A 114,252-nucleotide genomic window follows, 5' to 3' on the forward strand; every position below is an offset into this window, starting at 1 on the left:
TCCTTGAACTGGTGCGACAGCGCCGACTGCGTAAGGTGCAACCGCTCAGCGGCTTCCACCAGACTGTCGGCTTCACGCAAGGCGTGAAGGGTTTTCAAGTGGCGTATTTCCAGCACGGTGAAACTCCAACGATATTCTGGCGCAGGCTGATCAGGAATGTTGAGTTTCTCTCATGTTGATGGTGTCTGTCGATGCATGGCGCGAGGGGCTTGGCCGAGCCCCTCGCGGCCGATCAGAACAATGTCGCGAAGTGCTTGCGGGCAATGGCTCGCGTCAGTTCACCACGCCAGATCTGCTCGACGTGGCTGTCTTGCCATTCCCGCCCCAGGCGCCTTTGAGGGACGGTCTTCAAGTGCGCCTTGACGTACTCGTCGAAGGTGGGATTGGCCTTGTTGAAATGGAAGTGGGCATACCATAGCGGGCTTGGCGAGGCGCCACGGGTATCGAGTACCACAAATTCCTGCAGGAAGTCCCTGCGGCCATCGCTGGTCCGTCGCAGCTCCACCAGCCCGCCCTCCTTCTCGATGCGCACCAGGCCTGCTTCGTGCAAATAATCAAGGTGTGCGCTATTGGGTTGGCCCGTACCGATGATGAAGTCGACGCGAAGTGTCTTGCCATACCGCCTTGCCTCCAGTGCCATGTCGCGCAACTGCCGTACCAGGTCGTCGTCATGCGCCTGTTCGCCAATTCGCAGGGCGAGGCTTTCCAGATCGGTGGCCTTGAACTGCATGAGATCGTCGAGACTCGCGCCGTCCATGCCTTGATGCGCGTACTGCTGTACCTTGGCTCGATACGCTTGCAGTTCGCCCAATTGCCGTCTGGCCTCGTTACTCAACTCTTTCAGGGATACGCTACCCCCCGGGCTGGGAGCGGTGTCAGGGTTGGTCAGGGTGAATTTTCCCGAGCGGTCCTGATGATAGATTTCGGTCCGCCCGTTGACCCCGGTGATGCGGTAGACGTTGAGGCTATGCTGGTCGGGTTCACCGACCAGCAGGCGGTTGTCGATGGTCTCGAATACGCGCGGCTGGCGGGTGCCCTTTTTGCTAGCCAGCGGGGCGGGCTTGGTTTTATTGAGCAGCAGCCTCCTGAAATGTGCTTCATAGGCCGTCAGTGACGACTCCAGGCGCTGCGCGGCAGCGTGGTCGATGTACGTTGTGTAGCTGCCGAGCCAGTATTTCAACTGATGACGAAAGCGTTCGGAATGCTGTATCGACGCCGTCATGATGGTTATACGTTGCGTGGCCGAGGCTTGTGTTGCGCCGAGTTGATGCAGGGCATACAGGGCACGATCCAATGTTGTTCGCGGTTCCTTCATCAAGAACTGCAGGCGGATGCCGGCGCCGCTCATCGCGTGGCTAGGTTTGACCAGCAGCGCTGTCAGTTGGCTGACAGTCATGTAGTTCAGGACGGGCTCGCTGAAAGCGCTCAATGTGCTGTCGACGATTGTCAACAAGTCCCGATGTTCACCAGCCTGATGCACCTGATCGCGCCAGGTGCGTAGCTGGGCGACTTGCTCGCGGATGTCATCCACCGCCGCCAGCGCATGTTGTCGGGCTTGGTTCATGCGGATCCTCAGCTCGGACAGCTGTTCGAAGGCGACCTGGAGCTGTCTGTCATCGAGGCCTGGTGAAAGCTCGATGGATTTTTGCTGAAGACGTTGTTTGAGACTCTCTATCTCATCCATCACGTGACTGAGTTGAGTATGGGCTTCGTCGCTAAGGCGTTGACGACCATTGCAAATGAGTATGGCCAGATCCTTCGCCTGATCTTGAGCTCGTTTGCGAATTCGTCCGGCGGCAACCTGCTGGAATGCCTGGCAGTCACGGTGAATGCGCTCGGCGTCGGCGAGGGTCTTTTCGAGCGAAGCTTTCAGTGACGCGTCGAGTTTTCCCTGTTGTTCCAAAGCGCGCTTCATGTGTTGATTGAGCTCGTTGGCACGGGGCTGCAGTAGCTGCATGTCGCGGGTAATGCTGTCGCGCAAGCGGTTGTGCTGGCGATAGGCGTGGTCTCGCCACCAGCGTGGCAAGCGTTCGCGTATCGCTGCTGGCCAGAGTGGCTCCAGCGTATCGGCTACGCGGCCAAGGGCTTGTCCGCCGCCGCCGCCTGCCCCCTGGCGGTGCACGCCATAGAGGGCGAAATGAGTGTCCCACTGACCGTTCTGGTCTTGAGCGATTGCGCGTTTCCATCGGTGGCGGGTGTTGCCATCTAGTTGCCAGGTGCGGGCGGTCGCGTCCCAGCTCACTTTGTAGGTTTGCTTGCCAACGAGGATGAAGTGTCCTTCGGTATGCCGATAGATGCCTTTGTATTTGCCATGTGTGGCCGTTTTCAGCCCCGCGAGCGATAGAGGCTGCTCATATTCGAGCCCAGTGAAGCGGTCCAGGCTGCGCTGGGGGGATGAATCCTGATACCGGCGGGTGATCAGTTCGCCCTGCCCATGGATGCGACGTATCCCTGTCGCTCGACGCAGAGACGTGCTGCTGATGCCAGTACCGCCTCCGAGTGCATCCATTGCTACATCAATCAACGAGACGATGAAGTCGTTGAGAGCTTGCAGGATGTCACACGACGAACCCGTGGAAAAAGCCTTCACCACCTCAGTTGCACTGACGAATGTGTCATAGATGCTGATCGGCAGCCCCAGGAATGGTATTGCTCCCAATGCGATCTTGAACCCTATGAGCACGCCGGCGCTCTGTTGGGCCAAATGCTCGAAATACAGGTCCAGATTGGAGCGAGCTGTCGCGCGGTGTTCCATCACCAGGCGCCCTCGGTGGCCATCAAGCAGGTGGGCTGCCAGCGAGGTGGTGGCGGGCCAGGCGGCACCTGCGACAATCATGTGTTCGAAATGACGAACCCGCGCTTCGCGTAGCCTTGAGCGATGGGCGTCTGGGTTACCGCTGAGTGCGCGGCTGACGAGGTAGTCGTCGCGCTCATCGAGTAGCGCCTGTCGCGCCTGCTCGAGCGTGGCGTACTGGCGCAGCCCGTGGGTCGGATGATCGGGAAGATAGAGCACGGTGACCTTGCTGATACGGTCTTCGATAAAGGTGATCCCCGAAAGTGTCGTAGGTCGCTCATCGGTATCCTCGCCACCAACGGCCAGCAAGGCGGGCAACAATTGAATGTCATGACCGTCGGCCTGGAAGGCGGTTCGGCTGTCGGCATCGATTGCCACCGACAGGATCGCGTGGCCGATGTTGTCCAAGTCCCCTCGCTGGTGGTAGAGCAGGTTTTGCAACTTCAACAACAAACGGTGCGGCGCAATCAAGCACTCCCTGCGATAGGCATGGGCATAGTCGGACTCGTCGGGATCGCTGAATGCCGCATGTATTGCCGTTTCGTAGCGCCCGGCGAGGTCCAGGCGGCGTGCCAGACTCTGCAGATAGGCGTGATCGAGGCCTTCTTCCATGGGCTGTCCGAGAGGCTGCCCGTCGGCACGCTTGGGCTTGGCGAAGCTCAGCCGTTCCAGCATGGTGCTGTCGAGGTTGTTCAACAGCAGGCTCTCAAGGGTGATCTCCTCGGTTTCCTGGCTTGCCGTCAATACAGGCCGGGTTGGCGTGCCTGGAGTGCCGCCACCCCCGACGGGATGATTGTGCCAGCTCGTCGATAACGGCAGTTGCAGAACAATCTGGCCACCGCTGAAATCATCGAAATCCGCTATCAGGGTTTGCGACACCAAACGCTGGCAGAACGCATTGCGCTCCGGCAGATCGCGCTCTATCAGGGCCTGGCTGTCGCGCATGGCGTTGAGATAGTCTTTGGCGAGGGCTTTGAAAGCGTTGCGGGCCTCATCATTCATCTTGGCGAAGGCGGTCGGCGAACTGCCCAGTTTGCTCGCTAGCTGTTGCTCTGCGCGCAGGACAGAGAGCGCCGCCTCCCGGGCACCCTTGCAGGACACCTGCAGGTGTTGGCCTAAACTCTGTTTGGCCTGCACCAGTCCAGGTGCCGCGGCATCGACTCCCTTCTCATTCTGCAGTGCCTGCCACGCCCGGCGTGCGTGCGCCAGTTGTGCATCGAGCGCATGGGCAAGGCTGTCGCCGACGATGGGTTCCAAGCGCAGTGACAGCTTGGGGTCAAACTGGCTCAGGTAGCGAGCGAGGGCAGCTTGGTCATCGCATTGCAAAAGTCCCCCTGGCCCTCCGATCCAGTAGATGGCGAAGGGGTGACGGGTATCGGGCGTGTCCCGGGGCGTACGCCTGGTGATGACGATGACCTCGTGCAGTAGCTGTTCGCGAGCACTGCTCGAGGGATCTTCGGGCGCTGAGCGAAGTACGAGTGAAGCCGTCAGGGGGCTGTTGTCATGGGGGCTGGCTAGTGCTTCGACCAACGCGAGCACGTCAGGCGTCAGTTCGCCCAGCAACGCTTTCATTCGAGCATGGGCAAGCAGGGCTTGGCCGTGAGCTGTCGACAGAGCGGGCGGAGCGTTGAACGGGCGGGCGTCCGAGTGCCATTTCGCCGATGCCAGGATGGCTTCGATCTGGGTCTGAGCGGCCTTGCGCGCAGCGAGCAGGAGATCATGTTGTCGTTGGCACGCCTCAAGGTCCTGATGGGAAAGCCTTGTCAACTTTTCCATTTGTCGAGCGATCATTTGCGCGCGTGTTGAGCAGGGCACCTCCAGGCCAAAAGGGGCCAGCTCGAACAGTGAGGGGCCAGGGAGATCGTCTTGATCGGCAGGTTCAAGGGCTAGCGGCATGGCGAAAACCGTTGAGCAGCGCCAATGATCATGCAGTCGATCTGCTTGCGCCAATGCTGCGCTGGCGTCGCCAAGCTCGTCACCAGGATCATGTTCGAGTGTTGCCAGCAGCCGGGCTTCCAGGCTCACGAACAGGCTGTTGAACCCTTCGTCGATCGAGTCCAGTGCGTTGTAGTGAATTTGTCCTGAAGACTCACCCAGTCTGGCCTCCAGCGCTGGACGTGAGGTGTGATAACTCAGGGTTTCGTTGCTGCCGGGGGAGTACAGGCTCAGCCCGGCTTCACCTTCGATACTGAAGATCAGCGCGCCAGGCTCGCAGGTGGGAGTTTCGATAAACAACTGGCGATCGTCGATCCGTAGCCACTCGGGGTGGTCCATGACACTTAGCACTGGACGCAGCACTGTCGCCGAGGGATCACTGGCGAAGGCGATCTCGACGGCGGCTTCGAAGTGCCGTTGGTACTGTATGCGCGCCTGTTCCTTTCGACTCCTCGGTGTTCCTTGAGCGCGTTCCCCCCAATAGTTGATCCAGGATTCACGAACGAGAGCGGAGAGATTCAGGGCGGCCAGACGTTCCAGCAACTCGCTGGGCGACTGCTGTAGCGCGTCAGGTACCCCCGTGATAGAGGCGCGAAGGTCAATCATGGAAGTGGGTTTGTGGTGTTGGGCCCAGGCAGTCAACTCAACGAGACCGATACGTGCGGGCTGCTGCGCCGATCCCAGGACCAGGCCGGCTTGCCCGGGAATGATGCCGAGGGTTTTGTTCAGCCATTCACCAATGACCTGTCGAACACCGGGCGCCTGGCCCAGCAGCGCATTGAAGATTCGTTGCTGGTCTTCGCATGTTTGACGTGCTTGATGGACAACCGGAGAGTCCGGCGGCACGGCATGCATCGGTAGGGACGCGAGGGAAAAGGGGAGGGAGGGGGTCAGCTCGTACATCGAAGGATCCTTCTTGAGAGTTACCGGAGCGGGCAACGTCATTGAAGGAAAGGGACACGTCTGCTGGGTCGTAGTTAATTGTCGTGTCCGGCTATTGGGCAGGATTCATCAAAATGTCACGGTTTTGTGGCAGCGCGCCGGGAGGAGATTCATCACAATCTCGCGCTACTGGGGATCTGCATTCTGGTGTTGCTTTCATGTGGTTACTTTTCTTCTTGCTACTGGTCAGCGTACCGGCGAGCTTCGCCGAAGGCCGCTGTGATGTTCATGCACCTGTGCAACGGGCGGAGCTGGGCGAGCTGAGCCTGGTGTACCAGAGCGTCGGTGCGCCCCGAGACCCCGTTCTGCTGTTGGTGATGGGCCTGGGCGGGCAACTGATCCACTGGCCGGATGACGTGGTCGAAGCCCTGTGCCGTCAAGGCTTTCGAGTGATTCGCTACGACAACCGCGACGTCGGCCTGTCACGCTGGAACCAAATGCCGGCTTCGGCGAACCTGACAATCGAACTGCTGCGCTACAAGCTGGGGCTGCCTGTTTCGGCACCTTACAGCCTGACGGACATGGCCAATGATGGCTTACGTCTCATGGATGCACTCGAGGTCCGCCAGTTTCATGTGCTGGGCGTGAGCATGGGCGGCATGATCGCGCAGCATCTCGCCGCCATGGCGCCGGAGCGGGTGCGTAGCTTGACGCTGGTGATGTCCAGTTCGGGCGCGGTTGGCCTGCCGGCCCCTGCCCCGGCCCTGTTGCAATTGCTGGCGCGACGCAGTGCACCGAATCGTGAGGTGGCTATCGCGCAGCAAGCCGAGTTGCTCGCGGCGTTAGGTAGTCCCCAGGTGCACGATGACCGCGCTGCCCTCATCGAGCAGGCTGCCGTGGCCTATGACCGGGCATTCAATCCGCAGGGGGCCAAACGCCAGATCATGGCGATTCTCGCCGAACCCAGCAGGGTGGAGTTGCTCAACCAACTGCGGCTACCAACATTGGTGGTGCACGGAACGGCCGATCCGCTGTTGCCAGTGATGCATGGGGTACACCTGGCGGCACACATCCAGGGCAGCCAGTTGCGGCTGATTCCGGGGCTGGCGCATCGGTTCCAGGAGCCGTTCAAGGCGCCCCTGCTGGGGGTTGTGCTCCCCTACCTACAGGCGCATCGGCAGGATGTCACGCATATCGCCGGGCTTTAGCGCGGTGGTGCACGATAACGACTGGAGCAAGCCCACTTCCACCACGGCTGGGCGCAGGTTTAGCCCGCAGTTCGTTCAATGCACTCTCACCCATAGGCTCACCAGCAGGGTCGCAGCGACCAGCCAGGCTACCGTGGCCAGGGCCAGCGAGGCCTCCAGGCGCATGCGCTCAACCAGTACGTACAGCGTGGCCAGGTACACGAAGTAGGGGATGATCGACCACATTCCGAACAGGATGGTGGTTTTCAGATCCTCCAGCGACCGTCCCTTGCCAACAATGTAGTGGGCTATCAGGGCAAAGGTAGGAAACAGCGGCACCAGGCCGGCAATGTAGTAGTTGCGGGTTTTCGACAGGATGGCCAGGAGGAGCACCACGCCCGCGCCCAGGGCCGCTTTGAATGCCAAGTCCACGTTAAACTTCCAAGGTAAGGTAGCCGATCAGCCGAGGCCGTACTTCTTCACTTTGTCGAACAGCGTGGTCTTGGCCATCCCCAGTTCCTGGCTGGCTTGGCTGAGATTGCCACCGCTGCGCTGCAGGGCATCGCTGAGCAGGTTGCGTTCGAATGCCTCTACCGCTTCGGCGAAACCTAGCCCTTGGCTGGCCCCGCCGCTGCTCCCCTTCTTGAACGCGGGCAGGCCCAGGGCATGGCGTTCGGCGACGTTGCGCAGCTCGCGCACGTTGCCTTGCCAGTCGTGGGCCAGCAACTGCGACAGGGTCTGGCTGTCGAGGGTGGGGGGCTCGCGGTCAAAGCGCAAGGCTGACTGTTGTAGGAAGTGTTCGAACAGTTGCAGGATGTCTTCGCGTCGCTCGCGCAGTGGTGGCAGCTCGAGGGTGACGACGTTGAGGCGGTAGTACAGGTCGCTGCGGAACTGGCCACTCTGGCCCAGTACGGCGAGGTCGGATTTGGTCGCGGCGATCACCCGGCAGTCCACCGGGATGCTCTGGTTCGAGCCCAGGCGTTCCAGAGTGCGCTCTTGCAGTACCCGCAGCAGCTTGATTTGCAGGTTGATCGGCATGCTCTCGACTTCGTCGAGGAACAGCGTGCCGCCGTTGGCGTGCTCGATCTTGCCGATGCGGCGCTTGCCGGCACCGGTGAAGGCATTGGCTTCGTGGCCGAAGATCTCGCTTTCGAACAGGTTCTCCGGGAGACCGCCGCAGTTCAGCGCCACGAATGGCTGGCCCTGGCGTCGGCTGAAGTCGTGCAGGCAGCGGGCAACCAGCTCCTTGCCGGTACCTGTCTCGCCTTCGATCAGGACGTTGGCCGAAGTGTCGGCGACGTTGGCGATCAGCTCGCGCAGTTGTTCCATGGCCGGTGAGCGGCCGATGATGCGACCTTCCAGGCTGCTCTGCTCGGCCAGTTGGCGACGCAGGGCGAACACCTCGCGCGACAGGCCGCGTTGTTCCAGGGCGCGGCGCACCACATCGACCAGTCGCTCTGGCGAGAATGGTTTTTCCATGAAGTCGTAGGCGCCGTTGCGCATGGCACCGACCGCCATGTCGATGTCGCCGTGTCCGGTGATCAGTACCACCGGCAAGCTGCGGTCGCGTGCCTTGAGACGGTTGAGCAGCTCCAGGCCATCGATGCCCGGCAGGCGGATATCGCTGACGACGATGCCGGCGAAGTCGTCGCCGATGCGCTCGAGGGCCTGCTCGGCGCTGCCGACGCCTTCGCAGGCGATGTCTTCCAGGGCCAGCGCCTGCTGGCAGCCGAGCAGCACGTGCGGGTCGTCTTCGACGATCAGGACGGTGAGAGGTGCTTGTTTCATAGAGGCTCAGCCAATTCGCTAGGGGGCGTGGCCAGGGGCAGGGCAAGGACGAATGCGGTGCCGCCACCGGCGGGATGTTCGACGCTCAGTGTACCCTTGGCGGCAGTGGCCAGGCTCGCCGACAAGGTCAGGCCCAGGCCCAGGCCATGCTCGCCCGGTTTGGTGGTGAAGAAGGGTTCGAACAGGTGCTTGCGCGCCTCGGCGTCTATGCCATGGCCATTGTCTAGCACCCGCAGGCGGTATTTGTCGCCCTGCCTCTCGCCTTCCAGCCACAGTTGTGGCAAGGGCTGTGTGGCCATGGCATCGAGGGCGTTGCCAATCAGGTTGACCAGGATCTGTTCCAGGCGAGTTTGGTCGATGGCCAGCAACGCATCGTCGAACTGGCGGTGCAAATGCAGGTGGCAGGCGCTGATACGGTTGGCCAGCACTTGCAACGTGGCTTCCACGGCTTTTTCCAAAGACGCCTGGCCGCTGTCGTCGCCACGTCGGGCGAACGAGCGCAGGCTGGCGGTGATGCGGCCCATGCGATCGATCAGGTCGTTCATGGTGCGCAGGTTGGCGCTGGCGGTTTCCAGCGCGCCGCGCTCGAGGAAGCGCACGGTATTGCCCGACAGGGTGCGCAACGCCGCCAGCGGTTGATTGAGTTCGTGGGCGATGCTGGTGGACATCTGCCCGATGGCCGCCAGCTTGCCGGCCTGGACCAGTTCGTCCTGGGCGTGGCGCAAGGTCTGTTCGGCGTGGCGGCGTTCGCGGATTTGCCCTTTGAGGCGTTCGTTGCTAGCGCGCAGGTCGGCGGTGCGCTCGGTGATCTTGCGTTCCAGCTGGCTGTTCGCCTCTTCCAGGGCCTCGCGGGCCGCCAGGCGGGTGGCGATCACCTTGCGTCGCTCGTTCCAGGCGATGGCCAGGATCGCCAGCAGGGCAAAGGCCACCCCGACCAGGATGCCCTGCACCATCGACTCGCGGCGCAGGTCCTGCAAGGGGGTAAGCAGGGTGAAGTGCCAGGGCGTGTCGGCCAGGCGTCGGGTCTGTGCCAGGTAGGAGACATTGTGCTGCTTGCCGTGCTCGGTCTCGCTGTTGGCCGGAAAGGTCAGTTTTTCCACGCCGTCGGACAGGGTTTCCCGGGCCAGCGGTTGCAGCTCGTTGAGCGGCCACCAGTAGTACTGCAGGCTGCGCGCCAGGCGTTCCTTGATCTGCGGGTTCAGCGGCCGCACCGACTTCAGACGTCGGGACGGGTCGCTGGAAAGGATGATGATGCCGTTCTCGTCGCTGACGAAGGCTTCCAGGCGGGCGCGCTGCCAGCGCTCCTCCAGGGTATCGAGGCGCACCTTGATCACGGCCACGCCGATGATCTTGCCGTGCTCCTCCAGGCCGTGGGCCAGATAGTAGCCAGCCTCGCCGGTGGTGCTGCCGATACCGTAGAAACGCCCGGGTTCGCCGCGCACGGCGACCTGGAAATAGGCGCGGAATGCCAGGTCCTCGCCGAGGAAGGAGTCGGCGTCGCGCCAGTTGCTGGTGGCCTGGACCCGGCCATTGGTATCGAGGACGAAGATCGCCCGGCTGCGGCTGCGCCGGTTCAGGCCCTCGAGGTATTCGTTGACGACCTGGCGGTCGCCGGCGTCAGGGTCGGTGAGCAGGCGCGAGACGCTGTCTTCCAGCTCGAGCAGGCTGGGCAGGTAGGTGTACTTGCTGATTTCGCTTTCGACGGTGCGCGCATGCAGCTCCAACTGGCGCTCGCCGTTTTCGCTGAGCGTGCGGATGCCGTTGCTTTCGCTGATCAGGAAGCCAGCCATCCCTAGACCGACCATCAATAGGATGACCAGCGGGGGGACGAGCAATTGGCGAATCAGGCGGGATTTCACGGTGGGCTGGGCAGGGCGAAGGAGCGAAGGGTCGCATTTCATCACAGTGGCCTTGTCACGACCAGCTTCCGCTGCCCGGCAAGTGGCCGGGCAGCGTCACTGTGGCCGACTTAGTGTTGCAGGATCTTGCTGAGGAAGTGCTGGGTACGCTCGTGGCGGCCTTCGGGGTTGCCGAAGAAGTCTTCCTTCTGGCAGTCCTCGATGATGTTGCCCTTGTCCATGAAGATCACCCGGTTGGCGACCTTGCGGGCGAAGCCCATCTCGTGGGTCACGCACATCATGGTCATGCCTTCGTGGGCCAGTTCGACCATCACGTCCAGTACTTCGTTGACCATCTCCGGGTCCAGCGCCGAGGTCGGTTCGTCGAACAGCATGACGATCGGGTCCATCGACAGGGCGCGGGCGATCGCCACGCGCTGCTGCTGGCCGCCCGACAGCTGGCCGGGGTGCTTCTTGGCGTGGGCGCCAAGGCCGACGCGGTCGAGCAGGGCCAGGCCCTTCTTGGTGGCTTCGGCCTCGCTACGGCCGAGCACCTTGCGCTGGGCGATGGTCAGGTTCTCGGTGATCGACAGGTGCGGGAACAGCTCGAAGTGCTGGAACACCATGCCCACCCGCGAACGCAATTTCGGCAAGTTGGTCTTCGGGTCGGCGATGGAGGTGCCATCGACCACGATGTCGCCTTTCTGGAACGGCTCCAGGGCGTTGACGCACTTGATCAGCGTCGACTTGCCCGAGCCGGAGGGGCCGCAGACCACCACCACTTCACCTTTCTTGACCTCGGTGCTGCAGTCGGTCAGTACCTGGAAGTCCCCGTACCACTTGTTGACGTTCTTGATGGAAATCATACGGCGATCCTTTTTTGCAGGCGCTTGACCAGCCACGAAGCGGAGAAGCTGATGAGGAAGTAGACGACACCGGCGAAGATCAGGAACTCGTGGGAGCGCCCGATGATGTCGCCGTTGGCGCGGGCCGAGTTGAGGAAGTCGATCAGGCCGACGGTGTAGACGAGCGAGGTGTCCTGGAACAGGATGATGCTCTGTTGCAGCAGCAGCGGAGTCATCTTGCGAAACGCCTGGGGCAGGATGATCAGGCGCATGCACTGGCCGTAGCTCATGCCCAGCGCTTGCGCGGCGCCCATCTGGCCCTTGGAGATCGACTGCACGCCGGCACGCACGATTTCGCAGAAGTACGCCGCCTCGAACATCATGAACGCCACTACGCAGGAGGTGAACGCGCCCACGGGGGTGTCTTCACCGGTAATCCAGCGCAGCACGAAGGGCACCGCCAGGTAGAACCAGGTGATCACCAGCAGCAGCGGGATGGAGCGGAAGTAGTTGACGTAGGCGCCGGCGACGTTGGCCAGCAGCTTGCTCGACGACAGCCGCATCAGGGCCAGGACGGTGCCCAGGGCGATACCGCCAACCACACCCATGACCATCAGTTGCAGGGTCAGCAGCATGCCGTCCCACAGGGCGGGCAGCGCGGGGATGATTTCGCTGAAATCCATTTCCATTTACTTGCCCCCCACGGAAATCAGGCCAGGCACGGCGACTTTCTTCTCGACCATGCGCATGAGCAGCATCAGGCCCATGTTCAGGGTGAAGTAGATCAGCGTGGCGAGGGTGAACGCCTCGAACAGGTTGGCGGAAAACTCGGCGGTCTGTTTGGTCTGCGCCAGCAGCTCCATCAGGCCGATCAGCGAGGCCACCGAGGAGTTCTTGAACACGTTCAGGAATTCCGAAGTGAGCGGCGGAATGATGATCCGGTAGGCCTGGGGCAGCAGCACGTTCATGTAGATCTGCGGCAGGCTGAAGCCCATCGCGCGCCCGGCCGACTCCTGGCCGCGGGGCAGCGCCTGGATCCCGGTGCGCACCTGCTCGCAGACACGGGCGGCGGTGAACAGGCCCAGGCAGATGACTACGCTGATCAGCGCCGAGGTGGTCGGGTTGAGGTCCTGCTTGAACCACTCCTGCAGGCCTTCGGGCAGCAGGTCCGGCACCAGGAAGTACCAGATGAACAGCTGCACCAGCAGCGGCACATTGCGGAACAGCTCGACGTAGGCGGTGGCGATCCCTGACACCAGACGATTGGGTACGGTACGCATCACGCCGAGCAGCGAGCCCAGCAGCAAGGCGATGATCCAGGCGGAGATGGCGATGGCGATGGTCCAGCCCAGGCCGGTGACGTACCAGTCCAGATAGGTTTCGCTGCCCACGCCGGTGGACTTGAAGAACACGCCCCAGTCCCAGTTGTAATTCATCGGGATTTCCCCTCAGACGGTTGTTTCACGGGCACCTCGATACATCCGGGGGCGTTCGACGCCCTCGGATGTAAAGGTTAGACACTAACTAGGTGGCCTGTTGGATGGATTCGCGCGGATGCGCTTCAGGCCACTATTTGCCGGAGGTCAGGACTTCTTCTCGTCCGCGGCCTTGTCGGTCGGCTCGGCGATCAGCTTCTTCAGTTCGTCGCTCATCGGGAACTGCAGGTTCAGGCCCTTTGGCGGAATTGGCTGCTGGAACCACTTGTCGTAGCTCTTGTTGACTTCACCCGACTTGAAGTAGGCGACGATGGCTTCGTCGACTGCCTTCTTGAAGGCTGGGTCGTCCTTGCGCACCATGCAGCCGTAGATTTCGTACGACTGTGGGGTACCGGTGATGGTCCAGTCGGACGGTTTCTTGGCCTTGGCCATTTCACCGGCCAGCAGCGCGTCGTCCATCATGAAGGCCACGGCGCGGCCGCTTTCGAGCATGTTGAAGGCTTCGCCGTGGTCCTTGGCGGAGATCACGTTCATCTTCATCTGCTTGTCGGCGTTCATCGCCTTGAGGATGCGCTCGGAGGTGGTACCGGCGGTGGTTACCACGTTCTTGCCGGCCAGGTCCGGGAAGTCTTTATAGGATGGCTGGCCATCCTTGACCTTGGTCAGCAGGCGGGTGCCGACTTCAAAGATGCCCACCGAGAAGCCGACCTGTTGCTGGCGCTCGACGTTGTTGGTGGTGGAGCCGCACTCAAGGTCCACGGTGCCGTTCTGCACCAGCGGGATGCGGGTTTGCGAAGTGACCAGGTTGTACTTGACCTTGATGTCGGTGCCCAGTTGCTTCTTCAGGGCTTCGACGACGGCCAGCTGGATGTCGTGGGAGTAACCCACGGGCGCAGTGCTGCCTGCCAGGTAGGAAAACGGAATGGAAGAGTCGCGGTGGCCCAGGGTGATGGTGCCCGAATCCTTGATCTTCTTCAGGGTACCGGTGAGCTCTTCAGCCATGACCGGCGATGCGATGACAGCGGCCGCGATGGCGGCGCCCAGCAATTGACGAACGATGCGCATCAAATTTTCCTCGACGTGTTTGTTTTTTTTATGGAGCCGTTGGCGGACTCTTCGTTCAACGAATACAGCATGAAGCGGGTGCATTCGGCTTCCAAGTGTAGAGCATGAGTCGTGCCAAGCCCTGATAATCATCATAACGCTGTGAAAATGCTGAGTATTAATCTTTTTTGACGCGGTGAAACTTAGCTCGTAGCAGACGGGTTCCCGAACGGATCTCTCTTTGGCGTTCGGTGTTCCGAACGAATTGTTATCGGTTTGCGAGGTGGCCAATGGAAAGTGGCAACTATGTACAGGGTCTTTCTCAAGCGCGAGTGGTGTACTGAGATTCTCATCTCGTCAAGGACCCTGACATGACAGTCGCGCCGTTTTTCCCGCATTCGATCGATGGACTGATTGCACGGCAACTACCTGTGTGGATGACTCGGCACGGCGTGGATCACTTGCTGTCGTTGCGCCTCGCGCTACGTCGACAGGAGGCGGCGTCGAGCGCGCTTAAGCAGGTATTGGACGGTATTCCTTCGCTGGAAAAGTTTGCTGAGCAACTGCTGGAGCCTGCGCTTCGCGCGCGTGGCGTTGCCAGCCCCGATGTCCGACGCAGCACAGTACGCATCGTCGAGCAATTCAGTTTACCGACGGTAGCCCCTAGCCTTTATCGACCAAGCTACGAGCGTTCTTCCATCCGCACGCTGTTGGTTGCCGCCCTGCACAATTTCCATGTCACCGAAACCCGGCCTGGGCTTAGGCGCAAGGGGCAATTGCATGCAAAGTCCGGCCGTGTGCTGCCGCTGGGATTCGAAGCTTTCGCAGGGCTGTGTCGACAAGTGGACATAGGGGGGCGCTACCAGGCGCTTCTCAATCAGCACCTGGTGCCATCCGATCAGCCAGGCGACCTTCCTGGAGAGGCTGCGCAGCGGCTGCATCGACGTTTCGAGGAGAGCCTGCGCAGTCACTTTGAGGTAGCTGTGCGCATTGCCACACTCAAGGGGAACCTGGATGAGCAAAGTTATCTTCACTTGTTGCCAGTAACTGCGCCCAAGCCGATCGTGCCTACCTTGCCAGGCGTCATCATGCCGCGCCAACTCTACCTGCTCGGTAAATGCGTGAGGGGGGTGGTGACACTGGAGGTGCGGCAGGAGCTTGATGCGCCTTTACTAGGTGTGATCGCCTGGATTCCTGGCGATCCGCTATCACCCGTTGCGCGTCATGACTCTTGGCAGGCGCTGTACGACGCGCTGGCCGAACGGCTGCGCGACAAGACCTTTCGCGGCTTCTTTTCACGTTTCATAAGCGAGCGTGACCGGGGGGCATTCTTCACCGTGCTCGAGGAGCGTCTGCAGGCCACGGCAGCGCACGGGGTATCACTGGATGGGCGCTGTCTGGTCATTGATGCCCCTTTGTTCGAACACCTGCGGGCGCTGTGGATCAGCAAAATGCTCGACGACGCCAGGGTGCTTGCCGTCCCGACAGGCGACGAGGATCAAGAGGAGCGAGATCGTCGTCTGGCCGCCTACGCATCGTTTGGGCTGGACCTGATGAACCTCGCAGGCCTTTTCATTCCCTTGGTGGGCGAAGTGATGTTGGGGGTTGCAGCGGTGCAGATCGCCAGTGAAGTCTACGAGGGTTACCAGGATTGGCGAATTGGCGATCGCCAAGGGGCACTGGACCATCTTTTTGGCGTGGCTGAGAACGTTATCCTAGGGGCAGTGATGGCCAAAGGGGCAGCAGGGGCCGTCAAGGTACTTGACCGCTCGATGTTCGTCGACGGCCTGGCGCCGGTATGCACCTCGACAGGTGACCTGAAGTTGATGGCTGACGATCTGGCGGCCTATCACGATCCGCGCAATGTCGCTGCTGGCGACCAGGAAAGGGTATGGCAACACGATGGCTTTTCTCTGCGCATAGTCGATGATCCGCTTACCGGTACCTGGCGCGTGCGACACCCACGCGATGCTGAAGCTTATCGTCCGCTGATCGAGAGCAACGAGGATGGCGGTTGGGTTCATGAGCTGGAACAGCCGCATTATTGGCAGGGTGCGGGGAACCTGGTACGGCGCTTCAACGAACGGTGGCGTGAGTTACCTGATACGACAGCTGACTATCTGCTTCAGGTCACCGGCATTGATGAGGCAAGTATCAGGTTGCTTCACCTGCGGGGCGCGCCAGCACCGGCCAGGCTTGTGGATGCGTTGGAACTGCATCAGGTGCACGAGCAGTTTTCGACTCTTTCTGGACCTGCGCTGGCGCAGCGACTCAGCGAGCGCCAGATGTCGCCAAGCCCTGAAGAGTCCGTGCTGTTAAGGCAATTCCCCACTTTGACCGCGCGTACGGCACGTGAACTGTTCAAGGCCGCCACGGGTGCCGAGATCGAGCATCTCGCGACCGGTCGCGTGCCTTTGGCACTGGCTGAGCGTGCGCGTTGGCTCGCACGACAGCACCGTATAGACCGCGGCTGTGCCGGTTTGCGCTTGCCCAGGTTGGCTAACGCCGATACCGAGCGGCTGGCATTGGGGCTGCTCGATGGGCTGGCGCCGTGGGGGAGCGGAGTACGGATAGAGCTGCGACAGGGCTCTGTGAGTGGACCGCTACTGGCTGCCCATGGGGCTTTGGACAGCGACGCTATCCGGGTGATCACCAGGCATGGCGACGGCTACAGATGGTCCTCGGGGCCGGTTGAGTCGGCAGATCTGATGCAGGCGCTGCTTGGCTCTCTGGAACAAGAGCAAGCGGTATTGCCCGACGGCAGCCGTATAAGCGCGACGGCCTTGGGCGAAAGGCTGGCGGCTAATGCCGCGGCCGATAGGGAACAGGCGGCTCTATTGATGGGCATGGTATCGCAGGATGCTTTCCGCCCGCCGGTAGGCTTTGCAGACGGGCGTGTGGGGTACGCCTTGAGCGGGCGGGCGGGGGGAAGCCGACAAGCCATTCGACGCGGTATTCATCAAATCTTCCCGACGCTCAGCGACGACGAAATGCACGCCTACCTGATGAATCTGATGAGCCAGCGTATAGGTTTCTGGGAGCATTACGCCCAGCTGCAGGAGCAATTGGCCGGTCTGAAAAGCCATTTGCAGTCGTGGCGCCGCGAGGCCGTCAACGCGCTGGATGCGCGCAGGCGGCGAAATGTGGCGAATGCGCTGCGGCGTAGTTGGCGGCGCAAACTCACCAACCTGGCTGACGAGTACGTACTGGAAATCGAAGGTGAGCGCGTAGGTAGCCTGCCCGCATTGCCCGATGGAGTGGATTACCACCACGTCCGGCGCTTGACGCTCCGCGACATGGCGCTTGCCGAGCTGGATGAGGGCTTTTTGCGTCGCTTCCCCAACCTGGTCGAGTTGAACTTGTCTGGCAACCATTTGACTGAAATTCCTGCAGGCATCGAGACATTGGAGCATCTGCGGCATTTGCATCTGCAAGGCAACCGGATCGAGCTCGATCACGTAGGCCAGCGTCGGCTTGCCGCACTTAATTCATTACAGGTGCTGGACCTCAGCCACAACCCGCTGCGCCGGGCCCCGGTGTTGACTCATCTACGCAGCCTGCGCACCGTGAGTCTGCGAGCTGTGGGGCTGGAGGCGCTGCCTGATCGCGTTTCCTGGCGGGCCACTGTCGACCTTCGCGACAACCGCATCCGTCAACTGCGCCAGGACCTCTTGGAGTTGCGCCAACAGGTCGAGCGGCTCGCCCTGCACGACAATCCCCTGGATGAAAGAAGTGAGGGGCTGCTGGACGAAGCTAGCGGCGGTGCGGTGGGCGCGGCAAGAGGTGCTGCAGGATATCGTCATCAGCCAGTTGATGAGCAACTGTGTGAAACCTGGCTGGGTTCTGCCAGTGGGCGTGAGCGTGAACGTTGGCGGGCAGTGTGGCAGGCGCTGAGCGAGGAACCTGGATCAGCGGGCTTGTTTCGATTCCTGGCCGACTTTTCCGATTCGGTGGACTTCGGGGAGCATGCAGGCCATTACCGAACCCGAGTGTGGCGTATCCTGGACTACTGCGAACAGCATGAGGCGGTACGCCAGCGGTTGTTCCTGGAGGCTTCCGGCCAGCGCACCTGCGAAGACGGCCTGTTGTTGATTCTCAGCCAGTTGGAGCTTGGCGTACTGGTCGAGCGAGCAGTCAGTGGTGTACCTGCTGTTGATGTCGAGGATCGGCTGATGCGCCTTGGGCGATCGTTGTTCCGCCTGGATGAGGTGGACCGCATCGCGGCCCGCCACGTTGAGCGAATGCGTGAGGCCAGCCTGCCGGTAGATGAGATTGAGGTAAGGTTTTTCTATCGTTACAAACTGCTACACCCACTCGGCTTGCCGCTGGAGTCGGACTCAATGCATTACCAAGGTCACGCCCGGGTGACTACCAGTGACGTGCTCCGTGCGCAAGACCAGGTATTGGGCGCTGAAACGGCAGATGCGTTGATCGAGTCGACTGCACAGCGCCCGTTCTGGGCGGCCCATGTGCGCGAGCGCTACGCTTCTCGATTCGCTGCGTTGGCTGAACCCCTGCGGTTGCGCATGGAAGCGCTGGAGGCGGATGTCGAGCAAAGCCGGATTGATGATTGGACCTTCACGCTACGCAGCAACGCACTGATGTACGAGTTCGAGCTCGCCGAGCGCCGCTTGCTCAGGACGCTGGCCCGTGAGGTCTACCAGCGTCTGTATTGCTGAATACCTGCGCAATCGCTCCTGGGCGCCCATCGCGGGGCGCATGGGATGCTTTCAAGCGGCGCAAGCCTGTTCGGAGCGAGCCCGCAGATAGGTGGCGAGAGCCTGTTGCTCCGAGAAGCTTGTGAACAAGCCCAGCTTGGTGCGGCGCCAAAGAATATCTTCGGCGTCCAGCGCCCATTCCTGCAGGCAAAGATAATCCACTTCTCGGCTGAACAGTCCGCCCCCGATGGATTGGCCCAGGTCCTCTGGTCCGTTCATACCGTCAAGGAGGTGCCAGGCTCGGCTGCCGTAGGTAATTGCCCAGCGTTTGGCGATATCTGGTGCCAACCAGCCGTGACGGGCTTGTATGTCTGCGGCGAGTGCCTGAGCAGTGCTCATGTCTTCACCGCCTGGCAATGGCGCATCGGCAGTCCAGCTACCGCGCATCTGGGTGAAGAACGGCTTGAGTTCGGCCATGGCCGATTCGGCCAGCTTGCGGTAGGTGGTCAGCTTGCCCCCGAACACCGACAGCAGCGGCGCCTGCCCTTCACTTGCGGACAACGCCAGTGTGTAGTCACGGGTCACCGCCGACGGGTTGTCCGACTCGTCGTTGCACAGCGGACGCACCCCGGAGTAAGTGTGCAGGATGTCGCTGCGGTTCAGTTGGTGGTTGAAGTGTGCGTTCACCACATTCAGCAGGTAATCGGTTTCCTGCTCGGTGATCGCCACCTTGGCCGGGTCGCCGCTGTATTCGCGGTCGGTGGTGCCGATCAGGGTGAAACGGTCCAGGTACGGGATGCAGAAAACGATGCGCTGGTCTTCGTTCTGCAGGATATAGGCATGTTCGCCTTCGTACAGACGCGGCACGATAAGGTGGCTGCCCTGGATCAGGCGGATACCGTAGGGCGCGTCGAGCTTCAAGTCGTCCTTGATAAAGCTGGCCACCCAGGGGCCGGCAGCATTGACCAAGGCGCGGGCACGAATGGTCTGCAGGCTGCCATCGGCGTTCTGCAATTCCACCTGCCACACGCCATCGATGCGTTCGGCGCGCAGGCAGCGGGTGCGCGTGCGGATCTGCGCGCCCTGTTCACGCGCGGCCATCGCGTTGAGCACTACCAGGCGGGCGTCATCCACCGCGCAGTCGGCATATTCGAAACCGCGGGTGATGGCCGGCTTGAGCGGGTAACCCGGGCCGAAGCGCAGGCTGCGCGAAGCACCCAGGCGCTTGCGCTTGCCGAGGTGATCGTAGAGGAACAAACCAGCGCGGATCATCCAGGCGGGGCGCAGGTGCGGGCGGTGCGGCAGCACGAAGCGCATGGGCTTGACGATGTGCGGCGCCTTGGCCAGCAGCACTTCACGTTCGGCCAGGGCTTCGCGTACAAGGCGGAACTCATAGTGCTCCAGGTAGCGCAAGCCACCGTGGATCAGCTTGCTGCTGGCCGAGGAGGTGTGTTGTGCCAGGTCATCCTTTTCACAAAGGAACACCTTGAGGCCACGCCCGGCGGCATCGGCAGCAATGCCCACGCCATTGATGCCACCGCCGATAACGGCGAGGTCGTAGCAGTCTTGGAGGGGGGGCTGGGACGAAACGGGCTGGGACACGGGCAAGGCCTCCTGGGGCTGTTCACAGCGAATGTGAACATCAATGTTCGTTTGCGAAAATAGTAGCCTAATGAACAGGCGGCGGCCAGTCAGTCTTCATAGAAAAAACTGATCGGATGACAGGGAAATGAACATTTTCGAAAAGGCAGGGTGATCGATTTGCAAGGCAGGAAGAACAAGCGCCGCCAGGACGGTGCTCGACCCGACGGCTTCCAATAGGCGAGGCGGGCGGTCTCAAACCACGTCGAGGCGAATCTTGTACTGGTTGAGCAACTGGGTCAGGGCCGGGGAAGGTGCCTGGTCGGTCACCAGGCAGTCGACCAGGCTGATCGAGCCCAGGCGAACCATGGCATTGCGTCCGAACTTGCTTGAGTCCGCCGCCAGCAGCACCTGGCGGGCATTGGCGATGATGGCCTGGGATACCCGCACTTCCTGGTAGTCGAAGTCCAGCAGGCTGCCGTCCTCGTCAATGCCGCTGATGCCGACCACGGCGAAATCGACCTTGAACTGATTAATGAAGTCGACGCTTGCCTGGCCAACCACGCCACCGTCGCGGCGTACCGTGCCGCCGGCCACCAGCACTTCGAAGTCGTCCTTGGCCGCCAGGATCGCCGCCACGTGCAGGTTGTTGGTGATGACTTTCAGGTGATTGTGGTTGAGCAGGGCGCGGGCGATGGATTCGGTGGTGGTGCCGATGTTGATGAACAGCGAGGCATGGTCGGGAATCTGCCGGGCCACGGCGTCTGCGATGCGTTGCTTCTCGTCGCGCATCTGGTCTGCGCGCATGGCGTAGGCGGTGTTCTCGATGCTCGAGTCGTAAGCGGCCCCACCATGGTAGCGGCGCAGCAGGTTGGCTTCGGCGAGCTGGTTGATATCGCGGCGGATGGTCTGTGGGGTGACGACGAACAGCTGCGCCATTTCCTCGATGCTGACATAGCCGCGTTCGCGGACGAGCTCGAGAATTTGTTGTTGGCGTGGGGGCAGATTCATGGGCGGTCCTTTTGGGCAGCCGGACAAATTCTGCAATGATGCCGCAGGAAGGGGATGGCGACCAGTAGGCCGTTGCTCAGTCGGGGCCGCGCAGCGGCCCCGACTTCATGGCTTCAGGCGTCGTGATCTTCCCAGTCGCGGGTGCGATCCACGGCCTTGCGCCAGCCCTTGTACAGCTTCTCTTTGGCTGACTCATCCAACTGCGGGCTGAACTCGCGCTCGATGATCGCCTTGTCGCGCAGCTCGTCCAGGCCGCTCCAGAAACCGCAGGCCAGGCCCGCCAGGTAGGCTGCGCCCAGTGCTGTGGTTTCGCGCATTTTCGGACGCTCGACGCAGGTGCCGAGAATGTCGGCCTGGAACTGCATGAGGAAGTTGTTGGCTACCGCGCCACCGTCCACGCGCAGTTCGGACAGGCGCTGGCCGCAGTCCTGCTGCATGGCGTCGAGCACGTCGCGGGTCTGGTAGGCGATCGACTCGAGGGCGGCACGGATGATGTGGTCGACCTTGACGCCACGGGTCAGGCCGAACAGCGCGCCCCGGGCGTACGGGTCCCAGTAGGGCGCGCCCAGGCCGGTGAAGGCTGGCACCAGGTAGACGCCGTTGCTGTCCTTGACCTTGCTGGCGAAGTACTCGGTGTCGTAGGCGTCGTTGACGATCTTCAGTTCGTCGCGCAGCCACTGCACGGTGGAGCCACCGTTGAAGACCGCGCCCTCAAGGGCGTAGGCCACTTCGCCACGCGGGCCGCAGGCGATGGTGGTGAGCAGGCCGTGGGACGATTGCACCGCCTTGTCGCCGGTGTTCATCAGCAGGAAGCAGCCCGTGCCGTAGGTGTTCTTGGCCTGGCCGGGCTCCACGCACATCTGGCCGAACAGCGCCGATTGCTGGTCACCGGCGATACCGGCGATGGCAATTCCGCTCTTGGTGTGGCCATAGACTTCGGACGACGGGCGAACCTCGGGCAGCATCTGGCTTGGGATGCCGAGGATATCGAGGAGCTTTTCGTCCCATTGCAGGCTGTGGATGTTGAACATCAGCGTGCGCGAGGCGTTGGTGTAGTCGGTGACATGCACCTTGCCGCCGGAGAATTTCCAGATCAGCCAGGTATCGATGGTGCCGAACAGCAGCTCGCCACGCTCGGCGCGTTCGCGCACGCCCTCGACGTTATCGAGGATCCACTTGAGCTTGGTGCCGGAGAAGTACGGGTCGGTGACCAGGCCGGTTGCCTCGCGGATATATTGCTCATGGCCGTCGCGCTTGAGCTGAGCGCAGATCTCGGTGCTGCGCCGGCATTGCCAGACGATGGCGTTGTACACCGGGCGCCCGGTTTCCTTGTCCCAGACGACGGTGGTCTCGCGCTGGTTGGTGATGCCGATGGCGGCGACCTGGGCGTGGCTGATGCCGGCCTGGGCCAGGGCCTCGACCATGGTCGCGCTCTGGGTGGCGAAGATTTCCATCGGGTCGTGCTCGACCCAGCCCGCCTGTGGGTAGTGCTGGGCGAATTCACGCTGCGAGGTGCCCACCACGTTGGCGTCGCGATCGAAGATGATGGCGCGCGAACTGGTGGTGCCCTGGTCCAGGGCGATGATGTAGTTCTTGTCCAGGGTATCGGTCATGTCGGTGGCCTTGCACGAATAGGGGGTAGTTCAGGGCGTGGCGGGCGCCGGGTGTCAGCCCGGGCCCGGCGTTGGCATCAGGAAACCTGGGTGTCGCCCTGAGGATTATCGTCTGTCTGTTGGGCCGCGGCTTGTATCGTCGGCAAATTGCGGGCGATCAGCCCGCGGTACAGAACCGCGCCCAGGCTGGCGCCGAGGATTGGCGCGAACACCGGCACCAGGAAATACGGAATATCGCGCCCGCCGGTGAAGGCAATTTCGCCCCAGCCGGCCAGGAAGGTCATCAGTTTAGGCCCGAAATCGCGCGCCGGGTTCATCGCAAACCCGGTCAGCGGGCCCATTGCGCTGCCGATCACGGCGATCAGCAGGCCGATCAGCAGGGGCGCGGTGGCGCCACGGGGCAGGCCGTTGTTGTCGTCGGTCAGGGCCATGATCACGGACATCAGGATGGCGGTGATGATCACTTCGACCAGGAACGCCTGGCCGGTGGATAGCGCCGGGTGCGGATAGGTGGAGAACACCGAGGCCAGTTCGAGGCTGGCCTGGCTGCCGCGCAACATGGCGTGGCTTTGTTCGAAATCGAAGAACAGATTGCTGTACAGGAAGTACACCAACGCGGCGCCGCAGAATGCGCCGCACACCTGGGCGAGCATGTAGAACGGCAGCTTGCGCTTGTCGAAGCCGGCGAACACGGCCAGCGCGATGCTGACCGCCGGGTTCAGGTGCGCGCCGGACACACCGGCAGTGAGGTAGATCGCCATGCTCACGCCGACCCCCCAGATGATGCTTATTTCCCACAGGCCGAAGCTGGCCCCGGCGACCTTGAGCGCGGCAACACAGCCGGTACCGAAGAAGATGAGCAGGGCAGTGCCGAGGAATTCGGCCAGGCACTGGGCGGATAGCGTGGGTTGTCGTAGAGCAGTCGTCATGTATGACCTCGGTTCTTGTTGTTGTGAGGCGCTGGGCGCTCGACAGCAAAAAGCCCGGAGTCGATCCCCATTGACGCCGGGCGGGTACAGGAAGCGCACCTTATAGGTGCACCATTTATTCATAAACGAAAAAATATAGACAAGAAACGCTGATGTCAAAGGTCGAAAATGAACGTTCAGCCACATTCTGACTGCCGTGCCGCGCGGTGAACCCACGGCCGCTGCTCTAGCCTGGGTCCTGCGCTGGCTGCCCCGGCGGATTTACCCTAAAGTACCGGGCGACTTGTGATCGCCTGGAGCCGTTGATGACCCCCGCCCTGGACCTATTGAAAAAGGCGCGTGCCGAACACCGCGTGCACAGCTACGAACATGATCCGAAATCCGCATCGTACGGTCTGGAGGCTGCGGAAAAGCTCGGCCTTGACCCATTGCGCGTGTTCAAGACGCTGCTCGCCAGCAGCGAAAAAGGTGAGCTGCTGGTGGCAGTGGTGCCGGTGGGTGGAACGCTCGATCTGAAGGCGTTGGCCCATGCGGCCGGCGTGAAGAAATGCGAAATGGCCGACCCCCAGGCTGCCCAGCGCGCCACGGGCTACCTGGTTGGCGGGATCAGCCCGCTGGGACAAAAGAAGCGCCTGCGCACTTTCATCGATCAATCCGCGCAACAACATGAAACGATTCATGTTAGCGCTGGCCGCCGCGGCCTGGAGGTGGAACTCGCCGCAGCAGTGCTCGCTGCCCATACCCAGGCACAGTTCGCCGAGATCGGCCGTGGCTGATCATCTGTACTGATTCAAATTCCACGACTCTGTCACTGTTCGGTCCAGGCGCCTTGCTCCATGCTCGTGGCCTTTGCGCCCTACACAGGAGTCGTGGCATGCAACTGCATTTTCACCAGGTCGATGCGTTCAGTGACCGGCCCTTCGCCGGCAATCCGGCCATGGTCTACCACCTGGAACAGTGGCTCGACGATGCGCTGATGCAGCAGATCGCCGCCGAGCACAACCTCGCCGAAACTGCGTTCGTGGTCGCTGAAGGAGAGGGCTACCGGATTCGCTGGTTCACCCCCACAACCGAAGTGCCGCTGTGCGGTCATGCCACCCTCGCCTGTGCCCATGTTCTGTTCGAGGTCTATGGTGAGCAGAAGCCTCGTCTGGACTTTCAAAGCCTGTCCGGTCCATTGAGCGTGGCGCGTGAAGGGGGCCGCCTGTGGCTCGATTTCCCGCGCATTGATCCTCAGCCCATGGCTGAGTCGGTGGCCGTGGCCGAGGCGCTGGGGTGCGGGGTACAGGAGGTTTACCAGACCAAGGAGCTGCTGGTTGTACTGGCTTCTGAGCAAGCCGTGCGTGCCTGTGCGCCAGACATGGTGGCGTTGGCAAGACTGCCGGGTTTGGGCGTAATCGTAACGGCGCCTGGTGAAGAGCACGATTTCGTGTCGCGCTATTTTGCACCGAGTATCGGAATCCCCGAGGATCCTGTCACCGGTTCGATTCACTGCTCGCTCATTCCTTACTGGGCGGCACGCCTTGGCAGGTCGCAATTGCACGCGTTCCAGCTCTCCGCACGTGGTGGGGAGCTGTTCTGCCGACTGGAGGGGCAGCGGGTGAAGATTGGTGGGCAGGCCCGGTTGGTAGCCTCTGGCACCTTGGTGCTGTGATTCAAGCCGTTCGCGAAGCAAGTCCGCTTCCGCACCGTTGTAGCGGTATGCGAAAGCGGGCATGCCCCATAATGCTTGTCAAATCCTACAGCGCCGAGCTGATGCGCCGCACACCGCTCTCCTGGCGCGTCAGCTGCGCGGCAACGCTGCCGGGCACCGCGAACAACACCAGGTGTTCGGCCGCCACTGCAATACCGACCTGTTGGCCGAGCGGGTGGTCGTTGTGGCTGGGGAAGATCGCTTCAAGCTGGCTGCCGGTGGGAAGCTGCAGGCGGTACAAGGTTGAAGCGCCAAGGAAACTCTTGCCGATTATCTGCGCTCGCAACGTGCTGTCTGGAGCGTGGATGATGTCGTCAGGGCGCAGCAACACGTCCACCGAACTGCCGGGTGCCATGGTGTAGGCTCGGTTGCCGCGAAGCTCGCCGAGTTCGGTGCTTACTGCTTCGTGGCTGCTCATCTGGCCACGAATGAAGTAGCCCTGGCCGATGAAGCTGGCGACGAACGGGGTCTGCGGTTCGTGGTAGAGGTTGTAGGGCGTGTCCCACTGCTCCAGGCGCCCCTCCTTGAACACCCCTACGTGATCGCTGACGGCAAAGGCTTCTTCCTGGTCGTGGGTGACCAGGATGGCGCTGGTGCCTCGGCTCTTGAGAATATCACGGACCTCATGGCTCAAGCGTCGGCGCAGCTCCACGTCGAGGTTGGAGAACGGCTCGTCAAGCAACAGCAACTGTGGCTCCGGCGCAAGCGCCCGGGCCAGTGCCACGCGTTGCTGCTGGCCACCCGACAGTTCGTGCGGGTAACGCCCGCCGAGGCCGGCCAGCTTGACTAGTTCGAGCATCTCCTCGACCACCATAGCCTGGCGCGGATGCTTGGCGATGCCGAAGGCGATGTTCTGTGCGACGGTCAGATGGGGAAACAGTGCGTAGTCCTGGAACACCATGCCGATCCGGCGTTTCTCTGGAGCCAGGGTAAAGCCGGCGCGGGAGATGACCTCGCCTCCCAGCTGGATCTCGCCCTCGTGCACCGGCTCGAACCCTGCGATGGCGCGCAGCGTGGTGGTCTTGCCGCAACCGGACGACCCTAGCAGGCAACCGATGTCGCCCGCGTTGAGGTGCAGGTTGAGGTTCTGGACGATGCGCTGCGCGCCATAGCCGCAGGCCAGGTTGCGCAGGTTGAGCAGTAGCTGTTGACTCATGCGTGGTGGTAAGCCGGTTCTACAAGAAATTCCAGAAGGGCCTTCTGCGCATGCAGGCGGTTCTCAGCTTCGTCCCAGGCGACCGAGCGGGGGTCATCGAGCAGGTCCTGGCTGATTTCCTCGCCACGGTGGGCGGGCAGGCAATGCATGAACAGGGCGTCGGGTGCCGCCAGGTCGAGCAGTTCGCGGGTGACCTGGTAAGGCGCGAAATGCGCCAGGCGGCGTGCAGTTTCCTCTTCCTGGCCCATGGAAGTCCAGACATCCGTGGTTACCAGGTGGGCGCCGCGCACGGCTTCCTTCGGATCACAGATGATCTGCACGCGGTCGCCGCCCAATTGCAGGAAGCGCGGATCGGGCTCGTAGCCTTCAGGGCAAGTGATGCGCAATTGGAAATCGAACTGCACGGCAGCTTCGATATAAGAGTTGCACATGTTGAAGCCGTCGCCGACCCAGGCCACGGTCTTGCCCTGGATCGCGCCACGGTGCTCGAAGAAGGTCTGCATGTCTGCCAGCAACTGGCAGGGGTGCGATTCGTCGGACAGGCCATTGATGACCGGCACCTTCGAATTGGCGGCGAATTCGGTGAGCGTGCTGTGGGCGTGCGTGCGGATCATGACCACATCCACCATGCTCGACAGCACGATGGCGCTGTCGGCGATCGGCTCGCCGCGGCCCAGCTGGGTGTCGCGCGGCGACAGGAAGATCGCCTGGCCGCCAAGCTGGATCATGCCCGCTTCGAACGATACCCGGGTACGGGTCGAGGATTTCTCGAAGATCATCCCCAGCACGCGGTTCTTCAACGGCTCGAACAGCACGCCTCGTTTACGCAGGTCCTTCAGCTCGATGCCGCGACGGATCACGCCGAGCAATTCGTCAGCGGTGAAATCCAGCAGGGAGAGAAAGTGCCTAGCGCTCATGATTGACTACCTTATCTGCAACGTTTTGCAGGTCGACCGTATGGGTTTTGTTGACAACGGGAGTGACCTGCGGCGTAAGCCGCACGGGGCGGACGGAATAGGGAAAGGCGCAATACTATAATTAAATGTCGCCTTAAACCAAGAGGGGAAACAGCGCCTCTGTGTCAAAGGGTGTCGTAAGCCTTTGGCGAGCAGCTGTTTTTTATTTGCTACAGAGGTTGTACACGGCTTACCTCGATTTTGGCAAATTCATCGTCGCGAATCGTCGGCCTGATGTCGCCCGATTCATGCCGCGAAGCGCGCTGGCAAGCCCGGTTGGTGCGGCGCATAGTCGAACCTCCAGAACAACAAGGCAGAGGCGGCCATGACCAAGACCCTGCATCACCGAGCCTGTCACCTGTGCGAGGCCATTTGTGGCCTGAACATCGAAATCACCCATGAGGCAGAGGGACCGCCGCGGATCAGCTCGATCAAGGGCGATCCGCAGGATCCGTTCAGCCGCGGCCACATCTGCCCCAAGGCGGTCGCCCTGCAGGATATCCAGGAAGACCCTGACCGCCTGCGCCAGCCTCATCGGCGCATCGGTGACCAGTGGCAGGCGATCGGCTGGGACGAGGCCTTCGCCTTCGCCGCAGAGCGGCTGTGGGCGGTGCAGCAAGCCCATGGACGTAACGCAGTGGCGGTCTACCAGGGCAACCCCAGCGTGCACAACTATGGTTTGATGACCCACAGCAACTACTTCCTCGGCCTGCTCAAGACCCGCAACCGCTTCTCGGCCACCTCGGTGGACCAGCTGCCGCAGCACCTGACCAGCCACCTGATGTACGGCCATGGCCTGTTGTTGCCTATTCCGGACATTGACCACACGCAGTTCATGCTGATTCTTGGCGGCAATCCCCTGGCTTCCAATGGCAGCATCATGACCGTCCCCGATGTGGAAAAACGCCTGAAGGCACTCAAGGCCAGGGGCGGGCAGTTGGTGGTGGTGGATCCGCGGCGCAGCGAGACGGCGTTACTGGCCGATCGGCACCTGTTCATTCGCCCCGGTGGCGACGCAGCGCTGTTGTGTGGTCTGTTGCATACCCTGTTCGCCGAGGGCCTGGCCCGTGGTTCGCACCTGCCGATCAATGGCCTGGAGCAGGTGCGCGAGGCGATCCTGCCGTTCGATGCCGCCAGCATGAGCGCGTTGTGCGGCATCCCGGCCGAGGAAATCCGCCGATTGGCGCGGGACTTCGCCGCCGCCGACAAAGCGGTGTGCTATGGCCGGATGGGGGTATCGACCCAGGCCTTCGGCTCGTTGTGCCACTGGCTGGTGCAATTGATCAACCTGGTCACCGGCAACCTTGATCGGGTTGGCGGTGCGTTATGCACCGAGCCGGCGGTCGATCTGGTCGCCAGCACCTCGGGTGGCCACTTCGACCAGTGGCGCAGCCGCGTCTCGGGGTTGCCCGAATATGCTGGTGAGCTACCGGTCTCGGCCTTGGCCGAGGAGATCCTCGAGCCCGGTGACGGGCAGGTACGGGCGTTGGTGACCGTGGCCGGCAACCCGGTGCTGTCCACGCCCAACGGGCGGCGTCTGGACGAGGCCTTGGCCGGCCTGGAGTTCATGCTCAGCATCGACCTCTACATCAACGAAACCACGCGTCATGCTGACCTGATCCTGCCCTCCACCTCGGCGCTGGAGAATGACCACTACGATTCCACCTTCAACTTGCTGGCGGTACGCAACGTCACCCGCTTCAACCGGGCGATCCTGCCCAAACCGGAGGGGGCGCTGCATGACTGGGAGATTTTCGTAGGCCTGGCCGAGGCCTTTGCCCAGCGTGCGCAGGTCGAGCTCAAGGCGACCCTGCCACCGGCACGGATGATCGACTTTGCCTTGCGCAAGGGCCCCTATGGTGACGAGTCGTCCTGGAAGCTTTCCCTGCAGATGCTCGATGAGCACCCCCACGGCTTGGATCTAGGGCCGCTGGGTGCCAACCTGGCGGTACGCTTGCGCACGGTTGGCGGCAAAGTCGAAGCCGCACCGGCGGTACTGCTCGGTGACCTGCAGCGTCTGGCCCGGCAGGCAGCGCCGACGGCAGGCCAGTTGTTGCTGATCGGCCGCCGCCACGTGCGCAGCAACAATTCGTGGATGCACAACTATCATCGGCTGGTCAAAGGCAAACCGCGGCATCATCTGCTGATGCATCCGGATGATCTGCTCCACCGCCAGTTGCAAGACGGGCAGATGGTGCGGATCCGCTCACGCACGGGCGTGATCGAAGTGCCTGTCCAAGCTAGCGAGGAGATGATGCCAGGGGTGGTCAGCCTGCCCCACGGCTACGGTCACGGGCGCCAGGGCGCGCGCTTGCAGGTGGCCGGTGCACAGCCGGGCGTGAGTGCCAATGACCTGACCGACGAGCACTTGCGTGATGGCGTATCCGGCAACGCCGCCCTCAATGGCGTACCTGTGCAAGTGGAGGCCGCCTGAGCATCGGCAAGGCCGAGCACGCCGCTCGGCTTTCCGATACAATGCGTCACCGTGCCGACGACCCAGTCGGAAAGTTCAGCCGAGGTGCTTCATGGATATCATCGATACAATCAAAGAGCAGATCGCCAACAACACCATTCTGCTTTACATGAAAGGTTCGCCGAATGCCCCGCAGTGCGGCTTCTCGGCCAAGGCTTCGCAAGCCGTGATGGGGTGTGGCGAGAAGTTCGCTTATGTCGACATCCTGCAGAACCCGGAAATCCGCGCCAACCTGCCCAAGTACGCCAACTGGCCTACCTTCCCGCAACTGTGGGTGGCGGGTGAGCTGGTCGGCGGCAGCGACATCATGATCGAGATGTTCGAAAATGGTGAACTGCAGACCCTGATCAAGGATGCGGCCGCCAAGGCCAAGGCTTCCGAGGCCTGATTCCGGCGTTCCTTGCCAGGATGCAAAAGCCCCGCAATAGCGGGGCTTTTTGTTGTCGTCGGTCTTGCAGTTACTCTTCGCCCATCTGCGACTGCAGGTAGTTCTCGATAGTGATCTTGTCGATCAGGCCCAGTTGAGTCTCCAGCCAGTCGATGTGCTCTTCCTGGTCCTCGAGGATGTCCTCGAGCACGTCGCGCGAACCGAAGTCGCCAGCGGTTTCGCAATGGGCGATGGCGGCTTTCAGGTCGACGTGAGCCTTTTTCTCGAGCTTCAGGTCGCACTCGAGCATCTCTTTGGTGTGCTCGCCAATCATGAGCTTGCCCAGGTCCTGGACGTTGGGAATACCTTCGAGAAAGAGGATGCGCTTGATCAGCTTGTCTGCATCCTTCATCGCCTGGATGGACTCTTTGTACTCGAGTTTACCGATCCGATTCAGGCCCCAATCTTCGTACATGCGCGCATGCAGGAAGTACTGGTTGATTGCGACCAGCTCGTTTCCGAGGACCTTGTTGAGATGCTGGATGACGCTTACGTCGCCTTTCATGATGGGGTCTGACCTGTAGAAGTTGAGCCAATGCAAACAAGTTTGAGCCTCGCAACTATCTGTGTCAAACCTAAGTGATTGAATAATAAATGAAAATTAATCGGAATAAGAATGTTTGTGAAGCGCGTTCGAGCGCTAACTTATTGAATTGCAGGCATAAAAAACCGGACACTAGGTCCGGTTCTTCGAATTTGGGGGAATTACGCCGCGTTGAATTCAACGGGGTAGGGCAGGGCGGCCTGCTGGCTCAGTTGCAGCTCGGTGAGGGTTTCGCGTACCACCTGCTTGGCGAGGCAGGCGCATTTGCCGCATTGGCTGGCAACACTGGTGGCGGCTCGAACTTCCTTGTAGCTGCAGCATCCTTCGTAGATCGCATCGCGGATCTGTCCGTCGGTGACACCGACACAAAGACACACATACATAAAGGCTGACCATCGCAGGTTGATTCGATGGGTTGGAGAGTAATAGTAATGAGAATGGTTGTCAAAACACTTTGTGTAAGGCCCGCGCCAGAGCGACCGATGGTAGAGATTCGGCCTGTCACGCAAAGCTGTGTATGATGGTCAGCCTTTGTTGGATCCGGGGGAACGCGTTCCGCCCGGACAAGGTTTTCCCCCCTCATCAGGAGAGATCGAATGAGCGTACTCGTTGGCAAACAAGCCCCGGACTTCACCGTTCCAGCCGTGCTGGGCAACGGCGAAATCGTCGACAGCTTCAACCTGGCCTCGGCCATCAAGGGCAAGTATGGCCTGGTGTTCTTCTACCCGCTGGACTTCACCTTCGTCTGCCCGTCCGAGCTGATCGCTCTGGACAACCGCATCCCTGACTTCCAGGCGCGCAACGTTGAAGTGATCGGCGTGTCGATCGACTCGCACTTCACCCACAACGCCTGGCGCAATACCCCGGTCAACAATGGCGGCATCGGCCAGGTCAAGTACACCCTGGCGGCTGACATGACCCACGAAATCTGCAAGGCCTACGACGTCGAGTCCGAAGGCGGTGTGGCCTTCCGTGGCGCCTTCCTGATCGACACCAATGGTGTTGTCCGCTCGCAGATCGTCAACGACCTGCCGCTGGGCCGCAACATGGACGAGCTGCTGCGCTTGGTCGACGCCCTGCAATTCCACGAAGAGCACGGCGAAGTCTGCCCGGCCAACTGGAAGAAAGGCGACAAGGGCATGAACGCTTCGCCGGAAGGCGTCGCGGCTTACCTGAGCGAGAACGCTGGCAAGCTGTAATTTGCCAAGTGCATAAAAAACCGGCCCTGGTGGCCGGTTTTTTTTTGCCTCAAGTTTCAAGCTGCACGCTACAAGTGAAAAGCACGGCGCATGCAGACAGCTCTTTCTTGTCGCTTGAAGCTTGTGGCTCGCAGCTCAATCGTCGAAATCGCGCCAGCCGCCCATCTCTTTCCAGCGATTGACGATGCCGCAGAACAGCTCTGCAGTCTTCTCGGTGTCGTAACGCGCCGAATGCGCCTCACGGCCGTCGAAGTCGATGTCCGCGCTCTGGCAAGCTCGGGCCAGCACGGTCTGGCCGTAGGCGAGGCCGGCGAGGGTGGCGGTGTCGAAGCTGGAGAACGGGTGGAACGGGTTGCGCTTGATATCGTTGCGCGCCACCGCAGCATTGAGGAAACCCAGGTCGAAGCTGCTGTTGTGCCCCACCAGGATCGCCCGCTTGCAGCCATTGGCTTTCAGCGCCTTGCGCACGCCGCGGAAAATATCGGTCAGCGCGCTTTCCTCGCTCACCGCCATGCGCAGCGGGTGATCGAGCTTGATGCCGGTGAACTCCAGCGCGGCGGCCTCGATATTGGCTCCCTCGAACGGTTCGACCCGATGGAAGTAGGTGTGCTCGGGGAACAGGAAGCCCTTTTCATCCATGCCGATGGTGACGGCGGCAATCTCCAGCAGCGCGTCGGTAGCGCTGTTGAAGCCACCGGTCTCGACATCCACCACCACAGGCAGGTAGCCGCGGAAACGCTCGGCCATCGGATGGCGCGAGCCGCTGCTGACCTGGCTGTCCTGGTCGTCTTCGTAAAGATCTTCGCTCACGCGTGGTCCTCCTGCAGGCGCCAGCGCAGTGTTTCACCAGCGCGCAGGGGAATGACGGTGGTGTCACCGAAGGGCAGGCTGTCCGGCGCGGTCCATTGCTCACGCACCAGGGTGATGGTGTCGGTATTGCGCGCCAGGCCGTAGAAATCAGGGCCATGCTTGCTGGCGAAGCCTTCGAGCTTGTCCAGGGCGTTACGCTGCTCGAACGCCTCGGCATACAACTCGATGGCGGCATAGGCGGTATAGCAGCCGGCGCAGCCGCAGGCGGCTTCCTTGGCATGCTTGGCGTGAGGCGCTGAGTCGGTACCGAGGAAGAACTTCGGGTTGCCGCTGGTCGCGGCATCCAGCAACGCAACCTGGTGGGTGTTGCGCTTGAGGATCGGCAGGCAATAGAAATGCGGGCGGATACCGCCGACCAACATGTGGTTGCGGTTGTACAGCAGGTGCTGGGCGGTGATGGTGGCACCGACATTGGCCGGCGCCTCGGTGACGAACTGCGCGGCGTCGCTGGTGGTGATGTGTTCGAACACCACTTTCAGGGTCGGGAAACGCTCGACCAGGCGGCGCATGTGCTCGTCGATGAAGCGCTTCTCGCGGTCGAACACGTCGATCTCACTGCGCGTTACCTCACCGTGCACCAGCAAGGGCATGCCGGTTTCGGCCAGTGCCTCGATTGCCGGCAGGATGTTGTCGATGCTGGTCACGCCCGAATCGGAGTTGGTGGTCGCGCCGGCCGGGTACAGCTTGGCGGCGTACACGATCCCGCTGGCCTTCGCGGCGCGGATGTCTTCCGGGCTGGTGCGGTCGGTAAGATACAGCACCATCAGTGGCTCGAAGCGGCTGCCGGCGGGGCGTGCGGCAAGGATGCGCTGGCGGTAGGCGTCGGCCTCGCCGGCGTTGCGCACCGGCGGAACCAGGTTGGGCATGATGATGGCGCGGGCGAAGGTGCGCGCCACGTCACCAACGGTGTGAGGCAGGACGGCACCATCGCGCAGATGGATGTGCCAGTCGTCGGGGCGCAGGAGGGTCAGGCGATCGGACATTGGAGATTCCAGGCGGGTCGAACTCAGAAGCCAATGCTACCGGAAAACCCCTGTTCGAGCACGGCTATCAAGTTTTCCGACAGGCGTCCGATAGCATTCAGGTAAGCCGTCAGAATCAGTGGAGCCGACCGTGCGCCAGCGTTACCTAGCCCTGTTCACCCTTGTCGCCAGCCTGCCGGCCGGGGCCATGACCTTCCAGACCCGCGTGGAGAACGTCGCCTGGAAAGTCGAGGGTGACCAGTTCGAATGTCGCCTGATCCAGCCGATCGACGGTTTCGGCAGCGGCGAGTTCGTGCGCCGTGCCGGCGAACAACCGACGTTCCAGCTACGTTCGGACAGCAATGTCCTCGGCGCAGGGTCAGCCACCTTGCTGGCCGCCGCGGCCCCCTGGCAGCCAGGGCGGGGCGATATCAACCTCGGTGCGGTGCACATGGCCCGCACTGGCGTGTTGTTCACCTCCAGCCAAGGGCAAGCCAGCCGCCTGATCAATGGCCTGCTCGATGGGCGCAGCACGGTGGTGCGCAACTACCGGGGCGAGGGTGGCCGGCCGATGCAAGTGCAGGTAATGCCCGTCAGCTTCGCCAAGGCCTACAGCGACTACCAACTGTGCGCCGCCAAGCTGCTGCCGATGAACTATGACCAGATCCGCCAGACCCAGGTTGGTTTCCCCGGAGGCGGGATCGAACTGGACAGCTCGGCGCGTGCGCGCCTGGATGTGCTGCTCGATTATTTGAAGGCCGATCCGACGGTCAATCACATCGAGCTCAACGGCCACTCCGACAACAGCGGCAACCGCCTGACCAACCGCGACACCTCGCGTCGACGGGCGTTGGCGGTTGCCGACTACCTCAAGGCCCATGGCGTGCCGGAAGAGCAGATCACCGTGCGCTTCCACGGCGAGCGCTATCCGCTGGCCAAGAATAACTCTGCCGCCAATCGGGCGCGTAACCGCCGGGTGAACATCCAGCTCGAGCGCGTGACACCGGTCGAGAAACCGCTGGAGAAACCGGCGCCACCGGTTGCGCCGGCGGCCCCGGCACCCGCGGCTACCTCACCTGCGCCTGCGACGCCTGCGGCCGCTTCCGCCCAGCCCGCTCCAGCGAAATCCTGAGTGCGACAGCGGGTCGCGCTCTCGACAATTCCTGTCGCTTTGTCGTCACAAGCTGTCGCCCCATTGTAAATTTTTCGGCAAGGCCGGTAGAATCATCGGCTTTCCGTACAACCCCGTGGAGTGATGGCATGGCGGACGTAAAAAAGGTCGTATTGGCGTATTCCGGCGGCCTTGATACTTCGGTGATTCTCAAGTGGCTGCAGGACACCTACAACTGTGAAGTGGTGACCTTCACCGCTGACCTCGGCCAGGGCGAGGAGGTCGAGCCGGCCCGCGCCAAGGCCCAGGCGATGGGCGTGAAAGAAATCTACATCGACGACCTGCGCGAAGAGTTCGTGCGTGATTTCGTCTTCCCGATGTTCCGCGCCAACACCGTCTACGAAGGCGAGTACCTGCTCGGTACTTCCATCGCCCGCCCGCTGATCGCCAAGCGCCTGATCGAAATCGCCAACGAAACCGGCGCCGACGCCATTTCCCACGGTGCTACCGGCAAGGGCAACGACCAGGTGCGTTTCGAACTGGGTGCCTATGCGCTCAAGCCTGGCGTCAAGGTCATCGCGCCATGGCGTGAGTGGGACCTGCTGTCCCGCGAGAAGCTGATGGACTACGCCGAGAAGCATGGCATTCCGATCGAGCGCCACGGCAAGAAGAAGTCGCCGTACTCGATGGACGCCAACCTGCTGCACATCTCCTACGAAGGCGGTGTCCTGGAAGATACCTGGACCGAGCACGAGGAAGACATGTGGAAATGGAGCGTCTCTCCGGAGAACGCCCCGGACCAGGCCACCTACATCGAACTGACCTACCGCAACGGTGACATCGTCGCCATCGACGGCGTCGAGAAGACCCCGGCCACCGTGCTGGCCGACCTCAACCGCATTGGCGGCGCCAATGGCATCGGTCGCCTGGACATCGTCGAGAACCGCTATGTCGGCATGAAGTCGCGCGGTTGTTACGAGACCCCGGGCGGCACCATCATGCTCAAGGCTCACCGCGCCATCGAGTCGATCACCCTGGATCGCGAAGTCGCTCACCTGAAGGATGAGCTGATGCCCAAGTACGCCAGCCTGATCTACACCGGCTACTGGTGGAGCCCGGAGCGTCTGATGCTGCAGCAGATGATCGATGCCTCGCAGCTCAACGTGAATGGTGTTGTCCGCCTGAAGCTGTACAAAGGCAATGTCACCGTCGTGGGTCGCAAGTCGGACGATTCGCTGTTCGATGCCAACATCGCGACCTTCGAGGAAGACGGCGGGGCTTACAATCAGGCTGATGCCGCAGGCTTCATCAAGCTCAATGCATTGCGTATGCGCATCGCGGCCAACAAGGGTCGTTCGCTGCTGTAAGCCGCCTCGAGCATAAGAAAAAACCCGGCCTAGGCCGGGTTTTTTCATGCCTGGGTTTTTGCCTGGGTGGCGGTCGTGGCCTCTTCATCCGGCATGGGCGCGGCTGAGAGATGGATGCAGGTGCGCGTATCCAGGTTATACAGCACCCAGCGTCGTTGTCGCCCGTGTGGGCGGTCGATCATTCGCAGTACATGGGTTTCGATGATCTTCTGACTGTCCGCTCCGGAAATGGCGATGATCATTGCGCCTTTGCTCTCTGCCACAGGTGTGCGTACAGGCTTGCCGGCACTGTTGGCATTGCTGTCTGGTACAAACAGCGAGCGAGTGTTGAAGTTGAGGGTGAGGAAGAACAGTACGGTGAGAAAAAACGGGAAGCCCACCAGGAACCAGGTATACAGGGTCTGGCTGTCTTCGCTGAGGAACGGGAGTGATGCCAGGGCAGACGCTTCGATCACGCCGGCAAAGACAGCGATAAGGGTCAACGGACTGATGGGGTCGCGGTTCATGATGAGGGCCTGGTGATGCTTTGCCCATCTGTAGCGCGTTTTCCCCCGCGGATTAAGCGTGCCTTGTTTCCCTCCCAGGCCACGGCGCAGCTTCAACACCTACCATTTATCCAGTATGTACAGTCGAATTTTCCCGCATGAAGTATGACTCAATATCACTTGGATCCAATTATGCCGACTGTTACTTTCTGATTCGTTGCGACGAACCTCTATCTATTACATTTTGTGAAATTGGCAGTGTGTAGGAAGAATCTCCATTAATTGTAGGCCGCTTCTTTCGGTGAATTTACCAGGGAAACCGCTGCATAAATAATCGTTATGCTCGGGTGTGGTGGTCTATCGAACTAAAAATAACGTATCAATGGGAATCGCATGAATAAAGTGCTGATCGTGGATGATCACCCGGTCATTCGCCTGGCCGTACGCATGCTGATGGAACGGCATGGCTACGAAGTGGTGGCGGAGAGTGACAATGGTGTAGACGCCCTGCAACTGACGCGGGAGTATCTGCCGGATATTGTCATTCTGGATATCGGGATCCCCAAACTGGATGGGCTGGAAGTGATTGCGCGGATGACGCTGGCGAGCCCCGCGAGCAAGGTACTGGTACTGACTTCCCAGGCCCCTGGGCACTTCTCGATGCGCTGCATGCAAGCGGGTGCAGCAGGTTATGTGTGCAAGCAACAGGAGTTGACCGAGCTGCTCAGTGCCATCAAGGCCGTGCTGTCCGGCTACAGCTATTTCCCCAATCAGGCATTGCACAAGGGGCGCTCGGGTACGGGAGGCGCCACGGAAATGGAGATGGTCGAGCGGCTTTCCGGCCGGGAGATGATGGTGCTGCAACAACTGGCACGAGGCAAAAGCAACAAGGAAATCGCCGACAGCATGTTCCTCAGCAACAAGACGGTCAGTACCTACAAGACGCGCCTGCTCCTCAAGTTGAATGCGCGCTCGTTGGTGGATCTGATCGAACTCGCACAGCGCCATGGGCTGGCCTGACCCCTATTGAAAAAGCCTCCGTTCAGGAGGCTTTTGCACGTTTGCGCTACAGATCGTAGTCAAAGTCGGCCAATTGCTTCTGCAGGCGCCGTTCCTCGAGCATGTTGTCGATGGTGCGGCGCTTGCTAAGGTTGGTCTTGGCCGGTTCGGCCTGCGGCTCCGCGTCGTCGTCCGTACTTTGGAAGTCGTCGTCGTTCGCCAGATCTTCTTTATCGGTGCTCATGCGTCACTCCAAGCCAAAGGGCCATTGGCCGTCCTTATAACGGGAATCGCAGAGCGGGTAAAAAAGATTTTTTCAATCGCCTTGTGCTGTTGTCAGCTATTGCTTCAATCGTCCGAGGTCTTGAGCTTGTATTCGCACAGGTCCTCGATTCGGCAGCTGCCACAGCGGGGTTTTCGAGCCTGGCAGACATAGCGGCCATGCAGGATCAGCCAGTGGTGGGCATCGAGCAGATAGTCCTTTGGCACGAACTTGAGCAGTTTCTTTTCGACTTCCAGAACGGTCTTGCCCGGCGCTATACCCGTGCGGTTGCTGACCCGGAATATATGCGTATCGACGGCCATGGCCAGTTGGCGAAAGGCGGTGTTGAGCACTACGTTGGCGGTCTTGCGGCCGACGCCGGGCAGGGCTTCCAGCGCTTCGCGGCTCTGCGGGACTTCACCACCGTGCAGTTCGACCAGCAGGCGACAGGTCTCGATGACATTCCTGGCCTTGCTGTTGTACAGCCCGATGGTCTTGATGTACTCGCTCAGGCCTTCGACACCCAGGGCGTGGATGGCCTGCGGCGTGTTGGCGACCGGAAACAGGCGTGCGGTAGCCTTGTTGACGCCGACGTCCGTCGCCTGGGCCGAGAGGATCACCGCGATCAACAGTTCGAAGGGGGTGGAGTAGGCCAGTTCGGTCTTGGGTTCGGGGTTGTCTTCATGCAGCCTGCGAAAAATCTCCAGGCGTTTGGCGGCATTCATGGGGTCAACGGCTTCCTAGACGGCGTGGTGAGGTGGTCGATGGGCGCAGGTGATTGTACAAGCCCAGCAGCAGGCCGAGCAGTATCAAGGCGCCGGGAGCGAGCGTGGCAATGTGCAGGCCGAGATCGTCGGCGAGCACTTGTCGACAGATACCCAGGGCAAGGCTGGCCACCAAGAGCCCACCCAGGCCGCGGCACAGTTGGCGGTAGCGGTGAGTCTGTGGCAGCAACTGCTCGCATGCCAGGCAGGGCAGCGCCAGCAACAGGGGGTAGAGGGCAAGTTGCTCGGCCAAGGGCAGGGCCCACGCCCGCAGCCCCAGGTGCAGACAGGTTACCAAGGTGGCGGTCAGTAAAGCGCTCGCCCACAGGCTGGCGCCTTGGGCAAGGTGGCTACGCAGTGGTGCCATCAGCGCCTGATGCAGGCCTGTCAGCAGGCAGGCGCAAAGGCTGATGGCGATAGCCTGGACAATGGTCCGGGTCGCGCCGAGCAACGGTGCCAGGCTGATCATCACTAGCCAGAACCTGCTCATGGGCGCGCCTCGTCGAGCAGTGCCTGGCGGTGGTCGTCGAAGTAGCGCAGCGCATCCTGGATCGCCTCGATGACTGCCCTGGAAGTTACCGTCGCCCCGGCCAGCTGATCGAACGCGCCCTGGTCACGCTTGATCGCCCAGGCCTGCTCCGGGGTGCCTTCGTGTGCCCGGCCAATGAACTGGTCGAGCCAGTGACGGGCAGGGTCTGCCAGTTGGTCGCCCAGGCCGGGGCTTTCCTGTTGCTCAAGTACACGCATGCCTGCCAGGCGACCGTGGGTGTCGATGGCGATGACCATTTCGATGGCGCCGCCATAGCCCTGGAACCTGTTGTGCAGCAGGATGGCGGTAGGGCTGCCGCCTAGCGTGGCACGGTAACCGGCGAGCAGGCGGCTGTGGCGCAGGCTGGTATCTGCCAGTGCCAAGGGTGTCTGCAAGGGCTGGTTGTCGTAGCTGCCCGGCGGCAGCACCGCCAGCCATTGCCGTTCCTGCCACTGGCGCGATGCTTGTGCAATCGGTTCGGCAGTGAAGCGTTGCCAGGCCAGTGTCGTGGCGACGGCCAGGAGTGCCAGCAGCAGAAGGCAGGCAGCGCTGCACCAACGGGCATTCACAGGCAGGCCTCTTGGCGGCGTTGCGCCCAGCGATCCAGGGACGGTGCGGCAAGGTTCATCAGCAAGATCGCGAATGCCGTGCCGTCGGCAAAGCTGCCCCACGTACGGATCAGGTAGATCAGCATGCCGGCGCCGGCACCGAACAGCAGGCGGGCCAATGGCTGTCGGCAACCGGATACTGGCTCGGTGGCGATGAAGAACGCGGCCAGCATGGTCGAGCCCGACAGCAGGTGCAGCAATGGTGAGCCATTGGAGTCGGAGCCGGAGCCATTCCAACCCACCAGGCTGAACAGGAACAAGGCGCCGAGCAGGCCGACCGGCGCATGCCAGCCGAAGACCTTGCGTTGCATCAGGAACAACCCGCCGAGCAGAAAGGCGAGGTTGACCCATTCGCTTGCACGTCCACCGAGGTGGCCAAAGGCCGAATGGCTGGCAAACAGTTCGTCGATGGTCAGGCTGCGGTTGTGGCGCAGTACGTCGAGCACCGTGGGGCTGGCCCAGGCATCGATGCGATCGCCGGTACCCAGGCTCAGGTTCAGGCTCTCAAGCAATCCGGGTGCTTGGGCGGGCCAGTGGTTCATTTGCAGGGGGAAGCTCAGCAGTACGAACACGTAGCCCGCCATGGCCGGGTTGAACAGGTTGCGTCCCACTCCACCGAAGGCCTGTTTGCCCAGGCCAATGGCGACACAGGCTGCAATTACCGGCAACCACCAGGGTGCCTGAATGGGCAGGGCCGCAGCCAGCAGAACGGCGGTGACCAGCGCGCTGCCATCGCCCAGGGTCGAGGCCACCGGCAGCTTGCGCCAGCTCAGCAGCACGGCCTCGGTGGCCAGCGCCGCGCAACTGCTCAGCAGCAGGTTGATCAGCACGCCCCAGCCATGCAGCCAGAACAGCGCGAGCAGCCCCGGGACACAGGCCAGCAGCACCAGTTGCATGGCGCTGCGCAGGCGCGGATCAGATGGCGGCATGGGGCGGCAGTTCCTCGAAGTAGTGTCGGGCGGCGTTTTGAAATGCCGGCAGCAAGACGCCGGTGTTAAGAGTCAGGCTCATTGTGCGAAGAGCCCATTGAGTCCCGAAAAAGCCATGGCCATAAGCCCGGCACCGATCAGTTGGATAGGCAGGCCGCGTAATGCCGTGGGTACCTCGGCTTGGCGGCTGCGCATGTCCAGGTCCGCATACAACATCAGCGCGAGCCAGAAGCCCAAAGCGGTAACAAGTGGCCACGCCAGCAGGCGCCAGCCGTACATTTCGGCATTGGACAGTTGCACCAGCAAGCCTAGCACCACGGCATTAGCGCTCAGCAGACTCGGCAGGCCTTGTGTTGGCCAGTCTGGCCGCAGGCGTTGCAGCAGGTTCGGCAGCGCCCAGGCCAACGCCGCCAGCAGCGGCAGGAAGAGCAACAACTGCAGGTCCTGCAACTGTGATGGCACGAGCAGTTGCTGGTAGATCCATGCCCCGACTGGCAGTGCCAGGAGGATCAGCAGTGCGCTGCACAGCCCCAGCGCATGCAGGCGCGCTCGCTCGCCCGGTTCTGCCTGCAGGACCAGGTGATTGACCAGCGCGGCGCTGACCAGGACCAGAACGTAGTCACTCATGGGGATGCCGACGGCGGGAGGATGGCGCCATTATCCGGCAGCGGGTGGCAGATGCAAATGCCCCGGCCAGGTGGCCGGGGCATGGTAGTTACTTAAGGCGGTTACTTGATGCGCTGGCCTGGCTTGGCACCGCTGTCAGGGCTGAGCAGGTAGATTTCCTCGCCGCCCGGACCGGCTGCCATGACCATGCCCTCGGAAACGCCGAAGCGCATCTTCCGTGGCTTGAGGTTGGCCACCATCATGGTCAGACGGCCTTCCAGCTGGGACGGATCCGGGTAGGCCGACTTGATACCCGAGAACACATTGCGACGCTCGTCACCGATGTCCAGGGTCAATTGCAGCAGCTTGTCTGCACCCGGCACGGCTTCGGCCTTGACGATCAGCGCCACGCGCAGGTCGACTGCGGCGAAGGTGTCGAACTCGATTTCGGCCGACAGCGGGTCCTTGGCCAGCTCGCCATTGCCCGCCGGGGCGGTCTTGGCCTCGGCGGCCAGCAGGTCTTCCTTGCTGGCGGCGATCATGGCTTCGACCTTGGCCGGTTCGATGCGGCTCATCAGCGCCTTGAACGGGTTGAGTTGGTGGTTTTCCAGGCGCGACTGGTGGTCGTTCCAGGTCAGCGGCGCGACATTGAGGAAGGCCTCGGCGTCGGCGGCCAGCACCGGCAGGACCGGCTTGAGGTAGATCACCAACTGGCGGAACAGATTGACGCCCTGGGCGCAGATGGCCTGCACCTCGTCCTGCTTGCCTTCCTGCTTGGCCAGCGACCACGGGGCCTTGTCGGCGATCCAGGCGTTGGCACGGTCGGCCAGGGCCATGATCTCGCGCATGGCGCGCCCGAAATCGCGGGCTTCATAGGCCTCGGCAATCGACGGGGCTGCCGCGAGGAAGGCTTCGGTCAGCTCTGGCGCGGCGTCACCGGCGACCATTACGCCGTCATTGCCCTTGTGGATGAAACCGGCGCAGCGGCTGGCGATGTTGACCACCTTGCCGACCAGGTCGGAATTGACCTTTTGCACGAAGTCTTCGAGGTTCAGGTCGAGGTCGTCGACACCGCGGCCCAGTTTGGCGGCGTAGTAGTAGCGCAGGTACTCCGGCTGCAGATGGTCGAGGTAGGTGCGCGCCTTGATGAAGGTCCCGCGCGACTTGGACATCTTCGCGCCGTTGACGGTCAGGTAGCCGTGCACGTTGACCGCGGTCGGCTTGCGCAGGCCCGCGCCTTCGAGCATGGCCGGCCAGAACAGGGCGTGGAAGTTGACGATGTCCTTGCCGATGAAGTGATACAGCTCGGCCGTGGAGTCTTCTTTCCAGAACGCGTCGAAGTCCAGTTCCGGTCGGCGCGCGCAGAGGTTCTTGAAGCTGGCCATGTAGCCGATTGGCGCGTCCAGCCAGACATAAAAGTACTTGCCTGGCTCGCCCGGGATCTCGAAACCGAAGTACGGAGCGTCGCGGGAGATGTCCCATTCCTGCAGGCCGGAGTCCAGCCACTCGGCGAGCTTGTTGGCCACGGCGTCCTGCAGGGTACCGCTGCGGGTCCACTGTTGCAGCATGGCCTGGAAGTCGGGCAGCTTGAAGAAGAAGTGCTGGGAATCACGCAGTACCGGGGTAGCGCCGGAGATGGCCGACTTGGGATTCTTCAGCTCGGTCGGGGCGTAGGTGGCGCCGCATTTTTCGCAGTTGTCGCCGTATTGGTCCTCGGCTGCGCACTTGGGGCAGGTGCCCTTGATGAAGCGGTCGGCGAGGAACATGCCCTTTTCAGGGTCGAAATACTGGGTGACCGAACGGGTGGCGATATGCCCGGCATCGCGCAGGCGCGTGTAGATCAGGCTCGACAGCTCGCGGTTCTCCTCGCTGTGCGTGGAGTGGTAGTTGTCGAAATCGACCAGGAAGTCGGCGAAGTCGGCGCTGTGCTCGGCCTGGACGTTGGCGATCAGTTGCTCGGGCGTGATGCCTTCCTTTTCAGCACGCAGCATGATGGCCGAACCGTGGGCATCATCGGCACAGACATAGATGCACTGGTTGCCGCGCAGCTTCTGGAAGCGCACCCACATGTCCGTCTGGATGTACTCGAGCATGTGGCCAAGGTGGATCGATCCATTGGCATAGGGCAGGGCGCTGGTGACGAGAATCTGACGTGGCTCGGACATGGTGGCTCGGCTACTTATCTGGCTACGGGGTAAAAATGAGGGTGATCGGCCACTATAAAGGGCTGGCGAATATATTTCACCCCAACAACGCATCCGCTGACGATTGACGGGTTAGCATAGGCGCCTGTTCCGTATTCCGTTTGCCAATGGGAGCCTCCATGAGTGCCGTTACCCGTGCCGCCGTTGAAGGCGTGCTTCGCCAGTACACCGACCCCTACCTGAACCAGGACCCGGTCAGCGCCGGTTGCGTGCGCGCCATCGAAATCCAGGGTGGGCAAGTCAATGTGCAGTTGCAGTTGGGCTATGCCGCCGGGCTGTTCAAGGGCGGCTGGGCGCAGGTACTGCAGACCGCCATCGAGAACCTCGACGGTGTGACTTCGGCCTCGGTCGGCATTGACTGTGTGATCGCTACGCACAAGGCCCAGGCTCAGGTGCCGGCCATGGCCAACGTCAAGAACATCGTCGCCGTGGCCTCGGGCAAGGGCGGGGTCGGCAAGTCGACTACCGCTGCCAACCTGGCCCTGGCCCTGGCCCGCGAGGGGGCGCGGGTGGGCATACTCGATGCCGACATCTATGGCCCCAGCCAGGGTGTGATGTTCGGCATCCCCGAGGGTACACGCCCACAGGTGCGCGAGCAGAAGTGGTTCGTGCCGATCAAGGCCCATGGTGTCGAGGTCATGTCCATGGCCTTCCTCACCGACGACAACACGCCCATGGTCTGGCGTGGCCCGATGGTCTCGGGCGCGTTGTTGCAACTGGTGACGCAGACCGCCTGGGACGACCTCGATTACCTGGTGATCGACATGCCGCCAGGCACCGGCGATATCCAGCTCACCCTGGCGCAGAAGGTGCCGGTGGCGGGCTCCGTCATCGTCACCACCCCGCAGGATCTGGCGCTGCTGGATGCCAAGAAGGGCGTGGAAATGTTCCGCAAGGTCAACATCCCGGTGCTGGGCGTGGTAGAGAACATGGCGGTGCACATCTGCTCAAACTGCGGCCATGCCGAGCACCTGTTTGGTGAAGGCGGCGGCGAGAAGCTGGCGGCCCAGTACGGTGTCGAACTGCTGGCATCGTTGCCGTTGTCGATGCTTATCCGCGAGCAGGCCGACAGTGGCAAGCCGACCGCGATTGCCGAGCCGGAAAGCCAGATCGCCATGGTCTACCAGGAGCTGGCGCGGCAGGTGGGGGCGCGGATCGTGCTGCAGGAAGCGGCGGCGCCGGCGATGCCGAGCATCACCATCAGCGAGGATTGAGGTTCAGGCAGTCATGTGGGTGCGGGCAAGCTCGCTCCCCCGATCGCTTCTGACCATTCGCTCAGGCACAAAAAAACCCGCCAATGGCGGGTTTTTTTTGAAAGCGAGGAAGCGAGATCGACTTAGGCGATCTGAACTTCTTCAGCCTGCATGCCTTTCTGGCCGCGGGTAGCGACGAAAGTAACAGCCTGGCCTTCTTTCAGGGTTTTGAAGCCGTCAGCTTGGATGGCTTTGAAGTGCACGAACAGGTCGTCACCCGACTGAGGGGTGATGAAGCCGTAGCCTTTCTCATCGTTGAACCACTTGACGGTACCGTTTTGACGGTTGGACATGTTTCTGTCTCCTTGGACAAAGTTGATTACGGTCAGGAAAAACCCTGGCCGGGACTGAGTGCAAAGAGAGCAGAAAATTCAGCGATGGGCCGATGATAATCGTGCATCAAACTAGAGATTCTCGGTGTCACGTGCAGCACAGTGGCGCCACCTTAACCCACTTTCCACGACCTGCCAATGGTCAAGGAGCGCTTTGATGAATTTCGGATCGGCGGCCGGTGCAGGCCCCGTCTGGCGCGGGATGGGCAAGGAAACTTTAACCCGCGCGCCGGGACCGGTAAGATGCGCTTCTCGTTTTTCACCTTGCACTCTTCAGGACACCCCGCCATGAGCATCAAATCGGACAAGTGGATTCGCCGCATGGCGCAGGAACACGGCATGATCGAACCGTTCGTCGAGCGCCAGGTGCGCGGCGAGCACGACAGCCGGGTCATCTCCTTCGGCGTCTCCAGCTACGGCTACGACGTACGCTGCGCCGACGAATTCAAGGTGTTCACCAACATCAACTCGGCCACCGTGGACCCGAAGAACTTCGACGCCGGCAGCTTCGTCGACATCAAGAGTGACGTGTGCATCATCCCGCCAAACTCCTTTGCCCTGGCCCGCACCGTCGAGTACTTCCGCATCCCGCGTGACGTGCTGACCATCTGCCTGGGCAAGAGCACCTACGCCCGCTGCGGCATCATCGTCAACGTCACCCCGCTCGAGCCCGAGTGGGAAGGTCATGTGACGCTGGAGTTCTCCAACACCACCACGTTGCCGGCGAAGATCTACGCCAACGAAGGCGTGGCGCAGATGCTGTTCCTGCAGTCCGACGAGGAGTGCGAAGTGTCGTACAAGGATCGTGGTGGCAAGTATCAGGGCCAGCGCGGCGTCACCTTGCCGCGCACCTGAGCCGACAAAGCGCGGGAATTGTTTCCGCGCCTGGCACTCCAACGAGTGAACAGTTCCGGCGCGCATGACGTGCGCCGGCTCTCGTCAGGAGCCTTCCATGAAAATTGACCCCGCAATCAGTGCCAAGCTGGCCGTCCTGCAGCCGAACCAGATCGGATTGCTGGCCTGGTCGCTGCTGGCCCATCCGCCGATACACACGCCACTGCCCATGCGCGCTGGCGGCGTGCCTCACCAGCCTGATCCCGACACCCCCCAGCCGCCACAGCCTGGCGAGCAGCCACCGATGGAGCCGGGCGAACCGACCTTGCCGGATGAGCCGCCTCCCGCTCCCGTGGCTTGACGCCGCTCAGTTGCCCAGCAGGTAACCGCTGCGACAGACCTGCTCGCCTGCCACATGGGCGACCACCATGCCCGCCGTGGCCATGCGCCGGATGCTGCGGGCATAGAGCAGCCCCGCCTGGCTATTGCGCAAGGGAGTGACCCGGTCGTTGAGCGGGTCGATGACCTCGGCGATCAGTGTCCCGGCTTGCAGGTACTGGCCGGGGCTGGCATGGAACACCAGCAACCCGCCAAGCGGTGCCATGACCGGCTCCACCGCTGCCAGTGGCGTGGCCGGATGACGCAGCGCCGGCAACGGGGCAGGCTGCCCTTCGATGACCCCGGCGTGGGTCAGGAAGTCGAGGATCGCCTGGCAGTCCTGGATGGCCAGGGCGTGGCTGACATCGGCCTGGCCGCGCAACTCGATGGTCACCGAAAAACTGCCTTGGGGGATCGGGAAGCGTTTGCCGAAGCGCTGCTGCAACTGCCACCACACCAGGCTGAAACACTCATCGAACGATTGTCCGCCCGAGTCGGTGGCCAGCAGGCTGGCCTGGACGCCCAGGTAGCGTGCCAGCGGTTCGACCTCGGGCCAGGCCTCGGGCGTGGTGTACAGGTGCTCGACGGCTTCGAAGTCGCAATGCAGGTCGAGCACCATGTCGGCGTCGCAGGCCAGGCGCTGCAGGGTCAGGCGCTGGGACTGCAGCGGCGTGTGCGCGGGGTGGGCATCCAGGCCCCGGCGCAGGTATTCACGGATCAACGCCAGGTTGTGCGACGGGTCTTGGGAGAGGTGGCCTTCGATCTGGTCACCAATGTTGTCCGACAGGTCGACGAACCTGCGGTTGAAGTTCTCGCCGCTTTGCAGCTCGAAGCGCCCCAGGGGCGCGTCCAGCAACACCTGCTCGAGGCCGACCGGGTTGGCCACCGGCACCAGGATGACCTCCTTGCGCAACCGCCCCTGCTGCTCCATGTCCGCAAGCCGCTGCTTTAGGTGCCAGGCCACCAGCATGCCCGGCAGCTCGTCGGCATGCAGCGAGGCCTGGATGTACACCTTGCCGGCGCCACGTGGGCCGAAATGGAAGCTGTGCAACTGGCGGGCGATACCCGGGACAGGGGAGAGCAGGTCGTGGGTCGAGTGGTGCATGGTGGTCCTGATGTGAGCGCTGTGCGGCAAGGGCCGGGATCAAGGATAGAAGCATAACTTCGGCGTTGGCGCACTATTCATATCGGCCGGGCGGACGGTGGAGCTCGGATATGGACTACCTGAAATGAGGACATGCCGAACCCGCAGGTGCTGTCTACTGATGCTTCATCGCGCTGCGCAACAAATATGTTGCGAGTGCAACCTGTTTGCTGCATTTTTCTCCTGGTGCATGCATGAAGTACAGCGAACTACGTCGATGGCTGCGTTCTCAGGGAGCCACCTTCGTTCCTGCCAAAGGCAGCCATTTCAAGGTTTACCTGGGCAATCGACAAACCATCTTCCCCGACCACGGCGCCAAGGAAATAGGGGAGGGGCTGAGGAAGAAGATCCTCAAGGATCTTGGACTGAGCGACTGACCACGCAACGAGGTTTCCAAATGAATTTCGACTATCCGGTAAACGTGCACCGTGATACAGGCAGTGTCTGGATCAGTTGTCCGGATATACCTGAGATGGCCAGTGCGGGCGATACGCTCGATGAAGCATTGTTCGATGCAGTGGATGCCCTGGAGTCAGCGCTTTCCCTGTACGTGGAGCGTCGGGCAGCCATTCCGTTGCCGACACCAGTGCAGTCAGCCGAGGCCATTGTCAGGTTGCCGGCGCTGACCGCGGCCAAGGCGGCGCTGTGGAACACCATGGTCTCTCAGAACGTGACCAAGACCGAAATGGCCCGACGGCTTGGCGTTAATCGGCCGCAGGTGGACCGGCTGGTTGATTTGCTGCATCGCTCCAAGATCGAGCAGGTCGAGCATGCCTTGCATGTATTGGGACAACGCATAGAACTCGCGGTGGTAGCTGCCTTAAGATGATCCGAGAGGTTCCTTCCTGGCGCAGATGCTGCGCCAGGAAGCTACTTCCGTGGGGCCAAAGGCCTATTTGCCAGGCACCAGCGTCAACCGCTGGCTACCGTAGGCCCGGGCAAAATTCTGCGGTTGCAGCGGCAGGCTGGTGAAGCGGCCCTTGAACCAGGCATCGAGCCCATCGCTGTAATGGTGGCTGGCCGGATTGCCGGACTGGCCATTGCTGGTCAGCACCTGCAGCGGTTCGGTCTGCCCAAAATCGACGATCATCCGCGCCGAGGCCGGCAGTTGGGTGTCGAAGCTGCTCCCCCAGGCATAGGGCGTCAGGGCCAGGGTGCTGAAGTCGCCACCCGCCGCCAGGGGCGCGCGCTCGAGCTTGTCGCCCAGGCCGTGATAGGCCGGTGCCGGCCAGCGGTACTGATGCAGCTTGCCCCACTGCCAGGCACGGCGGTCGGCGCCGAGTTGTGTGGTGCCGGCATCCACCGCCGCAGCCAGGCTGCGGGCGAGGATGGCCGGCTTGTCTTCTTTTTGCGGCGTGCCGCGATCGTCCCAGAACGGGCTGTCCTCGCGCCCCAGCAGGTGGTCGGCCTGGGCGGAGTAGGAAAGCTTGGCATTGCCGATGAACGCTTGCCATGCCGGGCTGGATTCCGGGCCCAGTTCATCGAGGAAGGTCTGGCGAGTGACTGCCTGGAGGAACAGTTCGTACAAGGCGGCATCGGCCGACACCGGGCTTAGCCGGCCATCGAAGGCCTTTAGCCGCGCCAGCGCATCGCGAGCCTTGTCGCGCTGGGCGCCAGGCAGGGCGTCGATGGCCTGCTTGAGCGGCTGGGCCATGCCGGGGGCGTCGAACATCTGCTTGAGCTTGTCGGCCAGCAGTGTCACCTGATCGTTTTGCAGGGCCATCAGGCTGCGGCTGTCGTGACGACCGTTGCCGGCCAACTGGGCCAGGCGTTCGGCACGCTCGGGGTAGTACCAACTGCTCGACAGCTGCATGCCGTAGCCTTTGGGCAGGCTGCGCTGGTTGGCGTGGCCGATGAAGCCGGCGGGCGGATCCTGATCGTAGGGGTGCAGCATCGCGTCGGCGTAGCCATCCCAGTCGTAGCGCCCGTCCCAGCCTGGCGAGGGCAGCAGGCCCTGGCCTTCGCGGCGGTTGGGATAGCGTCCGCTGACCTGCCAACCGATATGCTGGGGCTCGGCGAACACGAAGTTCAGCGCTGCCGCACCGACCTCGCGGGTGCTGTCGAAAGCACGCTCGATGTTTTGCGCGCGGGTCAGGTCGAACAGCGCATCTAGACTGCGATCATCCTTGAGCTGCGGTAGATGCAGGGCCAGGGCCAGGCTGCCATGCCCCGGCAACAGGGTGCCGTGGCGGGTGTCGTACATCACCTCGCGCTGAGGGCGCTGGCCGCGAACGAAGAAGGTCTCGTTGCGGGCACGCGCCGGTTGCCACTTGCCGTCGGCGAGGTAGGTCAGCTGGGGGCCCTGGCAGCGCACCTGCTCGAGGAACAGGTCCTGGTTGTCGGCCATCACCGCGCTGCTGCTCCAGGCCAGCTTGCCGTTGTAGCCTGCCAGTACGATCGGCAGCCCCGGCAGCGACAGGCCGGCGACCTGATACTTGCCGGTGTGGATCTGCACCGGGCTCAGTGCCCAGGCAGCGCGGCTGTCGCTGGCCAGCAGGCTCTTGCCGGCACGGCTGCGCTGGGGCGACAGGGCCAGGTTGCTCGAGCCGGGCACGCCCAGCAGGCCGAGGTCGGCCAATTGCTGGCCAGTGGCGGCGAGCGCGCCCAGGCCCGGCAGCTGGCTGGCCAGGTTCAGGCCCTTGAGCTTGTCGACTTCGCTTTCGGCCAGGGGCTCGTCCGGAGCGCCGGGCAGCAGCCAGGCCAGCTTGTCGGCACCGACCTTCTGCGCCAGGGTCAATGCCGACAGTTCCTCCTGCAGGTTCACCGACTGGCTGAAGGCGTAGAGGCTGAAGATCAGCGCCGAATCCTCGGGTTTCCAGTATTCCGGGCGATAACCGCTGCGAGCGAGTTCGCCCGGTAACTTGTCGCGATAGCGGAACAGGTAGGCGTTGACCCCGCGGGCATAGACTTCGAAGAAGCGCTTCAGGCGCGGCGAGGCATCGGCATACAGCTGGCTGGCACCCTGCTTGAGGTTGGCCGCGCGCATCAGCCGGTCGATCTCCAGGGCGTCGGCTCCCGCCAGCTCGGCCAGGCGCCCCTGGGCCAGCAGGCGCATGGCGACCATCTGCTCGATGCGATCCCCGGCATGCAGGTAGCCCAGGCTGAACAGCGCATCATGGAAGTTGCTGCTTTCGATCAGCGGCGCGCCCATGGCGTTACGCCGTACCGAGACGTTCTGCGCCAGGCCCTTGAGCGGTTGCACGCCGCTGTAGGGCAGGACGCTGTCCTGGTAGCCACCCATCTGGCAGCCGCCCAGCGCGAGCAGGCCAAGCAACGCGGCAGCACTGCCGAGGCGGAGGGGGAAGGGTGGAAGGACGGGGGCGGCCATGGCTGGATTCCTGCAGGGCGTGGCGGGGTTCTGAAAGGCGCTAAGGTAGTGAGCGCGCAGTCGCCGTGCAAGGTGCCGGGGAGCTTTATTTACCAGTGGTCATGCTGGAGCGGGTTGATCATGGGCCAAGCCCGTTCCCACGACGGTTTGCCTGGGAGTGGGCTTGGCCCTGAACACGTGCGCTGACGTTGATCAGGCGCCGTGGCACTTCTTGAATTTCTTCTCGCTGCCGCATGGGCAAGGGTCGTTGCGGCCGACGTCCTTCAGGGCGTTGCGCACCGGCTCCTGGTGGCCGTGGTTGCAGTGCGGGCCGTGCACATGGCCGTGGTCGTGGTGATGGTCGTGACCGTGATCGTGATCGCAGTCGGGGCCATGGACATGGGGTTGTTGGGTCATTGCAGCGTTACTCCGGTTTAAGATCGCCGGGGATTATCTCACCCCTTTGCCTCAAGTGCAGGTCCCGATGCACGAACAGTCCGGTGGCCAGCTCGCCACGCAGTTGATACTGCACGGGTTGCCCGCTCTTGAGCAGCTTTGCCAGAGGCTTGAGGTGCTGCCAGAGATTGGTCCGCACGGTGACCTTGAAGGTGCGCCGGGCATGGCCGCCAACGCTGCGCCACAGGCTGGCCTCGTCTTCGGCCAGCAACAGGTCGCCCAAGCGTACAGAATAGGCCAGGTGGCGGATGAACAGGCGGCTGTCATTGGGGTTGTCGACCCGCAGGTGCAGAACGAACTCCTGCTGGTGCAGGCGCACCTTCACCGGTTCCACCTCAAGCAGGTGCAACTGTGGTTCGCGCCAGGGATCACTGCCCCAGCTGACGCAGCCCGCCAACCCGCACAGCAGCAGGCTGAGCGAGAGCAGGCGGGCCAGGGTGCGCATGCTCAACTACCGAAGTAACTGGCGCAGCATTTCTTGAACTTCTGCCCGCTGGCACAGGGGCAGGGGTCGTTGCGTCCGGCCTTGAGGGGCGCGGTCGGGTCGATGAAGTACCAGCGTCCGGCATGCTGGACGAATGCCGAGCGCTCGCGGTGCTGGTGATCGCCCTCGAGGTCGTGCCAGCGCGCGGTGAACGTGACGAAGGCATGCTCGGGCTGCCCGCCCAGCACCTCGGCGCCCTCCACCTCCAGGCCTAGCCAAGTGCTCTGCGCGCTCCAGGCCGCCATGGCGGCGCGGTCCAGGCCCGGTTGCTGTGCTGGCAGGGTGGTGGCCACCAGATAATCCACCAGGCCCAGCACATAGGCGCTGTAGCGTGAACGCATCAGCGTCTGGGCATCCGGCGCTGGTGTTCCACTGTGATAGTGCCCGCAGCAGGTATCGAGCAGGTTGCCACTGCCGCAGGGGCAGATCGAGACACTCATTCGTTCACCACCAGTACTTGCCGAAGTTTTCTGGGTTGGCCCAGAACTTGGCATTGAGCCAGTCCGGGACCTGCTTGTAGTCATGCAGATCATAAGTGAACAGGCTCAACACCTGGTCATCGCGCTGGAACTGCTCGCTGGCCGAGAGCGCCAGCGAGTAAAAGTCGGTGGCCTGCCAGCCGCAGGCGGTCAGGTCGGCCAGCACCGCGACGCGGCTGGCGTTGAGGTTGCGAATGCCGCCCAGCAGCTCCAGGCCGGTGCGTTTGGGCAGGTGCTCCAGGCAATCGACCAGCACCGCCAGGTCGAAGCGCCGGGCGGCCTGTTCGGCGGGCAGCGGGCCGGGTGCGGTGGCTTCGATATGGGTATCGGGATGGGCGGCGGCGAAGGCTTCCAGAGCCGGGAAGCGGCTGCCCACCAGCAGCAAGTGGCGCGGGGTGAAGCGCTCCAGCAGGGCGGCCAGTGCCTGCTGGGGCGTGCGTTGGGAGAAAGCTTCGGTCATTGCCATTCCTCGTTCAGGTCGCTCAAGACTAACGGTCCCAGGCCAGCGGGCAAAGGGGCGCGCCGCTGCGGCGTGGCTTATTGTTGGCAGAGCGGGAAGCGCCGGTCTTTACTCCCAGAGCATCGGTTTTCTACCGATTCCCCCTAGGAGAAGCAACAAGATGAGCATAGTACGCACAGCGATACCCCTGGTTTTGCTCACCAGTGTGTTGACTGGTTGTGCAGGTTTGCAGAAAACCGACTGGCCGAAGTGTGCTGCCGTCGGGGGCGTTGGCGGCGCGGCCCTGGGCGCGATCGAGAGCTCCAGCTGGGCTGGCTGGGGCGCCTTGCTCGGTGGCGGCCTGGCGGCGGGTTACTGCTGGGCCCATGGTGACGGTGACGAAGACGGCGATGGCGTCCCGGACAGCCGCGACAAGTGCCCGGGCACCCCGCGCGGCGTGCAGGTCGACGCCAATGGCTGCCCGCCGGAGCCGGCGCCGGTGGTCGAGGAGGTCGTGGTACAGAAGGAAGAAGTCATCGTCATCCGTGACGTGCATTTCGAGTTTGACTCGGCACGCCTGACGGCCACCGACAAAGAGCGCCTGAACACCATCGCCACGCGCCTCAAGCAGGAAGCCCCGAGCGCGCGACTGAGCGTTTCCGGTCACACCGACAGCGTTGGCTCCGACAGCTACAACCAGAAGCTCTCTGAGCGCCGCGCCCAGTCGGTGACCAACTACCTGGTCGAAAGCGGTGTACCGCGCGCCAGCTTCGTCTCGGTGGTGGGGGCGGGTGAAACGCAGCCGGTCGCCGACAACGCCACCGCCGATGGGCGTGCCATGAACCGTCGAACCGAGATCAAGATCCAGCGTTGACGGCGATGTGCCCGCGCCTTGAGAAGTGGCGTGGGCACGTCTTTACTCCTGTGTGACCGGTAGCGGCCGGTGACACAGGAGCATTCACCATGCGTGTATTGTCGAAAGCGGCACTGCCGTTGGTGGTGGCCACGAGCCTGCTGGCAGGCTGCGCCACCCACAGCGATGGCAGCGCGCCCCTCAATCAAAGGACATGGCCCATCTGCAGCCTGCTTGGCGGTTTGGTCGGTGGCGGCCTGGGCGCCATCGAAAGTTCCAGCTGGGCGGCTGGTGCCGGCGTTGCCGGTGCGATTGCCGGTGGGTTGATTTGTTATGCCCAGGATGGCGACGAGGATGGCGATGGCGTTTTCGACCGCCGCGACCGTTGCCCGGATACCCCGGCTGGTACCCAGGTCAACCATATGGGCTGCCCGTTGCCGCAATATCCAGCCACCGCACCGCAGCCAGAGCCTGCGGCGACCCCAGAGGTGATCACGCTGGATGATCAGGGCCAGGTGCTGTTCGCCTTCGACTCCGCCGAACTCACCCAGGGTGCCCAGCAGCGCCTGCAGGGCTTGCTGCCCAAGCTCAACGATCCCAGTGTGGCCAGTGTCAAGGTGATCGGTTTCACTGACAGCGTGGGCTCCGACAGTTACAACCAACGCCTGTCCGAGCGCCGTGCCAGCGGTGTTGCGGAGTACCTGATCAGCCAGGGCCTGGCGCCGAACAAGGTGACCAGCCAGGGCCGTGGCGAGAGTGAGCCGGTGGCTGACAACGACACCGACGAAGGTCGCTCGCGCAACCGACGGGTGGAACTCCACCTGAACTGACCCCTCTGGCGCATGCCCCGGCAGTAGGGTTACTGTTGCCGACGCGGTCCGCTCGAACGAACCGCTTCGGCATAACAATAAATCATGGGGGCGGGGTATGAAGTTCATCCTGGGCCTGGGCAAGGCTCTGACGGTGGCATTCTGGGGTGTGGTGCTGTTCAACCAGTTCATGCCGCAGCCATTGCCGCTCAATCTGCTGATCAATGCCGCAGGTATCGTCGTGCTGTCGCTGCATGTGCTCGAGGTGCTGTTCTTCAACGGCAGCCTGCGCGGGCGCAGCCACCGCTGGTTCGACCGCCTGCAGATTCTGTTGACCGGCATCTTCCATGTCATGTCCATTCCCCGGTCGCAGGAGGCGCCGAGCCATGCGTAAACTGATTTTGCTGGCTGTAATGGCTACACCCTTGGCCCAGGCCGAAAGCCTGGAGGTTGCTCCCCATTCCATGCTGCGACTGCCGAACAAGGCGGCTAGCGTGCATCTGGAGCACCTGCGGGTGGCCGACTCGGCGACCTTGTTGCTACCAGCCAGCCTTACCGAACTGAAGATCGACCGGCTCGAACTGGGGCGCGATGCGCGCATCGCCATCGCGCCGGCCGAGCGCGACCTGCGCATCGAGGCGTTGACGGCTCGGCTGGGCGAGGGTAGCGAATTCAGTGCGCCAGGGGCGCCCGGAAGCTACGAGCGGCCCGCGCGGCCGGGGCGTAACCTGGATCTGCGGCTGCAGGCGTTGGAGGCGGAGCGGCTATCGATCGACGCCCGGGGCGGGGCTGGGGCGCCGGGGTATGTCGGGCTCGACGGCGCCAATGGCAAGCCGGGGGGCTGCACCTGGGGGCAGGCCAGTCGTGGGGCGAATGGTGATGATGGTGGCAACGGGCATGATGGGGCTCCCGGTGGGCGAGTTCGTCTGGCGGTGCCTGAAGGGTTTGCGCAGGAGCGGATTGTGGTGCGGCTTGATGGTGGTGCGCCTGGTAAGGCGGGGGCTGCGGGGAAGGCCGGGGCGGGTGGGGTCAGTAAGGGGTGTCTGGTTTATCGGACCGATGCGGGGGGGAATGGGCGGCCTGGGCAGGCCGGGCAGCCTGGGTTGGCTGGGGCCTCGGGGGAGTTGATTCTTCAGCGGCTTTGAGTTTTTCTGGGGTAGTGTTGTTTGGTTGTTTGGTTGTTTGGCTGTTTGGCTGTTTGGCTGTTTGGTTGTTTGGTTGTTTGGTTGTTTGGTTGTTTGGTTGTTTGGTTGTTTGGTTGTTTGGTTGTTTGGTTAGTTGGCTAGTTGGTGTTGAAAGTTGTATGCGCATTCATTTGCGATGTCGACGCTTATTCACCTTTCCGCCCTTACGGCGGCTTACTTAATGAGATGGTCACCCCGGCACCCTGCGAGGCGTACGCTTTCGCAGGGTGTTTTTTCTTCGGAGACCGTCATCATGAACAACGTGACACTGATCGGCATCGACATCGGCAAACATGTCTTCCACCTGCATGCCCAAGACAAGTTCGGCAAAGAGGTATCGCGCAAGAAGTGTTCAAGGCCGCAGATGATGCGGTTTCTGGCCAATCATCCTCTTTGCACGGTGGTGATGGAGGCCTGTGCCGGCTCGCACTGCCTGGCCCGAGAAATCAAAGCGATGGGGCATGAAGCCAAGCTGATCTCTCCCCAGTTCGTTAGGCCTTTCGTCAAGAGCAACAAAAACGACTTCGTTGATGCGCAAGCCATCTGCGAAGCCGCTTCCCGACCTTCCATGCGCTTTGTGACGCCAAAATCGCCTGAGCAGCAAACACTCTCTGTTTCTCATCGGATGCGTGAGTCATTGATCCGCGACCGAACCAAGACGGTGAACCAGATGCATGGGTTCCTGCTCGAGTTCGGTGTGAGCCTGCCGACCGGACTGGCGGTAATCAAACGCCTCGCTTCAGTGCTTGAAGAGCACGACCTGCCTGTACGTCTCGTTGCACTGCTGCAGCGCCTGCATGAGCATTTCGTCTACCTGAGCGAGCAGATCAAGGTGTTGGACGAAGAGCTGGCGAGCCAGCTGGCTGACGATGATCTAGGTAGCCGTTTGCTGACTATCCCGTGTGTCGGGCCGATCACCGCCAGCCTGCTGGCTGTGGAAATGGGTGACGCGCAGCAATACGGCAGTAGCCGGGACTTTGCTGCCTCTGTAGGTCTGGTGCCCCGCCAGTACAGCACTGGTGGTAGGCCAGCTTTGCTGGGGATCAGCAAGCGCGGCGACAAGAACCTTCGACGCTTGTTGGTGCAGTGCGCACGGGTTTACCTGATGCGTTTGAAGTACCAGAAAGGCCCATTGGCCGATTGGGTGTGTTCACTGCTCGCGCGACGTCACTCCAATGTGGTGGCCTGCGCGTTGGCCAACAAACTGGCACGCATTGCGTGGGCCATTACCACTCGGCATACGCAATACAAAACGGAGCCAGACGCCATGAACGCCTGACCCCGTAGTGCTGCACCGTGTTTCACCATCAGGTTTTGCGATAGCTGAACAACAGATGAAATAAACGGCCGATCGGCCTGGCGATGATCCTGAACGACCAATTGGCTCTTGGAAGCCGCTTACTTTATTAGGATCGCCAGGCGCGAATGCTCATCGTGGCGCGGGATACGAGCCCAATAGACGCCGGATAGATTGAAGCAAGCCATCCATTCCATCTGATGAACAGTATTGCAAAAAATGGGGTGACCATAGATTGGTCTTGGCCAAAGTAAGCAAAGCCGTTGCGCTCCATTCATCCGGCCCTCCGCTTCGCTCCGGGTTCCCTCACTCCGGCCTTGCTCCCGGGAGGACCGCGCTGAACGCCCCATCCTGGGGCGCAGCGCTTGACGGGCATCCATGCCCGTCACCTCCCTCCGCAAGACCTCCGTTCGGCCTCCTGAAGTCGCGAAGTTACGGGCGGCGCCTGCACTAACGCAGCTAGTCGCTAGTTGCCATCGTGGGAACTCTAGATCAACATCGCGGGGCAATGAAGAACAACATTACAGCCACTAACAAAACCAACATATCTGCTCTTGATCTGCTCTTGATCTGCTCTTGATCTGCTCTTGATCTTGCTTCTAAGTGCGCGATAGTTCAGGTGTCAATGGCCATTAATTTTGACCCACTTTTGGCCAATAGAATTGACCCACTTGCTCACCGCTAACCGCCGGTTTTCTGCTTCAAACGATAGCTCTCACCTCCCAGCATAAAGATGTGTGAATGGTGGATCACGCGGTCGATGATGGGCACGGCCACGTTGTCGTCATGGAAGAACTCGCCCCAGCTGGTGAAGTCCTTGTTGGTGGTCAGGATGACCGAGCGGTACTCGTACAGGTTGTTGATTAACTGGAACAGGTTGTACCGGGCTTGGCGCGTCATCGGCAGGTAGCCCAGCTCATCGATGATCAGCACGTCGTATTTGCTCAGCTGATTAAGGCGCTTCTTCAGCTCGCCCTTCATTTCCGCCAGCTCCAGATCCTCGACCAACGCCAGAGCCGTGCGGAACAGCACCTTGTAGCCCGCCTGAACCGCCTTGTGGCCAATCCCAATGGCCAAGTGGGTCTTGCCCACACCCGGTGGTCCGATGAACACCAGGTTGTCGCGGTTGTCGATAAAGCTGAAGTCCAGCAAGGTGCTGACCTGGCGCTTGGTGATGGTGGTCTGGTGCCGGTAATCGAAGGCCTCCAGATGCTTCTCCGAGGGGAACTGCGCCTGCTTGAGGTTGCGGCTTACGCGGCTACTGGAGCGGGCGTTAAGCTCATGCTCGACCAGTGACTGGGCGAAGCTCAGGTAGGACAGTTCATTGGCTTCGGCTCTGGCCAGCAGGGTGGCCAGCTCACCCGCGGTCGCGCTGAGGCGCAGGCTTCGGTACTGCGCGATAGTGCTGTCGAGCAGGCTCATTGGGTCACCCCGTGGCCAGTCGACTGGCCAATGCGGGCATAAGCGTTCAGGTCGGCGTGACTAACCTGGCTACCGGCCTCTGGCGCATAGTCATGGTCGCCGATGATCCGGCCCCGCGCCTTGGCTTGCTGCCATGCTTCGAGGTAGCGCTTGAGCCCGGTGGCGGTCAGTTCACTGCGCTCGCACAACTCGCCGAGCAACGCCGTATCAACCGGCGCATGGGCCATGAGCAGGTCGCGTGCAGCAACCAGCTGATCCTTGTAGATACGCGGCGAAGTACGCTTGAGCAGTTGGCACAGGGTTGCCCCAAGGGCATCGGGCAGGATCGAGTCGATGCCGCGCTCCAGGTCGGTAATGCGCTGGGCATGGTCTCGGTAATGGTTGTTGTTCTTGATCATCCGGCCCTTGGCCTTGCACAGGTCATGGGTGGCTATGAGTTCACCGCTCTCCAGGTCATGGATCAGCAACTGGTTGTCCTGTGCGCTGACACCGACACGGGCTTGCTGCCAGGCCATGGGTACCGAGTACTTGTTGGCCTGCCATGAGATCAAGCCGGTCTTGTCGACCTTGCGGGTCTCCCTTGTCGGCGCCACGTGCAGCAGGTTCTGCGGGACGAGATAGGGCTTGAGCTGACTACGCTCCAGTGCCTCGAAATGCGCTCTTGGATGCTGCCCCGTCGTGCCGTGCACGCGTGCGTTGGCGACAGTCTCGAGCCAATCATTCAGGTGCTGTCGGACGGCGGCCTCGTCCTGGAAGTGCTCGCCGTAGAAGCAGTCACGCTTGACGTACTTGACCCCGGCCTCCACCTTGCCCTTGCTCTCCGGGTCATAGCCCTCGCAGGCATGGATGCGGTACCCGACGGTAGTCGCATACTGGTGGAAGCGCTGGTTCAGCGTCAGCTCACGGTACTGCTCGTTGATCACCACCATCTTGGTCTGATCGTAGATGCACTCCTCGGTGACGCCGCCGAAGTAGCGGAAGGCCTCGTCGTGCATCTGGATAAACCGTTCGGTATCCAGCGGCCGGAAGTTCAGACCGACATACATCAGCCGTGAACAGGACAGCACAAACACCACAAAATGAACGACACGCTCCAGGCCGCCAATCATGACGCCTCGCAGCTCACCGGGGTCGACCTGACACTGCACGCCAGGCACTGACTCAACGACCGGCTCGTAATAGCGCAACTGGCCACTGGCAACCTGCTGCTTGAGCGCTTGCACATAGCGGCGAATGCTCCGGTCTGACACCGCCAGCTCGGTGGTGCGCTCCCTCAGGCGACGGGCCAGCTTGACTGCGCTCAGGGCTGGAAACTGACCCAACTGATTAATCAGATAATCGCGGTGCTCGTCGAGCACCTTGGTGCGTGAAGGGTCAGCAATGGTAGCGCTGATCTGCATCTCATCCAGGTGGAGATACTTGCGTACGGTGTTCCGGGAAATCCCCAGCTCACGACTGATGGCACGGACCGACAGGCCTCGGCCCTGGTCATACAACCCCTTGATCTTGTGAATCACAACCCACTCCTTCAATGATCTGTCCCCGGCCTGTGCATAAGGCGGGTGACGCTACATGGTCGGTGGCCAATGCCACTATGGGTGGGTCAAAATTGTTGGCCAGAGGTGGGTCAGTTTAATTGGCCATTAACATCAGGCGACACAAGTTGCGACTTCAGGAGGCCGAGTGGAGTTCTTGCGTAGTGGGGCGACGGCCATGGATGGCCGTCGAGCGCTGCGCCCCAGGATGGGGCGTACAGCGCGGTACCCACGGGAGCAAGAACGGAGCGAGGGAACCCCGGAGCGAAGCGTAGGGGCCGTATGAACGGAGCCGAACGGTTTTGCCTACTTTTGTCAAGACAAAAGTAGGTCGCCCGTTGAACTGACCCCCGAAAGTTGGACACCTGATCCCCAACCGGAGGGTGTTCCATGACGAAATACAACCTGGCACTCAAGCAGATACTCATCGAAGAGTGCCTTTCTGCCCGCAGTGTTCATGAGGTGGCGCTCAAGCATGACCTGAGTCCATCGCTGTTACGCCGCTGGGTAAAGGGCTACGAGCAACACGGTGCAGCCGGTTTGATTGCCAAGTACAGCCACTACGACGCGCAGTTCAAATTGAAGGTTTTGCAGTGCATTGAGCAAGACGGACTGTCCGCTCAGCAAGCTTGCGTGCAGTTTGATATCCGCGGCCCGAGTAGCATCAGGCAATGGAAAAGGTTGTACGATAAAGGCGGAGTAGAAGCCCTTCACCCGCGCCGTACCCGAGAGTTCAGCATGCCCCGCAAACCATCAAAACAGTCCAGCACAAGCCCGCCCACTCCAACGGACAGCGAGCTGACACCAAAGCAAATGCTCGAAGAGCTGGAATACCTGCGCGCGGAGAATGCTTATCTAAAAAAGCTCAATGCCTTGATCCAAGCGGACCCTCGAACTGCGCAGGCAAGAAAACGCAGGCTATCCAAGGATTGAGGCGCGGGCATCGACTTGCTCTGCTGCTACGTGCTGCAGGGCTGGCACGCAGTACCTTTTATTACCAAAGCAAAGTGCTGGTGGCTGACAAGCATGCTGCTCTCAAAGAGCGCATCAACAGCCTCTATCACGGAAATAAGGGGCGGTATGGCTATCGTCGCATCACTGCGGCCCTCGGGCACAATGGCGAGGTGGTCAACCACAAGAAGGTGCAGCGACTGATGCAGTTGATGGACCTCAAATCTCTGGTAAAAGTTAAGAAATATCGCTCGTACCGAGGCTCCGAGGGGGTTGTTGCATCTGATCTACTCAAACGCAAATTCAAGGCAGAAGCCCCCAATCAGAAATGGGCAACCGACGTGACAGAGTTCAAGGTAAAGGGGCAGAAGCTGTTTCTCTCGCCTGTGATGGACCTGTACAACGGCGAGATCCTTGCTTATCAGATCAACCGGCGTCCTGAGTTCAAGATGGTTTCGACAATGCTGGAGCAAGCCTTCGAGCGGCTGAATCCAGGTGACACACCGATACTGCATTCCGATCAAGGCTGGCAGTATCAACAGCCAACTTACCGGCATATGCTGGCTGGGAAGAATATCGAGCAGAGCATGTCGCGTAAGGGCAATTGCCTGGACAACGCCGCCATGGAAAGCTTTTTCGGCACGCTCAAGAGCGAGTTTTTTTACCTGGAGTCGTTTGAGAGTGTTGAGCAACTGGCATCAGGACTAGAGGATTACATCGCCTACTACAACCAAGAACGCATCAGTCTCAGACTGAATGGCTTGAGTCCGGTAGAATTCCGAACCCAAGCGCTGGCCGCATAGCGCTACCTGTCCAACTTTCGGGGGTCAGTTCACGTAAAGGCGAAAGGGTGACTAAATGTCGATATCGTCTACGAATGTGCTTACAACTACCAAAAAAATCTCTCAAGCCAAACCCAAACCCCTCAAACCAAAACCCGCGAACTTGCCACCCCCACCACTAACACCCCAATCAACAAATTAACCCCAACCAACCGCCGAATCCGCCCCAACACCCCAGCCCCCGAAGCCCAATCCCCAGCCTCCACCGCCGCACGCAGCTCAGGCAACAACAACCCCTGAACCCGCATGAACAACGCAAACATGACAATCCCCCCGCCAATCATCACCTGCACATAACGAGGCGCGGTCTCGAACCCGGCAAACCGCAGGTGGATCATGCCGACCCCGCTGACAGCCAGCACCGCCACCGCCAGCCAGACCCATCTGAAGAACCGCTGGAAAACCTCCACCCACAATCGCAGCCGCGCAGGCCCCTCCAGCGCTGCAACCGTGGCCGGCCGCAGCACCAGCCAGGCGAAGAACATCCCGCCGACCCAGACGAGGGCGGCCAGGACATGCAAGGTGTAGGGCAGGGCAAAGGCAAGCATCCGGATCTCCATGCGGCACAAAGGGCAATAGCGGGGTATGATAGCCGGCCCATGCGAAACACTGAAAATATATCCAGCCCTCCGGGCGCCTGCAGACCATGATCAGCAACGAACTCAAAGCCACCATCCAGGGCGCCTACTCGCGTTTCCTCGAAGCCAAAAGCCTCAAGCCGCGTTACGGCCAGCGCCTGATGATCGCCGAAGTGGCCAAGGTCCTCGGCGATATCGCCAGCGACGATGAAGGCCGCCGTGCCGGCGAGCCCGCGGTGGTTGCCGTCGAGGCCGGTACCGGTACCGGCAAGACCGTCGCCTACAGCCTGGCCGCGATCCCCGCCGCCAAGGCCGCCGGCAAGCGCCTGGTGATCGCCACCGCGACTGTGGCGCTGCAGGAGCAGATCGTCTTCAAGGACCTGCCCGACCTGATGCGCAACAGCGGGCTGAACTTCAGCTTCGCCCTGGCCAAGGGCCGTGGCCGTTACCTGTGCCTGTCCAAGCTCGACGTCCTGTTGCAGGAAGGCCACGCCCAGTCGGCCACCGCCCAGCTGTTCGAGGAGGAGGGCTTTCGCATCGAGGTCGACGAGCGCAGCCAGAAGCTGTTCAACAGCATGATCGAGAAGCTCGCCGGCAACCGCTGGGACGGCGATCGCGACAGCTGGTCGGAGGCCATCGAGGACCAGGACTGGGCACGGCTGACCACCGATCACAGCCAATGCACCGGCCGGCACTGTCCCAACTTCCAGCAGTGCGTGTTCTACAAGGCCCGTGAAGGCATGGGCAAGGTCGACGTGATCGTCACCAACCACGACATGGTCCTGGCCGACCTGGCACTTGGCGGTGGCGCCGTGCTGCCCGACCCGCGCGACACAATGTACGTGTTCGACGAAGGCCACCACCTGCCGGACAAGGCCATCGGCCATTTCGCCCATTATTCGCGGCTGCGTTCCACCGCCGACTGGCTGGAGCAGACCGCCAAGAACCTGACCAAACTGCTGGCCCAGCATCCACTGCCGGGCGACCTCGGCAAGTACATCGAGCAGGTGCCGGAGCTGGCCCGCGAGGTGCGTACCCAGCAGCAGTTCATGTTCACCCTGTGCGAGCAGGTGGCGGACTTCCGCGCCGGCGAGGACATGGAAGGTCGCGACCGCCCGCGTTATCGCTTCGAGGGCGGCGTGGTACCGGAGCAGATCCGTGAAGTAGGCATCGAGCTCAAGAAAGGTTTCGCCCGCCTCAACGACCTGTTCACCCGCCTGGCCGACCTGCTCAAGGAAGGCATGGACGGCGAGAACAACATCGGTATCGCCAGCCACCAGGCCGAGGAGTGGTACCCACTGTTCGGCAGCCTGGTGACCCGTGCCCAGGGCAACTGGGAGCTGTGGACCGCCTTTACCGCTGAAGACCCCGAAGACAACCCGCCCATGGCTCGTTGGCTGACCCTGGCCGAAAGCGGCGCGCTGTTCGACATCGAGGTCAACGCCAGCCCCATCCTCGCTGCCGAGATGCTGCGCAAGAGCCTGTGGAACGTCGCCTATGGCGCCCTGGTGACCTCGGCGACGCTCACTGCGCTGGGCAAGTTCGACCGCTTCCGCATGCGTTCGGGCCTGCCACGCGACGCGGTTCAGTGCGTGGTGCCCAGCCCGTTCGTGCATGGTGACGCCGGGCTGCTGCGAGTGCCCGACCTGGGTGCCGATCCGCGCGACGCCACGGCGCACACCGCGGCGATCATTCGCGAGCTGCCAGCCATCGTCGAGGACGCCCGCGGCGCGCTGGTGCTGTTCTCCTCGCGCAAACAGATGCAGGACGTGTTCGACGGCCTGGACCGCGACTGGCGCAAGCTGGTGCTGATCCAGGGCAACCTGTCCAAGCAGGAAACCCTGAACAAGCACAAGGCGCGGGTCGACGACGGCCAACACAGCGTGCTGTTCGGCCTGGCCAGCTTCGCCGAGGGTGTCGACCTGCCGGGCGCCTATTGCGAGCATGTGGTGATCGCCAAGATCCCCTTCGCGGTGCCGGACGATCCGGTCGAGGCCGCGCTGGCCGAATGGATCGAAGCCCGTGGCGGCAATCCGTTCATGGAAATCGCCGTGCCCGACGCCTCGCTGCGCCTGATCCAGGCCTGTGGCCGGCTGCTGCGTACCGAGCAGGACCGTGGCGTGATCACCTTGCTTGACCGCCGTCTGGTCACGCAACGCTATGGCAAGGCTATTCTCAATGCGCTGCCACCTTTCCGACGGGAAATCGGCTGACTGCCGGAGCAACACTCACAACCCGTTGTCCATTACTCGATTGCGAGCCCATGACGGGCTCCGAAGGAGAGCCACCGCCCCATGATCCGCCGCGCCTTGCCTGTCGTGTTCTCCGTGTTGTTCAGTGCGCCTTTGCTGGCCGGGCAGCAGACCCTGTTCAGCTTCGTGCGCCCGGCCTCGGTGGTGAATGTCATCACCCAGGACACCAGCCTGCCGCAGTACAACGCGGAGCAGACAGCCGAAGGCGAGGTGTTGCGGCGCGTGGTGTTCAACCCGGTGGCGCAGCCGACACTGCGCCTCGCGCCGCAGAGCGGGGCGTGGGACTGGTCTGCCGGCCAGGCGCTGACCCTGCGCCTGCAGAGCGGCATGGACTGGGCGCTGACCGTTGATGTGGTGGTGCAAAGCAGCGACGGACGCACGCTCACCAGCCGCATCGACCTGCCGGCCGGGCCTGCGCAGACCGTGATGATACCGCTCAAGGCCCGTTCACCACTGAGCCAGGGCATGCGCGCCGGGCCGCCGATGCCCTGGACCTACGAAGGCCAGCGCCTGCTGCTGGCAAGCAGCGAAGGAGCAGCCGACCTGGCCCAAGTCACCTCGGTCAGCTTGAGCATCCCCGGCCCCAAGGTTGCGCAGAGCCTGTTGATCGAGAAGGTCGGCGTGCAGGATGACGACCAGGCGTTCAAGGCTGCCTACGACCAACTGATCGATGTCTATGGGCAATCGACCCGTGGTCGCTGGCCGGAAAGAATCGTCAACGACGAGCAGCTCAAGGCTGCCGACAGCCGTGAACAGGCACAGCTCAAGGGCTGGCTGGCCGAGCGCGACAAGCTCAAGCTGGATACCTATGGCGGCCTGCTGGAGGGTCCTGCGTTCGAAGCCAAGGGCTTCTTCCGCACCGAGAAACGCGACGGTCGCTGGTACCTGGTGACGCCGGAAGGGCATCCGTTCTATTCGCTCGGCGTCAATGCCGTCGCCGCCGATGGCGGGCGCACCTATGTCGCCGGCCGTGAGGGCATGTTCAAAGCCTTGCCGGGAGAAGGCGACACCCTGAGTGCCTTCTATGGCGAAGGCAACAACGATGACGGCAATGCGTCGTCCCAAGGCCGTGGTTTCAAGCAGGGGCGCTGGTTCGACTTCTACGCGGCCAATCTTCAGCGCACCTACGGCAAGCCTTGCCCGCAGGGAGAGGTGGCGTGCCCGGTGGCGGTGCTGGACGCCCAGCGCTGGCAGACCCATACCCTGGATCGCCTGCAGGCCTGGGGCTTCAATACCCTTGGCAACTGGAGCGATGTGTCGCTCGGGCAAGCCAAGCGCCTGCCGTACACCCTGCCGCTGTCGATCGTCGGTGACTACGCCAGCATCAGCACCGGCATGGACTGGTGGGGGCGCATGCCCGACCCGTTCGACCCGCGTTTCGCCATGGCCACCGAGCGTGCCGTGGCCATTGCTGCCCGGGATCACCGTGACGATCCTTGGCTGATCGGTTACTTCGCCGACAACGAGCTGGCCTGGGCCGCGCCGGGGGACGACCCCAAGGCACGGTATGGCCTGGCCTATGGCACCTTGCGCCTGACCACCGATGTGCCGGCCAAGCGCGCCTTCCTCAAGCAACTGCGCGACAAGTACCGCAACCAGCAGGGGCTGTCGAAGGCCTGGGGTATTGAGCTGACCGCCTGGGAGCTGATGGAAGACCCGGGTTTCGAGGCGCCGTTGCCCAACCCGGAGCATCCGGAAATCGAGCGCGACTACCAGTACTTCCAGCAGGTGTTTGCCGAAACCTATTTCAAGACCATTTCCGACGCGCTGAAATGGCATGCGCCCAACCATCTGCTGCTCGGTGGCCGCTACGCGGTCAGCACCCCCGAGGCGGTGAAGGCCTGCGCCGAGTTCTGTGATGTGCTGAGCTTCAACTTCTATACCTTGAAGCCTGACGACGGCTACGACTTCGCCCGCCTGGCCGAGCTCGACAAGCCGGTGCTGGTCTCGGAGTTCCAGTTCGGCTCGCGCGACCGTGGTCCGTTCTGGCCAGGCCCGCTGGAAGTGGCCCGCGAGGAAGATCGTGGCCCGGCGTATGCCAACTTCCTCAAGGCCGCCATGAATCAGCCGATGATCGTCGGCGCGCACTGGTTCCAGTATCTCGATCAACCCGCCAGTGGGCGCCTGCTCGATGGCGAGAACGGTCATCTTGGCCTGGTCGCTGTCACCGATGTGCCTTATGCGGGGTTCATCGAGGCGGTACGCCGCAGCAACCTGCAAGTCCTTGGGCATTTGCGCACAGCGTTGGACAAGCCGTAGTTCCGGATAACCACCCAGCCATCTTCAGTAGGCAAATCGCCCAACTACTGAAACAATGCACCCCTTTGCAAGCCAGGCAGTAAAGAGAGGTAGTCGGGTGCAGATCCAGGGTCACTATGAGCTGAAGTTCGAGGCGGTGCGCGATGCTTTCGCCGCGTTGTTCGAGGATCCCCAGGAACGTGGTGCCGCGTTGTGCATCCAGGTCGGCGGAGAAACCGTGGTCGACCTGTGGGCCGGCAGTGCCGACAAGGATGGCCGCGAGGCCTGGCACAGCGACACCATCGCCAACCTGTTCTCCTGCACCAAGACCTTTACCGCCGTCACCGCCCTGCAACTGGTGGGCGAGGGCAAGCTCGCCCTCGACGCGCCGGTGGCGCGCTACTGGCCGGAATTCGCCCAGGCCGGCAAGGAGCAAGTCACCCTGCGCCAGCTGCTCAGCCACCGCGCCGGCCTGCCGGCCATCCGCGAGCTGCTGCCGGCCGAAGCCCTGTATGACTGGCAGGCCATGGTCGATGCCCTTGCCGCTGAAACGCCCTGGTGGACGCCCGGCAGCGAGCACGGGTACGCGGCGATCACCTACGGCTGGCTGATTGGCGAATTGATCCGCCGCGCCGATGGTCGTGGTCCGGGCGACTCCATCGTCGCCCGCACCGCCAAGCCGCTGGGCCTGGACTTCCACGTTGGCCTGGCGGATGAAGAGTTCCACCGCGTGGCGCATATCGCCCGCGGCAAGGGCAACCCTGGCGATGCCGCCGCCCAGCGCCTGCTGCAGGTGACGATGCGCGAGCCCGAGGCCTTGTCCACCCGGGCCTTCACCAACCCGCCAGCGATCCTCACCAGCACCAACAAGCCCGAATGGCGGCGCATGCAGCAGCCGGCGGCCAATGGCCATGGCAATGCCCGCAGCCTGGCGGGCTTCTATGCCGGCCTGCTCGACGGCAGCCTGCTCGAATCCGAACTGCTTGACGAACTGACCCGCGAGCACAGCCTGGGCCAGGACCGCACGCTGCTCACCCAGACCCGTTTCGGCCTGGGTTGCATGCTCGACCAGCCGGAGGTGGCCAACGCCACCTTCGGCCTTGGCGCACGTGCCTTCGGTCACCCCGGCGCCGGTGGCTCGGTCGGTTTTGCCGACCCCGAACATGACGTGGCCTTCGGCTTCGTCACCAATACCCTCGGCCCCTACGTGCTGATGGATCCCCGCGCGCAGAAACTGGTGCGGGTGCTTGGCAGTTGCCTTTGATCGGGTAACGCGGGTATTGCCAGTTCCCTTTGACTATCCTCAATGCCAACGCCTGAAGCGTATGGGCAAAATTTCTTTCTATTTCATGGTGTATCGCTGATGTCTTCACATAAAACCTTAGCACTCGCCCTGTGCCTGGCCATGACCGGTTGCGCCAGCCACTCCCCGGACGCCGCAAAGGACGGTGGCCTGAACTGGTGGCCATTTGGTTCGGACAAGGTCGCTGACAAGGAAGTGAAGGAGGCCGTCGTCGAGAACGTGGCCAAGGCCGACGCCAAGTCCGAAAGCGGCAGCCGTTGGTGGTGGCCGTTCGGCAGCGATGAGAAAAAGGACACGGTCGCGGCGGTGCCGAAGATCGACCACAAGGCCACGCAGGCCTGGCTCGACCAGTACGAGCCGAAGGTCCGCGAAGCGATCAAGGGCAGCAAGTTCGAGCTGGAGCGCCGCGAGGATTTGCTGGCGGTGACCATCCCCGTCGACAGCTCCTACAACCCTGATCGCCCGAACATGCTGCTGCCCGCGACCCTTGGCCCGATCACCCAGGTCGCCAAGGTCATCGAGACCGATACCAAGACCGCTGTGCTGATCCTCGGCCACGCCGACACCAGCGGCGCCACGGCCGCCAACCAGAAGCTCAGCCTCGAGCGCGCCGCTTCGGTGTCGGCGATCTTCCGGCTCAGCGGCCTGCAGCGCGACCGCCTGATGCTCAAGGGCATGGGCGCGGTGATGCCGCGTGCCGCCAACGACAGCGCCGAAGGCCGTGCCTTGAACCGCCGTGTCGAACTGCTGCTGACCCCGCAGAACACCATGGTCGCATTGCTCGCCAAGTACCAGCAGGCCGCCCCGGCGCCGGCTCCGGCGGCGATGGTTGCCACCCAGGACGCCAAGGCCCCGGCCGCCAAGCCTGTCGCCAAGGCCGCCGCCAAGCCGGCTGCGAAGAAACCTGCCGCCAAAGCCAAGGCGCCGGTCAAGGCCAGCACCACCGCCAAGAAGAAAGCCGCTGTGGCCAAGCCAGCCGCGAAGAAGGCCGCCACCGACAAGAAAGTCGCCGCCAACAGCCCTGCGAAGACCAACTGATCGTCAAGGAAACGCAGCATGACCCAATCCCTGGCCGATATGCGCCGCGACTACACCCGTGATGGCCTGGCCGAAGCCCAGGCTCCCGGGGAGCCGTTCGCGCTGTTCCACCACTGGTTCGCCGATGCGGTGAAGACCGAGCAGCTACCGGTGGAAGCCAACGCCATGACCCTGGCCACCGTTGATGCCGAGGGGCGTCCGCATTGCCGGGTGTTGCTGCTCAAGGCGCTGGACGCACGCGGTTTTACCTTTTTCACCAACTATGAAAGTGCCAAGGGCCAGCACATTGCGGCCAACCCTTATGCGGCGATGACCTTCTTCTGGCCGGCGCTGGAGCGCCAGGTGCGGATCGAGGGGCGGGTGGAGAAGGTCACGGCCAAGGAGTCGGACGACTATTACCAGGTGCGCCCGCTGGGCAGCCGGTTGGGGGCCTGGGCGTCGCCGCAGAGCCGGGTGATTGCCGATCGCGAGGAGCTGGAAGGCCTGGTCAGGGCTACCGAGGCGCGCTTTTCCGACAGCCAGCCGCATTGCCCGGAGCATTGGGGCGGTTACCGCTTGCTACCCGAGCGCATCGAGTTCTGGCAGGGGCGAGCGAGCCGCTTGCATGACCGCCTGAACTACCGCCTGGTCAATGGCCAGTGGGCGCGCGAGCGCCTGGCGCCCTGACAAGAATGGGGCCGCAACGCGGCCCCATCATCAACGATACCCCGCCGCTTCCCGTTCCAACCACGCCGCCAACTCCTTGCGCCGCACCTTCTCCACCCGCGCCCGCTCCAGCAACTTGAGCATGAAGTCCTGCTTCGCCGGATCCTCCCCGGCCAGCGACAGCGCCAGGTCCCGGTCCATCCAGCGGCGCATGCGCACATACAGCCACCCGTGAAAATACAGCCCGGCGACCGTCACGACGACGACGATGAAGTAATCCATGGCTATCCTTGGTCTCACCTGTAGGCCCGCAAATCAGCCAGCAACGGCTGTACCTGAGCTGAATGAGAACAATTTTATAACGTTTGCGCCGTGACACTTGTCAAGGCGCGGAGTCTAATGGACACCTGTCTTATGGAGATTGTCCCCATGCGTAAATCCGCTTTGCTGCTGGCCAGCTTCACCACCGTGTCGCTGCTGTTGGGCGGCTGCCAATCGTCGCTGACCGGCGACAGCTACTCCCGTGATGAGGCCCGCCGCGTGCAGACCGTGCGCATGGGCACCATCGAATCCCTGCGTCCGGTGAAGATCGAAGGCACCAAGACGCCAATCGGTGGCGGCGCTGGCGCCATTGTCGGTGGTGTCGCCGGCAGTGCCGTCGGTGGTGGCCGTGGCAGCATCGTCGCGGCGGTGATCGGTGCCGTGGCCGGTGGCTTGGCAGGCTCCGCCGCCGAAGAAGGCCTGACCCGTACCCAAGGCGTCGAGATCACCGTGCGTGAAGACGACGGCAGCATGCGCGCCTACGTGCAGCAAGTGCAGCAGAACGAGATCTTCCGTGTGGGTGAGCGTGTTCGCATCATGACTGTCGACGGCACCAGCCGCGTCACTCACTGACGGCACGCTTGAAAAGAAAACCCCGACCGGCTTGGCCGTGTCGGGGTTTCTTTTTGCCTGCAAAAGGCGATCGGGTTAGTCGTTCAGCCCGAGGATATCCCGTGCCACCGCTTCGGCGATGCGAATCCCGTCGACACCAGCGGACAGGATGCCGCCGGCGTAGCCTGCGCCTTCACCTGCCGGGAACAGGCCCTTGAGGTTGAGGCTCTGGAAGCTGGCGTCACGGGTGATGCGCAGTGGCGACGAGGTGCGGGTTTCGATGCCGGTCAGCACCGCGTCGTGCAGGTTGTAGCCCTTGATCTGGCGGTCGAAGGCCGGCAGCGCTTCACGGATCGCCTCGATGGCGAAGTCCGGCAGGCTCGGTGCCAGGTCGCCCAGGGTCACGCCCGGTTTGTACGACGGCTCGACGCTGCCCAGCGCGGTGGATGGGCGCCCGGCGACGAAGTCACCGACCAACTGCGCCGGTGCCTGGTAGTTGCTGCCGCCCATCACGTAGGCATGGGCTTCCAGGCGCTCCTGCAGCTCGATACCGGCCAGCGGGCCACCCGGGTAGTCGCGCTCGGGGTCGATACCGACTACGATGCCGGAGTTGGCGTTGCGCTCATTGCGCGAGTACTGGCTCATGCCATTGGTCACCACACGGCCAGGCTCGCTGGTGGCGGCGACCACGGTACCACCCGGGCACATGCAGAAGCTGTAGACCGAACGTCCGTTCTTGGCGTGGTGCACCAACTTGTAGTCGGCGGCGCCGAGTTTCGGATGGCCGGCATACTTGCCCAGGCGTGCCTTGTCGATCAGTGACTGCGGATGCTCGATACGGAAGCCGACCGAGAACGGCTTGGCCTCCATGAAAACTCCCTTGGCGTGGAGCATGCGGAAGGTGTCGCGGGCACTGTGCCCCAGGGCCAGCACCACATGCCGCGAGTGCAACTGTTCACCGCTCTGCAGTACCACGCCGGTGAGCTGCTCGCCGTCCACCAGCAGGTCGGTGACCTTCTGCTCGAAGCGTACCTCACCGCCCAGGGTGATGATTTCCTCGCGCATCTTCTCGACCATGCTGGTCAGGCGGAAGGTACCGATGTGCGGCTTGTTGATGTAGAGGATCTCGTCGGGCGCGCCGGCTTTGACGAACTCTTCCAGCACCTTGCGCCCGTGGTGGTTCGGGTCCTTGATCTGGCTGTACAGCTTGCCGTCGGAGAAGGTCCCGGCGCCGCCTTCGCCGAACTGTACGTTGGATTCGGGGTTGAGCACGCTCTTGCGCCACAGGCCCCAGGTGTCCTTGGTACGCTGGCGCACCTCTTTACCGCGCTCGAGCACGATCGGTTTGAAACCCATCTGCGCCAGCAGCAGCCCGGCGAAGATGCCGCAGGGGCCGAAGCCGACCACGATCGGGCGCGCAGGCAGCTCGGCCGGGGCCTGGCCGACGAACTTGTAGCTGACGTCCGGGGCCACGCCGATCTTGGCGTCGCTTTCGAAGCGGCGCAGCAGTTCGTCTTCGTTGCTGGTTTCAAGGTCGATGGTGTAGATGAACAGCAGCTCGCTGTTCTTCTTGCGCGCATCGTAGCTGCGCTTGAACAGGGTGAAACCGAGCAGTTGCTCATCGCTGATGCCCAGGCGCTGGACGATGGCGGCGCGCAGCTCGTCGTCGGAGTGGTCCAGGGGCAGCTTCAGTTCGGTGATTCGTAGCATGGCAGGGTCCAGTATCCCGGCCATGGGCGGCCGGCGGCTTTACACAAACCGCCAAGTATAAGCTGTTAGCCGCCCCGACTGGCAGGATAAAAGCACCCGGTGATCAGAGGTCGCGGGCGCCGCCGTAGTAGGCGCAGCCCTGCAGGGTCTTGCCGTCGATGCGCAGCTCGGCCTTGAGGTGACGGATGGCGCCGGTGGCGCCGTCGACGCAGCGCTGTGGCGCGACCCACAGTTCGACACGCTGGCCGTTGGCCTCGCTGGACAGGCTCAGGCCGCCGCCGGGCAGCGCTTCTTCCAGGTAAGGCAATGGCAACGGCTCCTGGCCGATGCGGTTGAGCACCATGCCCTTGCCGCTGGCCTTGATGTCCCAGTCCGGCTCATGGCCACCGGCGCGCAGGGTCAACTGCTTGAAGTTGGGGTCTTCGCAGCCGCGGTACTCGGAGGTGTCGAGGCGGTACAGGCGGGTCACGTCGAGCTGGCCGTCGCTGCCTGCCTGCTTGCTGCCGGCCATGCGCGCGCGGACATCGGCAAACAGCTTGTCACCGGCGTCGTCGGCCAGGGTGGCGGCCTCTTGCAGGATGCCGGTGCTGGCAGCGTCGTTGACGATGAAGCGGCGGCTCTCGTTGCAGGGTTTGAACAGCAGATGGCCGCCGGCCGCACTCAGTTCGCCTTGCAGACGGGTGGTGCCCAGGTTCGGGTCGACCGGTTTTTCGGCCAGCATCTGGCAGCCTGCGAACAGCGGCAGCAGGGCGGTGAGCAGCAGGGAAGGGGTGAGGCGCATCAGGCGGGCTCCGGTGTTCGGGCAAAAAGTGCCGGTCACGTTACCGAGCCTGCCGGGCCTCTACAAGAGGCACGGCCTCATCGCGGCGCAAGAAAAAAGGGCCCGAAGGCCCTTTGATCATTCAACCCCCCAGGTACGCATCGCGTACCTTCGGGTCGGTCAGCAACGCTTCACCGGTACCCTGCATCACCACCTTGCCGTTCTCCAGCACATAGGCGCGGTCGGCGATCTTCAGCGCCTGGTTGGCGTTCTGCTCCACCAGGAACACGGTCACGCCATCGCGGCGCAGCTGTTCGATGATGTCGAAGATCTGCTGGATGATGATCGGCGCGAGGCCCAGCGATGGTTCGTCCAGCAACAGCAGCTTGGGCTTGCTCATCAGCGCCCGGCCGATGGCCAGCATCTGCTGCTCGCCACCGGACATGGTGCCGCCACGCTGGATGTAACGCTCCTTCAGACGCGGGAACAGTTGCAGGACCTTGTCCAACTGCTCCTGGTAGTCGCCCTTGTTGGTGAAGAAGCCGCCCATGGCCAGGTTTTCCTCGACGGTCAGGCGGGCGAACACGCGGCGACCTTCCGGCACTACCGCGATGCTCTTGCGCATGATGTGCGACGACGGTTGGCCGACCAGTTCCTCGCCCAGGTACTTGATGCTGCCGCTGCTCGCCTGGGGCGAGCCGCACAGGGTCATCAGCAAGGTCGACTTGCCGGCGCCGTTGGCGCCGATCAGGGTGACGATCTCGCCCTGGTTGATCTCGACGTTGACGCTGTGCAGCGCCTGGATCTTGCCGTAGAAGGTGGAAACGTTCTCGAACTTCAGCATTTACGCCTCCCCCAGGTAGGCCTTGATCACATCAGGGTTGCCGCGAATCTCTTCCGGCGTGCCGTCGGCCAGGGGCGTGCCCTGGTTGATCACCACGATGTGGTCGGAAATGCTCATCACCAGCTTCATGTCGTGCTCGATCAGCAGCACGGTCACGTTGTGCGATTCGCGCAGGTAGGCGATGAGGGCCTTGAGGTCCTCGGTCTCCTTGGGGTTCAAGCCGGCGGCCGGTTCGTCGAGCATGATGATCCGCGGTTGGGTCATCATGCAGCGGGCGATTTCCAGGCGCCGTTGCTGGCCGTAGGCCAGGGTGCCGGCGGTACGGTTGGCGAACTCGGTCAGGTTGACCTTCTCCAGCCAGTACTGGGCGCGCTCCATGGCCTCCTTCTCGCTGCGGCGGAAGCTCGGGGTCTTGAACAGGCCGGCGAAGAAGTTGGTGTTGAGGTGGCGGTGCTGGGCGATCAGCAGGTTTTCCAGCGCGGTCATTTCCTTGAACAGGCGCACGTTCTGGAAGGTTCGCACCACGCCCTTGCGGGCGATCTGATGGCCGGCCAGGCCCTGGATCGGCTGGCCGTCGAGCAGGATGGTGCCGCCGCTGGGCTTGTAGAAGCCGGTCAGGCAGTTGAACACGGTGGTCTTGCCGGCGCCGTTCGGGCCGATCAGTGCCACCACCTGTTTTTCCTTGACGGTCAGGGCCACGCCGTTGACCGCCAACAAGCCGCCGAAGCGCATGCTCAGGCCGCTGACTTGCAGAATTTCGCGGCTCATCGAGGCAGCTCCATGTGCGGACGTTGCATGGGCAGCAGGCCCTGCGGACGCCAGATCATCATCAACACCATCAGCGCACCGAACATCAGCATCCGGTATTCGCTGAACTCACGCATCATCTCCGGCAGCAGGATCATCACGATGGCCGCGAGAATCACGCCCAACTGCGAACCCATGCCCCCCAGCACGACGATGGCGAGGATGATCGCCGACTCGATGAAGGTGAACGACTCCGGTGTCACCAGGCCCTGGCGGGCGGCGAAGAAGCTGCCGGCGAAACCGGCGAAGCAGGCACCCAGGGTGAACGCCGAGAGCTTGATCACGGTAGGGTTCAGGCCCAGCGCGCGGCAGGCGATCTCGTCTTCACGCAGCGCTTCCCAGGCACGGCCGATCGGCATGCGCAGCAGGCGGTTGATTACGAACAGCGCCAGCAGGGCCAGCAGCAGGGCGACCAGGTAGAGGAAGATGACCTTGTTGATCGAGTTGTATTCCAGCCCGAAGAACTCGTGGAAGGTCTGCATCCCCTCGGCGGCGCGGCGCTCGAAGGTCAGGCCGAAGAACTCCGGCTTGGGGATGTTGCTGATGCCGTTGGGGCCGCCGGTCCAGTCGGTGAGGTTTCGCAGGAACAGGCGGATGATCTCGCCGAAGCCCAGGGTCACGATCGCCAGGTAGTCACCGCGCAGGCGCAGCACCGGGAAGCCGAGCAGGAAGCCGAAGGTCGCGGCCATCAGGCCGGCGATCGGCAGGCACACCCAGAAGCTCCAGCCCAGGTAGTGCGAGAGCATCGCGTAGCTATAGGCGCCGACGGCGTAGAAACCTACGTAACCCAGGTCGAGCAGGCCCGCAAGGCCGACCACGATGTTCAGGCCCAGGCCCAGCAACACGTAGATCAGGATCAGCGTGGCGATGTCGACCGCGCCGCGGGAGCCGAAGAACGGCCAGATCAGGGCGGCGACGATCAGGCCCATGATCACCCAGCGCTGGGTTTTCGGCAGGGTCAGGAAGTTGCTCACTGAAGGCGGTACCAGCTTGCGCTCCGAGCGGCGGCCCATCACCGCGCTCCACTGCTTGTCGAACAAGACCCGCAGGAACATCAGCACCGAGCACGCGGCGATGATGCCGATGGTGAACGAACCCTGGCTATGCACCACCAGGCTGATGCCATCGATGCTGAGTTTCAGGCCCAGCACCGGGAAGGCCACGGCCCAGACCAGCAAGGCGCTGAAGAACGCCTGTTTGAGATTTCTGTTCATACTTTTTCAACCTCCGGGCGGCCCAGGATGCCGGTCGGCCGGAACAGCAGGACAAGAACCAAAAGACCGAATGCCACCACGTCCTTGTACTGGTCGCCGAAGATGTCGGCGCCGAACGCTTCGGCCACGCCCAGCACCAGCCCGCCGAGCATGGCGCCCGGGATGCTGCCGATGCCGCCCAGTACCGCCGCGGTGAAGGCCTTGAGGCCCACCAGGAAACCGGCGTTGGGGTTGATGACTCCGTACTGCATGCTCAGCAGCACGGCCGCCACCGCCGCCAGCGCGGCGCCGATGACGAAGGTCAGGGCGATGATGTTGTTGGTGTTGATGCCCAGCAGGTTGGCCATCTTGATGTCCTCGGCGCAGGCGCGGCAGGCGCGCCCCAGGCGGGAACGGGAGATGAACAGGGTGAGGCAGGTCATGGCGACGAGGGTCACCACGAACACCAGGATCTGCATGTACGAGACCAGCACTTCCTCAGCGCCCCCCGGGCCGAATGAGAAGCTACCGGGGATCAGGTTGGGGATGGACTTGTCTTTCGAGTCCTGTGACAGCAGGACGGTGTTCTGCAGGAAGATCGACATGCCGATGGCGGAGATCAGCGGGATCAGCCGGTTGCTGTTGCGCAGCGGCCGGTAGGCGACCCGTTCGATGCTGTAGCCGTAGGCACTGGTGACGAAGATCGTGGCGACGAAGGCCACGGTCATCAGGATCGGCAACGAGTGGATGCCCATCATGGCCAGCCCGGCGAGGGCGATGAAGGCCACGTAGGAACCGATCATGTACACCTCGCCGTGGGCGAAGTTGATCATGCCGATGATGCCGTACACCATCGTGTAACCGATGGCGATCAGCGCGTAGGTACTGCCGATGGTCAATCCGTTAACCAGTTGTTGTAGGAAATGGTAGATCTCAGGCATTACAGCGCTCCTAAAAACCTGATTTGCATTTCTCTGGCGGGGGATGACCCCGGCCCCTTGTTCTCGTGGTCTTCGCCACGTGATCTTTTTGCGGGCACGGCCAGGAAACCGCGGGTGACGGTTTTAAGATTTTCAGGTGAACCGGCTCCCGGATCGCGGGAATCAGGTTCATGAACCTCGTAAAACAAAGCCCACTGCTCGCACAGTGGGCTTCTCGGTCAGCTATTAGTCACGCAGTTACTGAGGGGAGACTTCGGTCTTCGGCTTGCCGAAGTGCCATTCGTAGACCACGAACTTGAAGTCTTTCAGGTCGCCCTTGTCGTCATACGACAGGTCGCCGGTCGGGGTCTTGAAGGTGCCTTTGTGAATGGCGGCGGCCACCTTGTCGGTGTCTTCGGAGCCGGCAGCCTTGATGCCCTGGGCGATCAGTTCGACAGCCGAGTAGGCCGGGAACACGAACGGACCGCTTGGGTCCTTGCCGTCGGCCTTGATGGCGTCGACGATGGCCTTGTTCTCAGGTGCTGCGTCGAACGACTTGGGCAGGGTCACCAGCAGGCCTTCGGAGGCGCCCTGGGCGATCTGCGAGATGGAGTCGTTACCCACGCCTTCCGGGCCCATGAACTTGGCTTTCAGGCCTTTCTCTTGTGCCTGGCGCAGGATCAGGCCCAGCTCCGGGTGGTAGCCGCCGTAGTAGACGAAGTCGACGTTGTTCTGCTTGAGTTTCTGGATGATCGAGGAGAAGTCCTTGTCACCGGCGTTCAGGCCTTCGAAGACGGCGACCTTGGTGCCTTTGCCTTCCAGGGTGGTCTTGACCGCGGTGGCGATGCCTTCGCCGTACTGCTGCTTGTCGTGCAGCACCGCAACGACCTTTGGCTTGACGTGGTCGGCGATGTAGTTGCCGGCGGCCGGGCCTTGGGCGCTGTCCAGGCCGATGGTGCGGAAGATCAGCTTGTAGCCACGGGCGGTGATTTCCGGGGAGGTGGCGGCTGGGGTGATCATGATCACGCCTTCGTCTTCGTAGATGTCGGACGCAGGCTGGGTGGAGCTGGAGCACAGGTGGCCGATCACGTACTTGACGCCATCGTTGACCACTTTGTTGGCGACGGCCACGGCTTGTTTAGGGTCGCACGCGTCGTCGTATTCCTTGGCTTCGAGCATCTTGCCATCGACGCCGCCCTTGGCGTTGATGTCCTTGATTGCCTGTTTGGCGCCAACGAACTGCATGTCGCCGTACTGGGTCACCGGCCCGGTCTTGGGACCGGCGATGCCGATCTTGATGGTGTCGGCGGCAAACGAATGGCTGGCGACTCCGGCCAGAACCATCGCGGCAAACAGCTTGGAAATCTTGATCATAGTGCTCCACTCATTCTGTTGTAATTCTTATAGTCCTGAGGCCAGGGCTACAGACCGGGCGGGATTTGCGGCCTGGCTACGCCAATGCCGTAAGCCCACCTTCCCCCGGAACATGTCCCGGAACTGTACCGGTACAGTGTAGAGCGCTGTCCGAGCGCTTGAAAAGCGGGCGAAAAGCGTCTGTCTCAAGGGGTGTCGCTTGATCGACATAAAGATACAGAAAAGCGCCATCACTTTGCCTGTATTCCCGGCCCGCCCCCACAAGTTCGGGCCTGATCGACCAAATTACGTATTTGAAACCGGGTTTTTCTGCAAAAATGCCGGCCTTTTTGTTGGCCGATCTTTGCGCAGGTAAACCCATGACTGATCAAGTAAGCACCCTCTATGCCAAACTGCTCGGCGAGACCGCCGTCATCGAGTGGAAAGCCCTGGAGCGTTTCTGGGCCAAGGGTGACCTGATTTGGGTCGACCCCAGCCTCGACCTGATCGCTGTTGCCGAGGCGATGGCCGAGAATCGCGGCGAGATCTTCGCCAAGTGGCGCAATGATGGCACTGTCGGGCCGGTCTCCGCCGAGCAGGCGCTCGACCTGCAAACCCGCGATCCAGAGATCTGGGCGGTGGTGGTTTCGCCGTTCATCGTGATCCAGACGAAGAAAGCGGGATAAGCGCGGGCTTTTTTAGTGCGTGAAAACGCGCAAACGCTCCGCAATGGTGCGCGTTGACGCTCACGTAAGGTGGAAGTTGGTAACAGTGGCGGGGTGATTCGGCGGGGCGGTAACAGTTTACGGGATGCGTAAATAGGGCCGCTTTGCGGCCCCAACTGAATCAGTAGTCCACACGCCCGGTATGGCTGTTCAGCGAAATCACCCGGGTCTTGCCGATGCGGTGGCGGAAGATCTCGCGCAGGTACTTCACCGCCTTCTTCACGCACTCGCGCGATAGGCGGATATCGTTGATCGAGACGAAGCGGCTCTTGTCGTTGATCAGTTCGCGGTACTTCTTCTCGTACATCGGCTTGATCGCGTACCAGTTGGTGTCGAGGATCTTCGCCGGGTTCTCGAACTCGTTGAGCAGGTCGTCGATGCTGTCCTCATCGAAGTGCTCGCTGGTGATGAAGTCGAGGATCGCATTGTCCATGGTGTCGTCGAAGCGGTACGGGTTGCGCGCGAAGCAACGCTTGATGAACGCCACGATCAGCGTGAGGAAATCGTCCGACAGGCACGGGCTCTTGGCGATCAGGGTGGTCAGCGACAGGTTGGCCGAGGCGCCGATCACCAGCGCATAGCGCTTGAGCGTGGTGTTGGGGAACAGGCTGTTGAGGTGGGTCTTGAGCCGGTTCAGGTCCATGTACGACAGCTTGTAGTCCTTGGGCAGTGAGACGATCGACACCACCGACGAACAGTTCTTGAAGAAGTGCAGGTCGTGCAGCGCCGCGGCGTCGTAGCCCGAGGCCTGGTATTGCTCCAGCGCGGCGCGGTAGCGGCGCGACTCGATCGGCAGCAGGCTGATGCCTTCGATGGCCTGGGTCTGCTTGTTGAAGTGCGGCAGGTCGATGGAGCGGAAGAACAGGTCGTCGATGTCCAGGCGCGGCTGTTCACGCTCGAACACCTTGAACTTGTCCGACCCTGCCGGCGGCACTTCCGGCACCACCGACTCGGCATAGGCGATCGCCACGGGGCCGGCCAGGCTCATGAACAGGTCGTTGGCGTCCAGGCGGATGGTCTCGCCGATATCGATGCCGGCGCGGCGGAAGTAGTTCTGGTCGTAGTCGGTGGTCACCGCCTGCGCCGTGAGGATGTTGAAGATCTGCTGGGAGATGTACTGGTTGGCGTGCTTCTCCATGGCGTTGACGTCGATGTTCTGGATCGTGCCGTCGTCGCTCTCCTCGGCGTAGCGCATGATGTCGTTGGAGATCAGCATCATCGCGTTCCACGGGCGGATGCGGCCCATGACGCTGGCCTCGCTGCTGTCTTCATTGTCGAAGTTGTACGAGAAGTCCCATTCCTCCGACAGGTATTTGCACAGCAGGCGCCCGGCGTTGATATGGAGCGCCTCGGACATTTCGCTGCGGTGATCGGAGGCATTGGGCAGCACGCAGATACCGCTGGTGAAGATCGGCTCGAACACAAACGAATGCCCGCTCTTGCCGTCGTTCTCGTCGGCCGGCTTGGTATCGAAGGTCTTGTTCATATACGAATACTGCTGGGCCAGGCCGAATTCCGAGGCCATGCCCGAGCCGGTACCGCCGCCGGCGCTGAAGATGTAGAAGTACAGGCGCGACTGGTTGGCCTTGATGCCGCAGGAGTCGATCAGGTACGAGTGGATCAGCTTCCAGTCGGCGCTGGAGAAGCGCTGGGTGTCCTTGTTGAGGATGATCTTGGCCAGGTACTGGCCGAGGATCGGCGCGTTGCCGGCGCCGCCGGCATGCACCTCGGACAGGTCCATGATCTTCATCTTGCTGTAGTCGCGCAAAAAACCGCCGCGCTCGCCCTTGCGCGAGAAGCGAATGCGCCCGGCGATGTCCTTGTCCAGGTCGCCCAGCATCACCAGCGGCTCTACCAGGAACACTGGTTTGGCGGCCTTGTTCTGCACCAGGCGCAGGTTTTGGCGGATCCAGCGTGCCGGGCTGTAGCCCGCGTCGCCCTTGAAACGGTCTTCGTTGTTGTACTCATTGAGGAAGAAGGTGCGCGCGTTGTACACCAGCTCCGCCACATCCAGGGCGATGTTCGATCCGCAGCGGCCCAGGCCGATCAGGCACACCGACGGGAACTGCTGCTCCAGGCGCAACTGGTCCTCGTCCTCGACATGCAGGTTGGCTGGAAATACCAGGTCGCGCAGGCCGTCGAGGTTGTCGAGGATGCGCTGGATGTCCTGCTCGGTGAAGTACAGGTACTGTTGAGCCGGCATGCTGCGCGCCGCGGGCAGGTCTCGAGCACCGCCGGCGGTCAGCGAGTGGGTGCTGAGGGAGGGCTCGGGAGCCGCATTGGCAGAAGTGTTCGTAGAGGTCATAGTGCGCCATTTGCCTGGAGTGGTTGGCTTCCCGGTGATGCATGTCATCTAGCCATCACGGAGAAATTTCGCGACTTTATCAGTGCGTCTTTTTCTTGTGCGATAGGGGGTTTCCTTAGTCGGACTAAGGTTTTTCCTTTCTCACCCGCATTGCATCGTCCGTTTGTCACGCTTCTTTAATCTGGAGTTGCTCATGAGTACTGCGTTGCCTTCGTTGGGGTTTGCCGGGATCGGTCTGATGGGCCTGCCGATGTGCCGTCGGCTGCTGGCCGCGGGCTATCCGCTGACCGTGTGGAACCGCAGCCCGGATAAATGCGCCGAGCTGGTTGCCGCCGGCGCCCAGCTGGCCGGCAGCCCTGCCGAGCTGTGCCAGGCGGCGGACATGGTGCTGCTGTGCCTGGCCGACACGGCGGTGGTGCGCGAGGTGGTGTTCGGTGAGCAGGGCATCGCCCGGGGCGGGCGCAGTGGCCAACTGCTGGTGGACTTCTCCAGCCTCGAGCCGACTGCCACTCGGGAGATGGCGGCGGAACTGGCGGCTTTGTGCGACATGGCCTGGCTTGATGCTCCAGTGTCCGGCGGCACGCCGGGGGCCGAGGCCGGCACCCTGGCGATCATGGTCGGGGGCGAGGCGAGCGACCTGCAGCGAGCGCGCCCGGTGCTGCAAACCCTGGGCCAACGGGTGACGCACATGGGCGCGGTGGGAGCCGGCCAGGTGACCAAGGCGTGCAACCAGATGATCGTGGCTTGCAATGCGTTAGTGATCGCCGAAGTGGTGGCGTTGGCTGAACAGTCAGGGGTCGATGCACGGCTGATCGCCGAGGCGCTGGCCGGCGGGTTTGCCGACTCGAAACCCTTGCAGATCCTCGCCCCGCAAATGGCCGAAAGCCGCTTCGAGCCGGTCAAGTGGCACGTGCGCACCTTGCTCAAGGATCTCGACACCGCAGTGAAATTCTCCCGCGAGCAGGGCTCGGCGACGCCGCTCAGTGGCCTCGCCGCGCAACTGATGCGCCTGCACGGTAGCCAGGGTTATCTGCAAAAAGATCCGGCGACCCTGGTAGCGCTGTATCGCAGCAAGGATTGAGCTCGCCCGGCTGGCGGCCTAGCCGTTCGAGGATCGGCCGCAGCTCGGCCAGCGGCACCGGGCGGCTGAGCAGGTAGCCTTGCAGGTAGTCGCAGCCGTGGCTGGCGAGGAATTCGTGCTGCTCGACAGTCTCGACGCCTTCGGTGACCACTTTCAGGTGCAGGGTATGGGCCATGATGATGATCGCCTGGACGATCTCGCGGTCTTTCTGGCTGCCGGGCACGTCCTGGATGAACGAGCGGTCGATCTTCAGCACGTCCAGCGGCAGGCGCTTGAGGTACGCCAGCGATGAATAGCCGGTGCCGAAATCATCGATCGACAGCGCCACGCCCTGGGCACGGATGTGCTTGAGCAGGCTGATGGTGTGGTGGATGTCGCCCATCAGGGCGTTTTCGGTGACCTCCAGCTCCAGCTGGCGGGGCGCGAGGCCGGCCTGGAACAAGGCCATTTCCACCTCGGTGGCGAGCTCCTCGCGGCCCAGGGTGAGGGCCGAGCAGTTCACCGTGACCTTGAGATCGCCATAGCCATGGCGGTTGAGCTGGGCCAGGTCCTCACAGGCCCGGCGCAGTACCCACAGGTCCAGTTCGGCGATCAGGCCGTTGGCTTCGGCAATACAGATGAAACGGTCGGGGCTGAGCAGGCCATGTTGTGGGTGTTGCCAGCGCACCAGGGCCTCGAGCTTGGCCACCTGGCCGCTGCGCAGGTCGAAGATCGGCTGGTAGTGCACGCACAGGCCGCGCTCTTCGAACAACGCCACGCGCAGTTCTTCTTCCAGTTGCAGCTCGAGGGTGGCGCGGGTCTTCAGGCCGTTGTTGAAGAAGTTCAGGCTGTTGCGCCCGCAGCCTTTGGACTGGTACAGCGCCAGGTCGGCGTTCTTCAGCAGTTCCTCGGTGCTCTGGCCGTCGTCGGGGAAGATGCTGATGCCGATGCTGGTGGTCATCACCATGCGCCGGCCCGCCAGGTCGATCGGCTCCTTCATGCGCTGCATGATGCGCTGGGCCAGGTGGCGCGCCTCGTCGCGGCTGTTGAGGCTGGTGACGATGCAGAACTCGTCGCCACCGAAGCGGGCCACCAGGTCCTGGCCGCGCGTGGCCGCCTTGATATGGTCGGCGATGACCTTGAGAAGCTCGTCGCCAGCGGCATGCCCGAGGCTGTCGTTGATCCGCTTGAAGTGGTCGATGTCGAGGAACATCACCGCGAGCATGCCCTCATTGGCGGCCTGCTCGGCCAGGCGCTCGGCGAATACCTGGTTGAAGCCGCGGCGGTTGACCAGGTTGGTCAGGGCATCGTAGTGGGCGGCCTGCTGCAGCGAGGCACGGGCCTGGTCGAGCTGGCTGAGCAGTACGTTGACCCGGCGCAGGTCGTGCTCCTTGCTCTGCAGCTTCTTGTCGGCCAACGCCGCGCTGATGCTGCCAGCGCTGATCAGCAGCGTGATGACGGCGATGGTCAGCGCCAGTTGCAGGCTGTTGTCGGCCGAAGGCAGGCGCAGCGCGGTCTCGCTGGGGATCACCAGGGTCATCGCCGCCATGCCAGTGAAATGGGTCAGGACGATACCTGCGGCCATCAACAGGCTGGCGCCGTACTTGAGCAGCAGGTGCAAGGTGCCGCTGCCCTTGTTGAAATAGCGCGCCATCAGCAGCGCCACCAGGCTGGTGAGCACGGCGATGCCGATAGAGGCGAGGAGCAGGCCGGTCTGGTAGTACTGCTGGGCGCTGGTCTGCAGGGCGGCCATGCCGGTGTAGTGCATGACACTGATGCCCAGGCCGATGAACAGCGCGGTCTGCAGGTAGTGGCGCAGGCGCATCTGGCTGCGGTTGAGGCTGTTCATCGCCAGCCAGGCAGCCAGCAGCGCCACCAGCAGTGACAGGCCGGTCAGCGGGGCGTCGAAGTGGATTTCCAGGGGCGCCTGGAAGGCCAGCATGCTGATGAAATGCATTGCCCAGATGCCCCCGGCCAGGCAGCAGGCACCGAGCACACGCCATTGGCGGCGGGCGAAGCGGTCTTCGCATTGGCTCTGGCGTTCGCTCATGTCCAGGGTGGCGAAACAGGCGGCGCTGGCCACGATGAAGGCAAGCAGCACCAGGAAGGGGTTGTGTCGGCAGTCGAGGATGATCTGTCCGGTCGCCGGCAGCTCGGCGAACAATTGCAGTCCCAGCCACTCCATTGCAGGCCTCTTCGTCGAGTCTTCACTCGTCCCCAAAAAGCACGGATGGAGACTGTTCCTGCTGGAGTATAGGAACGGGTACCTAAGCCTTCCTGATTAATGGCAATTTGATTTCTACCATTTGGATATGGAGGCAATAGCCAGATGGTCTAAATGAATGGTTTGCAGGCCGTAACGAGCGCGGGGCAAGCCTGCTCCCTGCAATTCCGGGCCGGAATTGTGGGAGCGGGCTTGCCCCGCGATGACCGCCATGGGATCAACCGGCGACGAGCACCCGGATTGCCTCGAGGCGCAGTGCCGCTTTTTCCAGCGCCGCCAGGCCCTCTTCGCGCTGCTTGCGCAGGGCGTCGATCTCGCTGTCGCGCACGCTCGGGTTGACGGCCTTCAACGCAGTCAGGCGCGCCAGCTCCTCGTCGGCTTCGGCGGCGAGGCGTTGGCGGGCCTGGGCCACGCGCTCGTCGTGGGTTGGCAGGACCTTGGCCTCGCCCGCGGCGATGCGTTTGGCCAGCACGTCGCGCTGGGCCTGGATGAACTTGTTGGCGCTGGCCTTGGGCACGCTTTCAAGCTGGTCGTTGAGGGTTTCGAAGGCTACCCGCGGACCCAGGTCGTTGCCGTTGGTGTCGAGCAGGCAGCGCAGCGCGGCCGGCGGCAGGTAGCGCCCCAGCTGCAGGCTGCGCGGTGCCACCACTTCGCTGACATAGAGCAGTTCGAGCAGCACGGTACCGGGCTTGAGCGCCTTGTTCTTGATCAGCGCCACGGCGGTGTTGCCCATCGAGCCGGACAACACCAGGTCCATGCCACCCTGGACCATCGGGTGCTCCCAGGTGAGGAACTGCATGTCCTCGCGCGACAGCGCCTGGCCGCGGTCGTAAGTGATGGTCACGCCTTCGTCGTCACCCAGCGGGAAGCTGGCGTCGAGCATCTTCTCGCTTGGCTTGAGGATCAGGGCGTTTTCCGAGTGGTCCTCGCTGTCGATACCGAAGGCGTCGAACAGGGTTTCCATGTAGATCGGCAGGGCGAACTGGTCGTCCTGCTCAAGGATTGCCTCGACCAGCGCCTGGCCTTCGCCTGCGCCACCGGAGTTGAGCTCCAGCAGGCGGTCGCGACCGGTGTGCAGCTCGGCCTCCAGGCGCTCGCGTTCGGCGCGGGCCTCGCCGACCAGCTGGGTCCAGCCTTTGTCGTCGCCACCGGCCAGCTGTTGCAGCAGGCGCGGGCCGAACTGATGTTGCAGGGCGTTGCCGGTCGGGCAGGTGTTGAGGAAGGCGTTGAGGCCTTCGTGGTACCACTGGAACAGGCGCTCTTGCGGGCTGTCCTGCAGGTACGGGATGTGCAGTTGGATCGTGTGCTTCTGGCCGATCCGGTCGAGGCGGCCGATGCGTTGCTCGAGCAGGTCCGGGTGGGCCGGCAGGTCGAACATCACCAGGTGATGGGCGAACTGGAAGTTGCGGCCTTCGCTGCCGATCTCGGAACACACCAGCACCTGGGCGCCGAACTCTTCGTCGGCGAAGTAGGCGGCGGCGCGGTCGCGCTCGAGGATGCTCATGCCTTCATGGAACACCGAGGCCGGGATGCCGGAGCGCACGCGCAGGGCGTCTTCCAGGTCCATGGCGGTCTCGGCGTGGGCGCAGATCACCAGGACCTTGGTGCGCTTGAGCATCTTCAGGGTGTCGATCAGCCAGTCGACCCGAGGGTCGAAACGCCACCAGCGCTCGTCGTCGCCGGCTTCGCCCTGGGCCTGGAAGGCCACTTCCGGGTACAGCTCGGCGCGCTCGCCCGAAGGCAGGTCGGCGTAGGCCTCGGGGTTGGCCAGCGGGTAGGGGTGCAGTTGGCGCTCGGGGAAGCCCTGGATCGCCGCACGGGTGTTGCGGAACAGAACGCGGCCGGTACCGTGGCGGTCGAGCAGTTCGCGGATCAGGCGCGCGCTGGCCTGGCTGTCGCCATCGCTGACTGCGGCCAGCAGTGCTTCGCCTTCGGCGCCGAGGAAGCCCTGAATGGTGGCGTGAGCGTTCGGCGACAGACGGCCTTCGTCGAGCAACTCCTGTACGGCTTCGGCCACCGGGCGATAGTGCTCGCTTTCGGCGCGGAAGGCGGCCAGGTCGTGGAAGCGGTTGGGGTCGAGCAGGCGCAGGCGGGCGAAGTGGCTGTCCTGGCCGAGCTGTTCAGGCGTGGCGGTGAGCAGCAGCACGCCGGGAATCACCTGGGCCAGCTGCTCGACCAGCGAGTATTCGGGGCTGGCCTGCTCTTCGTGCCAGACCAGGTGGTGGGCCTCATCGACCACCATCAGGTCCCAGCCGGCGGCGAACAGCGCGTCCTGGGCCTTTTCGTCCTCGACCAGCCACTCCAGCGCCACCAGCGCCAGCTGGGCATCCTCGAACGGGTTGCTGGCGTCGCTTTCGATGAAGCGCTCGGCGTCGAACAGCGCAACCTGCAGGTTGAAGCGCCGGCGCATTTCCACCAGCCACTGGTGCTGGAGGTTTTCCGGTACCAGGATCAGTACGCGACTGGCGCGACCGGACAGCAGCTGGCGGTGGATGACCAGGCCGGCCTCGATGGTCTTGCCCAGGCCCACTTCGTCTGCCAGCAGTACGCGGGGAGCGATGCGGTCGGCCACTTCACGGGCGATGTGCAACTGGTGGGCGATAGGTTGGGCGCGCACGCCACCCAGGCCCCACAGCGTGGAGAGCATCTGCTTGCTGGTGTGCTGCAGGGTGTTGTAGCGCAGGGAGAACCACGACAGCGGGTCGATCTGCCCGGCGAACAGGCGGTCGCTGGCCAGGCGGAACTGAATGAAGTTGGACAGCTGCGTCTCGGGCAGTGTGCGCGGCTGGTTCTGCGGGTCGATGCCGTGGTAGACCATCAGGCCGTCGATGTCCTCGACCTCCTGCACGGTGAGCTTCCAGCCTTCGAAATGGGTGATCAGGTCGCCTGGCGAGAAACGCACGCGGGTCAGCGGCGCATTGCGTAGCGAGTACTGGCGGGTGTCGCCCGTGGCCGGGTAGAGCACGGTCAACAGGCGGCCATCCTGCGCCAGGATGGTCCCAAGACCGAGCTCGGCCTCGCTGTCGCTGATCCAGCGTTGCCCCGGTTGATACTGCTGCGCCATACTGCCAAAACTCCCGCGATGAAAAAGCTGGCCATGTTACCGGATCGGCTGCGCCAGACCAAAGAATCTCAGTGAGTCTAGCGTGTTCATCGACGAACACCCGTCACGAGGGCCATGCGCCAACATGTTTGCCAAGCACCGCTGGTTGAACGTCACCTTGGGCCTGGGCAGCCTGGCGCTGCTGGCCGCCTGCGAACAGAAAAGCTTCGAGATCCTGCCGCCAATCCCGGTCGAACAACTGGAAGTGCTCGGTGTGCAGACGCCGATCAAGAGCGTGCATTTTCATGACCGCGAGGGCGAGGGCCTGCTGGTGCTGAGCCGGGTCGACGGCCAGGCCACCGACCCCGATACCGAGGAGGAAGTCGACAAGGTGGTGCTCAAGGCCACCCTGTATGGCCGTGCCGCCAGTGCCGATGTCTTCAAGCCGCGCTGGCAGATCGAGCAGGAGACCACCTGCGCTGGCCTGGACCTGGACGTCGACTTCTATACCGATGTCAGTGATGTCGGCGACCTGAACAAGGACGGTGTCGCCGAAGTGACAGTGGCCAGCCATGCCTTCTGCGGTGGCGGTATCGACCCCCACGACATCGCCATCGAGATGCGTGAAGGCCAGGCGATCTACACCATCACCGGTCAGTCGCTGATCAGCCCGCCCGGTGAGGACCCGTTCGGCGGCGAGCGCGAAGACAGCGCATCGTTGAAGAATGCCCCGCCAGGTGTGCGCGAACATATGGATGCGGTCTGGCAGCAGGTTTACAAGCGGCCATGGAGCGAGGCGAGCCCTCCACCCGACGACCCGGACGAAGACGCCGAGTAGGCCCGCGCTATACTCCAGCGCAATGCGGCGTTGTGACACGCCGCACACCTTCGACCGCAGGCATTCAAGGCGGCGTACCACCAGCCGACAACAAGGCTACAGGAGACCTCCCATGCTGCCGCCTATCATCCCGCTCAGTGCCGCCCCCGTGACCTCGCAACACGACCCGGTCAAGCCGCCGCCGACCATTGCGCCGGTGGTGCCCACGCAGCCGACCTCCAGCGATGGCACGATCGACCTGAAGAATCATCGTGATCCCGAAGAGCAGGCCTTGCTGCTGCGTGACGAGCAACGCCGCCAGCAAAAAAGGCGCAAGCAGGCTGAAGGTGATCGTTACGAGGCGCTGCCGGGCGAGGAACTCAACGCCGACAACACCGTGCCGGTGGCGCCGATGGGCGAGCGCACGCGCCAGGGGTTGCTGGTGGATATCGAAGTCTGACTAGTCAGCGCCCTGGCAAGCCTTCATTATTGAGGCCTCTGCTGTCCGTCGAGCCCGCCATGAGCCAAGACAACCTGATCGATTTCGGCGCCGAACGCGCCAAACGCATTCACGACCTCAATGACAAGCGCCTGGACGACATGCGCCAGGCCTTCGAGCAGGCCATGCCGCTGAGCCAGGCCAAGAAGAAAAAGCCCAAGGGCAAACCGAAGAAGCGCTGAAACTTGATGCAGGTCAACCCTGCACCCGCCTTCCGCGCCCGGCTCCGGGCGCCATTGACTCCGGTCAATTTTCCCCCTCCTCGCATTGGTTACCTTGCACCCATCGGATGACGGCACATCAAGGGAGGAGCCGACATGTTCTTCGACAACGTGGTTATCGCCGGGGTGGTAACAGTCGGGTTGATGTTGGCCTTCTTCGCCGGTCTGGGCATTTTCATCTGGAAGGACTCGAAAAAGCGCAACCAGCGCTGATCCTTCCCGATACACGAGCACGCAAGGCATTTAGGGCGACTTCGGTCGCCCATTTTTTTGCCTGCGAAAATCTGTCCATCTAGATGATTAGCTAGCTAATTAATCGTTTGCGCTTTATCCTCTCTTTCGTTGTCTATCTTTCTTCCTATTATCCCCTGCGCGCCCAAGGTCCGTTTCGTGCCCATCACCTTCCAGGCCCTGTTTGCCCCCAGCAGCCTCGCCCTCAAGTTCGCCATCAAGACCTTGCTCGGTGGCGGCCTGGCGTTGTGGCTGGCGATGCGCTGGGGCCTGGAGCAACCGGCGTGGGCGCTGATGACCGCCTTCATCGTCGCCCAGCCGTTGTCGGGGATGGTGGTGCAGAAGGGCTTGGCGCGGTTGGCCGGCACCCTGGTCGGCACCTGCATGTCGGTGGTGTTCATCGGCCTGTTTGCCCAGACCCCGTGGCTGTTCCTGCTGACCCTGGCCTTGTGGCTGGCCCTGTGCACCGCTGCCTCGACCCAACTGCGCAGCGCCTGGGCCTACGCGTTCGTGCTGGCCGGCTACACCGTGGCGATCATCGCCCTCCCGGCGATCGACCATCCGCTGCAGGTATTCGACCAGGCCGTGGCGCGCTGCACCGAGATCTGCCTGGGCATCGTCTGCGCCACCCTAACCAGCGCGCTGCTCTGGCCAATGCGCGTGGAGCAGCAACTGGCCGGCCAGGCTCGCCAGGCTTGGCACAACGGCCTGCAGGCGGCCAGCGCCATGCTTGGGGGCGAAGACGAGGCACGCAGCGGCCTGCTAGACAGCCTCGGGCGCATCGTCGCCATTGATGCCCAGCGCGAACACGCCTGGTTCGAAGGCAGCCGCGGCCGCCAACGCGCCCGGGCGATCAGCGGCCTGAGCCAGTCACTGATGGTGCTTTTGCGCATCTCGCGCTCGGTGCGCAGACAGTGGCGCCAGCTTGAAGAGGGCGAAGCCAGGCATCTGGCGCCATGGCTGGAAGAGGTGCGCGCTCACCTGGCCAGCCCCGACCAGCCCAGCTTGCTGCTGTTGCGCCAGCGTGTCTGGGACGCCGCCCACGACGAGCGGATCAGCCCCGCCGAGCATTACTGCCTGGCGCGCCTGAGCTTGCTGCTGGACTACACGATGGCTTGCACCCAGGCCCTCGACGACGTCGAGCAGGGGCGGGCGCCAAGAAAGGCGACACAGAGCCTGGCAACTCATCGCGACCTGTCCCTTGCCCTGCTGTTCGGTTCGCGCAGCGCCCTGGCCTTCCTGGCCATGAGCAGTTTCTGGCTGGCCACGGCCTGGCCATCGGCGCCAGGCGGCCTGGTGCTCACCTGTGTGGTCTGCAGCCTGTTCGCCAGCCGCGAGAACGGCGCGCAGATCGGCCTGAGTTTCCTGCGCGGTATCCTCCTGGCCATCCCGGTGGCGTTCCTGGTGGGGCAGATCCTGCTGCCGCAATGGAGCAGCTTCGCCATGCTCTGCCTGGGCATGGGCGTGCCGCTGTTCTTCGGCGCACTGGGCATGGCCCATCCGCGTACCGGGGCGACTGCCACTTCCTATTGCCTGCACTTCATCGTTTTGGTGGCGCCGCTCAATGCCATGCATTTCGATGTGGCGACCATGCTCAACAGCGCCCAGGCCATGCTGCTGGGCGTGGGCGCCGCGGTAATGGCGTTCCGCTTGCTGGTGCTGCGCCACCCGGCCTGGCTTGGCCGGCGCCTGCGCGCGGCCACGCAAGGCGACCTGGTGCGCCTGACCCGGCGCGACCTGCGCGGCGCCGACAGCTGGTTCGGTGGGCGCATGGCCGACCGCCTGATGCAACTGGCGCGGCATGCCAGTGAGCTGCCCGAAGCCGAGCGCAAGCGCTGGGACGATGGCCTGCACGGTCTGGATATCGGTGACGAACTGGTGCACCTGCGCATGTGCCTGGCCGTGGCCAAGGCGCCGCTGGGCAATGCCGAGCGCCAGTACCTGCAGCAGTTGCAGGCGGTACTCGCCAGCGGCCCGGCGCCGGGGCGGGGCCAGCGCCTGGACGCCGCCAGTGAAGAGTTCATCGAGGCCCTGCGCCGCCAGCCGCCCAGTGACCCGCTGCGCCTGGCCATCGGCGCGGTGCTGCAATTGCGCAAGAGCTGGGGCAAGTGGTGCCGCTGGCAGGAGGAAGCCCATGGAGTTGCGTGAGTGGGCAGTGGGCGGCGTGCTGCTCAGCCCGTTTCTGATCTATGTGTTGCTGGCGCTGGTGCTCACCGGGCTGTTGCGCTTCGTCGTGCAGGCCACCCCCCTGGGGCGCTGGATCTGGCACGAGGCGTTGTTCGACGCGGCGCTGTTCGTCTGTGTGCTGTATGGGGTGGTGCGCCTGTCAGGCCCTTTGTAAGGAGTAAGTCCATGCGTACAGTCGTACGTACCCTGGTCACCTTGTGTGTGGTGATCCTCGCTGTTTTTGCCGGCTATCAACTGTGGCAGTACTACATGCTCACGCCCTGGACCCGGGATGCCCGGGTGCGTGCCGACGTGGTGGTGATCGCCCCAGACGTGTCTGGCTGGGTCAGCGCGTTGAAGGTGCATGACAACCAGCAGGTGAAGGCCGGCGAGCTGCTGATGAGCATCGACCGCGAACGCTTCCAGGCCGCCTTCGAGCAGGCCACCGCCGTGGTCGAGACGCGTACCCAGCAGTTGCGCCTGCGCGAGCGTGAGGCCGCCCGGCGCACTGCCCTGGGCCCTGAGGCGATCAGTGCCGAGTTGCGTGAGAACGCCCAGATCAACGCCGCTGTCGCCCGCGGCGAACTGCACGAGGCCGAGGCCCAGTTACAAGTGGCAAAGATCAACCTGGCCCGCAGCGAAGTCCGAGCCCCGCGCGGCGGGCATATCACCAATCTACGCCTGGCCGAGGGCAATTTCGTCAACACCGGGCAATCGGTGATGGCGCTGGTGGACGATGCCACTTTCTATATCCAGGCGTATTTCGAAGAAACCAAGCTGCCGCGGATTCGCGTCGGTGACCCGGTCAAGGTCTGGCTCATGGGTGCCGGCGATGCGATGCAAGGGCAGGTGGAAAGCATCAGCCGAGGGATCACCGACCGCAACTCGACGCCGGATGGGCAGTTGCTGCCCGAGGTGGAGCCAACGTTCAACTAGGTGCGGCTGGCGCAGCGCATTCCCGTGCGCATCCGCCTGGACCAGGTGCCCGAGGGCGTGACCCTGAGCGCCGGCATGACGGCGAGCGTGCAGGTGCATGAAACGCCTTGAAGGCGCAGGCCTGCGCCCACTGGATTGCGCATGACTTGAACCCGGTGCGGTCGGTGTGGGAGCCGGCTCGCCGGCGAACGGGGCGCATGGCGCCCCCGGTACTCAGCCTCAAGGCTGCTGGGCAGTCGCCGCCAGCACGATCTCGCGAATGCACACTTGCTGCGGCTGCTGGTAGGCCCAGACGATCGCCCCGGCGACATCTTCCGCCGACAGCACCACGCCGCCCATGTCATTGGCCTTCCACGCTTCGTAGTCGCGCTTGATGCCCTCGTCGGTGGTATGCCCGAGCAGCTCGGTCTCCACTGCGCCCGGCGCGATGGTCACCACCCGCACATTGTGCGGCGCCAACTCCTCGCGCAGGTTCTCCGACAACCCGTGCACGGCGAACTTGCTGCCTACGTAGGCCACATGGTTGGGGAAGGTCTTGCGTCCGGCCACCGAGCTGACATTGATCAGGGTGCCATGGCGCCGCTCGACCATCCCGCCGATCAGCGCGTGCACGCCGTTGAGCAGGCCTTTGACGTTGATGTCGAACATGCGCTCCCATTGTTCCGGGTCCTGTTCGTGCATCTGCCCCAGCAGCATCACCCCGGCATTGTTCACCAGGGCATCGGCCGGCCCGTACACGGCTTCGGCCTCGGCCACGGCGGCCACCAGCGCCGCGCGGTCACGGATATCCACGGCGCGGCACAGGCAATCGGGCAACGCCAGCGCCTCCAGGCGATCCAGGCGGCGGGCGATCAGCAACAGCGGATGGCCCGCGGCGGAAAAGCGTTGGGCGGTGGCGGCGCCGATGCCGGAGCTGGCGCCGGTGATAATGATCAGGGGTTTGTTCATGGTTGCCTCCCAGGCATAATCACTTTCGATGGCCAGGATTCTAGATAACCCTTTCGGCCATGAAAAACGGCTTATTTCTCTGGCTGGCATCGGTTCTATCTATGGATATCCGGCATCTCAAGGCTTTTATCGCGGTATTCGAAGCGCGCAACATCACTGTAGCCGCCCAGCGCCTGTGCGTGGCGCAGCCGACCTTGTCGGTGACTATCCGCCAGCTGGAGGATGACCTGGGCGCCGAGCTGTTCCTGCGTCAGGCCCGTGGGGTCGAAGTCAGCGAGCAGGCGCGTGAGCTGTATCCCCAGGCCTGTCGCATGGTGGCCGAGGCCGATGCGCTGCGCCTGCGCTTTCGCCAGGGGCAGGAGCGGATGCCTTTGGCCCTGGGCATCGAGGCGGACATCGCGCCGGCCCAGGTCGAGGCTTGCGTGCGCCTGGCCAACCAGGCGGTGGCGGGCCTGCAATTGACCTTGCTCGAAGGCTGCGACGGGGATGCGCGGCTGGCCGATGAGGCCCAGCGCTGCGAGGACGAACTGTTCCTGCCGTTGTGGGAGGAGGCCTTTGTGCTGGTGATGGCGACCGGCAGCCAGCCGGACGGGCGCTGGATCACCTGTCCGCAGCATCCTTCGCACCAGCGCCTGATGGGGTTGTACGGCGAAGGCGAGCAGGTTGGCCAGGCCGGTTCGTTGCAACTGGCGCTGGCCATGGTCGCCGCCGGGCTGGGCGCGGCATGGTTGCCGCAGTCCCTGGCCGAGCGCTGTCCCGGGGTCTACTGGCGGCCCGGCAGCGGCCTGGCACTGCGGCGCCGGATCGGCTTGTGCATCACCCATGAGGCTTTGTCACTCCCTGCCGTCGCCGCGCTGCACCAGGCCTTGAACAGAGCTTGAGCGCATTGCGCAGCGTGCGCCTCAGAGGAACATGCCCCCCGACACCTCCAGCCGCTGCCCGCTGATCCAGCCATTGCCATCTTCCAGCAACAGGGCGATGGCCGCGCCGATATCGTCGGGCAGGCCGACCCGGCCCAGCGCGGTGTTGCCAGCGATGTAGTCATTGACCTGCTGATTGTCACGCACCACGCCCCCGCCGAAATCGGTCTCGATGGCGCCCGGCGCGAGAATGTTCACCCGGATGCCGCGCGCGCCCAGTTCCTTGGCCTGGTAGCGGGTCAGTACTTCCATGGCGCCCTTCATGGCCGCATAGGCGGCATAGCCGGGCAGGGCGAAGCGGGTCAGGCCGGTGGAGATGTTGACGATGCGCCCGCCGTCGGCCAGCAGCGGCAGCAGGCGCTGGGTAAGGAAGAACGGGCCTTTGAGCTGGATGTTCAGCAACTGGTCGAACTGCGCCTCGCTGGTCTCGCTGAATGGCACTTTCAGGCCGATGCCGGCGTTGTTCACCAGGAAGTCCAGCTGACGGCGGCCGAACTGCTGTTCGAGGGTGTCGCCCAGGCGTTCGACGAAACCTGCGAAGCTGACGCTGTCGCTGACGTCCAGTGGCAGCATGGCGGCGCGCACGCCGGCCTGCTCCAGCGTGGCCGCAACGGCGCGGGCTTCGTCGGCCTTGCTGTGGTAGGTGCCGATGATGTCGATGCCACGGGCGGCCAGGTGTTCGGCGGTGTTCTTGCCCAGGCCGCGGCTGGCGCCGGTGATCAGTGCGATCTTGCGAGTCATGTCGGATACCTCGTTATGGCTGGCTGTTGCGGACAGGTTATTGATCGTGGATAGGCTGTTAAATCCACGGATTCCGGAAATACTGTTCGTATAAATCGGACAATGAGGATGGGTATGAACAAGCTGGATCTGCTGCGTACCTTTGTCAGGGTCAGCGAACTGAGCAGTTTCACCTTGGCCGGCGAAAGCCTGGGGCTGCCGCGCTCGACTGTCTCCGAACAGGTGCGGGCGCTGGAAAACCTGCTCGGCACGCGCCTGCTCAACCGCACCACGCGCCGGGTGCGCACGACCCAGGACGGCGCCTTGCTGTACGAGCGCAGCAAGGACCTGTTGTCGGGCATGGATGAGATTGAAAGCCTGTTCAGCGCCGACGACGCCGAGCTGGCCGGGCGTCTGCGGATCGACCTGCCTACCATGATGGCGCGACGGGTCATCGTGCCGGCGCTGCCGCGGTTTCTCGAGCGTTTCCCGCGCCTGGACGTGGAGATCAGTTGCACCGACCGCCAGGTCGACCTGCTGCGCGAAGGTTTTGACTGCGTGATGCGCATCGGCATGCTCAGCGACCTGGATGTGGTAGCGCGCCCGGTTGGGCGGCTGAGCATGCGCAACTGCGCCAGCCCCGCCTATCTAGAGCGGCATGGCCTACCCCGCAGCCTGGAGGACCTGGCCGACCATAGATTGGTCCACTACGTGCGCAACCTCGGCGCGCGCAGTGCCGGATTCGAATACGAGCAGGGCGGCGAACTGCGCTTCCAGGCCATGGCCGGCGTGGTCACGGTGAACAATGCAGAGGCCTATTCCGCTGCCTGTCTTGCTGGGCTCGGTCTGATTCAGGTGCCGGCGGTAGGCGTCGACGAGCATCTGCGTGACGGTGAACTGGTGTCGCTGCTCGAGCCCTGGCAGGCGCGGGCCATGCCGGTTTCGCTGTTGTATGCGCGGCAGCGCCATGTGCCGCGCCGGGTCCAGGCGTTCATGAACTGGCTCTCGGTGCTGCTGGAGTCGCAGGTCGATCCGCCGGCAGGTGAACACTGAACAGCGTGCCCGCCTCGGCACTGGACGTCACCTCCATGTGACCGCCGTGGGCCAGGGCGATCTGCTTGGCGATGTACAGGCCCAGCCCCAGGCCTGCCTGGGGCGCGCCGGAGATCGGTCGGGTGAAGGGCTCGAACAGCAGGGGTAGGGTTTGTGGGTCTATCGGCGTGCCCTGGTTGTGCACGCTAAGGTCGAACGTATTGTCGCTGAGGGTCGCACGCACGGTGACCGGGCCCTGTGGATCGCCATGAAGCAGGGCATTGGCTATCAGGTTGGACAACAGTTGCGTGATCCGTTCGCGGTCACACAACAGTCCTCCAACTTGGCCAATGTCAAGGATGATGCGCCGTCGCGGGTGCACACGCTGCAGTTCGGAGGCCACATGGCCGAGGGCTTCGGGCAGATCGTGGCAAGGCTGCAAGTTCAAAGGGATCCCCGCACCGAGGCGGCCACGGGCAAAGTCCAGCATATCGCGCACCAGTTCGGTGGCTCGCCGGCCGCAGGTACGGATATGCAGGGCGATAGCACGTTGTTTGTCGTCCACCAGCCGTTGGCTGAGCAATTCGGCACCGGCAGTGATGGCGAACAGCGGGTTGCGCAGGTCGTGTCCGAGTACCGCAATGAACTGCTCACGGACCTCGGCCATGGCGCGCTCTTTGTGCAGGGCACGCTCAGTGCGCTGGGCGCTTTCCTCGCTTTCGATCTGGATGGCCAGCAGGCGGGCGAACGATTCCATCATTGGCTGGATTGCCGTGCCTTTGAGTTGCGTTGGCTGGGCGTCCAGGGCACAGATGGTACCGAAGAAGCTGCCGTCGGTACGTAGCACCGGAACTGAAATGTAGCTTTCGAAGCGATACTGGTGCGGGGCGTGGTGGCGGCAGTACTGCTCATCCTCGCTGGCCTTGTCGATGATGATGGTCTGGCGTGTACTGCGGATTTCGTGGCACAGCGTGGAGGCGACCTCGAGTTCACCGCCTACTTCGAGGCCGAATCCCAGGGTGTCGAGCACCGCGCAGGCCGTCCAGCTGCTTTCGGTCACCCGGGCCACGGCGGCAAAGCGCAGGCCCGTGGTCTCGCAGATGACCTGGAGGATGGCCGGCACGGCGTTGATGCGACCAATGATGGCGATGTCGGCGGTGACGGCCTGGGTCATGAGGGGCGGATCCGATAACGACGAAGGGGCTCGAAAATCCAGTCTAGCGGGCCTTGGCGCGATGGGTGAAAAACCTTGGCGAACGGTCTGGCACTTGGGTTAGGCTGGCACTTGCGCGTTGCCCGCCAGAGGCGACCGCCCCCTCTGCGTGCGTCACTTCCGAATTCTTTGCGAGGTTACGCCATGGCCATCACATCCCAGGACATCTGCATCGCCGCCGACCAGCTCAAGGGCTTCGTCGGCTTTCACGGCAAACGCGGCACCCATATCGTGCGGTTTTCAGAGGACGCGTTCGGCATGGACGTGGCCGACGACAGCATCACGCCCTGCAGCGAGTTCGTCTGGCGGCCCGAGGCTGATGCACGCATGGCGCTGTGCCGAGAGCGCCTGGCGTTGCTGCTGGAACAGCATGTGGATGACAGGTTAAATATCGGCGAGCCGTTGCGCATCTACCTCAACCGTACCGATTTGCCCGAGATTGTCGCTGAGCGCAACCTGCGTTGAGCCTGGGCAGTGCATTCAGGACGCATCCTGGCGAACTTCCCGGTTAGCCAGCAGCGCCTCGAACGCGGCCCGGTCCACCGGCCTGCTCAAGTAGTAGCCCTGCACCTCATGGCACTGCTCCTTGTCCAGCGCCTTCAATTGCTGCTCGGTCTCCACGCCCTCGGCGGTCACGGTCAGCCCCATGGCCTTGCCGAGGTTGATGATCGCCTGGACCACGGCCCGGTCGTTGCCGCTCTGGCTGCTCAATCCGGCGATGAAGCGCTTGTCTATCTTGATGCTGTCGAAGGGGTAGGTGCGCAGGTAGCCCAGTGACGAGTAGCCGGTGCCGAAGTCGTCCATGTTCAGGCGCACGCCCAGTTCCTTGAGCGCGAGCATGGTGCCCAGGGCGCCTTCGATGTCGTTGAGCATCACGTTCTCGGTGATTTCCAGCTCCAGGCGCTGGGCGGGGAATCCGGTGTCCAGCAACACCTGGCGCACATCGGCGACCACATCGCTACGGGAGAACTGCGCGGGCGACAGGTTGACCGAGACCAGCAGCTCTTCGGGCCAGTCACGGGCATTGCGGCAGGCTTCTTCGAGCACCCAGCGGCCCAGCGGGACGATCAGGTCGCTCTGTTCGGCCAAGGGAATGAAGGTGTCTGGCCCGATAAGCCCTTCCTGGGGATGCTCCCAGCGCAAAAGAGCTTCCACCGAAACAATGCGCAGATCGTCCAGGCGGTAGCGTGGCTGGTAGTGCAGCACGAACTCGTGCTGCTTGATCGCCCGGCGCAGGTCGTTTTCCAGCTGGCGGCGGTACTGGATCTGCTGGTTCATTTCCGGCGAGAAGTAGCGCCAGGTGTTCTTGCCGTCGGCCTTGGCCTGGTACAGGGCAATGTCGGCGCAACGGATCAGTTCGCCGGCATCGTAGCCCTGTGCCCGGGTCTGGGCGATGCCGATGCTGGCGCCGATGTGCAACTGGTGCTCCTCGAAACCGATGGGTTGTTGCAACAGGTCGAGCAGGCGTGCGCAGAAGCGGTCGATCTCGCTGCGGTTGTCCAGGCCATGCAGGGCCAGGACGAACTCATCGCCACCCAGGCGGGCAACCAGGTCATCGTCGCGGGTAGTATCGCGCAGGCGGCTGGCCACTTCCTGCAACACCGCATCGCCGGCGGGGTGGCCGAGGGAGTCGTTGATCGGCTTGAAGCTGTCCAGGTCGAGCAGCAACAGCGTCAGCGGCGGCGAGTCGCTGCCGCGCAGCAGGGCTTGTTCGAGATGGCGCGAGAGTTTGTTGCGATTTGCCAGGCCCGTCAGGGCGTCGTGCATCGACAGGTGCTGGATGCGGGCATGGGCGGCAACCTCGTCGGTGATGTCGCTGGCGGTGCCGCGAAACCCGGCGAGCTTGCCTTCATAGATGATCGAGCGCGCCGACACACGGCAGTAACGGTTCTGCCCGGTGGCGTCATCGTAGTTGCAACGCAGGTTGGCCAGTTGCTGCGTGTCGCTGTCGGCCTCGTTGTCGAGCCAGGGCAGCAGGGGCGTGGTGTCGCAGGCCAGCAACTGGTTGAGCGGCTGGCCTAGCCAGTCCTCGATGCGGTAGCCGGTGACGCTGACGAAGCGCTGCGACAGGTAGGTCAGGCGGTGATGGCGGTCGGTTTCCCAGATCCAGTCGGAGGCGGCTTCGGCCACTGCGCGAAAGCGCTGCTCGCTGGCCTCCAGGGCGCGGTTGCTCTGCTGCAATCGCAGCAGGCTTTCATCTATTGCCCGGGAACTGCGCAGGGCGTGGCGGAACAGGTAGAGCAGCACCAGGCCAAGCATCAGGAATACCGCCAACAGCGGCGGCAGGAAGGCATGGAGCAGTTGGCGGCCCGGCAACGGCGTGTTCCATACCAGGTGATAACCGGTTTCGCCGAGGGCGATATGCGGTTGTCCGGCCTCAGCGACGGTGCTTTTCTCCAGGCGCATGCCGGTCAAACCCGCGCCTTTGCCCAGAACTGCGAGCTTGGTTTCGGTCAGCTGGTCGACGAACACCATCACCGGCGCCTGTTTTACATCAGCCTCGGTCACTTCCTTGTCCGGGCGTACTGCCGCGGCGCTGAGCACTGCGGGCCAGCCGTTGAAGCGTACGAAGTGGGTTACCTGCTCGCGGGCCGGTGCTGCCCTGCGCGCCGCGTCGATGATTGCCGCCAGGGGGCTGTCGATATGGGCGCTAGCCGGCGAGTCGGTGGGGTTGCCCTTGAACAGGGCGTAGGTGGTGCGCTCATCCTCGACCACGAACACACCTTCGTAGCCGCTGGCGCTGTACAGCGACTCACCGACGTTCTTTTCGTCATATGCCCACTGCCAGTCGACCTTGCCTACCAGATGTGCGTAGGCGGCGTCCCAGACTGCGTAGCTGGAGAGGAACTGGCGCGAGGCCACCAGCCGTTGTTCCAGTGCCTGAGAGGCCTGGAAGGTGCTTTGCTGCAGCGCCTGGCGGTCCAGCGTGGTGGCGATGTTGAACAATGCCACCAGGGTGAACACGCAGGCGAGCCCGAACAGCGCGCAGAAACCGCCCACCAGGCGGCGCACCTGCAGGCGCGAGGTGGGTCTGGAGGATGAAAGGTCGACGTTCCTGTCCATGTACGGGCGACTCCTTCAACTGCTGTCTTGCGCCCGAGGCCTGGGCGAAGGTTCAGTCAGGATAGGCCAGCCTGAGCGTGGCGGCCTCGCCGCGAGCGAAATTGACCTGGTCGCGCCCCTGGTGCTTGGCGGCATACAGGGCCTTGTCGGCCTGTTCCAGCCAGTGCTCCGGTGAGGCGAGGCCCGGACGGAAGTCGGCCAGGCCGATGCTCAGGCTGATGCGCAAGCCCGGCAAGTGCGGGTTGCGGTAGGCGGCCACGTGTTCGCGCAGGCGCTCCATGGCCTGGCAGGCCTGGGCTTCGTGGGTGCCGGGGAGGATTACGCAGAACTCGTCGCCGCCATAGCGCCCGGCCAGGTCGTCTTCGCGCAAGCTGCGCTTGAGCTCCTGGCTGAGTTGGCGCAGCACGCAGTCGCCGACCACATGGCCGTAGGTATCGTTGATGGTCTTGAAGTGGTCGATGTCGATCAGCGCGATGACCGCCGGCAGCCTTTGCTGCTGGCAGATCTGGAACTTGAGCAGCAGCAGGTCTTTCCACGAGCCATGGTTGAGCAGGCCGGTCAGGCTGTCGGTACGGCTCAGGGCGCTGAGGCGGCGCTTGTGTTCGGTCAGCTTGATCGCCAGCTGATAGCACACCCAGCCCAGGGCCAGGGGGTAGAGGGTCAGCATCGGCAGGCAGGCGAGGACCTGCAACTGCGTGGCCTGTGTCTGCAGGCCTGTGCCGAGCAGCGCGGTGGCCAGGAGCATGCCGCACAGCTGCGCAAACAGGCCGCGTAGCAGCACGCGTTTGCCACCGGCGGCGACGTTGTTCATGGTCATCATCGACAGGATGGTGACGCTGGGTAGCGGGTTGAAGTGGATAGCCGCGGTCCAGAAACCGCCCATCAGCGAATCCAGCAGGATGTTGCGCTGCTCGGCCTGGTAGGGAGTGGCCGAGCGCAGGGCCCACAGGTAGGCCACATGTGGCCAGACCAGGCCATTGAGCAACAGCAAGGCCCAGGCCCAGGTCGGTGGGTTCAGCGGGGAGATGGCGGCCATCACGGCGAACAGGCCGATCCCCAGGCCGATGATGCGCGGCAGGTAGATGCGCCTGACGAAAGAGAGCCCCTTGCCGCTGCGGTTGTCGATCATGGTTATCGTTCTTCTGTGGAGCGCCGTTTATCGCATAAGTAATGTGAATATTGTTGAACAATCCTTCATCGGCGAAAAATGACCTTGCAAGCCATTTCACGGTTGATCCGACCCTGTGGAGTAATATGAAGGCTTTCCTCTTTTGCGGAGTGCTGCTGCTCATGGTCCCCATGGCTATCCCCGCTGGCGAGCCGGCACCGCAGCGTGACGGACGCTTTCTCAACCAGGTCGAACTGCCCAAGGATGGCGTGCTCAAGAAGCTGCGCATCGGCGTCAAGTACCTGTTGCTGCGCAAGCCACCGCAAACACGACCGGATGCGGCGCTGACCCTCCAGCCGATGACCCGCCAGCAGGTGGCTGACGCACCGGATCACAGCCTGTGGCGCCTCGGCCATTCCACCGTGCTGCTCAAGTTGCGCGGGCGCTTCTTCATTACCGACCCGGTGTTCGCCGAGCGCGCCTCGCCGGTGCAATGGGCCGGGCCGTTACGCTTCCATGCGCCGCCGCTGGCGCTGAGCGACCTGCCGCCACTGACTGCGGTGATTCTCTCCCACGACCATTACGACCATCTGGATGAGCAGGCCATCCGCCAACTGGCACCGCGCACCGAGCATTTCCTAGCACCGTTGGGCGTGGGGGACCTGCTCATCGAGTGGGGCGTGCCACCGGCCAAGGTGCGGCAACTGGACTGGTGGCGGGAAACCGAAGTCGAAGGGGTTCGCTTCGTCGCCACGCCTGCCCAGCATTTTTCCGGGCGCGGGCTGTTCGACAGCAACCGCAGACTCTGGGCGTCCTGGGTGATGATCGACGAAGGGCTGCGGCTGTTCTTCAGTGGCGATACCGGCTATTTCGACGGTTTCCGTGAAATCGGCGAGCAGTATGGGCCGTTCGACCTGACCCTGATGGAGACTGGCGCCTATAACTTTGCCTGGCCCAATGTGCACATGCAGCCGGAACAGACTCTGCAGGCGCACCTGGACTTGCGAGGTCGCTGGCTGTTGCCGATTCATAACGGCACCTTCGACCTGTCCATCCACGGTTGGCAGGAGCCCTTCGAGCGTATCCTGGCCCTGGCCAATACCGCCCAGGTGCAACTGAGCACGCCGCAGATGGGCGAGCGGGTCAGCCTCGACTCGCCGCACCCCGGGCAGAACTGGTGGCGGCCACGGCCATTGCCGCGGCGGGGCAGGGGAGCCGAACGGGCGGTTGCGGCGCGCTAGTCCCTGGTCTGTTTGTCGTCCTTCAATAGCTTCGAGGGAGGCTTGCCGCTGTCGCTGCGTACCTGGGCGTGGCTGATCAGGGCGAAGATGAAGCTGCCGCCGATGATGTTGCCCGCCAGGGTGGGCAATGCGAAGTCGAGCCAGAACGCTTGCCAGGTTTCATCGCCGGCCCAGACCAGGTACGACACCTCCACCGAGCCCACGACAATGTGGGTGAAGTCGCCGAGGGCCATCAGGTAGGTGATCACCAGGATGATCCAGATCTTGGCGTGCTCCATGGACGGGATCATCCAGACCATGGTGGCGATCATCCACCCGGAGACGATGCCCTTGGCGAACATCTGGCTGATGTCGTTGGTCATCACCTTGCGGCCCACCTCAAGGAAGGCGATGTCGGTCTTGCTGTCGAAGATCGGCAGTTCGAGCATCACCCAGGCCACCAGCAGCGTGCCGGCCAGGTTGCCGAGCAGGACGACGCACCACAGGCGCAGCAGCCGGCCGAGATTGCTCAGGGTGGGCGCGGTCATCACCGGGAGCACGGCGGTCAGGGTGTTCTCGGTGAACAGTTGCTGGCGGGCGAGGATCACCGCCAGGAAGCCTGCGCTGTAGCCCAGGCTGGCAACTACCTGGGCGCTGTCGCCTTCGGGCAGGCGGGCATAGAACAGCCCCATGGCCATCAATGACAGGCCCATGGTCAGACCTGCCGCCAGCGCGGACCACCACAAGGCGGCGAGGGTGCGCTCCAGTTCCTGGTCGCCCTGGTAGCGGATGATCTCGTGCAAGACAGCCGCCCGCGGCGGCTGGTTGTGGCTGACTTCCTGCTCTTCGTCCGCCGATAGCCCCGGGGTCTTCTCATTCTGTGCATCGCTCATGGCAAAGCCGCTCCGCTTGCGTGTTTCTCTACAGAGCGGCAACCGTGGCGAATAGTTGCCGACGTGCCGCCGGATGGTGATCGAAAGTTTTTTCAGATCAAGGTGTTGACTCTGAAATCAAACCGCGTATTATTCGCCTCCTCGCAGCGTTGAACGCCACGAGGCAAGCGGTAAGTTGTTGAGGTAGAAGGTCTTTTGCAAAAAGCAGCTTCTGAAAAACTTCAAAATAAACGCTTGACAGCAAATGAGGAAAGCGTAGAATGCGCGCCTCGGTTGAGACGAAACGCTCTTAACCAAACGCTCTTTAACAAATTGAATCAAGCAATTCGTGTGGGTGCTTGTGAGTATGGACTGATAGTCGCCAAGATTATCAGCATCACAAGTGGCCATGCGAGAAATCACATAGTCATTTGAGATTGCTGAGCCAAGTTTAGGGTTTCTAAAAACCCAAGCAGTATTGAACTGAAGAGTTTGATCATGGCTCAGATTGAACGCTGGCGGCAGGCCTAACACATGCAAGTCGAGCGGATGACGGGAGCTTGCTCCTTGATTCAGCGGCGGACGGGTGAGTAATGCCTAGGAATCTGCCTGGTAGTGGGGGACAACGTTTCGAAAGGAACGCTAATACCGCATACGTCCTACGGGAGAAAGCAGGGGACCTTCGGGCCTTGCGCTATCAGATGAGCCTAGGTCGGATTAGCTAGTAGGTGAGGTAATGGCTCACCTAGGCGACGATCCGTAACTGGTCTGAGAGGATGATCAGTCACACTGGAACTGAGACACGGTCCAGACTCCTACGGGAGGCAGCAGTGGGGAATATTGGACAATGGGCGAAAGCCTGATCCAGCCATGCCGCGTGTGTGAAGAAGGTCTTCGGATTGTAAAGCACTTTAAGTTGGGAGGAAGGGTTGTACGTTAATACCGTGCAATTTTGACGTTACCGACAGAATAAGCACCGGCTAACTCTGTGCCAGCAGCCGCGGTAATACAGAGGGTGCAAGCGTTAATCGGAATTACTGGGCGTAAAGCGCGCGTAGGTGGTTCGTTAAGTTGGATGTGAAAGCCCCGGGCTCAACCTGGGAACTGCATCCAAAACTGGCGAGCTAGAGTATGGTAGAGGGTGGTGGAATTTCCTGTGTAGCGGTGAAATGCGTAGATATAGGAAGGAACACCAGTGGCGAAGGCGACCACCTGGACTGATACTGACACTGAGGTGCGAAAGCGTGGGGAGCAAACAGGATTAGATACCCTGGTAGTCCACGCCGTAAACGATGTCAACTAGCCGTTGGAATCCTTGAGATTTTAGTGGCGCAGCTAACGCATTAAGTTGACCGCCTGGGGAGTACGGCCGCAAGGTTAAAACTCAAATGAATTGACGGGGGCCCGCACAAGCGGTGGAGCATGTGGTTTAATTCGAAGCAACGCGAAGAACCTTACCAGGCCTTGACATGCAGAGAACTTTCCAGAGATGGATTGGTGCCTTCGGGAACTCTGACACAGGTGCTGCATGGCTGTCGTCAGCTCGTGTCGTGAGATGTTGGGTTAAGTCCCGTAACGAGCGCAACCCTTGTCCTTAGTTACCAGCACGTTATGGTGGGCACTCTAAGGAGACTGCCGGTGACAAACCGGAGGAAGGTGGGGATGACGTCAAGTCATCATGGCCCTTACGGCCTGGGCTACACACGTGCTACAATGGTCGGTACAGAGGGTTGCCAAGCCGCGAGGTGGAGCTAATCTCACAAAACCGATCGTAGTCCGGATCGCAGTCTGCAACTCGACTGCGTGAAGTCGGAATCGCTAGTAATCGCAAATCAGAATGTTGCGGTGAATACGTTCCCGGGCCTTGTACACACCGCCCGTCACACCATGGGAGTGGGTTGCACCAGAAGTAGCTAGTCTAACCTTCGGGAGGACGGTTACCACGGTGTGATTCATGACTGGGGTGAAGTCGTAACAAGGTAGCCGTAGGGGAACCTGCGGCTGGATCACCTCCTTAATCGAAGACATCAGCCTGCTGATGAGCTCCCACACGAATTGCTTGATTCATTGTGTAAAGACGATGCTGTAACGCGACCCTGTTATAGGTCTGTAGCTCAGTTGGTTAGAGCGCACCCCTGATAAGGGTGAGGTCGGCAGTTCAAATCTGCCCAGACCTACCAATTACTTGGTGCGGCTGGTCAAATGGGGCCATAGCTCAGCTGGGAGAGCGCCTGCCTTGCACGCAGGAGGTCAGCGGTTCGATCCCGCTTGGCTCCACCACTCTTTCAGGTTTCGCAGCACTGCTCAGAACTTAGAAATGAACATTCGGTGATGAATGTTGATTTCTGACTTTTGTCAGATCGTTCTTTAAAAATTCGGATATGTGATAGAAATAGACTGAACACCAGTTTCACTGCTGGTGGATCAGGCTAAGGTAAAATTTGTGAGTTCTGCTCGAAAGAGCGACGTGCGAATTTTCGGCGAATGTCGTCTTCACAGTATAACCAGATTGCTTGGGGTTATATGGTCAAGTGAAGAAGCGCATACGGTGGATGCCTTGGCAGTCAGAGGCGATGAAAGACGTGGTAGCCTGCGATAAGCTTTGGGGAGTCGGCAAACAGACTGTGATCCAGAGATCTCTGAATGGGGGAACCCAGCCAGCACAAGCTGGTTATCTTGTACTGAATACATAGGTGCAAGAGGCGAACCAGGGGAACTGAAACATCTAAGTACCCTGAGGAAAAGAAATCAACCGAGATTCCCTTAGTAGTGGCGAGCGAACGGGGACCAGCCCTTAAGCTGGTTTGAGATTAGTGGAACGCTCTGGAAAGTGCGGCCATAGTGGGTGATAGCCCCGTACACGAAAATCTCTTGCCAGTGAAATCGAGTAGGACGGAGCACGAGAAACTTTGTCTGAACATGGGGGGACCATCCTCCAAGGCTAAATACTACTGACTGACCGATAGTGAACCAGTACCGTGAGGGAAAGGCGAAAAGAACCCCGGAGAGGGGAGTGAAATAGAACCTGAAACCGTATGCGTACAAACAGTGGGAGCCTACTTTGTTAGGTGACTGCGTACCTTTTGTATAATGGGTCAGCGACTTATATTCAGTGGCGAGCTTAACCGAATAGGGGAGGCGTAGCGAAAGCGAGTCTTAATAGGGCGCTTTAGTCGCTGGGTATAGACCCGAAACCGGGCGATCTATCCATGGGCAGGTTGAAGGTTAGGTAACACTGACTGGAGGACCGAACCGACTACCGTTGAAAAGTTAGCGGATGACCTGTGGATCGGAGTGAAAGGCTAATCAAGCTCGGAGATAGCTGGTTCTCCTCGAAAGCTATTTAGGTAGCGCCTCATGTATCACTGTAGGGGGTAGAGCACTGTTTCGGCTAGGGGGTCATCCCGACTTACCAAACCGATGCAAACTCCGAATACCTACAAGTGCCGAGCATGGGAGACACACGGCGGGTGCTAACGTCCGTCGTGAAAAGGGAAACAACCCAGACCGTCAGCTAAGGTCCCAAAGTCATGGTTAAGTGGGAAACGATGTGGGAAGGCTTAGACAGCTAGGAGGTTGGCTTAGAAGCAGCCACCCTTTAAAGAAAGCGTAATAGCTCACTAGTCGAGTCGGCCTGCGCGGAAGATGTAACGGGGCTCAAACCATGCACCGAAGCTACGGGTATCACCTTTAGGTGATGCGGTAGAGGAGCGTTCTGTAAGCCTGTGAAGGTGAGTTGAGAAGCTTGCTGGAGGTATCAGAAGTGCGAATGCTGACATGAGTAACGACAATGCGAGTGAAAAACTCGCACGCCGAAAGACCAAGGTTTCCTGCGCAACGTTAATCGACGCAGGGTTAGTCGGTCCCTAAGGCGAGGCTGAAAAGCGTAGTCGATGGAAAACAGGTTAATATTCCTGTACTTCCAGTTATTGCGATGGAGGGACGGAGAAGGCTAGGCCAGCTTGGCGTTGGTTGTCCAAGTTTAAGGTGGTAGGCTGAGATCTTAGGCAAATCCGGGATCTCAAGGCCGAGAGCTGATGACGAGTGCTCATTAGAGCGCGAAGTGGTTGATGCCATGCTTCCAAGAAAAGCTCCTAAGCTTCAGATAACTGGGAACCGTACCCCAAACCGACACAGGTGGTTAGGTAGAGAATACCAAGGCGCTTGAGAGAACTCGGGTGAAGGAACTAGGCAAAATGGCACCGTAACTTCGGGAGAAGGTGCGCCGGTGAGGGTGAAGCACTTGCTGCGTAAGCCCACGCCGGTCGAAGATACCAGGCCGCTGCGACTGTTTATTAAAAACACAGCACTCTGCAAACACGAAAGTGGACGTATAGGGTGTGACGCCTGCCCGGTGCCGGAAGGTTAATTGATGGGGTTAGCGCAAGCGAAGCTCTTGATCGAAGCCCCGGTAAACGGCGGCCGTAACTATAACGGTCCTAAGGTAGCGAAATTCCTTGTCGGGTAAGTTCCGACCTGCACGAATGGCGTAACGATGGCGGCGCTGTCTCCACCCGAGACTCAGTGAAATTGAAATCGCTGTGAAGATGCAGTGTATCCGCGGCTAGACGGAAAGACCCCGTGAACCTTTACTATAGCTTTGCACTGGACTTTGAGCTTGCTTGTGTAGGATAGGTGGGAGGCTTTGAAGTGGGGACGCCAGTTCTCATGGAGCCATCCTTGAAATACCACCCTGGCAACCTTGAGGTTCTAACTCAGGTCCGTTATCCGGATCGAGGACAGTGTATGGTGGGTAGTTTGACTGGGGCGGTCTCCTCCCAAAGAGTAACGGAGGAGTACGAAGGTGCGCTCAGACCGGTCGGAAATCGGTCGTAGAGTATAAAGGCAAAAGCGCGCTTGACTGCGAGACACACACGTCGAGCAGGTACGAAAGTAGGTCTTAGTGATCCGGTGGTTCTGTATGGAAGGGCCATCGCTCAACGGATAAAAGGTACTCCGGGGATAACAGGCTGATACCGCCCAAGAGTTCATATCGACGGCGGTGTTTGGCACCTCGATGTCGGCTCATCACATCCTGGGGCTGAAGCCGGTCCCAAGGGTATGGCTGTTCGCCATTTAAAGTGGTACGCGAGCTGGGTTTAGAACGTCGTGAGACAGTTCGGTCCCTATCTGCCGTGGACGTTTGAGATTTGAGAGGGGCTGCTCCTAGTACGAGAGGACCGGAGTGGACGAACCTCTGGTGTTCCGGTTGTCACGCCAGTGGCATTGCCGGGTAGCTATGTTCGGAAGAGATAACCGCTGAAAGCATCTAAGCGGGAAACTTGCCTCAAGATGAGATCTCACTGGAGCCTTGAGCTCCCTGAAGGGCCGTCGAAGACTACGACGTTGATAGGTTGGGTGTGTAAGCGCTGTGAGGCGTTGAGCTAACCAATACTAATTGCCCGTGAGGCTTGACCATATAACACCCAAGCAATTTGCTCACGCAGATTGCGGTGGTGAAGACGAAACGAACCGAAAGTTCGCGACGAACCACAAGATCACATATCCGAATTGGCTGGCATGTCTGCAAGGACGTACTGGCAACCGAATTTCTTGACGACCATAGAGCATTGGAACCACCTGATCCCATCCCGAACTCAGTAGTGAAACGATGCATCGCCGATGGTAGTGTGGGGTTTCCCCATGTGAGAGTAGGTCATCGTCAAGATTCATTTCGCAAAACCCCTATCTGCGCGAGCAGGTAGGGGTTTTGTCTTTGTGCCCGGAAAAGTCTGTGGGGCTGGCTTGCCGGCGATGCGCTGCGTCAGCGGCGCTCTCTACGGCTGATTGGCTTCATCGCAGACATCCCTGCGTTCACCGCAAATATCCTTTGCTCGTCGGCTACCTCACACCGCCTCGTCACAGGTGCGACAATATTGCCGTCACATTAAGTGACTTCCCCACACCTACCCTGCGTCAAGGCTTAGGTTCGGGGCAATCCTGGCACCCGGACCGAGCGATGCCAGCGTACCGTGCTGCGCATTTCTGGACTTTCACCGTCCTATTACTTGAGGTTAGAAGCAAGATGGCCAAGGCCGCCGATGTCGTTGTGCAATGCCTGGAAAACGAAGGTGTCGAGTATGTGTTCGGCATTCCTGGTGAGGAAAACCTCGACCTGCTCGAGTCCCTGCGCAAGTCGAAGATCAAGCTGGTACTGACCCGCCACGAACAGTCCGCGGGCTTCATGGCCGCCACCTATGGCCGCCTGACCGGCAAGACCGGCGTCAGCCTGTCGACCCTCGGCCCTGGCGCGACCAACCTGGTGACCGCCAGCGCCTACGCCTACCTGGGCGGCATGCCGATGATGATGATCACCGGCCAGAAGCCGATCAAGAAGTCCAAGCAAGGCCGCTTCCAGATCATCGACGTGTGCGGCATGATGGACCCCATCACCAAGTACACCCACCAGTTCGCTTCGGCCGACAACATCCCTGCGCGCATGCGTGAAGCCTTCCGCCTGGCTGAAGAAGAGAAGCCGGGCGCCGTGCACCTGGAACTGCCGGAAGACATCGCCGCCGAGCAGACCGATGCCCTGCCGATCCCGCGCAGCCTGCACCGTCGCCCGCTGGCCGAGCACGTGGCCATCGAAGCCGCCGTCGAGAAGCTGAAGAACGCCCGTAACCCGATCCTGGTGATCGGCGCCGGCGCCAACCGCAAGATGACTGCCAAGGTCCTCAAGCAACTGATCGACAAGACCGGCATCCCGTTCATCACCACCCAGATGGGTAAAGGTGTGGTCGACGAGCGCCACCCGCGCTTCCTGGGCAACGCCGCGCTGTCCTCCGGCGATTTTGTACATCGTGCGGTTGAAGCCGCCGACCTGATCGTCAACATCGGCCACGACGTGATCGAGAAGCCACCGTTCTTCATGGTCCGTGGCGGTACCGAAGTGATCCACGTCAGCTTCCGTTCGGCCGAGGTGGATGCCGTGTACTTCCCGCAGGTGGAAGTGATCGGCGACATCGCCAACGCCGTGTGGCAGATCAGCGAAGCGCTGACCGACACCAGCCACTGGGACTTCACCCGCCTGATGGCCATCCGCGAAGCCAACGAAGCGCAGATCGCCGAAGGCGCTGACGACAACCGCTTCCCGGTCTACCCGCAGCGCATGGTTGCCGACATCCGCCGCGCCCTGCCGTCCGAAGGCATCGTCGCCCTGGACAACGGCATCTACAAGATCTGGTTCGCCCGCAACTACAAGGCGCACAAACCCAACACCGTGCTGCTGGACAACGCCCTGGCGACCATGGGCGCCGGCCTGCCATCGGCCATGGCATCGCACCTGGTCTACCCGGATCGCCCGGTGATCTCGGTCTGCGGCGACGGCGGCTTCATGATGAACAGCCAGGAGCTGGAAACGGCAGTTCGCTTAGGGATGCACATCACCGTGGTCATCCTGCGTGACGACGGCTACGGCATGATCCGCTGGAAGCAGGCCAACATGGGCTTCACCGATTTCGGCCTGGACTACGGCAACCCGGACTTCGTCAAATACGCCGAAGCCTACGGTGCCAATGGCCACCGCGTGGAGAGCGCCGAAGGCTTCCTGCCGCTGCTCGAACACTGCATCAAGACCCCGGGCGTGCACGTGATCGACTGCCCGGTCGACTACAGCGAGAACGACCGCATCCTCAACAGCGAGCTGCGTGAGCGCGCGCTGGCGGTCTAAACCGTAGCACCCTCATCGCGGGGCAATCCTGCTCCCACGTTGTGCAAGAACAACGTGGGTGCGGGATTGCCCCGTGATTGCGTCTGTTCTGGCAACGACGCACTCAGCACCGCGATACCCATCTACCACTCACCATCTCCCGGCTCTCGGCATGCTCAGGCTCCACCTACCCTGAGAACCCGAAACCATGACCATCGGTTCAACGCACAACCATCCCGCCCACCTGGCCGTCGAGCCGCATACTCCAGTGCTGCCATGGGCCGCGCGCTTCCCGAACCCGCCTGACCTGTGTTTTGACTACCGACGTCTTGTTGAACAACAAGGTGGCATTGCCCAGGCTGCTCGTCCTGCACATCGCATCTGCATTGTCGGTGCTGGCGTCACCGGCCTTAGCGTCGCACGTGAACTGCTGCGCTGTGGTTTCACCCATATCACCCTGATCGAGCAGGCCCGGCGTATCGGGGGACGTCATCTCACCGTTTCGACCCCGGCTGACAAGTCACCAGCACACACCGCCCCCTTCGAGATGGGCGCGATGCGCATGCCGTTCTTCAACCGAAGCGGCGAGCCGCCCAAAGCCGGACGTTCATTGATGGCTTACTACGCAGACCTGTTCGACCTGCGGCTTTCCAACTTCCCCAACCCTGGCACGCAGTGGGTCAATGCGACGGGTATCTACCTGCGTGAAGGCCAGCTGGAAGGGGAGTGCGATCCGAAGTTGCTGATCTGGAAGAATTCCGAAGGTCACACCCCGCCACCTACTGCAGTACTGCAGAAGATTCATGGCAAGTGGCGACGCTTTGCCGAGCGCTTTGCTGAACAGGTGGCCGCCATTTACGGCACAGAAGGTTGGCTGGCGATGTGGTCGGCAATCGTCGAGCGATATCACAGGCTGTCATTCCGGGATCTCGTATTGCTGCCGATCCAGGAGGCTTGGGACCCTGCCAATCCAGGCGATTTCGGCGGTCTTGGGATGGACCGTGAAGAGTCGGCGATCTTCTACGCAATTGGCATCGGTGATGGCAGCTGGGGCGCCTTCTACGACGTGAGCTGCCTCTATCCGCTGCGCACCGCCATTTTCGGGTTCAGCAGCCACCTGCAGCTTGTGCATGGGCGTGTAGATGAAAGGGGGCGAGTGCTTGCAGCGCCGTATCAGGATGCCGAGACCGTGCCCGACAGCAGAGGCCTGCATTTCCAGGCGCCTGCCTACCTGGGGATCGCCGCGTTGGATGAGGCCCTGCTGTTCATGGACATCGCTGGCTTGGGCGAGTCTTTGTACAGCCAATGCGTGGCGCGTAAGGATGGCTTGCTGACGGACAGCACTGTTCATGGCCTGCACAAACTGGCCGATGGCCGCATCCGAGTCGATTACCGTTGGCGGCACAGCGATGACGCCAAGGTTCAGCCGATGAGTGACGTGTTCGATAGCGTAGTGCTTACCACGCCGTCCTGGTGGATCGAAACAGGGATGCGTCTGGACGGGTTCTCCCGGAGCATGCTGCCACCGGCCATTGTCGAGGCCTGGAAGCACGCCCATTGGGAGACCAGCTGCAAGGTTTATGCGCCGCTGCGTAAAAGCTTTCTCGATCAGCATCCGCATCTACCGCAGATCCTGGTCACCGACAGCTTTGTGCACGATGTCCATGCCTACCGTTACAACGATCAGCACAGCCGCGATTGCATCCTGCTCAGCTACACCTGGGAGGACGATGCCACCAAGCTGGCGGCGTATTCAGACACCGAGCTGGTGGAAAAATGCGTGGCGGAACTCGATCGGATTCTGTTGCGTTGTACCAACATTGGTGAGCCCATCTCGCCGCATATCGACATTGGAAACACCCGCATACAAAGATGGATGACAGACAGGAATGCACTCGGCTGTGCGAAATTGTACCGGGCAGGTGCCTACTACGACGCGGTTAGCCTGATGAAATACAACCGTGACCTGAGCGCCCATTCAGGGCTTTACCTCGCCGGTGAGTCCTTCTCTGTCGATGCCGGCTGGACCGAACCGTGTCTGCGCACCGCCATCGACACCGTGATCAACCTCTGCAACAACACGGGTGCTCACTTCAAGGGTGGCTTCAGCCTTGAGCACTATCCGCATTATCAGGTGCCTCGACAGCCGCTCTGAAACAACTTTGTAGGAGTGCTCCTCCACGTTTTTTCGCAATCTCCCCCAGTTCCAGAGGATCCTGCTGACTGTCGTTCCATCTGCCATGCCCGTTCTACTGGCGGCCTTCCACAACAACCAGAACAGGAAGCCGCCATGCAGGAACACACTATTCCCGTCAGCCCCGTGCGCATTGCCGTCATCCAGTACGACCCGCAGGTCGGCCTCGACCATTGCGATGGCAACCTGAGCCGTGGCCTGGCCCTGGCCCGCCGCGCCGCGTGTGAAGGGGCGAACCTGATCGTACTGCCAGAGCTGGCCAACACCGGCTATACCTTCAACTCTCGCGCCGAGGCCTATGCTCACGCCGAGTCGCTGGATGGTGGGCGAAGCCTTGATGCCTGGGCGGAGTTCGCCCGTGAGCAGCAGGTGTATCTGGCTGCAGGCTTCGCCGAGCGTGACGGCCTCAAGCTCTTCGACAGCGCCGTGCTGTTCGGCCCGCACGGGCTGCTCGGGCATTACCGCAAGGCGCATCTGTGGAACCAGGAAAAGCTCTGGTTCACCCCTGGAGACCTGGGCTTCCCGGTTTTCGAAACGCCCATCGGCCGCATCGGCCTGCTGATCTGCTGGGACATCTGGTTCCCGGAGGTGCCAAGGCTCATGTCGGCGCAGGGCGCCGACATCATCTGCAGCCTGAACAACTGGGTCTGGACACCGCCGCCGCTGTTCGACGAAGCCGGACGCTGCATGGCCTCGTACCTGACGATGACCGCGGCCCACGTCAACAATGTCTATATCGCCGCCGCCAATCGCATTGGTCGCGAGCGGGGCGGGCGCTTCCTGGGTTGTTCGCTGATTGCCGGCACCAACGGCTGGCCCATAGGCGAGGTGGCCAGTGCCGAGGAGGAGTGTATCCTATATGCCGACGTCGACCTCAGTACCGCCCGCT

At 62.2% G+C, this 114,252-nt stretch carries 96 protein-coding genes, 2 tRNA genes, 3 rRNA genes and 1 pseudogene (2 of these 102 only partly in view); 48 read left to right on the plus strand and 54 right to left on the minus strand.

The features are described from left to right. A protein-coding gene (gene metR / locus C3F42_RS23810) for a transcriptional regulator MetR (protein WP_094012402.1) crosses the window boundary here: on the minus strand, positions 1-116 show its 5' end (the start). 802 nt of this gene lie to the left of the window's left edge; the window shows 116 of its 918 coding nt (coding positions 1-116); the start codon lies at positions 114-116; its stop codon lies off the left edge, out of view. Between the two features lie 116 nt (positions 117-232). Then, positions 233-5,632, minus strand: coding sequence for a DUF6543 domain-containing protein (locus tag C3F42_RS23815; protein WP_104444989.1), 5,400 nt, complete (start codon positions 5,630-5,632; stop codon positions 233-235). 197 nt (positions 5,633-5,829) lie between these two features. On the opposite strand from C3F42_RS23815, the gene C3F42_RS23820 reads away from it, so the two are divergent. Next, complete coding sequence (locus C3F42_RS23820) at positions 5,830-6,819, plus strand: alpha/beta fold hydrolase (RefSeq protein ID WP_023629615.1); 990 nt, start codon at positions 5,830-5,832, stop codon at positions 6,817-6,819. Between the two features lie 75 nt (positions 6,820-6,894). Here C3F42_RS23820 and C3F42_RS23825 read toward each other — a convergent pair whose 3' ends face one another. From C3F42_RS23825 to C3F42_RS23855, 7 genes are all read right to left on the minus strand, one after another. After that, the gene (locus C3F42_RS23825; protein WP_023629616.1) at positions 6,895-7,230 is read right to left on the minus strand and encodes a GlpM family protein; all 336 of its coding nucleotides are present in this window, start codon (positions 7,228-7,230) and stop codon (positions 6,895-6,897) included. Between the two features lie 27 nt (positions 7,231-7,257). Beyond that, complete coding sequence (locus tag C3F42_RS23830) at positions 7,258-8,535, minus strand: sigma-54 dependent transcriptional regulator (RefSeq protein ID WP_232888006.1); 1,278 nt, start codon at positions 8,533-8,535, stop codon at positions 7,258-7,260. Between the two features lie 47 nt (positions 8,536-8,582). Continuing rightward, positions 8,583-10,487 carry an ATP-binding protein gene (locus tag C3F42_RS23835; protein ID WP_094012400.1) on the minus strand — a complete coding sequence of 635 codons (1,905 nt, stop codon included), beginning with the start codon at positions 10,485-10,487 and terminating at the stop codon, positions 8,583-8,585. A 68-nt stretch (positions 10,488-10,555) separates the two neighbouring features. Further along, entirely contained in the window at positions 10,556-11,290 is a 735-nt protein-coding gene (locus tag C3F42_RS23840) for an amino acid ABC transporter ATP-binding protein (RefSeq protein ID WP_038706667.1), read from the minus strand. Then, positions 11,287-11,958, minus strand: coding sequence for an amino acid ABC transporter permease (locus tag C3F42_RS23845; RefSeq protein WP_023629013.1), 672 nt, complete (start codon positions 11,956-11,958; stop codon positions 11,287-11,289). Before C3F42_RS23845 ends, C3F42_RS23840 begins: the two co-directional genes overlap by 4 nt. Then, entirely contained in the window at positions 11,959-12,705 is a 747-nt protein-coding gene (locus C3F42_RS23850; RefSeq protein ID WP_023629014.1) for an amino acid ABC transporter permease, read from the minus strand. Between the two features lie 147 nt (positions 12,706-12,852). Next, positions 12,853-13,770 (minus strand): glutamate/aspartate ABC transporter substrate-binding protein, encoded by a 918-nt coding sequence (locus tag C3F42_RS23855; protein ID WP_031314503.1) that lies wholly within the window; start codon positions 13,768-13,770, stop codon positions 12,853-12,855. 350 nt (positions 13,771-14,120) lie between these two features. On the opposite strand from C3F42_RS23855, the gene C3F42_RS23860 reads away from it, so the two are divergent. Then, positions 14,121-18,428 carry an NEL-type E3 ubiquitin ligase domain-containing protein gene (locus tag C3F42_RS23860; protein ID WP_104444990.1) on the plus strand — a complete coding sequence of 1,436 codons (4,308 nt, stop codon included), beginning with the start codon at positions 14,121-14,123 and terminating at the stop codon, positions 18,426-18,428. Between the two features lie 51 nt (positions 18,429-18,479). Here C3F42_RS23860 and glpD read toward each other — a convergent pair whose 3' ends face one another. The 4 genes from glpD to C3F42_RS23880 all read right to left on the minus strand — a co-directional run bounded on the left by glpD (position 18,480) and on the right by C3F42_RS23880 (position 23,541). Then, positions 18,480-20,009, minus strand: a complete 1,530-nt coding sequence (gene glpD, locus C3F42_RS23865; protein ID WP_023629016.1) for a glycerol-3-phosphate dehydrogenase — start codon at positions 20,007-20,009, stop codon at positions 18,480-18,482. A gap of 234 nt (positions 20,010-20,243) precedes the next feature. Next, a complete protein-coding gene (glpR, locus tag C3F42_RS23870) occupies positions 20,244-20,999 on the minus strand; it encodes a DNA-binding transcriptional repressor GlpR (protein WP_023629017.1) in 756 nt (251 codons plus the stop codon). Positions 21,000-21,112: 113 nt separating this feature from the next. Further along, the gene (glpK, locus tag C3F42_RS23875; RefSeq protein WP_023629018.1) at positions 21,113-22,612 is read right to left on the minus strand and encodes a glycerol kinase GlpK; all 1,500 of its coding nucleotides are present in this window, start codon (positions 22,610-22,612) and stop codon (positions 21,113-21,115) included. A 77-nt stretch (positions 22,613-22,689) separates the two neighbouring features. Beyond that, a complete protein-coding gene (locus C3F42_RS23880) occupies positions 22,690-23,541 on the minus strand; it encodes an MIP/aquaporin family protein (RefSeq protein ID WP_104444991.1) in 852 nt (283 codons plus the stop codon). Positions 23,542-23,846: 305 nt separating this feature from the next. Between C3F42_RS23880 and ybaK the strand changes: the two genes are divergently transcribed. Both ybaK and C3F42_RS23890 read left to right on the plus strand, forming a co-directional pair. After that, positions 23,847-24,317: a Cys-tRNA(Pro) deacylase gene (gene ybaK / locus C3F42_RS23885; RefSeq protein ID WP_023629020.1), complete on the plus strand. Its 471-nt coding sequence runs from the start codon at positions 23,847-23,849 to the stop codon at positions 24,315-24,317. 98 nt (positions 24,318-24,415) lie between these two features. Beyond that, a complete protein-coding gene (locus C3F42_RS23890) occupies positions 24,416-25,195 on the plus strand; it encodes a PhzF family phenazine biosynthesis protein (RefSeq protein WP_104444992.1) in 780 nt (259 codons plus the stop codon). An 85-nt stretch (positions 25,196-25,280) separates the two neighbouring features. On the opposite strand, the gene C3F42_RS23895 is transcribed toward C3F42_RS23890, so the two are convergent. Both C3F42_RS23895 and argF read right to left on the minus strand, forming a co-directional pair. Continuing rightward, entirely contained in the window at positions 25,281-26,390 is a 1,110-nt protein-coding gene (locus tag C3F42_RS23895; RefSeq protein ID WP_023629021.1) for an ABC transporter ATP-binding protein, read from the minus strand. Beyond that, positions 26,387-27,307, minus strand: coding sequence for an ornithine carbamoyltransferase (argF, locus tag C3F42_RS23900; RefSeq protein WP_104444993.1), 921 nt, complete (start codon positions 27,305-27,307; stop codon positions 26,387-26,389). The genes C3F42_RS23895 and argF overlap by 4 nt, the downstream gene beginning before the upstream one ends. Before the next feature lie 364 nt (positions 27,308-27,671). Here argF and C3F42_RS23905 point away from each other — a divergent pair, with 364 nt between their 5' ends. Both C3F42_RS23905 and grxD read left to right on the plus strand, forming a co-directional pair. Continuing rightward, complete coding sequence (locus tag C3F42_RS23905; RefSeq protein WP_104444994.1) at positions 27,672-29,780, plus strand: molybdopterin oxidoreductase family protein; 2,109 nt, start codon at positions 27,672-27,674, stop codon at positions 29,778-29,780. 91 nt (positions 29,781-29,871) lie between these two features. Beyond that, positions 29,872-30,207, plus strand: coding sequence for a Grx4 family monothiol glutaredoxin (grxD, locus tag C3F42_RS23910; RefSeq protein ID WP_031314504.1), 336 nt, complete (start codon positions 29,872-29,874; stop codon positions 30,205-30,207). Between the two features lie 70 nt (positions 30,208-30,277). Here the strand turns inward: grxD and bfr are convergent, their stop codons facing one another. After that, a complete protein-coding gene (bfr, locus tag C3F42_RS23915; protein ID WP_023629026.1) occupies positions 30,278-30,751 on the minus strand; it encodes a bacterioferritin in 474 nt (157 codons plus the stop codon). Between the two features lie 200 nt (positions 30,752-30,951). Next, on the minus strand, positions 30,952-31,173 hold the full coding sequence (locus tag C3F42_RS23920) for a bacterioferritin-associated ferredoxin (protein ID WP_038706663.1): 222 nt from the start codon (positions 31,171-31,173) through the stop codon (positions 30,952-30,954). A 213-nt stretch (positions 31,174-31,386) separates the two neighbouring features. On the opposite strand from C3F42_RS23920, the gene C3F42_RS23925 reads away from it, so the two are divergent. Further along, the gene (locus C3F42_RS23925) at positions 31,387-31,989 is read left to right on the plus strand and encodes a peroxiredoxin (RefSeq protein ID WP_023629028.1); all 603 of its coding nucleotides are present in this window, start codon (positions 31,387-31,389) and stop codon (positions 31,987-31,989) included. A gap of 135 nt (positions 31,990-32,124) precedes the next feature. Here the strand turns inward: C3F42_RS23925 and rnt are convergent, their stop codons facing one another. Further along, positions 32,125-32,736 carry a ribonuclease T gene (gene rnt, locus C3F42_RS23930; protein ID WP_236661015.1) on the minus strand — a complete coding sequence of 204 codons (612 nt, stop codon included), beginning with the start codon at positions 32,734-32,736 and terminating at the stop codon, positions 32,125-32,127. 59 nt (positions 32,737-32,795) lie between these two features. Next, positions 32,796-33,842 (minus strand): dihydroorotase, encoded by a 1,047-nt coding sequence (gene pyrC / locus C3F42_RS23935; RefSeq protein ID WP_038706662.1) that lies wholly within the window; start codon positions 33,840-33,842, stop codon positions 32,796-32,798. Between the two features lie 130 nt (positions 33,843-33,972). Between pyrC and C3F42_RS23940 the strand changes: the two genes are divergently transcribed. Both C3F42_RS23940 and C3F42_RS23945 read left to right on the plus strand, forming a co-directional pair. Further along, entirely contained in the window at positions 33,973-34,953 is a 981-nt protein-coding gene (locus tag C3F42_RS23940; protein WP_094012396.1) for an OmpA family protein, read from the plus strand. Between the two features lie 128 nt (positions 34,954-35,081). After that, the gene (locus tag C3F42_RS23945) at positions 35,082-36,299 is read left to right on the plus strand and encodes an argininosuccinate synthase (RefSeq protein ID WP_023630754.1); all 1,218 of its coding nucleotides are present in this window, start codon (positions 35,082-35,084) and stop codon (positions 36,297-36,299) included. Positions 36,300-36,343: 44 nt separating this feature from the next. Here C3F42_RS23945 and C3F42_RS23950 read toward each other — a convergent pair whose 3' ends face one another. Beyond that, a complete protein-coding gene (locus tag C3F42_RS23950; protein ID WP_023630755.1) occupies positions 36,344-36,805 on the minus strand; it encodes a hypothetical protein in 462 nt (153 codons plus the stop codon). A gap of 372 nt (positions 36,806-37,177) precedes the next feature. Here C3F42_RS23950 and C3F42_RS23955 point away from each other — a divergent pair, with 372 nt between their 5' ends. Continuing rightward, positions 37,178-37,804, plus strand: a complete 627-nt coding sequence (locus C3F42_RS23955; RefSeq protein ID WP_023630756.1) for a response regulator transcription factor — start codon at positions 37,178-37,180, stop codon at positions 37,802-37,804. 46 nt (positions 37,805-37,850) lie between these two features. Here the strand turns inward: C3F42_RS23955 and C3F42_RS29645 are convergent, their stop codons facing one another. The 7 genes from C3F42_RS29645 to metG all read right to left on the minus strand — a co-directional run bounded on the left by C3F42_RS29645 (position 37,851) and on the right by metG (position 43,646). Next, the gene (locus C3F42_RS29645) at positions 37,851-38,027 is read right to left on the minus strand and encodes a PA3496 family putative envelope integrity protein (protein WP_177410842.1); all 177 of its coding nucleotides are present in this window, start codon (positions 38,025-38,027) and stop codon (positions 37,851-37,853) included. Positions 38,028-38,131: 104 nt separating this feature from the next. Then, positions 38,132-38,770 (minus strand): endonuclease III, encoded by a 639-nt coding sequence (gene nth, locus C3F42_RS23960; protein WP_046854460.1) that lies wholly within the window; start codon positions 38,768-38,770, stop codon positions 38,132-38,134. 4 nt (positions 38,771-38,774) lie between these two features. Continuing rightward, positions 38,775-39,299 (minus strand): Rnf-Nqr domain containing protein, encoded by a 525-nt coding sequence (locus C3F42_RS23965; RefSeq protein WP_023630759.1) that lies wholly within the window; start codon positions 39,297-39,299, stop codon positions 38,775-38,777. Beyond that, entirely contained in the window at positions 39,296-39,907 is a 612-nt protein-coding gene (locus C3F42_RS23970; RefSeq protein WP_104444995.1) for an RnfABCDGE type electron transport complex subunit G, read from the minus strand. Before C3F42_RS23970 ends, C3F42_RS23965 begins: the two co-directional genes overlap by 4 nt. Then, positions 39,904-40,875 (minus strand): RnfABCDGE type electron transport complex subunit D, encoded by a 972-nt coding sequence (locus C3F42_RS23975; RefSeq protein WP_094012394.1) that lies wholly within the window; start codon positions 40,873-40,875, stop codon positions 39,904-39,906. The genes C3F42_RS23970 and C3F42_RS23975 overlap by 4 nt, the downstream gene beginning before the upstream one ends. A gap of 78 nt (positions 40,876-40,953) precedes the next feature. Then, a complete protein-coding gene (locus C3F42_RS23980) occupies positions 40,954-41,502 on the minus strand; it encodes an Rnf-Nqr domain containing protein (RefSeq protein ID WP_023630762.1) in 549 nt (182 codons plus the stop codon). 101 nt (positions 41,503-41,603) lie between these two features. Beyond that, positions 41,604-43,646 carry a methionine--tRNA ligase gene (gene metG, locus C3F42_RS23985; RefSeq protein ID WP_046854465.1) on the minus strand — a complete coding sequence of 681 codons (2,043 nt, stop codon included), beginning with the start codon at positions 43,644-43,646 and terminating at the stop codon, positions 41,604-41,606. 158 nt (positions 43,647-43,804) lie between these two features. On the opposite strand from metG, the gene apbC reads away from it, so the two are divergent. Continuing rightward, positions 43,805-44,899 carry an iron-sulfur cluster carrier protein ApbC gene (gene apbC / locus C3F42_RS23990; protein ID WP_023630763.1) on the plus strand — a complete coding sequence of 365 codons (1,095 nt, stop codon included), beginning with the start codon at positions 43,805-43,807 and terminating at the stop codon, positions 44,897-44,899. A gap of 122 nt (positions 44,900-45,021) precedes the next feature. On the opposite strand, the gene C3F42_RS23995 is transcribed toward apbC, so the two are convergent. Next, on the minus strand, positions 45,022-45,231 hold the full coding sequence (locus C3F42_RS23995; protein WP_012273869.1) for a cold-shock protein: 210 nt from the start codon (positions 45,229-45,231) through the stop codon (positions 45,022-45,024). Positions 45,232-45,558: 327 nt separating this feature from the next. Between C3F42_RS23995 and dcd the strand changes: the two genes are divergently transcribed. Then, on the plus strand, positions 45,559-46,125 hold the full coding sequence (dcd, locus tag C3F42_RS24000; RefSeq protein ID WP_023630764.1) for a dCTP deaminase: 567 nt from the start codon (positions 45,559-45,561) through the stop codon (positions 46,123-46,125). Between the two features lie 97 nt (positions 46,126-46,222). Continuing rightward, entirely contained in the window at positions 46,223-46,465 is a 243-nt protein-coding gene (locus C3F42_RS24005) for a hypothetical protein (RefSeq protein WP_046854466.1), read from the plus strand. A 6-nt stretch (positions 46,466-46,471) separates the two neighbouring features. Here C3F42_RS24005 and C3F42_RS24010 read toward each other — a convergent pair whose 3' ends face one another. Next, positions 46,472-47,587: a succinylglutamate desuccinylase/aspartoacylase family protein gene (locus C3F42_RS24010; protein WP_104444996.1), complete on the minus strand. Its 1,116-nt coding sequence runs from the start codon at positions 47,585-47,587 to the stop codon at positions 46,472-46,474. A gap of 233 nt (positions 47,588-47,820) precedes the next feature. Here C3F42_RS24010 and C3F42_RS24015 point away from each other — a divergent pair, with 233 nt between their 5' ends. Further along, a complete protein-coding gene (locus C3F42_RS24015; RefSeq protein ID WP_023630766.1) occupies positions 47,821-48,003 on the plus strand; it encodes a type II toxin-antitoxin system HicA family toxin in 183 nt (60 codons plus the stop codon). Between the two features lie 20 nt (positions 48,004-48,023). Next, entirely contained in the window at positions 48,024-48,455 is a 432-nt protein-coding gene (locus C3F42_RS24020) for a type II toxin-antitoxin system HicB family antitoxin (protein WP_104444997.1), read from the plus strand. Between the two features lie 63 nt (positions 48,456-48,518). On the opposite strand, the gene C3F42_RS24025 is transcribed toward C3F42_RS24020, so the two are convergent. The 5 genes from C3F42_RS24025 to C3F42_RS24045 all read right to left on the minus strand — a co-directional run bounded on the left by C3F42_RS24025 (position 48,519) and on the right by C3F42_RS24045 (position 52,812). Further along, on the minus strand, positions 48,519-50,954 hold the full coding sequence (locus C3F42_RS24025) for a penicillin acylase family protein (RefSeq protein WP_104444998.1): 2,436 nt from the start codon (positions 50,952-50,954) through the stop codon (positions 48,519-48,521). A gap of 192 nt (positions 50,955-51,146) precedes the next feature. Beyond that, positions 51,147-51,350 (minus strand): SEC-C metal-binding domain-containing protein, encoded by a 204-nt coding sequence (locus tag C3F42_RS24030; RefSeq protein ID WP_023632501.1) that lies wholly within the window; start codon positions 51,348-51,350, stop codon positions 51,147-51,149. Positions 51,351-51,357: 7 nt separating this feature from the next. Beyond that, positions 51,358-51,834 carry an LEA type 2 family protein gene (locus C3F42_RS24035; protein ID WP_023632502.1) on the minus strand — a complete coding sequence of 159 codons (477 nt, stop codon included), beginning with the start codon at positions 51,832-51,834 and terminating at the stop codon, positions 51,358-51,360. A 2-nt stretch (positions 51,835-51,836) separates the two neighbouring features. Further along, positions 51,837-52,313: a YchJ family protein gene (locus C3F42_RS24040; protein WP_038706657.1), complete on the minus strand. Its 477-nt coding sequence runs from the start codon at positions 52,311-52,313 to the stop codon at positions 51,837-51,839. Positions 52,314-52,317: 4 nt separating this feature from the next. Further along, positions 52,318-52,812 carry a DUF6231 family protein gene (locus C3F42_RS24045; protein ID WP_094012390.1) on the minus strand — a complete coding sequence of 165 codons (495 nt, stop codon included), beginning with the start codon at positions 52,810-52,812 and terminating at the stop codon, positions 52,318-52,320. Positions 52,813-52,972: 160 nt separating this feature from the next. Here C3F42_RS24045 and C3F42_RS24050 point away from each other — a divergent pair, with 160 nt between their 5' ends. The 5 genes from C3F42_RS24050 (at position 52,973) to C3F42_RS24070 (ending at position 56,916) form a co-directional block, all read left to right on the plus strand. Continuing rightward, positions 52,973-53,665 (plus strand): OmpA family protein, encoded by a 693-nt coding sequence (locus C3F42_RS24050; RefSeq protein ID WP_038706655.1) that lies wholly within the window; start codon positions 52,973-52,975, stop codon positions 53,663-53,665. 89 nt (positions 53,666-53,754) lie between these two features. After that, positions 53,755-54,474, plus strand: a complete 720-nt coding sequence (locus C3F42_RS24055; protein WP_046854473.1) for an OmpA family protein — start codon at positions 53,755-53,757, stop codon at positions 54,472-54,474. Between the two features lie 97 nt (positions 54,475-54,571). Continuing rightward, positions 54,572-54,847, plus strand: a complete 276-nt coding sequence (locus C3F42_RS24060) for a DUF1145 domain-containing protein (RefSeq protein ID WP_023632547.1) — start codon at positions 54,572-54,574, stop codon at positions 54,845-54,847. After that, complete coding sequence (locus C3F42_RS24065; protein WP_094012389.1) at positions 54,840-55,598, plus strand: hypothetical protein; 759 nt, start codon at positions 54,840-54,842, stop codon at positions 55,596-55,598. Before C3F42_RS24060 ends, C3F42_RS24065 begins: the two co-directional genes overlap by 8 nt. A gap of 292 nt (positions 55,599-55,890) precedes the next feature. Next, a complete protein-coding gene (locus C3F42_RS24070; RefSeq protein WP_102685495.1) occupies positions 55,891-56,916 on the plus strand; it encodes an IS110 family transposase in 1,026 nt (341 codons plus the stop codon). 699 nt (positions 56,917-57,615) lie between these two features. Here C3F42_RS24070 and istB read toward each other — a convergent pair. Together istB and istA are read right to left on the minus strand one after the other, a co-directional pair. Beyond that, positions 57,616-58,356, minus strand: a complete 741-nt coding sequence (istB, locus tag C3F42_RS24075) for an IS21-like element helper ATPase IstB (protein ID WP_064491510.1) — start codon at positions 58,354-58,356, stop codon at positions 57,616-57,618. Then, a complete protein-coding gene (istA, locus tag C3F42_RS24080) occupies positions 58,353-59,873 on the minus strand; it encodes an IS21 family transposase (protein ID WP_081273177.1) in 1,521 nt (506 codons plus the stop codon). The genes istB and istA overlap by 4 nt, the downstream gene beginning before the upstream one ends. 408 nt (positions 59,874-60,281) lie before the next feature. On the opposite strand from istA, the gene C3F42_RS24085 reads away from it, so the two are divergent. Further along, positions 60,282-61,645 (plus strand): IS3 family transposase gene (locus tag C3F42_RS24085; RefSeq protein WP_104444999.1). Its coding sequence is split into 2 segments (ribosomal slippage): positions 60,282-60,747 and positions 60,747-61,645, totalling 1,365 coding nucleotides; the frame shifts between segments, so codons are not numbered across the junction. A gap of 122 nt (positions 61,646-61,767) precedes the next feature. Here C3F42_RS24085 and C3F42_RS24090 read toward each other — a convergent pair. Further along, positions 61,768-62,232: a CopD family protein gene (locus C3F42_RS24090; protein WP_046854476.1), complete on the minus strand. Its 465-nt coding sequence runs from the start codon at positions 62,230-62,232 to the stop codon at positions 61,768-61,770. Positions 62,233-62,330: 98 nt separating this feature from the next. On the opposite strand from C3F42_RS24090, the gene dinG reads away from it, so the two are divergent. From dinG to pdxH, 5 genes are all read left to right on the plus strand, one after another. Then, on the plus strand, positions 62,331-64,475 hold the full coding sequence (gene dinG, locus C3F42_RS24095; protein ID WP_046854477.1) for an ATP-dependent DNA helicase DinG: 2,145 nt from the start codon (positions 62,331-62,333) through the stop codon (positions 64,473-64,475). A gap of 81 nt (positions 64,476-64,556) precedes the next feature. After that, the gene (locus tag C3F42_RS24100; protein ID WP_104445000.1) at positions 64,557-66,773 is read left to right on the plus strand and encodes a beta-galactosidase; all 2,217 of its coding nucleotides are present in this window, start codon (positions 64,557-64,559) and stop codon (positions 66,771-66,773) included. A gap of 97 nt (positions 66,774-66,870) precedes the next feature. Then, complete coding sequence (locus C3F42_RS24105) at positions 66,871-68,016, plus strand: EstA family serine hydrolase (RefSeq protein ID WP_038706650.1); 1,146 nt, start codon at positions 66,871-66,873, stop codon at positions 68,014-68,016. 99 nt (positions 68,017-68,115) lie between these two features. Continuing rightward, a complete protein-coding gene (locus C3F42_RS24110; protein ID WP_104445001.1) occupies positions 68,116-69,093 on the plus strand; it encodes an OmpA family protein in 978 nt (325 codons plus the stop codon). An 18-nt stretch (positions 69,094-69,111) separates the two neighbouring features. Next, on the plus strand, positions 69,112-69,759 hold the full coding sequence (gene pdxH / locus C3F42_RS24115; RefSeq protein ID WP_094012564.1) for a pyridoxamine 5'-phosphate oxidase: 648 nt from the start codon (positions 69,112-69,114) through the stop codon (positions 69,757-69,759). A 30-nt stretch (positions 69,760-69,789) separates the two neighbouring features. Here pdxH and C3F42_RS24120 read toward each other — a convergent pair whose 3' ends face one another. Then, entirely contained in the window at positions 69,790-70,020 is a 231-nt protein-coding gene (locus C3F42_RS24120) for a hypothetical protein (protein WP_031316816.1), read from the minus strand. Between the two features lie 147 nt (positions 70,021-70,167). Here C3F42_RS24120 and C3F42_RS24125 point away from each other — a divergent pair, with 147 nt between their 5' ends. Next, on the plus strand, positions 70,168-70,632 hold the full coding sequence (locus C3F42_RS24125) for a glycine zipper 2TM domain-containing protein (protein ID WP_023632818.1): 465 nt from the start codon (positions 70,168-70,170) through the stop codon (positions 70,630-70,632). A gap of 75 nt (positions 70,633-70,707) precedes the next feature. Here C3F42_RS24125 and C3F42_RS24130 read toward each other — a convergent pair whose 3' ends face one another. The 7 genes from C3F42_RS24130 to C3F42_RS24165 all read right to left on the minus strand — a co-directional run bounded on the left by C3F42_RS24130 (position 70,708) and on the right by C3F42_RS24165 (position 78,219). Beyond that, on the minus strand, positions 70,708-72,321 hold the full coding sequence (locus C3F42_RS24130) for an NAD(P)/FAD-dependent oxidoreductase (RefSeq protein ID WP_038706648.1): 1,614 nt from the start codon (positions 72,319-72,321) through the stop codon (positions 70,708-70,710). 103 nt (positions 72,322-72,424) lie between these two features. Beyond that, on the minus strand, positions 72,425-73,102 hold the full coding sequence (locus tag C3F42_RS24135) for a COG3650 family protein (protein WP_094012561.1): 678 nt from the start codon (positions 73,100-73,102) through the stop codon (positions 72,425-72,427). Positions 73,103-73,223: 121 nt separating this feature from the next. Then, on the minus strand, positions 73,224-73,925 hold the full coding sequence (locus C3F42_RS24140) for an ABC transporter ATP-binding protein (protein ID WP_023631160.1): 702 nt from the start codon (positions 73,923-73,925) through the stop codon (positions 73,224-73,226). After that, positions 73,926-74,693 (minus strand): high-affinity branched-chain amino acid ABC transporter ATP-binding protein LivG, encoded by a 768-nt coding sequence (gene livG, locus C3F42_RS24145; protein WP_023631159.1) that lies wholly within the window; start codon positions 74,691-74,693, stop codon positions 73,926-73,928. Beyond that, the gene (locus tag C3F42_RS24150; RefSeq protein WP_094012560.1) at positions 74,690-75,946 is read right to left on the minus strand and encodes a high-affinity branched-chain amino acid ABC transporter permease LivM; all 1,257 of its coding nucleotides are present in this window, start codon (positions 75,944-75,946) and stop codon (positions 74,690-74,692) included. Before C3F42_RS24150 ends, livG begins: the two co-directional genes overlap by 4 nt. Beyond that, positions 75,943-76,866 carry a high-affinity branched-chain amino acid ABC transporter permease LivH gene (gene livH, locus C3F42_RS24155; RefSeq protein WP_028692119.1) on the minus strand — a complete coding sequence of 308 codons (924 nt, stop codon included), beginning with the start codon at positions 76,864-76,866 and terminating at the stop codon, positions 75,943-75,945. Before livH ends, C3F42_RS24150 begins: the two co-directional genes overlap by 4 nt. A gap of 237 nt (positions 76,867-77,103) precedes the next feature. After that, on the minus strand, positions 77,104-78,219 hold the full coding sequence (locus C3F42_RS24165) for a branched-chain amino acid ABC transporter substrate-binding protein (RefSeq protein ID WP_038706647.1): 1,116 nt from the start codon (positions 78,217-78,219) through the stop codon (positions 77,104-77,106). Positions 78,220-78,578: 359 nt separating this feature from the next. On the opposite strand from C3F42_RS24165, the gene C3F42_RS24175 reads away from it, so the two are divergent. Continuing rightward, on the plus strand, positions 78,579-78,884 hold the full coding sequence (locus C3F42_RS24175) for a DUF2288 domain-containing protein (protein WP_094012559.1): 306 nt from the start codon (positions 78,579-78,581) through the stop codon (positions 78,882-78,884). Positions 78,885-79,044: 160 nt separating this feature from the next. Here C3F42_RS24175 and C3F42_RS24180 read toward each other — a convergent pair whose 3' ends face one another. Beyond that, the gene (locus tag C3F42_RS24180; protein ID WP_371041630.1) at positions 79,045-81,126 is read right to left on the minus strand and encodes a hypothetical protein; all 2,082 of its coding nucleotides are present in this window, start codon (positions 81,124-81,126) and stop codon (positions 79,045-79,047) included. Between the two features lie 295 nt (positions 81,127-81,421). Between C3F42_RS24180 and C3F42_RS24185 the strand changes: the two genes are divergently transcribed. Then, complete coding sequence (locus C3F42_RS24185; RefSeq protein WP_094012558.1) at positions 81,422-82,309, plus strand: NAD(P)-dependent oxidoreductase; 888 nt, start codon at positions 81,422-81,424, stop codon at positions 82,307-82,309. Here the strand turns inward: C3F42_RS24185 and C3F42_RS24190 are convergent. Continuing rightward, on the minus strand, positions 82,209-84,473 hold the full coding sequence (locus tag C3F42_RS24190; RefSeq protein ID WP_038706645.1) for a bifunctional diguanylate cyclase/phosphodiesterase: 2,265 nt from the start codon (positions 84,471-84,473) through the stop codon (positions 82,209-82,211). The two genes, C3F42_RS24185 and C3F42_RS24190, sit on opposite strands and share 101 nt — an antisense overlap. Before the next feature lie 256 nt (positions 84,474-84,729). Then, the gene (gene rapA, locus C3F42_RS24195) at positions 84,730-87,576 is read right to left on the minus strand and encodes an RNA polymerase-associated protein RapA (RefSeq protein ID WP_094012557.1); all 2,847 of its coding nucleotides are present in this window, start codon (positions 87,574-87,576) and stop codon (positions 84,730-84,732) included. 124 nt (positions 87,577-87,700) lie between these two features. On the opposite strand from rapA, the gene C3F42_RS24200 reads away from it, so the two are divergent. From C3F42_RS24200 to C3F42_RS24220, 7 genes and pseudogenes are all read left to right on the plus strand, one after another. After that, positions 87,701-88,393, plus strand: a complete 693-nt coding sequence (locus C3F42_RS24200) for a M949_RS01915 family surface polysaccharide biosynthesis protein (RefSeq protein ID WP_023629473.1) — start codon at positions 87,701-87,703, stop codon at positions 88,391-88,393. Between the two features lie 112 nt (positions 88,394-88,505). Beyond that, a complete protein-coding gene (locus C3F42_RS24205; protein WP_023629474.1) occupies positions 88,506-88,832 on the plus strand; it encodes a hypothetical protein in 327 nt (108 codons plus the stop codon). A 59-nt stretch (positions 88,833-88,891) separates the two neighbouring features. After that, on the plus strand, positions 88,892-89,053 hold the full coding sequence (locus tag C3F42_RS29650; protein WP_094012556.1) for a hypothetical protein: 162 nt from the start codon (positions 88,892-88,894) through the stop codon (positions 89,051-89,053). Positions 89,054-89,188: 135 nt separating this feature from the next. Further along, positions 89,189-89,305, plus strand: a complete 117-nt coding sequence (gene ccoM / locus C3F42_RS30100; protein ID WP_023629476.1) for a cytochrome c oxidase subunit CcoM — start codon at positions 89,189-89,191, stop codon at positions 89,303-89,305. A 177-nt stretch (positions 89,306-89,482) separates the two neighbouring features. Beyond that, a complete protein-coding gene (locus C3F42_RS24210) occupies positions 89,483-91,471 on the plus strand; it encodes an FUSC family protein (protein WP_094012555.1) in 1,989 nt (662 codons plus the stop codon). Next, the gene (locus C3F42_RS24215) at positions 91,458-91,664 is read left to right on the plus strand and encodes a DUF1656 domain-containing protein (RefSeq protein WP_023632903.1); all 207 of its coding nucleotides are present in this window, start codon (positions 91,458-91,460) and stop codon (positions 91,662-91,664) included. The genes C3F42_RS24210 and C3F42_RS24215 overlap by 14 nt, the downstream gene beginning before the upstream one ends. 11 nt (positions 91,665-91,675) lie before the next feature. Beyond that, positions 91,676-92,536, plus strand: a pseudogene (locus C3F42_RS24220) (efflux RND transporter periplasmic adaptor subunit). 108 nt (positions 92,537-92,644) lie between these two features. Here C3F42_RS24220 and C3F42_RS24225 read toward each other — a convergent pair. Then, positions 92,645-93,373, minus strand: a complete 729-nt coding sequence (locus C3F42_RS24225; RefSeq protein WP_038706641.1) for an SDR family oxidoreductase — start codon at positions 93,371-93,373, stop codon at positions 92,645-92,647. 101 nt (positions 93,374-93,474) lie between these two features. On the opposite strand from C3F42_RS24225, the gene C3F42_RS24230 reads away from it, so the two are divergent. Next, complete coding sequence (locus C3F42_RS24230) at positions 93,475-94,254, plus strand: LysR family transcriptional regulator (protein ID WP_023633149.1); 780 nt, start codon at positions 93,475-93,477, stop codon at positions 94,252-94,254. A 21-nt stretch (positions 94,255-94,275) separates the two neighbouring features. Here the strand turns inward: C3F42_RS24230 and C3F42_RS24235 are convergent, their stop codons facing one another. Continuing rightward, entirely contained in the window at positions 94,276-95,034 is a 759-nt protein-coding gene (locus tag C3F42_RS24235; RefSeq protein ID WP_104445002.1) for an SDR family NAD(P)-dependent oxidoreductase, read from the minus strand. A gap of 114 nt (positions 95,035-95,148) precedes the next feature. On the opposite strand from C3F42_RS24235, the gene C3F42_RS24240 reads away from it, so the two are divergent. Then, positions 95,149-96,066, plus strand: coding sequence for a LysR family transcriptional regulator (locus C3F42_RS24240; RefSeq protein ID WP_038706639.1), 918 nt, complete (start codon positions 95,149-95,151; stop codon positions 96,064-96,066). Here the strand turns inward: C3F42_RS24240 and C3F42_RS24245 are convergent. Then, positions 96,005-97,219 carry a GAF domain-containing sensor histidine kinase gene (locus C3F42_RS24245; protein ID WP_023629579.1) on the minus strand — a complete coding sequence of 405 codons (1,215 nt, stop codon included), beginning with the start codon at positions 97,217-97,219 and terminating at the stop codon, positions 96,005-96,007. The two genes, C3F42_RS24240 and C3F42_RS24245, sit on opposite strands and share 62 nt — an antisense overlap. Positions 97,220-97,402: 183 nt before the next feature. Here C3F42_RS24245 and C3F42_RS24250 point away from each other — a divergent pair, with 183 nt between their 5' ends. Continuing rightward, a complete protein-coding gene (locus C3F42_RS24250; protein WP_023629578.1) occupies positions 97,403-97,723 on the plus strand; it encodes a DUF2025 family protein in 321 nt (106 codons plus the stop codon). A 15-nt stretch (positions 97,724-97,738) separates the two neighbouring features. Here C3F42_RS24250 and C3F42_RS24255 read toward each other — a convergent pair whose 3' ends face one another. Together C3F42_RS24255 and C3F42_RS24260 are read right to left on the minus strand one after the other, a co-directional pair. Beyond that, the gene (locus C3F42_RS24255) at positions 97,739-100,321 is read right to left on the minus strand and encodes an EAL domain-containing protein (RefSeq protein ID WP_104445003.1); all 2,583 of its coding nucleotides are present in this window, start codon (positions 100,319-100,321) and stop codon (positions 97,739-97,741) included. Between the two features lie 52 nt (positions 100,322-100,373). Further along, positions 100,374-101,450 (minus strand): diguanylate cyclase, encoded by a 1,077-nt coding sequence (locus tag C3F42_RS24260; RefSeq protein ID WP_081941285.1) that lies wholly within the window; start codon positions 101,448-101,450, stop codon positions 100,374-100,376. 125 nt (positions 101,451-101,575) lie between these two features. Between C3F42_RS24260 and C3F42_RS24265 the strand changes: the two genes are divergently transcribed. After that, the gene (locus C3F42_RS24265) at positions 101,576-102,670 is read left to right on the plus strand and encodes an MBL fold metallo-hydrolase (RefSeq protein WP_104445004.1); all 1,095 of its coding nucleotides are present in this window, start codon (positions 101,576-101,578) and stop codon (positions 102,668-102,670) included. Here the strand turns inward: C3F42_RS24265 and C3F42_RS24270 are convergent. After that, on the minus strand, positions 102,667-103,542 hold the full coding sequence (locus C3F42_RS24270; RefSeq protein WP_104445005.1) for a formate/nitrite transporter family protein: 876 nt from the start codon (positions 103,540-103,542) through the stop codon (positions 102,667-102,669). The genes C3F42_RS24265 and C3F42_RS24270 overlap by 4 nt on opposite strands. A gap of 459 nt (positions 103,543-104,001) precedes the next feature. Here C3F42_RS24270 and C3F42_RS24280 point away from each other — a divergent pair. The 8 genes from C3F42_RS24280 to C3F42_RS24315 form a co-directional block, all read left to right on the plus strand. Further along, positions 104,002-105,538 (plus strand): 16S ribosomal RNA (locus C3F42_RS24280). Positions 105,539-105,624: 86 nt separating this feature from the next. Continuing rightward, a tRNA-Ile gene (locus C3F42_RS24285) sits at positions 105,625-105,701 on the plus strand. 24 nt (positions 105,702-105,725) lie between these two features. Then, positions 105,726-105,801: transfer RNA gene (locus tag C3F42_RS24290), tRNA-Ala, on the plus strand. A gap of 245 nt (positions 105,802-106,046) precedes the next feature. Next, positions 106,047-108,940, plus strand: a 23S ribosomal RNA gene (locus C3F42_RS24295). Positions 108,941-109,073: 133 nt separating this feature from the next. Beyond that, positions 109,074-109,189: ribosomal RNA gene (gene rrf, locus C3F42_RS24300) — 5S ribosomal RNA — on the plus strand. Together the 16S, 23S and 5S rRNA genes with 2 tRNA genes alongside form the textbook arrangement of a ribosomal RNA operon. A gap of 357 nt (positions 109,190-109,546) precedes the next feature. Next, the gene (locus tag C3F42_RS24305) at positions 109,547-111,190 is read left to right on the plus strand and encodes an acetolactate synthase large subunit (RefSeq protein ID WP_094011782.1); all 1,644 of its coding nucleotides are present in this window, start codon (positions 109,547-109,549) and stop codon (positions 111,188-111,190) included. 187 nt (positions 111,191-111,377) lie between these two features. Further along, the gene (locus C3F42_RS24310; RefSeq protein ID WP_104445006.1) at positions 111,378-113,324 is read left to right on the plus strand and encodes an FAD-dependent oxidoreductase; all 1,947 of its coding nucleotides are present in this window, start codon (positions 111,378-111,380) and stop codon (positions 113,322-113,324) included. A 135-nt stretch (positions 113,325-113,459) separates the two neighbouring features. Then, a protein-coding gene (locus C3F42_RS24315) for a nitrilase family protein (protein ID WP_023629318.1) crosses the window boundary here: on the plus strand, positions 113,460-114,252 show its 5' portion. 104 nt of this gene lie beyond the right edge of the window; the window shows 793 of its 897 coding nt (coding positions 1-793); it begins with the start codon at positions 113,460-113,462; the stop codon falls past the right edge of the window.

The organism is Pseudomonas sp. PONIH3 (assembly GCF_002934345.1).
Classification (GTDB): domain Bacteria; phylum Pseudomonadota; class Gammaproteobacteria; order Pseudomonadales; family Pseudomonadaceae; genus Aquipseudomonas; species Aquipseudomonas soli.

Excerpts from the sequence above, each read along its gene's own strand:
- C3F42_RS23815 (WP_104444989.1), bottom strand. The coding sequence starts at position 5,632 with ATGTACGAGCTGACCCCCTCCCTCCCCTTTTCCCTCGCGTCCCTACCG.
- C3F42_RS23820 (WP_023629615.1), top strand. The coding sequence starts at position 5,830 with ATGTGGTTACTTTTCTTCTTGCTACTGGTCAGCGTACCGGCGAGCTTC.
- C3F42_RS23835 (WP_094012400.1), bottom strand. The coding sequence starts at position 10,487 with ATGAAATGCGACCCTTCGCTCCTTCGCCCTGCCCAGCCCACCGTGAAA.
- C3F42_RS23840 (WP_038706667.1), bottom strand. The coding sequence starts at position 11,290 with ATGATTTCCATCAAGAACGTCAACAAGTGGTACGGGGACTTCCAGGTA.
- C3F42_RS23845 (WP_023629013.1), bottom strand. The coding sequence starts at position 11,958 with ATGGAAATGGATTTCAGCGAAATCATCCCCGCGCTGCCCGCCCTGTGG.
- C3F42_RS23850 (WP_023629014.1), bottom strand. The coding sequence starts at position 12,705 with ATGAATTACAACTGGGACTGGGGCGTGTTCTTCAAGTCCACCGGCGTG.
- C3F42_RS23855 (WP_031314503.1), bottom strand. The coding sequence starts at position 13,770 with ATGCGCATCGTTCGTCAATTGCTGGGCGCCGCCATCGCGGCCGCTGTC.
- C3F42_RS23860 (WP_104444990.1), top strand. The coding sequence starts at position 14,121 with ATGACAGTCGCGCCGTTTTTCCCGCATTCGATCGATGGACTGATTGCA.
- glpR (WP_023629017.1), bottom strand. The coding sequence starts at position 20,999 with ATGAATCTGCCCCCACGCCAACAACAAATTCTCGAGCTCGTCCGCGAA.
- glpK (WP_023629018.1), bottom strand. The coding sequence starts at position 22,612 with ATGACCGATACCCTGGACAAGAACTACATCATCGCCCTGGACCAGGGC.
- C3F42_RS23880 (WP_104444991.1), bottom strand. The coding sequence starts at position 23,541 with ATGACGACTGCTCTACGACAACCCACGCTATCCGCCCAGTGCCTGGCC.
- ybaK (WP_023629020.1), top strand. The coding sequence starts at position 23,847 with ATGACCCCCGCCCTGGACCTATTGAAAAAGGCGCGTGCCGAACACCGC.
- C3F42_RS23890 (WP_104444992.1), top strand. The coding sequence starts at position 24,416 with ATGCAACTGCATTTTCACCAGGTCGATGCGTTCAGTGACCGGCCCTTC.
- C3F42_RS23895 (WP_023629021.1), bottom strand. The coding sequence starts at position 26,390 with ATGAGTCAACAGCTACTGCTCAACCTGCGCAACCTGGCCTGCGGCTAT.
- argF (WP_104444993.1), bottom strand. The coding sequence starts at position 27,307 with ATGAGCGCTAGGCACTTTCTCTCCCTGCTGGATTTCACCGCTGACGAA.
- C3F42_RS23905 (WP_104444994.1), top strand. The coding sequence starts at position 27,672 with ATGACCAAGACCCTGCATCACCGAGCCTGTCACCTGTGCGAGGCCATT.
- grxD (WP_031314504.1), top strand. The coding sequence starts at position 29,872 with ATGGATATCATCGATACAATCAAAGAGCAGATCGCCAACAACACCATT.
- bfr (WP_023629026.1), bottom strand. The coding sequence starts at position 30,751 with ATGAAAGGCGACGTAAGCGTCATCCAGCATCTCAACAAGGTCCTCGGA.
- C3F42_RS23920 (WP_038706663.1), bottom strand. The coding sequence starts at position 31,173 with ATGTATGTGTGTCTTTGTGTCGGTGTCACCGACGGACAGATCCGCGAT.
- C3F42_RS23925 (WP_023629028.1), top strand. The coding sequence starts at position 31,387 with ATGAGCGTACTCGTTGGCAAACAAGCCCCGGACTTCACCGTTCCAGCC.
- rnt (WP_236661015.1), bottom strand. The coding sequence starts at position 32,736 with ATGGCCGAGCGTTTCCGCGGCTACCTGCCTGTGGTGGTGGATGTCGAG.
- pyrC (WP_038706662.1), bottom strand. The coding sequence starts at position 33,842 with ATGTCCGATCGCCTGACCCTCCTGCGCCCCGACGACTGGCACATCCAT.
- C3F42_RS23945 (WP_023630754.1), top strand. The coding sequence starts at position 35,082 with ATGGCGGACGTAAAAAAGGTCGTATTGGCGTATTCCGGCGGCCTTGAT.
- C3F42_RS23950 (WP_023630755.1), bottom strand. The coding sequence starts at position 36,805 with ATGAACCGCGACCCCATCAGTCCGTTGACCCTTATCGCTGTCTTTGCC.
- C3F42_RS23955 (WP_023630756.1), top strand. The coding sequence starts at position 37,178 with ATGAATAAAGTGCTGATCGTGGATGATCACCCGGTCATTCGCCTGGCC.
- C3F42_RS29645 (WP_177410842.1), bottom strand. The coding sequence starts at position 38,027 with ATGAGCACCGATAAAGAAGATCTGGCGAACGACGACGACTTCCAAAGT.
- nth (WP_046854460.1), bottom strand. The coding sequence starts at position 38,770 with ATGAATGCCGCCAAACGCCTGGAGATTTTTCGCAGGCTGCATGAAGAC.
- C3F42_RS23965 (WP_023630759.1), bottom strand. The coding sequence starts at position 39,299 with ATGAGCAGGTTCTGGCTAGTGATGATCAGCCTGGCACCGTTGCTCGGC.
- C3F42_RS23975 (WP_094012394.1), bottom strand. The coding sequence starts at position 40,875 with ATGCCGCCATCTGATCCGCGCCTGCGCAGCGCCATGCAACTGGTGCTG.
- C3F42_RS23980 (WP_023630762.1), bottom strand. The coding sequence starts at position 41,502 with ATGAGTGACTACGTTCTGGTCCTGGTCAGCGCCGCGCTGGTCAATCAC.
- metG (WP_046854465.1), bottom strand. The coding sequence starts at position 43,646 with ATGTCCGAGCCACGTCAGATTCTCGTCACCAGCGCCCTGCCCTATGCC.
- apbC (WP_023630763.1), top strand. The coding sequence starts at position 43,805 with ATGAGTGCCGTTACCCGTGCCGCCGTTGAAGGCGTGCTTCGCCAGTAC.
- C3F42_RS23995 (WP_012273869.1), bottom strand. The coding sequence starts at position 45,231 with ATGTCCAACCGTCAAAACGGTACCGTCAAGTGGTTCAACGATGAGAAA.
- dcd (WP_023630764.1), top strand. The coding sequence starts at position 45,559 with ATGAGCATCAAATCGGACAAGTGGATTCGCCGCATGGCGCAGGAACAC.
- C3F42_RS24005 (WP_046854466.1), top strand. The coding sequence starts at position 46,223 with ATGAAAATTGACCCCGCAATCAGTGCCAAGCTGGCCGTCCTGCAGCCG.
- C3F42_RS24010 (WP_104444996.1), bottom strand. The coding sequence starts at position 47,587 with ATGCACCACTCGACCCACGACCTGCTCTCCCCTGTCCCGGGTATCGCC.
- C3F42_RS24015 (WP_023630766.1), top strand. The coding sequence starts at position 47,821 with ATGAAGTACAGCGAACTACGTCGATGGCTGCGTTCTCAGGGAGCCACC.
- C3F42_RS24020 (WP_104444997.1), top strand. The coding sequence starts at position 48,024 with ATGAATTTCGACTATCCGGTAAACGTGCACCGTGATACAGGCAGTGTC.
- C3F42_RS24025 (WP_104444998.1), bottom strand. The coding sequence starts at position 50,954 with ATGGCCGCCCCCGTCCTTCCACCCTTCCCCCTCCGCCTCGGCAGTGCT.
- C3F42_RS24030 (WP_023632501.1), bottom strand. The coding sequence starts at position 51,350 with ATGACCCAACAACCCCATGTCCATGGCCCCGACTGCGATCACGATCAC.
- C3F42_RS24035 (WP_023632502.1), bottom strand. The coding sequence starts at position 51,834 with ATGCGCACCCTGGCCCGCCTGCTCTCGCTCAGCCTGCTGCTGTGCGGG.
- C3F42_RS24040 (WP_038706657.1), bottom strand. The coding sequence starts at position 52,313 with ATGAGTGTCTCGATCTGCCCCTGCGGCAGTGGCAACCTGCTCGATACC.
- C3F42_RS24045 (WP_094012390.1), bottom strand. The coding sequence starts at position 52,812 with ATGACCGAAGCTTTCTCCCAACGCACGCCCCAGCAGGCACTGGCCGCC.
- C3F42_RS24050 (WP_038706655.1), top strand. The coding sequence starts at position 52,973 with ATGAGCATAGTACGCACAGCGATACCCCTGGTTTTGCTCACCAGTGTG.
- C3F42_RS24055 (WP_046854473.1), top strand. The coding sequence starts at position 53,755 with ATGCGTGTATTGTCGAAAGCGGCACTGCCGTTGGTGGTGGCCACGAGC.
- C3F42_RS24060 (WP_023632547.1), top strand. The coding sequence starts at position 54,572 with ATGAAGTTCATCCTGGGCCTGGGCAAGGCTCTGACGGTGGCATTCTGG.
- C3F42_RS24065 (WP_094012389.1), top strand. The coding sequence starts at position 54,840 with ATGCGTAAACTGATTTTGCTGGCTGTAATGGCTACACCCTTGGCCCAG.
- C3F42_RS24070 (WP_102685495.1), top strand. The coding sequence starts at position 55,891 with ATGAACAACGTGACACTGATCGGCATCGACATCGGCAAACATGTCTTC.
- istB (WP_064491510.1), bottom strand. The coding sequence starts at position 58,356 with ATGAGCCTGCTCGACAGCACTATCGCGCAGTACCGAAGCCTGCGCCTC.
- C3F42_RS24090 (WP_046854476.1), bottom strand. The coding sequence starts at position 62,232 with ATGCTTGCCTTTGCCCTGCCCTACACCTTGCATGTCCTGGCCGCCCTC.
- dinG (WP_046854477.1), top strand. The coding sequence starts at position 62,331 with ATGATCAGCAACGAACTCAAAGCCACCATCCAGGGCGCCTACTCGCGT.
- C3F42_RS24100 (WP_104445000.1), top strand. The coding sequence starts at position 64,557 with ATGATCCGCCGCGCCTTGCCTGTCGTGTTCTCCGTGTTGTTCAGTGCG.
- C3F42_RS24110 (WP_104445001.1), top strand. The coding sequence starts at position 68,116 with ATGTCTTCACATAAAACCTTAGCACTCGCCCTGTGCCTGGCCATGACC.
- pdxH (WP_094012564.1), top strand. The coding sequence starts at position 69,112 with ATGACCCAATCCCTGGCCGATATGCGCCGCGACTACACCCGTGATGGC.
- C3F42_RS24120 (WP_031316816.1), bottom strand. The coding sequence starts at position 70,020 with ATGGATTACTTCATCGTCGTCGTCGTGACGGTCGCCGGGCTGTATTTT.
- C3F42_RS24125 (WP_023632818.1), top strand. The coding sequence starts at position 70,168 with ATGCGTAAATCCGCTTTGCTGCTGGCCAGCTTCACCACCGTGTCGCTG.
- C3F42_RS24130 (WP_038706648.1), bottom strand. The coding sequence starts at position 72,321 with ATGCTACGAATCACCGAACTGAAGCTGCCCCTGGACCACTCCGACGAC.
- C3F42_RS24135 (WP_094012561.1), bottom strand. The coding sequence starts at position 73,102 with ATGCGCCTCACCCCTTCCCTGCTGCTCACCGCCCTGCTGCCGCTGTTC.
- C3F42_RS24140 (WP_023631160.1), bottom strand. The coding sequence starts at position 73,925 with ATGCTGAAGTTCGAGAACGTTTCCACCTTCTACGGCAAGATCCAGGCG.
- livG (WP_023631159.1), bottom strand. The coding sequence starts at position 74,693 with ATGAGCCGCGAAATTCTGCAAGTCAGCGGCCTGAGCATGCGCTTCGGC.
- C3F42_RS24150 (WP_094012560.1), bottom strand. The coding sequence starts at position 75,946 with ATGAACAGAAATCTCAAACAGGCGTTCTTCAGCGCCTTGCTGGTCTGG.
- livH (WP_028692119.1), bottom strand. The coding sequence starts at position 76,866 with ATGCCTGAGATCTACCATTTCCTACAACAACTGGTTAACGGATTGACC.
- C3F42_RS24165 (WP_038706647.1), bottom strand. The coding sequence starts at position 78,219 with ATGATCAAGATTTCCAAGCTGTTTGCCGCGATGGTTCTGGCCGGAGTC.
- C3F42_RS24175 (WP_094012559.1), top strand. The coding sequence starts at position 78,579 with ATGACTGATCAAGTAAGCACCCTCTATGCCAAACTGCTCGGCGAGACC.
- C3F42_RS24180 (WP_371041630.1), bottom strand. The coding sequence starts at position 81,126 with ATGCCGGCTCAACAGTACCTGTACTTCACCGAGCAGGACATCCAGCGC.
- C3F42_RS24185 (WP_094012558.1), top strand. The coding sequence starts at position 81,422 with ATGAGTACTGCGTTGCCTTCGTTGGGGTTTGCCGGGATCGGTCTGATG.
- C3F42_RS24190 (WP_038706645.1), bottom strand. The coding sequence starts at position 84,473 with ATGGAGTGGCTGGGACTGCAATTGTTCGCCGAGCTGCCGGCGACCGGA.
- rapA (WP_094012557.1), bottom strand. The coding sequence starts at position 87,576 with ATGGCGCAGCAGTATCAACCGGGGCAACGCTGGATCAGCGACAGCGAG.
- C3F42_RS24200 (WP_023629473.1), top strand. The coding sequence starts at position 87,701 with ATGTTTGCCAAGCACCGCTGGTTGAACGTCACCTTGGGCCTGGGCAGC.
- C3F42_RS24205 (WP_023629474.1), top strand. The coding sequence starts at position 88,506 with ATGCTGCCGCCTATCATCCCGCTCAGTGCCGCCCCCGTGACCTCGCAA.
- C3F42_RS29650 (WP_094012556.1), top strand. The coding sequence starts at position 88,892 with ATGAGCCAAGACAACCTGATCGATTTCGGCGCCGAACGCGCCAAACGC.
- ccoM (WP_023629476.1), top strand. The coding sequence starts at position 89,189 with ATGTTCTTCGACAACGTGGTTATCGCCGGGGTGGTAACAGTCGGGTTG.
- C3F42_RS24215 (WP_023632903.1), top strand. The coding sequence starts at position 91,458 with ATGGAGTTGCGTGAGTGGGCAGTGGGCGGCGTGCTGCTCAGCCCGTTT.
- C3F42_RS24225 (WP_038706641.1), bottom strand. The coding sequence starts at position 93,373 with ATGAACAAACCCCTGATCATTATCACCGGCGCCAGCTCCGGCATCGGC.
- C3F42_RS24230 (WP_023633149.1), top strand. The coding sequence starts at position 93,475 with ATGGATATCCGGCATCTCAAGGCTTTTATCGCGGTATTCGAAGCGCGC.
- C3F42_RS24235 (WP_104445002.1), bottom strand. The coding sequence starts at position 95,034 with ATGACTCGCAAGATCGCACTGATCACCGGCGCCAGCCGCGGCCTGGGC.
- C3F42_RS24240 (WP_038706639.1), top strand. The coding sequence starts at position 95,149 with ATGAACAAGCTGGATCTGCTGCGTACCTTTGTCAGGGTCAGCGAACTG.
- C3F42_RS24245 (WP_023629579.1), bottom strand. The coding sequence starts at position 97,219 with ATGACCCAGGCCGTCACCGCCGACATCGCCATCATTGGTCGCATCAAC.
- C3F42_RS24250 (WP_023629578.1), top strand. The coding sequence starts at position 97,403 with ATGGCCATCACATCCCAGGACATCTGCATCGCCGCCGACCAGCTCAAG.
- C3F42_RS24255 (WP_104445003.1), bottom strand. The coding sequence starts at position 100,321 with ATGGACAGGAACGTCGACCTTTCATCCTCCAGACCCACCTCGCGCCTG.
- C3F42_RS24260 (WP_081941285.1), bottom strand. The coding sequence starts at position 101,450 with ATGATCGACAACCGCAGCGGCAAGGGGCTCTCTTTCGTCAGGCGCATC.
- C3F42_RS24265 (WP_104445004.1), top strand. The coding sequence starts at position 101,576 with ATGAAGGCTTTCCTCTTTTGCGGAGTGCTGCTGCTCATGGTCCCCATG.
- C3F42_RS24270 (WP_104445005.1), bottom strand. The coding sequence starts at position 103,542 with ATGAGCGATGCACAGAATGAGAAGACCCCGGGGCTATCGGCGGACGAA.
- C3F42_RS24305 (WP_094011782.1), top strand. The coding sequence starts at position 109,547 with ATGGCCAAGGCCGCCGATGTCGTTGTGCAATGCCTGGAAAACGAAGGT.
- C3F42_RS24310 (WP_104445006.1), top strand. The coding sequence starts at position 111,378 with ATGACCATCGGTTCAACGCACAACCATCCCGCCCACCTGGCCGTCGAG.